The sequence below is a fragment of the Bacillus sp. FSL K6-2971 genome (assembly GCF_038006405.1).
GTDB lineage: Bacteria > Bacillota > Bacilli > Bacillales > Bacillaceae > Bacillus > Bacillus pumilus.
This window is the reverse complement of sequence record NZ_JBBOVD010000001.1, coordinates 863,673-979,015: the sequence shown is the minus strand read 5'-3', so window position 1 is coordinate 979,015 and position 115,343 is coordinate 863,673. Positions and strand designations below refer to the sequence as shown.

The following is a 115,343-nucleotide window of genomic DNA, read 5'->3' as shown; positions in this document are numbered from 1 at the left end:
TGCGAACATACGTCTTGTTCTTAAGCGATTCTTTAATCATATCTGGACATGTCCAATCTTGTTGGTATACATGTGGCCGGTCTTCTATATGAGCCAGCCTCCGTTCACCACCGATTGGGTGAATGCCTGAGAAAGGCTTTAATTCTTCTGACTCTTCAGTAGATAACTCTATTCCTGCCTCCAGTTTAAAGTCATCTGGGAATAAGAGCGATTCTGTTGAAAATAGATGCTGATCTTTTGTCTTTTTACTGCCAGTTTCCACCTGAATTTGTGTTCGTTCCTGACGCTGTAATGCTGGAATAAATGCCGGTGGTGTTTCCTTTTTGAAAGAATGATTTTCCTCCTGCATGTGTTGATATTCAGACAAGGCTTCCTTCACATGACTTTCATCCACTTCGTCTGTCAGCCAGTTCACCATCCATTTTAGTGATACAAAAGCTGGCGGCGATTTCATTTTTTTACGAGCCCCAGCTCCAATTGGCGGCCATAATGCATCACTAAAACGACCTGTTTTTCCTGTACCAAAAAAGCCCTGGCCTTCCGACATCATTGGCTTTGGTCTCACTTGATACATGCCATACTCATCATCAAATAACTCAAGGTCATGAGGCATTGGCACATATAAATAATCATGCCAACGATATAAAGGACCTCGCACAAGAGATTTTGCATAATAAGAAAGTGGCGTCGTGTGTTTTATTGATTGTCGTTTCTTCGCTAGAGCTGTTCGAAGTGTTCCTGCGACCACACTTGGTGGAACATCGTTTAGTGAACGCGCCCGTATACCTGGTACACTTTGAAATGGACGTGCATCACGAATAAGCAGCGGATCAAGCGGTTGAATGTGAAACCATCTTTCAGGCATGTCCACTTACCTCCTCTAGTTGAAGAGCAATGATCATACATTCAGCGATTGTATGTAATTCTTCTAATGTATTCTTCTTCGGTATATACTTCGCAATCAATTGATCGATCCACTCTTTCGTTTCTTGCTCTGTTTTTGCTTCCGTTTTCTTTTTGAATGCAAGACGTCTAATCTCTAGTGGGATGAGTTCATCTAAAATTCCTGGCTGTTTTTTAAATGGAGACTGTTCGTATGTTTGATACAACTCTCGTAAGCCATATGCAAAGCCAGATGTGAAATAAGACTGTTTTAACCACGTCGTCATCTCTTGGATAGAGGCGACTGGATCTATTTGAAATGAGACTGAGATATTCATTGTGTCTCCTCCGCCTCGCTTTTGGAAATGAATCGCTAATGAATTCCGCTCTTGTTTCGCATATTGTTCAGCCTGACGTGCCATGCTTCTTACTTCTTCAAGAGGCTCAAGCATATGAACGATGGCGATGCCAATTGAAATCGAAGGAGGTATTTCACTATGTTGATGAGCCTTCATCGTTGAAACAAATTCACTTTGCAATTTCCCAGCTGCTTCTAAGCATTTGTGAACCGGTACATAAGCCATGACATCATCTCCGCCGCCATAAATCAATGTACCTTCACATTCGGAAATAATCCCACTTGCCTTTGAAGCAAAAATTGAGAGCGTTTTAGAAAATGCACTATGGCTTTCTACATGCTGTATATTTCGCAGTTGGCTGCCCATCTTATCTCCATCCGCCATGAGAAAGGTATAGTAAGGTGAAGGTGCTGGTGGTTTGATCGGCTGGCCGTGATACTTGCTGTATTCACCTTTGAAATATTTTTCGAGCAGCTGTGTGATATCATTTTTCGCTTCTGTTCGTGTGGTCCCGACAAGTCCACGTTGTTCAAGATAATCTTCTATTCTTCTTTCATAAAAAAGCGATGCCTCACTCAAATCAATAGGGGCTACTGTTAGATTCATATTCTCAAGATATGTTTCTACATCTTTCACATATTGTATGGCTGCTTGCTTCATCTGTTCATTTTGTTCCAACATGTTTTGATAGGGAGCAAAAGCTTTATCGCAGACTGATGGAAATGTCATACTCGGATGTTTATGTAAGGACAATCGTTTGATCACTGAAATCGCATCTAATGATTCATGTTCACCAATTCCCCATTTCGCTAGTTGCGCCACTTGCTGTGGTGTTTTTTGCTTTTGAAAAACAGATTCCCGTCCACCGTCAAGTGATGATTTTGGTTCACCGAATAACGCCCCTGGCTCATTTTGTTTAAAATCTCTTAAAGTCTTCCTTGCCGCCATTAAACCTTCGACTTCTTGAAGAGCCATATGATATGGACTTGCGGACGCATTTGCCGCTTTGTCTTGATTTTGCACCTCAGCCCACACAGCATAAAATTCCAATAAATCATCAACTTGTCGATTCCATGTGCCTATTTGAATATAAGGATCCACAATCTCTCTTACAAAGTCTGCGTATTCCTTCCACTTGTTATATACTGCTTTTTTTACTTGTCTTGCAACGGATGAAGGCTGTTCGTTTGAGATTTCCCCCAATATTTTATTTGGTGCGTTGTTTGGTTCTGCGTCGTTTGGTTCTGCAGAGGATTCGTTGAACACAGGGAAAATAAGCGTTCCACCCAGTTCTTGAAATTTCTTCGCACCTGCTTTACTTAATTCAGATAGAAGAAAAGAGCCAAACCATAAATCACGCGTCCGCCGTGCTTGCGCAATAAATTCTTGAACGGGCCCTATAGAAAATAGCATCAATGTTTGTTTTTGTAATTCTTCTGACAAAATGTTTGCACCTCCTTGCTATGTAAAAAGGCTTGAATCGCCGATGAGTGCGTACGGCCACTCTCGTCTTGTAATGGGTTTTTTGAGTAGGTGGCTGTTGGGTAGATACTTTGTTCATCTGTCACATTGGGCAAAAGCTTTCTGTCCCCTAAAAGCGATAAAGCTTCGATCTTTGGTTGCTGCAACACCATCACCATGCCCACCGATTCCTTTTGATTAATAGCTAACGGTTTTAAGATGAGTGGTGAAGCCAAGCGATCCTTTCCTTTAGGTAGGAGCGTTACAGGATCTGGATCTTTCCCACTATCTTTAGGAGCAAATCGGAACTGAATAGGCAAACCAAATTGAGCTTTAGGAAATGCTTGATATTCAAATGGTTTATCTTTTGGATAAGGGATGTCATGACCTAATTTAGCCTTACCTGTAAAAAGACGAATAGTATCTGCTTCCGGCCAGCAACTTCTTCCCCTTTTTTTGTCCGGGTTAGATCTTCTTCGAAATGTTTCATATGTCTGAATGACAGACTGCCAGCTTGAGATCATAGATGATGGAAATGCCTGTACTTTGAATTCTCGACTAAGCGTCGGCCATTCTCGACTTGATGCTGGCAATTGAATGTCATATTCTAAAAGCTTTTGCTCAAACCATTTTCCCAATTGGGTTTTTGTCCTCTTGTTGTAAGGTGAAAATTGCTTGCAATATAAACTGCCACACCCACGTCTCGTTCTTGACCCAAGTCCACCGAAGTTGATCCAAGCCCATAATGCTGCTTCAACTTCTTTTTTGATTAACTCAAAATCGGTTGTTTTTTTAGATAACCGGATATTTAAAGAAAATTGCGCCTTCATGAGATATGGTGTTTCATCTTTCATATTTGAAAGAATATACCGTGGAAATGGATGATTTTTCTTTTTAAAAAATACTTTTGAATTTCTTTTCACTTCGTCTTTTTCATAATGCGTTACCACTTGAATCTGGCTCGCTTGTTCTGTATGACCAAATATCTCTGCTTCTTGTTTAGATAAATCATTTGCATTTTTGCAAACAGCTCCTCGAGTTGCACGCCACCAGAAACGAAGATGTCCACGAATGGCACTTTCTCGAATGGGTCTCTCTTGATCAATTGAGTTTGATTGGGGCCCTCCGCCAAACATTGGCGTAACCAAATGAATAGTAAGCGGCTCTTTAAAAAGTCTTTGGTCTTCATGGATTTTCGTGTCAATCGCATGTTTCACATCATGCCAATTGGTTTTGGGTTTACTAGATTCCCTTGTCATGTCGCTCTCCTTTCTTCACTTTGTTATCTGTTTCTGAAACAGCTTGGCATATGCATAGTGAGGGAAAAACATGGGATTGTTAATGAGCATCAGCAATTGATTTAATTGAAAATTTAGTGTCAACAGATCACATCCATCAATACGTAAATCGCTGAGTTTGTTTTCATCTAAAAATTTTTCTTCTTCCTTAGATCGTTTTTCTTGTTTGAAACAATTTAATTCGTTTGACCACCATCTTAGATGTTCATGTTCATTAGGTACTTTTAATTGAAATTCATTGCTTTTTTTCATGAGCATAAAATCAAAAGACGCCGCTAATTCAGCTGCTTTATTTGAAATTGTTTGGTCCTCTTCTCTTTTAAAGTTACTTGCTAAAATGAGTAAAGGACGCGTCCTCTTTTGTGTGTTACTTTCACTTGTAAAGTAACCTGTGGCCATTCTAGCAATTCCTGTTGTTTTTGGTGTTAGCTGTTTTATTTTTTTAGACCATTCTTCTAAACCTTTCTCTTTCAAATTAGAGCTTTTACATTCAATAGCAACCGCAACCGCCTCAATCGGTATAAACTTCAACGAATTGTGTTGGAACACATATGGCGTATACTGCTCATCAAATACGGCAATATCGACTTCGTTAGAATGATTTCCATCTGAGTCAATAATGATGACACCTTGTGCTAATGAATATTTTTTAGGAATGATTTTCCGAAAAAACTCCAGCCACATCACTTCTCTAGAATCTCCTGTCAGTCCGCCATGATTAGAAGCAAAATCCACTTCTTCTGATATCATGCTGTTTAATCTTTGATAATTCTCTAAGATCAGCTGCTCCACTTTACCGGTTCGCTCCGTTTCACCCAAACCATTTCCTCCTTCACCACTCATTACGAATGGATAATATTTGAATCTAAATAACTACTTTTCATTTCGACTTATTTTGAGATTTTTTAAGGTTTATTTAGGAAAAAGAAGAAGAAAAAAACATGACTGCAACGAGTCATGTTTTCACTATACAAATGAACAGTCTATTTTGATGGCTTTTGTATCTGAAAGAGGATGTTGTAAGAAGATGGTCTTTTAGGTGGCATACCCGTTTAAGACACAATCATTTAAAATCGCGCACTCAGGTAGAGTGCGACAGCGAGTACAATACATAAACTTATTTACAACGTGAATTTCAATCCACGCACTCATGTAGAGTGCGACCTGATTGGGTAGAGGGGAATATTCAGTTAAGTGGATTTCAATCCACGCACTCATGTAGAGTGCGACAACAATACAATTTTACAACGAATATTAATTTCAAATTTCAATCCACGCACTCATGTAGAGTGCGACTGCGATTTCCGCCCTAATTGTAACATTTTTTAGGGAATGATAGGCAAAATCCTCAAATTTCGATATAGAATTTTGATTTCCCCTTCATAAAATATACATTTTTTCTCATTTTTGTCGAATAAAAAGGTGCGAATGCCTCGGGGATTTTATGTTCACCTTACATTCGCACCAAATTTTTCTTAATCCTATTTAATTAATAACTATTGCTTAAAGGTAGTTATTTCGTTATTTCGTTATTTCATCAACAGCTTTGAATTCATTTAAAAACATGACTACTGTCAACATTTTTTTCAATCTACCTCAATCCATACACTCATGTAAAGTGCGACACATAGAAGCACCTGAGCATGGTCAAACAATCATTATTTAAATTCACGTACTCATTCATATAGAGTACGACGCTCAAGTGACGACTGAAGAGGAGTGAGCGAAGCATTTCAATTCACACACTCATGTAGAGTGCGACGACGTTTGGCCGCGAAGATCGCCGACCTTAAGCATTTCAATCCACGCACTCATGTAGAGTGCGACTTCGATTTCCGCCCTAATTGTAACATTTTTCAGGGAATGATTGTCAAAATCATTAGGATTCTAACTAGAATTTTGTTTTCCCCACTACAAAATATACATTTTCTCTCATTTTTGTCGAATAAAAAGGTGCGAATGTCCCGGGGATTTTATGTTCACCTGACATTCGCACCATCAGTTCCTCTTACAACTTCGTCATATATTCCACAATAAACTCCCAAAATCCAGGTCCTTCTTGGTAAATCAGCCGGTCTACTTTTTCAATGAGTTTGATATAGAGTTCTTGTTCGAGGTCTTCTCTTTCTTGATATGCCGTGTTTTGTAGTTTCTTTTTGATCATGGGTGTGAAGGTTTCAATGAGTTCTTCCATTTCTCCATTGGTGATTTTGTCTTCGTGCACGGACATCTCCCCCTGTTTCTTCTTTTAGTTTGTTGAGCGCTTTTTTGTGGATGTTTGAGATGTTTTGTCTCGTTTCGCCTAGCCGGTCGGCTATTTCTTTCATTGTTTGACCTTCAACATAAATATGGGTTAAGACCATTTTTTGTTTGTCTGTGAGCTGCTGGTAGGCCTTGTACAATGTTTGGTCTTGCAGGTGCTCCCCCAAGTCTTGCTGGTTGAAGAGGACGGCTTCATACGTATCTGTTTGAACAGGATCTTTCACTTCTTGCGTATCAGGATGGTCGAGTATGAGTGGAAAACGTTGCTGCTTTTTTTTGACTCGTTTATCAAAGTCGACTGAAAAGATGCGGATCATTGTGGAAATATACTTGATCATGCGGATTTTTTGATAAAACTGCTTGAACTCAGAATCTAGTTTTTTCGCATTTTCTTCGTTTGGCTCTTCCATGACTTGCCTGAGAAGCTGCTGGTTTTTAGGATTGCTTAAAAATTGCTGAATGAGCGGGTGATCAATGATTTCATTCCATTTTGCTTTCAATAACAGCCGATAATCCATGTGCATCCTCCCCTTTGTTCTCTCTACTTGCATTAAGTGGACAAAAGTTAAAAAAAGTAAACTTTGTGAAACGGGTCTAATGGTTCATTTTCTCCCCCTTTGATTTCCTATTTCTTCTTTCATACCACTTATAGAGAAGACGAGCATCTGCTGGGAGGTGAGACAAATGGAGACCTTTTTTTCGGAGGAATGGCTGAAGCAGCTTGGTCAGGCTGGTTTCCCTGCCATTTTGACGGTTTATTTGCTGACACGCTTTGAACGAAAGTTTGATGAATTAAGCAAGCTCATCCAACGATTGGTCGCTGTTCAAAAAAATGATGAATCAGATTGACATCTTCTTGATTCGTTTCACCTTATGAAAACGAGGGCGAAATGAAAGGCCTTTTGTCACCTCACACAATACGATGTTGAAAGGGGATTTTATCATGAGTGAAAAGCAAAATGGTGTACCACAGCCGATTCGAGGAGAAAAAGGAGCAACGGTCAAAATTCCACGTAATCTCGATCGGGACAGACAAAACCCAGATATGCTCACGCCGCCAGAAACCGATCATGGAACGGTTCCCAACATGAAATATTCTTTTTCTGATACGCACAACCGTTTAGAAAAAGGCGGCTATGCCCGCGAGGTAACGGTGCGTGAACTGCCAATTTCTAAAAGTCTTGCCTCTGTGAACATGCGGCTAAAACCTGGTGCGATTCGCGAGCTGCACTGGCATAAGGAAGCGGAATGGGCGTACATGATTTATGGGGAAGCACGAATTACATCGGTTGATGCAGAGGGGCGCAATTTTACAGAGGATGTGACCGAGGGTGATTTGTGGTACTTCCCTTCAGGCTTGCCGCATTCTATTCAAGCACTTGAACCGGGAGCTGAATTCTTGCTTGTGTTTGATGATGGTTCCTTCTCTGAAAATAGTACGTTCCAAGTGACTGATTGGCTTGCCCATACGCCAGAGGAAGTTGTGCTCCAAAACTTTGGAATGACAAAGGAGCAATTTGAGAAACTGCCAGAGAAAGAGAAGTATATTTTCCAAAAAGGAATTCCTGGTTCCCTTGAGTGTGACAAGGTGAAAACAGAGCAAGGGGAAGTCCCGAATTCCTTTAAATATGAGCTGTTAAAACAAGAGCCGATTACGTCAAGCGGTGGACAAGTGTGGATTGCGGATTCTACCAATTTCAAAGCGTCTAAAACGATTGCCTCTGCTCTTGTGAAAGTTGATCCAGGTGCCATTCGTGAGCTGCATTGGCATCCAAATACGGATGAATGGCAATATTTCATTTCTGGAAAGGCACGAATGACGGTATTTGCTTCTGATGGACATGCGAGAACCTTTAACTATCAGGCGGGAGACGTTGGCTATGTGCCATTTGCGATGGGGCATTATGTAGAAAATACAGGCGACGAACCGCTTTATTTCTTAGAAATCTTCAAGAGCGACCATTATGCAGATATCTCGCTCAATCAGTGGCTTGCGGTCACACCGAAACAGCTTGTTCTTGATCATTTAGATCAAGGCGAAGAATTCTTGAAATTGCTTGATACTGAAAAACATCCTGTGATCGCTGCACCTAAAAAAGAGGATTAATTCCATCTTCCTGCAAAAAGGCTGTCCTTTTTGCAGGTATCTTCATGTAAAGGAGTGTTGGTTCACCTATGCAGCAATCTGTTCACGCTTTATGGCAAGGGGTGAAATGGCTGATGGCGACGTCGGCTGTCTGTTACATATTTTTGTTGTTTTGTGTGCTATTCTTTCATTTGACTGGTGCTTTTTATCAATCGATTTTATCATTGCTACTGTTTATGGGCATCTATGTTGTACTCGGGATCTCTTTCGAACATCTGGAACACGTGCTCATGCGGTTTGTACGAAAGTGCCGATCCAAAAAACAATCTATCGTTTTCTATGCCATCTTATTTCACCTTTTGTTTATTTGGGGTGCTGTCTATTTATCAGACGAATTGGTTGACGGCATTTTACTGTCTACTTCTGAGGAAATTCTCTTTGCCATGAGTCTTTGGTTGTTTCATTTTTTGTTTGATTATGCGACGTTTCCATTTGATAAGGAAGCTTCGTGAGGCGCTATCGTCTTTCTGTAGAGAGCGCTTGTTTGACCTGCTCCATATGATGAAGATCATGCTTAATTAAACCTTGAAAATAACTTGATAACGTCAGCTCGGTTTGACCGATCAAAAAGGATGTATTCCAGCGAGATGCTTCGATTTTCTTCATTTCTTGAAGCAATTCTGTTCTGATAGCAATAAATCGCCCGATCGTCTCGCTTCTCTCTTCGTGTCTTGCCCTTTCGGCTGACTGTATATTCATTTCATGCACATCAGGTGCCTTACATAACGCCCGATCGTTCCAAAATTCCTTTAGGCGATCATGTAAAATAAATTCATCCCACGGAACAAAATGCGCGATGATCTCAGCAATACTCCACTTCCCATCAGCAATGGCGCGGCGCCATTCTTTGTCTGTTAATTCCGTTAGCGATTGTACCCATTCAAGGGTGTGTTCATAGTGTTTTATCACGGTGTCTTTGTTCATATTTTGTTATCCCCTTCATGTTTTTAGAAGAAGTTGATTAGAAATTGGTTAGTTTCATTCTTGCGAAATCATTAATAACATATTATCATATACTTTAATTACCAAATGAAAAGGGGGAATTGTGATACGCTGTCCTATATGAAAAAGCTTATTTTTTTTGCACTAAAATAAACCGACTGGTCTGTTTATAAAAGAGGAGGGGAAATAATGAAATCTCAAAATGTGATCATTATCGGCAGTGGTGTAGCAGGATTGGCTACTTCTTTATTTTTAAAAAAGGCTGGAATGGAAAGTACGATTTATGAAAGCAGGTCAGATGAAGAATTAGAAGCAGGAGCAGGTTTTTTACTGTCTCCGAATGGGGTAAAGATTTTGGATGAAATCGGGTGTAAAAATGAAGTGATAGCAAATGCAACAGTGATAAAGAAGATCCAGCAAATAAACAGTGAAAATGAAGTAGAAGCGATCTTTCACAATTATAGTGAAAAATATTATGATGCCCCTTTACTGAACGTCATGAGAGACCAAATCATCAAATCACTTTTAAAGGAAGTTCACCGTCAAGGAATCAAAGTGAAATACAACAAAAAGTTAACTTCGGTCAACCAGACATCTCATTCCATTGAGGCTTTTTTTGAAGATGAAACTGTCATAACAGGTGATATTTTAATAGGAGCAGATGGAACTTTTTCGAAAACAAGAGAGGCTGTTGCGTTTAATGCTAAATTAGACTATAGCGGTTTTTGGGGACTTCAAGGAGTATCGTTTGTGAAGGATTTTGTATTGGATGAGGCAACAAGTTATTTTTACAATGACGGAAACTTTCAATTCATTTTTGGAAAAGCGCATCCAACAAATAAAATGAATATTTTATGGCAAGCTTTCTCTCAGTGTCCTGAGAAGTTACCTACAAAACATTTTGAGAAAGCCAATAAAGAAACCATTCGACAGTTATTATATAAACAAATGGAACATTGGAACATTCCTAAACACCTATCTGACATCATCGATCATACAGACATGTTCTTTCCAAGAAGTATCTATGAAATAAAGGATCTTCCTGTGTGGTCAAAAGGACGAGTTGTTCTTATAGGTGATGCTGTACATACAGCAAATCCTTTTGTTGGTCAAGGAGCATCGTATAGTCTAGAAGATGCCATGGTCCTAGCAAAGATGCTAAGAGATCATGATTATCGAGATGCGTTCTATTATTATGAAAAGGATCGAAGAAAGAGGACAGAAGAATTGAATGCGCTATTTCAGCACATGGGTATTCAGAATGATATTGATAAAAAAATGAACGAATACAATATTGAATGGGATGAAGAAACATACGTATGAGATGAAAAATAAAAAACACCACTTAAGATGAAAAGTGGTGTTTCTTGTGTTTTCTCCGTGCATAGAGGATCGCACCAATCAAACTGACGAGTGAAATCAATGCGAGAATTCTGATATAAGGCGGATAGTAGGTTAGCACAATCTCGTTTTTCCCTTTTTCTATTGGAAAACCAATAAAAGTGTAGTTGGCTTTTTCAATATCGGTTTGGTGTCCGTTCACCTTGAGCTCCCAGCCTTTTTCATATGGAACAGGCAGAATCATGTAGTCATCGCCGCGCTTGTTATCATATAAAATCGTAAAACGATTGTTTTGAATCTTCACCTGCTGGCTGCCATCATCCTGTTTTTCTTTTTCATCTGCTTGCTCTAAGATGCGATATGGTTCGTGATACAGCTTTAATTGACTCAGTTCATACGTCCCTTTTGGTACTCGAATGGAGAGGATCTTTTCCGCAGGGACCCGAATCGTCACTTCATTTACACCTGTTTTGTAGATGGATGTATTGCTTTTTCGTGATGTGACATAGTCGTCAACGGATAACTGAAACCCTTCGTTACGGTCGGTCCGCTTCACATAAAAGCTCACATACACATCCCCCACGCGAGCGATGTCATCTGACAGTGTGATATTCAGACCGCCCATTTCTCCGTATACATCAAGCACGCCATGTTCGTATACAGCTTGTTCCGTATGAATATTGGTATCTTTGAGTCGATCTGCTGCGTGCTCGATTTCAGCGTTTCCTTTCTTGTCTAAAATGACGCCTTGCAGCATCGCATGCTCTTTATCAAGTGCTGAGGCATCCTTTAAGGATTGTTCTGAATAAACGGTGCTCGTTGTTCTTGCAAATGGCAGTGACCGCGTATTTTCATATACCTCATAATGCTCACTTTTCAAGATTGGCTTAAAATAAGCTGGTGGTGAGTAAGACATCGCGCTCTTTCTCATATAATACTTTCCGTAGGTCAGGCTGTATAAATTCGCCCTGTCCCCCATTGTTGCATACCGGCTGACACTTTCCCGTCCCATATCGATTTGCAGGTCATTCCAATAGAAATTGAGCAAATGCTGATTCAATATACTTGAATACACACTCATGCCTTGAAAGCCTTCAAATAATGGGGTATTGTTTCGCACGCCATTCATCCAATCAATCCGGGCGAGCGGATCTTTTGAGCGGCTTTGAATTTGCTGGATCAGCTTCATTTGTTCATGGCCAGCATATGCCTCACTATTCAGATACGTATCTGATACGCTCTTAATATTGCTTCTTTCAGATAAGTATCCCTGCTGATACACGCCTGCTGTCAGTAAGCTGATGGCAATAAGCACAGCTGAAAAGAGACGAAGGTGCTGACGTTTTTCCGCATGCATCCATAGGAAGAACAAGCTGATCACAAGCAGTCCTATACCTGTAAACACAACGACATCCATGTTTCCCTTTGCTCGTTCTGAAAGGACGATAGCGAGAAGGAATACAATCCAAGCACCTAAGACCGCACGCTTTTTCCACTTCCACTCGATTTGTGAGAAATGCTTGATCGTGATGGCAACGACCGCTCCAACTGTAAAGGCAAGAATGTATTCAAATCTGTACTGCGGTGCTGAAAAACCATTAAACACGCTCGCTATCTTTGGACTGTAGTGAAAAACAATGAGCAGAACGCTGATCGATGTAAACATGAAAAACCATCTGTTCCGGTAAAGCGGTACGAGAAACAGACAAATCAGAAAAATCACAGGTAATAAATACACCCTGCTCGTAAACAGCAGATGATCATGCAGATCGAACCAAGGAATGGCCTGTTCATACGGCGGTCTTATATTGTTAAGAAAGCCATGAACAGACGGGATAAAAAAGGCGGCACTGATCCCAAAGGATAACAGCGTAGAGATCGCAAGCGTCCAAAACACCTTCCACCCGCGCTCCTCACTTCGTAGCTTGATCATATATCTGAAGACAAGATATATCGCTAAAAAGATAAAGTGAATATAAGCAAAGTAAAAGTTGTTGATGAGCATCAGGCTGCACGCCAAAATAAACCAAGCCGGCTTACCCGTTTTGAATATCCGTTCAACCCCAAGCACAAGCAGCGGAAGCCACATCATGCTGTCGGTGAAAAATTCCCAAAACGTTTGATGCCGGAAATACACAATAGATAGTCCATAAATTGCGGCACCTGTCAGGGCACCCAGTCTATTTTGAACCATTGAGAGAAGCACACGGTAAGCAATGAATAGAATGAGCGTCAGCTTAATCACGCTCAGCCAAATCACAGCATTTGCCCAGAAATGAATGTCCGTTGATTGTATGAGGTGAAGCGCATTCATCAGCCAGACGACAGCGACTGTCACCATAAAGACCGTCGACGTTGTGAAATAATACCCTAATTGCGTGTATGTACCGCCGCCTAGACCGAATTGATAGGAATAAAAGAAATTCCCTTTGACATATTCGTCGTAAAGCAGCTTTTTAAATGGGAGCATTTGCGAGATACCATCCCCATCTCCTGTCATGTACCGGCCTTGCGTATATTCATATAAGAAAAAGGAGTGGCCTAATAATGCAAGAATGAGGCACATTCCAATGATTATCCATCTACGTTTCATCATCTAAATCCTTTCCACAAAAGATCCATTGTTCTTTGAAACAAAACAACCCAGCAAGCGATTCGTGCTTGCCGGTTATTTGACTCCGCGTTATTTAAATAACTGTGTTAACACTCGGTCTTGTTCCTTTGAGCTTGTCTCTTGCTGCATGACATTTGATTCTTGGATCAAATAATGTGGCCTCTTTTTCGTTTCATAATAAATGCGGCCAATATATTCTCCAATCACACCTAGACTCAAAAGCTGGACACCTCCGAGGAAAAGCACAGCCGATATTAAAGTGAAATAACCAGGTACCATCACGCCCGTTCTGACGATTTGAATAAAGGTGGCCACGATGTAAATCAAAGAGAGGAATAAGATCAGTATGCCAGTATAAAAACAAATACGCAGCGGGCGGTTGTTAAAAGAAATGACGCCATCTATGCCGTAGTTAAACAACTTCTTTAATGACCATTTTGTATCACCATGCTGTCTTTCTACATTTTCATAATAGATGACCTTTTCTTCAAACCCAATCCAGCAAAAAAGCCCTTTTGAAAAACGATTTCCTTCTTTTAGCTGAAGCAATGCATCGATTGCTTGGCGCGAAATCAAACGGAAATCTCCGACGCCATCACGCAAGTCCACTTCTACTACCTTGTTCATCACTTTATAGTACATGGATGATAAGTAAGAGCGAAGCTTGCTGTCTCCTTTACGGTTCCGTTTGGCAATGACTTGATGGTAGCCTTCTTCATATCCTCTGACGAAGTCCTGAATCAAATACGTTGGGTGCTGCAGGTCGGCGTCCATGATGATCGCAGCTACTCCCTTCGCATATTCAAGTCCTGCAAGTATAGCGGCTTCCTTCCCAAAGTTACGTGAGAAGGAAATGTATTTGACCTTTGCACTTTTGCGAGAGAGCTCTCTCATGTATTGAAGTGTATTATCTTTGCTTCCATCATTCACAAAAATGATTTCAAAGTCATAATGAAAATCGCGAAACTCTTCCTCGAGTGCCTCAAAGATTCGTCTGATGTTTTCACCTTCATTGTAAGAAGGAATTATAACAGAGAGCAATTCTCGTTCCATATCGCACCTTCTCTTCACTTTTTTCACATAGTCTGATATGTTCATTATTCCTTTTTTGTCAGGAAACGAAACCCTTTTTTATTATCCATAAATTACATGTCTCTTTAATCGTTCTATTATATCAGAGTTTTATTTCCAGTGATTTTCAGTAAGATGAATTTAATGTAATTTTAAGTTTAACCATTGTAAAAAGCCTGTAATTTCGATCACAGACTGGGTATTGTATCATAAAATTGTTTAATTATTTATATATTTTCCTATTACTTGAAAAAGATGAGCGGAGCGCCTCTTTTAGTGAAGCAGCCCTTTGTTCTGCCCTTGCAGATGCTCGTTTGCCTTCGATTGCTTATTTTGAAATAAATGCAGCTGCGCACCGTAGCTCTCAATCCACTCTTGGACAATCCGTTCAGTTGTTTCCTGTCCTTTATACTTGTAGCCAGCCTTTGCATAGGTTGTTTCAAAATCACTCCAAAGCAGCTCTACCCATGTACGTGCTTCGTCGTATGTCAGCATATTGTTTTTTTCCATGAGTTGTTCTGTTAGTCGCTCAAAGTATTGTTCCATGTCGGTTCCTCCTTCATCTAGCAGAAAGTGCCTTTTTAAAAAAACCTCTTTTTTCATATACTACCCTTACGTCTTCAAAAGACGCAAATGATTTGTATTGTTTGGAGGGAATCGATATGCGTAATAAAGCAAAAGGTTTTCCAAATCAAGTGAATCACAAATTTGAAGGCGAGCCAGGCGCCACAGATGCTTATGCGTCTAAAAGGCCGAATGGTGAGACGAATACACGTCCGCAGGAACGTATGAGGGCATCAGGGAAACGCTAATTTTTCCAAAGGGAGTGCTTGAGATATGAGTTCAAATGGGAAATCGTATATGGAAGACTTTGTTCAATTAAGGACAACCGCTTACCCTCAACCATGGGCGAATGCAAAGCATTCTGCCTCTCAGGTCAACGGAGAAACGCAGCAAACGCAGCACGACATCGTACTTCAGAACAACGTCCGTAAACAACGTTCGAAGTAAAGAAAAGGACTGATCTCTAGGATCAGTCCTTTGTCTTCTTTTCAGCGCAGCCCTAGGAAGGACGAGTACTGGCGCGGAGCAAATTTGACATTCGTGAGCACCAGCACGCAGGACTAGCGCCGAATGCGAGGGTTTGCCTACACGCTGGATCAGTCCTTTTGCGTAAGCATTGAAATTGGCAGTGCATCTTCCTTATTTGGAGCTGATACTCTGTGTCCCCACGCAAATACACCATTTAAATATTCCACGTAAAACTGCTCGTCTGTATCTTTGATTTGATAAGTCGTTTTCGTTTGAATCAAGGCTGGATCTAATAAGTAGGCTTTGGCCATATCGATTTTCCGTTCTAAGACGGCATATTCATTCACAATGCCAAGCTGCTCAGCCTTTCGTGCTTTTTCAGAAAGAGAGGCAATCTCCTGGTTCAATTCGTATTCCGTCATCTCACTATAACGTTTGTCCATCTGTCATTCCCCTTTGTCTAATACGTGATCAATTGTGTCGAGATCAAAACCTTTTCTGAATAAAAATTGCTTCACCTTCATCTTTTTTTCAAATGACCCGTCATATCCTACCTTGCGTTTTGCCTTCTCCAGCATATAGAGGAGGGCTTCTTCTTCCTTTTCCTCTTCTTGTCCATCATAGGCTTCTTGAATGGCTTTATCAATGATCCCAAACGAAAATCCCTTTCGCTGTAGCTGTAGCTTGATGCGCTGCTCGATCTCTTTTGCGGAACGATTTTTTTCTTTTCTCACAAGCTTCTGAACCTGCTTCACAGCTTCCTCCAGCTGTAAGTCATCAGGATATTGCGATAGTGCTTGTTCAATGTTGTCATCATCTATTCCTTTGAGCTTTAGCTCTTTTTTCAGGACAGACGGCCCTTTGCTGTTCGTTTTACGGTGGGTGTTTACATAGGCTTCCGCAAATTCAAGGTCATTTACATACTTGTATTGCTTTAATTTGTGTATAATTTCACTAATAGCAGGTGCCGGGATTTCTTTTTTCGTCAAATAATCGGTTACTTCTTTCACCGATCTCATTCGGTATGATAAATAATCGACGGCCTGTTGAAATCCTTTTTTCACAGCATCACCGAATTGAATGTCGATGATATCTGCTTCGTCCAGCTCTTTCCCTTTTTTCAAATCGTGCTGGACGAGCACATCTAGATCAACGCTAAAGGCGTACTTTTCATCAAGAAAGATGTTCACCCGCTCTGTATTGTTTTTCTGAGCGGAGATTTTTGTAATATAGGGCATCCTGTGATCACTCCTTTTTTAAAACAGTCAGGATGTTTCTTCTGATTCAAAATCGTGAAAGATATAGGTATGTATATGAGAGGAGAGATGTCAATTGAATATCGCCATCACCGGAGGAACCGGTTTTATCGGCCAGCACGTCTCTAAAGTGCTCGCTGCTGAAGGACATCATCTATATATTTTAACAAGAAATCCAAAGGAATCCGAACAAAATCATTTACACTATGTGCAGTGGCTGACAGAAGGTGCTGCGCCTGAGCATGAATTGCCTGCGATTGATGTCTGGATTAACCTTGCTGGAAAATCCATTTTCACCCGCTGGACAGACAAGGCAAAAGAAGGCATCCTCTCTAGCCGTATTCAATCCACACAAGAAGTGAGACGCATTATAGAAGCGCAGGAATCGAAACCATCTGTGCTCATTCAAGCAAGTGCTGTCGGAATTTATGGCACGTCTCTAACAGGAGATTTTACAGAGGAATCACCTCCTGCGGATACTGATTTCTTAAGTCATACATCAAAGCGTTGGGAAGCTGAGGGGCAAAAAATTGATGCACTCGGCATTCGTACGGTCTACACACGCTTTGGCGTCGTATTAGGAGAAAAAGGGACACTGCCACTGATGACACTGCCATATAAACTATTTGCCGGCGGAACGATTGGCTCCGGCTCGCAATGGGTTTCATGGGTTCATGTCGAAGACGTGGCACATCTCATGGCTTATGCAATACACAATGACGACATCTCAGGTCCACTCAATGTCACATCACCGAATCCTGTTCAAATGAAGCAGCTCGGACAAACGATTGCGTCTGTCCTTCACCGCCCCCACTGGCTAAAGGTCCCGTCCTTTGTCATTCAAACGGCACTTGGCGAAATGTCATTACTTGTTTTAGAAGGACAGCGTGCGCTGCCGAAAAAGGCTTTGCTTTCTTCTTATGACTTTTTGCATCCTGAATTAAAAGAAGCGATTTTACATTCAGAGGAATAATTTTTGTCAAAAACACCCATCCTATTAGAAATGAGATGAGGGGGCGATTTTGATGAAGAAAAAAGAACACCAGCCAACTTCAAAGCTGAAGAAAACTCAGGAAGTCCTGTATCAGCAGGAATTCAAAAAAGCGGAAAGAGCAGCAGAAAAAAGAAACAAGTAAGATGGATATTCCACTCCAACAAGCATATAACTAAAGTGATCTTGTAAAGGAGGGAAAGGCTTTGAAAAAAGACCAACACCAAAAAACCAACCACGAGCTTGCAGCACAAGAACCGGATGGCGAATATGTTGAATTTTCCAAAGAACTTGCAGATCCGAATGACGTAAAAGCAATGGCACGTATGAAAGCAGCCGACCAGCGCGCCAAAAAACAATAAGTAAAAAAGCAGACCTTATTCAGCGGTCTGCTTTTCTTTTATTTGATTTCAGTAAGAAGACTTGATGCTTTCTGACGTGATTTTTCCTCAGGCACCTCTTCTGGATAACCAATATGAAGGATGGCAGCAAACCGTTCGTTTTCCTTTAGGCCCATGTCCTGTTGAAAGCCTTTGTCGTATAAGATGCGGCCGCTCTTCCAGACCATACCGATTCCTTGATCCCAAGCAAGCAGCTGGAAGTTTTGAATGAGCGCGCTCACAGCGGCAAAATCATCATTTCTCACGACTGGATTCTCGTCTTCCTTTAACACTACAAGTAAAAGGGCTGGGACTTTTGAAAAGTAATCTCTATATTGATTGATCTTTTCTTCCTTTGCATCTGGATTGTTGCGCTTGAAGAACGCAATGAAGCGATCAATAAATGTCGCTTTCGCTTCATCCGTCACCGCATATAGAAAGCGCCAAGGCTCCGTCATTTTATGATTCGGTGCATAGACCGCATCCTCTAATAACGGCTGAAGCTGCTCAATGGCCACCGGCGTTTCTTTAAACTTTCGAATGGATCGTCTATATCTGACAGCGTCTCGTACCGTTAACGCTTCTGTTTGTTGTTTGATTTCTGGCATATGTGTCATCCTTTCAATCAATCTTAATTGAAATTGATTCTCATTCACATTATAAACATCATTTCGAGCAGTTGCAAATGGTGTTTCCCATCCCGTCTGCTAAAAAGTTGTTTGAGTTTTTCAAGTAATGTTACAATCATATTACGTTTTAAACAAATTTTGATAAAAAAGCCAATATGATGAAATGATTTCAGGTATATTCCCATTTTGTCTGATTCGGTTATTTTGTCAAAAGGCTTTCAACCCATGATTGGAAGGGAGGCTTCTGGATGGAATGAAAATCAATATCGGGCAAATCATTAAGCTCTACCGTTATAAACAAAATATGACCCAATCTGAATTGGCAGAAGGAATTTGTTCTGTCTCTCATTTAAGTAAAATCGAAAATGGCTCAAAGGAGGCCAATCAAGATACGATCAATCTACTGCTTGAACGACTTGGCATCAGTCAAGAAACGCTGTCACAAAAGGCGCGTCATCTGCTGTCACTCTTGGATGAGTTTCAAATGAATATGTATTTCTATGCACTCGATCAAGCTGAACAAAATGCAGAAATGATCATTCAGCACGAGGAACAGTTCTTTTCGCTAGATTTAGGCATTCAGTATCATTTGTCTTTATTTCAATTTTATTTATTATCGGACAAGCAGCCGCTTGCCTTAAAAACACACCGCGTTCTTAAGAAATTTGAAAAAACCTTTATTGAAACGGAAAAAGAAATATTTGAATATCTAGATGGCATTCATCTCATTAAAAATGGTCAGCTTGAAGAAGGCATAAAGAAACTTGAGAGTTGCTTTTCTTACGCGTCTGTTGAACAAAGTGACCTCTATTATCACTATGCAAAAGCACTTGGAAACATGGGATTTCTTGGCGATGCGCTTGAAGCAACCCATCAAGCCATGGATTTATATAGACAAAAGAACAATTTCAAGCGGATCATTCACTGCACACTCATTCATGGCGTGATCTCACTGGAACTAAAAGCCTTTCAAACGGCGAAGAAATATTTAAAAGAAGTGATTTTGCACACGTCCCTTTATCCTGATGCCTATATTAAAATGACCGCTTATTTTTATTACGGGGTGCTCTTAAAACGTGAGGGCGATTTCTCTTCAGCTGTGCCTTATTTACTAGATTCACTCAATTACTTTAATCAAGAACAGATAGAAGACCGTTACTGTGAAACACTGTATGAAATTGCAACATTATATGCTGAATATGACCGCAAAAAGGCACTTCCCTACGTACATGAGCTGTTAAAACAGCCTCGTATTCAGCCAAACTGTTTATATATGATCAAAATCTACAAATTGATGATTGAGGAAAACCCTCTTGATTTGAAAACCTATTTGATTGAAGCAGCCCTTCCTTACTTTAAACAAAATGAGCTGCACAGTGAGTACTTGTTTGCTCTTAGAACCTTGCTTTCCTATGCGGCTTCTGAGCTTGACGAACATGCGTTTATGTCCTACACGAGAACGCTGCTCCATCATCTTGCATCATATGTCCCCTATTACAAAAAAGCATGACCTTCTGCCGATCGAAGGTCATGCTTTTCCTATTCATTAAATGGTCTTCTGTTGATCTGTATCAGGACGGGTGACTTGTTTGACTGAATGAACATACCGTTTTCTCGCAAAGTAATCGTACGCATGCTGACCAAAACCTAACCAAATGCTGAGCACGATGAATGGGATCGTTCCCCATAATGCAGGGATATTGCAAGCAATTTTCAGCCATGTATAGATCCCTGAGTTTTTTTGGTTTTTGGCTAAGGAAATTGACACGATTCGCTTTTCTGCCTTTTCTTCACTTATTTTGTTCAGTTTGAGCAGCTGCGAGTGTCTAAAGGATTCAAAATGAATACGGTTCTTCCAATCGAGAGCTTTCAACAAGTCCATCGCTTTTGCACATGAAGGACTTTGCCCGTCATAAAACACAAGCAGCCTAAGTGATTTGATGGAACGCTGTTCTCTTTTTTTCGATTCAGCGAGCTTCTTTTTTTCTTGATCGAGATAAATGATTTTTTTCATAGATTGATCGCCAGCCCTTTTCCGTCATTTGTTTTTTAGTTCGTTCAAAGGAGATTACAACTAGATTACTATAGTTGCTGGGCCTCTTGTATTGGGAAAAAGCAAACCAACGTGCGTTATATGAGCCTTTAGATAAGGGCAAAATTAAGGTTTTCATGGCACATATGAGGTTTTTCAACTAAAAATGGTTGGGAAAATCGTGATGCGTTGCGGTTTTCTGCGGTTTTTTGTAGAATTCTGCGGTTTTTCTACATCTTTATGCGGTGTTTTGTAGGTGAGACGCAAAAACAAGATAAAAAAAGACTACTTCCCGTTGCGGCGAAGTAGTCTTTTGGTTTATATTTTTTCCAAAACTTCTACTATTTCTTTCTCAATATCTTTCCATAAGTAACGATCTGTCGTATAGTGATGTGCGGCTTCTTTCGCAAATACTTGAAAAGCTTCCTCAAAATCAGGGGCATCCTTGTCGGGTTTTTTCTCATCAACAAATCGCTGTGCTTCTGTTGAGCGTGGTCCCCATTTACCTACTTCATTCCCATCCTGATCAATGATTACGATAATCGGAATCGATCTTGCGGTCCCGTTCGTTAAATACTGATCCATCAGATCTAGATGCTCGTCCCGAATGAAATAGCGCGCATCAATGAGTGCTTCACTTGCAATACGCATGAAAATTGGTACATTGACCATCGCATCTCCGCACCAATCCGCTGTGATGACAAGTGCTCTGAGCTTTTTCTTTTGCAGCTTTTGAAGCAGCTCTTTTTCTTTTTGATGAATTGCGTACTGGTTGTACACCGTGAGTAGATTTTCTCGGTTTTTCTCCATGTTGTGTACATATGTACGTTCAGTTAATCCCTTTTTAAACCATTCATTTAATGTCATATTTACATCCCCCTTACTCTTCAACTTTACCACTTTTGCTATTCTTTTGTCTAAAAAAACCTTCACCTAGTGAAAGGTAAAGGTTTTTGATCTATGGACGCCGGTTGCGATTTGGGTCCATCCCAATCAGCTTGGTGACAAGCACCATTGTGACAGGTAATGATGTATTCTTTTTATACGCTAAATATTTTCCGCGCCATTCAGGTTTATATTTCTGTTTAAACGACCGTAATCCGCTGAAGCTGTACATAAATCTGACGTTGTTGAAAATAACACTCGCCAAACGCTCCGTGAGGAAAGATTGATGAAATGTTCCTACATTTGATAAAGGCGCCATTCCCATGTTAAAGGATTTGTAGCCTTTTTCTTTCGCCCATTGAAAAAGGTGGATAAACAGCGCATCCATCATCCCGTTCGGTGCATCGTGCATATGACGCATTAGGTCGATGGAAATCTCCCCTTCTTGATACATCGGCATTAGTGATACAAAAGAAATGATCTCCCCTTGTTCATCCTTCAGAATCGCAATCGGTGCTTTTTGAAGATAATCTTCTTGAAAATAGCCGAGCGAAAACCCTTTTTCATTTTTCTTTCCGAGCCAGCTGTCAGAAATCCGTTTTAAAGTTGAGATAAGCTCACCTGAAAAAGGCGGTTCCAGCATTTCAAACGTATAGCCTTCTCGTTCAAACTTATTGGCCACAGCCCGTAAATTTGATTTTTTCTTACCGGAAAGAGAGAACGTTTCTAAATCGACCATGGCTTCTTCTCCAAGCTTAAAGAAATGAAAGCCTAAGTCATGGTAGAGCGCCATCCCTTCCCGTTCTACTTGATAAAAAGCAACGCGATAGCCTGCTTTTTCTGTCTGCTGTAGAAACTCTTCAAGTACAAGTGGATAGGACGATTTACGTCCAGATGGATCTCCAAGCACAATGACGCAGCGGCCAATGCGCCCAAATTGAAGCATCGCCTCTCCATCACTTGAGAAAAATAATTTTTTATCGCCTAAAAAGCCAAGATGACTGAGGGCATTTCCACCCTTTTCCTCTAAAAACGTTTTTAATTTTTCCTCATCTGCTATTTCTCCAATCGGAAATGCTCTTTTATTAAAAATCAATCTGCTAATGAAGAAAAAAAGCGGTACACCGATGAGCGCAATCATGCTTGTCATTGTGATATGCCGTTCATTATGCACCAGGTAATCCCTACTCAAGAAATGTCCAATTTTTGTCCAAATAAAGTTGCCGATGACATTATAGTTAAACAGCACGAGTAAATAACCAGCGGCAGCCGCCACAAACTGATACAAGGAATAAGGGGCCTGCTGCTTCACAAATTGATTTCGAAGAGAGAAAAATACAGCCATGATGACTGGCAGAATAAAGATGAGACTCAGGTTAAATCCTTTTAACAAAGTAAACACAAAGCCGCCTGCTAGGGCGATCATCGTCAGCACATACGATCTTTTCGTTCGTTTATACACTTCAATGGACAAAATCATCAGGATGATGCCGAACATTAAAGAAAGACCATTAAATCCTGATAATAGAAAGCGTGGAATGCTCGTAATCACGCCTAATCGATCGACAGGAAGCACAACAGATGCCATGATGAGCAAGCCGCTTCCGAAAGTTAAAATTGATACTGATCCGTACAATAAACGGATTAATAAAGCACGGTGCAACACAATTAAGACGTTTGTTGTTTCTACGGCAGGTGCCATTCTCGGATTGCCTTCAAGACGTCTAAGCGTCGTTCCCGTTAAATCGTAAGCAGCTAGACAAAGCCCAAGGATAAACGGGAAGATCGAGTACACGAAGCGGTACAAAACGAGCGCCGTCAGCACCATCTCTTTATCAAACCCAATGTACTGCATGCTCAGTAAAAAGATGAGGTCAAATGAACCAAATCCGCCCGGAACCATACTGATTAAACCGCCGATTGACGCAATCGCAAATACGCCTAATACAATCCGTACATCGACATTCATCCCCATAGAGACGACAGCCATGTACATGACGAGACCAGCTGCCAGCCATTCTAAAAACGATGTTCCGATATAAGCGTAAATCGGATGCTTCAGTCCGCTTTCACCGCTCTCAATCGAGCTTTTTCGTACGGATGCCATAATGATGTAAATAGGCACAATACAGGCAAAGATGATCACAAAGGCCCATAACCATGGCTCTTGGCTGATAATACTTTCAACAGGAAGCACCCTCACCAGGATTAGATCGCTGAAAATAGATAAGCCCAAAAGGACCGAGGAAGTCAAAAGGGCAATGCCTTTGAGCAGTTTTTTCGTATCGGTTATGTACTCCTTGTATAGAAGTGTTCTAAGCCCTGCTCCTGATAGACCGCCGAACCCAAGGACACTGTTAAAGGAGTTCGCAATCCAAGAAATGCGAATCGTTTTCCAGCCGCTGATGGGCATATTCAGGCTTTTTCGTAAAATAAAATCATATAAGGACATCGATAACACTGCGACAAGTCCAAGAAAAACAAGAATAAACAAGTCCATTCGATTCAAGCTGTCAATGATATAAAACGTTTTTTTAATGGAAAGGCCGCTCAGTTCCTTCTTGGCGACAAAAATTAAGACAAGGATAATCACGATCGGAAAAAGCATTTTTAAGATCGTCATACCCGTTTTTTTGTTCCACATGATTTTCCCAACTTTCTAAGTTGCTTCATTTATTTCGACTGACCATTATTATACAACAAATACCACTTGATTCATGCAGTTTAACATTCAAAAGCTTGACGAACCTTTCAATTAGAAGTAAAAATCAGTAATATAGAGAAAAGAGCCGCTTAAAGGAAGTGAACAAGCGTGGAATATAATATTCATGACACCACCGTATTAAAAGAAGAGATTCTATCTCCAGAGGAAAAAAAGACATGGGTGCTTTATATGAAAGTACTCACAGCTGCAGGTCTCGGAGATGTGTCAGAATGGATGAAGCTTGATATGAGTATGCCTCAAATGAAGGTACTCATGCTGCTCAATAACCATGGCTCTCTTAAAGTATCCGAAATTGCTGAAAAAATGGGGGCTTCTTTGTCCAATATGACAGGCTTGCTTGACCGTTTAGAACAGTCTAACTTTGTCGAGCGAAAGCATTCTGAGCGTGACCGGAGAATCATTGTCGTCGAACTAACAGAGGAAGCGAAAAACATTTTCAGAAGCATTTATCAAAAAGGACACGAAAAAATCAAAAACTCCCTTCAACGGCTTAATGACGAGGAAAAAGCAAAAGTCAACGAAGGGCTGGCTATTTTAGAAAAAGCACTGCGTCCTGAACGCGGCTAAACATGAAAAGGAAAAAAGACGGTCACTTGAGATCCGTCTTTTTTAGTTCTTCTTCTACTTGTTTATCTGAGAGGATGAAGGTTTTTTGAAGAACGACTCTGTCATCCCATAAAAGATAACCTAAACCGATGATAAGAAAAAAGATACTGATCCACGTACCGCCAGGCAGCAGTTGTTCAAGTTCCTCAATCGTTCTTTCTGAGCCTAAGCTGTTACTATAACGTATCTCGAAAAGGACATATTTCGCTACATAAAACAATGCCGCCATACAAATAAACATGGCGCCGACAATTCTTCTACCAGACATGTGTTTACTCCTTTAATTCCATTGATTTCTTTTGATTAATTCCGTGATATGGGCAAGATGATGCTTTGAATGCCAGACATACATACCTGTTGCATCATATAAAGACACCGTTTGTTGATAGGCTGGGTGATAATAAGACGCAGTGAAGTCTTCCTCTGACATCCCTCGAAGTAATGTAACCCACCTGCGATGCAGACTGCTGATTAAGGGCAGTGATAGGCTGATGGGCGCTTTGCTATCTGGAAGCTCGGCGAATCCCGCCTGATCATATGGACGGATGTGCGGTATTTCTTCTGTGAGCGCAAGCTTGAATCGTAAGTATGCATTCAGATGGCTGTCTGCTACGTGATGAATGAGCTGACGGACGGTCCATCCTCCAGGCCGATAGGGTGTATCCAGCTGAGCATCTGTCAATTGATTGGTGACCGTTTCATATTCTTGAGGAATCGCAGCCAACTGATCAATCCATGCCACAAGCTGTTCTTTCGTTTTTTCTTCAGCCGGTTCATATAAGCCAATCGGATATTGTAATGACGTCATACACTCTCCCCTTTCTCAAATCCTTCTAGTACAAATTTGCCAATCATCTTTCCTTGTTCAAGGGTTTGATGTGCCTGCTTCAAATGAGCAGCATTAATCGGACTGAGAACCTTTGTTAATGTATGCGTCAATGTCCCCTGTTCAAATAACTCAGCCGCCTCTGTTAAAAGCTCATGCTGTTTGATCATGTCCGCTGTTTTGTACATAGGGCGTGTGAACATGAACTCCCATACAAATGCAGCACTTTTATTTTTGAGTAATTGAATGTCTAAGTTATGCTGATTCTCGACAATGGTACAGATCGTGCCTTGCGGTTTGATGGCTTCTGCCATGCCTTTGAAGTGTCCGTCTGTATCATTTAGGCATAAAATGAAATCCACTTCGCCTATTCCTTTTTCCTGAAGCTGCGCAAGAAGCGGCTCATGATGATCAATGATATGATCAGCACCTAACGACAGACACCACTCTTTTGTTTCAGGTCTTGATGCGGTGGCGATCACAGTGGCATTTGCTAATTTGGCTAGTTGGATGGCAATAGAACCTACTCCGCCTGCACCGCCGATGATGAGCAGTGTTGCCCCTTCTGCATTTCGCTTCATATGCATCCGGTCAAATAACGCTTCATATGCCGTAATCGTCGTCAGAGGCATCGCGGCTGCTTCTGCAAAGGAGAGATTAACAGGCTTTTTTGCCACAATCCGTTCATCCACAAGCTGATACTCACTATTTGAGCCTTGACGCGTGATATCTCCCGCATAGTACACGTGATCACCAGGCTGAAATAATGTACACGCTTCGCCAACTTCAACAACCGTACCGCTTGCATCGTAGCCAAGAATTTTCAGTTTTTCTTCCTTTTGATCCTTCGGTGATCTCACCTTCGTATCAACTGGATTCACTGACACAGCCTCTACCTTCACCAGTATATCCTTGCCCGTTGCTTTAGGTTTTTCTACTTCCTGATCCATCAAGCTTTGCTCATGCTCAATCGGTAAGTACTCCAATAGTCCAACAGCTTTCACTCGTTCGCACTCCCTTTCTATATGCTTCTTTTCCACATTTTATCATAATTTTCTGATGTTTATGGATAGGTCGAACGAGTGACTGCACATTTAGGATCTATTCAAAGCCTTTTTCTCCCTCGCTATATAAGAAGGGCGAGCTCTTTGCCATGAAGGAACATAAAAGAACCAGCTTTCAAAGAATAGCTGAACGTAATAAAACTGGATGTGTTGCAGGAAAACAATGATGAAGAAAAAAGTAATGAAGAAGAGGTTAGACATATCTGCTATCCCCTGTATCCATTCGTTTATAAAAAACACCACAAAACTGATCATCATCAGCTGTTCAAGCCTTTGCACGATCTGGGTCAAGACATGTCCTCGTTTCGATAGATCCCCAGACTGATGCTTTCTGATCTTTCTCGATTTATAAAACCAAATGATACTTTCCGCTAAGTTATGAGTGATAAAAAGTGCAATGAGCGTAATGAATAAAAGCGATGGGCGATAAAAGAATGGGATCAAAAATGGGATGACAAGAAAATAAATGGCAATACATGCGTGTCTCACTGATAAGAGAAATAGTTCTTTTTCTATGTATGGTTTCATCTGTTTCACCTCCATAAGCACTACGTCTGATCTACCAAAAAGTTCCCTTTGCCTATGAAAAAAGGATGCCCAAAGGCACCCTTCCTGAATCACATTTAAAATGCAGCGCTTAGTACGACAGGTCCTTGCGGCAGCTTGTTATCCTTTTTTGGTTCAAGGGTGACTGCCACGGTATCCCATGATTCACTCGCTTCTTTTTCTGATAACGCATAAGTGACGGTTCCTTCTCCTTTGTTATCTGTTTGAAAGGCACCGGCTGGCACCGGCTGATCGCCTTTAATAAGCCATACTTGATAAACAGCAGATGAGTCAAGCTGATCTTTTAATCCGTCTGCACTCACCACCAGCTCTTTTTTGCCGTTATGCTCAATCACTGAAAAAGCACCCGTTGTTTTTGGTGATGCGGCTGATGCCAGTGATTTTGTCGCTACAACCCTGACAGGTTCTTCCGCCTGTTCTTTTCCATTCGATAAGAAATACACGTTTCCAGCTGCTGAAATGAGAAGCAGTGCGGCCACAAGTGGTAAGAGCCACTGGTTTCGTTTCTTTTGCAGTGGTTTCATCTCGTTTGGTTCACGTGCTGCCTTGAGCTCTTTTCTAGGGCTATTCTTTTCTTCGACCGCCTCTTCTTCAAACACCTGGAATAAAATACGGTCTTTCATCCCTGCCGGAGGTGTTTGGTCACCTGCTAGAAATGGAATGTCAGACATGAGCGATGTCAATTCTTCAAGCTCTTCTTTGCAAGCTGAGCAGTGCTTGAGGTGCTCTTCAAATTGTGCTTTTTCTTCTCCTTGTACATGCCCGTTGAAATAATCAATCACTTGATGTTTACACTGAGTCATGCCTCTTCCCCCTTTCCTCCGCGAGACAGTCTCGTCCGTAAGTGCTTCAATGACAATCGAACCCTTCCCTTCACCGTTCCAATGGGGATGCCTAGCTTTTCAGCAATACTTTTTTGTGTCATTCCTTTAAAATAGACATCTTCTATGATGGTTTGCTGTTCTTTTGACAATGTAGATACTGCTTCACGTATGATTTGTTTTTCCTCGTTCCATTCGACTTCCTTTGATACATCTTCTTGATGATCGGCTAAATATTCAATATGCTCATCTTCTAATGTCGTTTCGTTCCGGTGCTTTCTTAGGAGATCAATGGCCGTGTTGCGTGACATCATGAATAACCACGAGGAGAATTTGCCTTTATCCGTATGGTATTCTCCTATGCCGCGCCAGAGCTTGATAAAGACTTCTTGAAGCACTTCCTCCGCAAGCTCACGGCTTCCAGTCATTTTATAAATAAACGAATATAACACACGTTCATAGCGATCATACAGCACTTCAAGCGAAGGCTTGTGACGATCAAATTTGATCTTGTGATACAGCTCAGAATCTTTCAGTGTATCCATGGTCATCTCCTTCCTTTTTCATGAGAAAGAGCATGCTGCATTCATCATGAAATCCTTCACGTATTGCTTATCACTCGATTTGCTGAAATAAGCCTACTTTGTACTTTACTCTTTTTTCAAGGAGAAAAAAAGAGCGCCGAAAAAGGAAGTGTGCTCCTCATGAGAATGTACTTACTGTACGAAAAGCAAGGCCATTTGGATCATTTCTATCTGAAAAGTCAAGAATCCATGTGTTTCCATTCTCTGTTCAGTTGATTCTAGCAAACTCTCGTCCCCCTCACAATGCAAATGAAGTAGAACACATTTTTTCAACATGTCATAATAGAAGGTAACGAAATGAATTGGAGTGTCCTTACATGATTTTGACGATCATTCTTTTTTTATTAGCAGGAATAGCAGAAATTGGCGGCGGCTATCTTGTGTGGCTTTGGCTGCGTGAAGCAAAACCCGTCAGCTACGGGATCGCCGGAAGCCTCATTTTGGTCGCTTATGGCGTCATCCCCACCTTCCAACAGTTCCCAACCTTTGGACGGGTTTATGCTGCCTATGGCGGAGTTTTTGTCATTCTCGCTGTGTTTTGGGGATGGTGGGTGGATCGAAAAACACCTGATTTGTACGATTGGGTAGGCGCTCTTATTTGTTTAATAGGTGTGAGTATAATGCTCTTTGCCCCTAGAAACTAGGGCAAAAGATTGCAATACTTGTCATGAGAAAAAAGCCGGCGCTTTTTTGCCGGCTTTCACATTTCTCCTAATGAACTTTTTATGCCCCGAATTGTGTTTCATAAAGGCGCTTATATAAGCCATTTTGCGTTAGTAATGTTTTGTGATTTCCTTGCTCTGCAATGCCACCTTTTGTCACAACCACAATTCGATCTGCATGTTGAATAGTTGCAAGGCGATGCGCAATGACTAGCGTCGTTCTACCTTCTGAAAGCTCTTCTAGTGATCGTTGGATCGAAGCCTCTGTTTCAGTATCTAGTGATGAGGTCGCTTCATCCAGTATTAAAATAGGTGGATTTTTCAGGAAAATACGTGCGATTGATACACGCTGCTTTTGTCCACCTGACAGCTTGACGCCTCTTTCACCAATCATTGTCTCAAGACCTTCGGGCAGGGATTCGACGAGTTCTTTTAGCTCTGCTTTTGACACTGCCTGCCATATTTCATCCTCAGTTGCATCAAGCTTTCCATAAAGAATGTTCTCTCGAATGCTCCCATTAAATAAATAGACGTCTTGTTGGACTATTCCAATTTGTTGACGCAGTGAAGACAGCTTCATTTGTCTACTATCAATGCCGTCTATCGTAATGGTTCCAGATTGCCATTCATAAAACCTTGGTAATAAACTGCATAGCGTTGATTTACCAGCACCGGAAGGACCTACAATGGCAACCGTTTCCCCTTGTTTGATCTCCAGATTAATATGCTCAAGGATCAAACTGTCCTTCTCATAACCAAAGCTGACATCATGAAATGTAATTTCACCTTTTAGCCCATCGACATGAATCGCATCAGGGACGTCCTTTTCGTCTGGGGCTTGATCTAAGAGCTTAACAAATCGCTTAAAGCTTGCGACTCCCTTTGGATACGTCTCAATCACTGAATTAATTTGTTGAATGGGTCCTAAAAAGATTCCAGATAGCAGGACGAATGAAATGAATTCGCCATAGGTCATATTCTTTTGCATCACAAACCATGTCCCGCATACAAGTCCAAAGATGGTGACGCCCTTCATAAGCAGGTGACTAATTGAAGCGTGTAATGCCATCATTTTGTATGTGGTTAATTTCGTTTGTTTAAACTGTTCATTGTGTTCAATAAAGCGATCAATCTCATGCGTTTCATTCCCAAATGCCTTCACTACTCGAATTCCGCTCACATTATTCTCAACCCTAGCATTGAATCGACCAATGCTTGAAAACATGTGATCAAAGGCAATCGACATTTTCTTCGTAAAATAAACCGATAGCCCTATTAAGAATGGGACAATGAGAAACGTGAGGACGGCAAGCTGCCAATTAATTGATAGCATCAGGGCAAATGCACCGATAAGAGTCATCATTGCAATAAATAAATCTTCAGGACCGTGGTGAGCGATTTCACCAATATCCATTAAATCGTTTGTCATGCGTGAAACAAGCTTTCCTGTTTTCTTTTGATCAAAGAATCGAAAAGACATTTTTTGTACGTGGGTGAATAGCTGACTTCTCATATCTGTTTCAATATTGATACCTAGCTTATGTCCAAAATATGTCACCACATAATTCATCGCTGAGCTGACGACATAGACTGCCAGTAAAATTCCACTCCAGATGAGAATCATTTCCCAGTTTCTGTTTGGGAGCAGGTCATCTACAACCATACTGATCGCAAGTGGAAATGATAATTCAAGTAGTGCCGCTATGACGGCACAGGAAAAATCTAATATAAACAGCCCCATATATGGCTTATAATAGGAGAAAAATCGTTTTAACAAAAAGCAGCCCCCTTACTTCTGAGATAATTCTGTCAATATCTCAACGTATTTTTCTGCTTGATTGGCGATAGCTATTGGATCAAATGGCCAGAAATATGTAATATCCAAGTCGTGTACTTGATTCTTTTTCACTGCTTTTAAGCTTTTCCATATTGAATTGCTCTTATCGAATGTACCTCCGTTGGCTTCATCAACAAATATATAATCACCTGCATACTTTGGTAGCACTTCATATGAAATTTGTTCTAATCCTGACTTTCCATTTAAAATAGTGTCTGCAACCTCTTTTGGCGGCTGAAGCTGCAATTGTTCGTAAAGTGCTTGTCCACCTCGATAGATACCATTCCCATACACATAGACATCATTTCTAAATGCACCCAAGATTGACACTGTTTCGCCTTCTTTGATGACTGTTTTCACTTTCTTTCTAGCAGCTTCCATACGTTGATCAAATTTTTTCAAAAACGCTTTTCCTTCTTCTTCTTTATTCAAGATGCCGGCTAATGTAGTGATCTCTTCTTGTGAATCTTTAAATACACCGAACGGATAAACAATCGTTGGGGCAATCTTTCTGTAGACGTCAAGTACCTTTTCATCGTCTACAGCTGAAATGATGAGGTCTGGTTTTAAGCTTGCCACCTTTTCGGCGGAGCGTTCATCACTAATGTCTGCCACACCATCCACTTTGCCTTTGAGATGTATGTTTTTTAAATCTTGTGTTGTGGCACCAACCGGTTTTACCCCTAGTGCAACAGCACTACCCAAATAGCCATCTACGAGAATACGCTTTGGATTTGCTGGAATCTCGACCTTGCCTTTCACTGTGTCAACCGTTTTTGTTTTTTCTTCGGCTTTTTTACTTTCTTCCTTTTGACCGCAGGCTGCTAGTGCGAATAACAACACTAAAGTCATTAAACTAAGAAATATGCCTTGTTTTTTCATACTTTTCTCCTCCATATCATGATGAATCATTGAGAATCATTATCATTTATTTGTCTCTCGTATTCTATCAACCGCTTGTCTATCGGTCTATGGATAATCGTCATAACTTGTTTATGGACAATTGTTAGAAACTCTTATTCTTTTATTAAAAATTGAGAGAATCGTTTCATGATTTCTATCGCTCGTTCCCCTTCACCAAATCTAAATTCTTCTAGTTTTAACAGGTAGAATGTATCATTTTGCACTGCGGGTAAATTACGCAGGACATCACTTTCCTTCATACGTTTGTCCATATGTCTGTACCATCCATTTCGAACAGCCACAATAAAAAACATATGATCTGCTGCATAATCTGCTAAACGCTCAAGCGGAATCACAACATGTTTATCCGGTTTCAGCACCTCCTCTTGAATGGCTTCAGGGGGCTTCAACCCCAACGTTTTATATAGGTTGATTGCTCCTCTCGCATGAAAAGACCACATATACACCTTGTCATGTCCCCTTACTTCATATAAAGCAACCGTTTCCTTTTTTTTCAAAAATGGCGTCAAGCGCGCTCTTTCCTTCTGTGCTTGCTTCTCATAACGCTCCACCCATTGCTTTGCTTCTTCGTTCCTTCCGATGAGGCTACCTAAACAAAGTACCTCCTCTACAGGACTCAGGCGACTATACGGAAAAACAAGCACAGGAGCGATTTTCTCCATGCGTTTCATCCATTCTATATTTGTATAGAAATAATCAGGCATTAAAATGAGGTCTAAGTTCATGTCCTTCAAAACGTCGTCAGGTGTATGTTCATGAATGACGAAGACATCACTGAGTTGACCTTGAAGCAGATCTGAATAAAGAGCAATATCTTCTTCCATGCAAATTGGTTTCACTCCGAGCGCAAGCAGAGAGCCTACAAACTGAAAAGCGGCAATTCGTTTTGGTTGGCGACTCAGTCGATACTGACTAGGCGATCTGCCCGTTTTTTGACGAAACTTTCTGCTGAAATAGAGGCTATCAGTATAGCCTACTCTTTGTGCAATCGCCTGAACCTGTTCATCGGTTTTGAACAATAGCTTTTTTGCTTCATCTATTCGAATTTGTGCAATATAATCTGTAACACTCATCCCAACGCTTTTCTTAAAAAAAGTTGAGAAATAGCTTTCATTAAAGCCCATTTTATGTGCTAAGTCCTTACGGGTCAGTTCTTGTTGGTAATGCTCTGCAATGTATTGAAGAATCATTTGAATTGAATAATGATCAGCATGAGTTGTTTTTTCATTTTGTTGCTGAAATATTTGCAGTACTAGCTTTAGTAGCTTCACTTGGCTACTTTCTGAATAAGAGGGATCACTTAAACGTTTAATATGATGAAATAATAGCGGTGAGCCCATCACCACTTGCCCGTTATCAGGCAGGGTATCATAATTGATTTTATAAATTAATTCATCATCAGCATCATTTGTGAGCATGTAATGTTCAAATGAAACAGCAAAGACTGTGACTTGCTGATTAGATAAAGAACGGATCACAACAGGGATGTGAGATCGTATAAACAGGCTATCCCCACCGTCAAGCTCGTACTCCATTCCTTCTAGCTGAATGATAACGGTACCATCAGCTGTTAAAACGCTTGGAGATTTTGTCTGCCATCTGTTCGTTTGTTTTGCTTTTAGACACATCTGAATTTTCTTTTTCATATGTAACATCGTTTCCATTTGTGCGTTCATCTACGGATACCTCCTTTCAGCGATAAAAAAGGTGATGCCGTTGCGGCACCACCCTTCTTGTTTTGTTTTTTTTAGCGATCCGCACCGGCTGCTAGCAATTCTTTGTTTTTTTCCTTAAACCGTTCATTATGAGAAGATACATACGCCACTTTCTCCGCATCTGGTTCGATATATAATTTCGCACTATTTAGTGCGTTCACACCATCTACAAACGTTCCTGCAATCAAGCGGACCTTGCTTTTATGTGTACATAAATCACCTACTGCATACACACCTGGTAAATTGGTCTCCATCTGCTCATTCACTTCAATGAGCCCCCATTCACCTTGCTTTAATCCCCATTCTGCAAGAACACTTAAATCGCCTTTCATGCCGTGGTTGACAATGACTGCGTCTGTTTCAATACGTTCTTTTTCACCTGTTTCTAAATGCTGAACAGTGACAGCTTCGATTTCTTTTCCGTTACCATGTAGGTCAGTTAATTCATGTGGAGTTAAAATACGTGCACTTGAAGCTTTCATATTCGCCACGTTTTTTTCATGACCACCAAACATATCTCTGCGGTGTATAACAGTGACACTTTTCGCAATTGGCACAAGGGCATTTGCCCAATCCACCGCAGAATCGCCGCCCCCAGAGATGACGACTCTTTTTCCAGCGAAGGTTTTGAGCTCCTGAACCGTATAATAAAGGTTTGTTACTTCATAGCGATCTGCATTTTCAACCTCCAGCTTTCTTTGAACTGGAATACCATGCCCCATTGCCAGAATCAAGGTTTTGGTTAAATGACGATCACCATTTTCGGACGTAATCAATATATTTCCATCTTCTAAGCGATGAAAGTCTGTTATTTTTTGATTTAATGCAATGACAGGTTCAAATGTTTTGGCTTGCTGTTCAAGCTGTTTAATCAATTGCTCTCCTCTTGTCGGCACTAATCCGCCTACATCCCAAATGACCTTTTCAGGATACAGTAGGATTTTCCCGCCAAGGCTTTCGTTATACTCCAGTACCTTCGTCTTTAAATCCCGCATCCCACTATAAAAGGCGGTGTACATTCCTGCTGGACCGCCGCCAATAATGGTAACGTCAAACAATTCAAGTTGATCTGTCATTTGAGTCCCTCCAGTTTTTCATCGATTGATCTATTTATAAGTGATATTGATTCTCATTATCATATGTACCTATTGTAGTCTACTCTGGTGAAGGGAATCAATAGCTTTCTGCAAAAAAAGAACAGGACGAGCACTTTCTCGTCCTGTCATCCATCACACAATCGTTAATCCAAGGTCCTTTAATTCAAGCGAAACAAGTCTTGCAATCGCATCTGCTCCTTCTTTTGTAAAGTGCGTGCGATCCTCTACGCCTGTTGACAGCATAAAGTAAGAAGTCGTTTTCTCAATGCCGGAAATTTGATAAAACTGAAGGCTTGCCGTATTTAAATCAACAAGAAGGACTTCTTCTTCATCAGCTAGTTCTTTCATAGCGGCACAGTAATCAGGGAAATCATTGATATATTCTCCGTCTTTTTCATGAAAGCGGCCGACTGGCGTTAATAAAAGCGGTGTAGCTCCTTTTGCTCTTGCTCCGTGAATATATTGAGACAAATAGCTTTTATACGTCGTGAAAGGGTCTGTATGCCGTTCAGGCTTCTCCGTTGAAGCATCATTGTGCCCCATTTGTGTAAGCAGCCAATCCCCAGGCTGAATGTCAGCCAATATTTTATCAAGCCGTCCTTCTTCAATGAATGTTTTTGAGCTTCTTCCACCGATTGCGCGGTTGTCGACGCTCACGCCTTGCGCTGTATAGCGATGTAAAAACTCTCCCCATCCTCCTTGAACAGGACGATCCGGGTAAGATGCAACGGTTGAATCACCAGCTAAATAGATGGTTGTCATGTTCATACGCCCCCTTGTTCATATAGCCACTTTTATAAGCGATGCGGACATCCAAGTGGCTGCTGAAAAGATATGAAACAATCAGCATCGCTACTTCATTCATTCTCTTTTTAATGATCAAAACCCTGCTTACCGGTAGATGTGAATACGTTAAATATGCGGCGGAAGTTCTACTTTTGTCTCAACGGCTTGCTTTAATGCCTGAAGCATATAGCCAATTCCTTTATATGGAGCTAGCGGATAAATCGCTGTTTGATGAGGAAGTAATAAAGGATCGATCACCTTTCGATATTTCTTTCCACCTAGTATCACTAGTTCATCATATGCAGTGAGATGTTTTTCATGAAATTGCTCACTTAGTGCTTCTCTTGTCATCTGATCAGCATGCGGTGTACCAAAAGCCACATCATAATTTTCATGAATGATTTCATCTGCTTTTAAGAATCCATGCTTCGCTGATATGATCAGCCAGTCTGAAAAGAACGTTTGGGCATAGCTTTTCGTATGCTGATGCAGCGGACTTAAATAAACGAGGTTCGCCGGCTGGCTCCCTGCTTCTGGATGGACGTCCCAAATTTTCTTCGCCCCACATGGAATGATACATACTCGCTTCACTTGATTTTCTCCTTCCTTCGTCGATACATCCGATACAACATACAACCTAGCGCTGTGCCGAGTGTATTTAAGAGAATATCATCAATATCGCTGCTTCTTGTAATCATACCAGATTGCGAGAAAACCCATTGAAGCACTTCAATCATGGTTGACAAGAAAAAGCCAGCAAGAATCGCCTTTTGCCAGCGCATGGTTCGGAATGCTTGATAGAGAAAAAAACCAAGTGGCACAAATAACAAAATGTTCCCTGCCAAATTTAAAAAAACAAGATTGGGATAGCCGTGATGATAGGCATGGAGATTTTGATAAATGGACTGCAAAGGCATGAGGTTGACACTCACCTGATCCCTTGGTGCGGAAAAACGATTTGGAAAGACCGTCAAATACAATAAAACATTCGTATACATAAACAGACAGGCAAGAACGATTTCTGTTCGTAAATAGATAAATCGTTTTTGCTTTTTCGCCTGTCTGTATCTCATATGTAGATAGAGCGGGACGAGCAAGAGAAAATAAGCAATAGAAAACATCGCATTGAATGTCATACGGAGAGCTGCCCCTTTCTCACATGATGCTTGACCATATTTACAGCTTATTCAGGCCTGCCCGCATCTATTCATCACTTATTCTCCTATTCAATAACGAGACACCCATATTGACAAATCGTCAGTTTTTCGTTAAACTGACTGACATTCAGTCATTTAAGGTCGGTGATGATGTGTCGAAACGAGAAAAGATTATGCTTGCTGCCATTGACTCGTTTAAAGAAAAAGGAATCGAAAAGACGACCATTTCGGATATTGTGAAAGCAGCAGGAGTGGCGCAAGGAACATACTATCTATATTTTCCTTCAAAGCTGTCTGTCATGCCTGCTATCGCAGAACATCTCATCTCGCAGATGGTCCCAGCTATTGAAAAGGAATTGACTCAGCATGCGGATGTCCTCGATCAAGCAGATGCGCTTGTTGAATTCATCTTCTCTTTTACAAGACAATACCGTGACGTCCTTGCTCTGACCTACTCAGGCTTAGCTGCCACGGAGCATTTAAAGGAATGGGAAGATATTTATGAGCCGATTTACAAATGGGTCGCTGCTTTTTTAGAAAAAGCAAAGCAGGACAAAAGGGTCCGTGCGAATTTGAACTGTCAATATGCAGCTAAATTCATTATCGGTTTACTTGAATCGTCTGCTGAGCAAATGTACTTATTTACAGAAACTGATACAGAAGAGGTTCTGATTCAAAAGCGAGAAGTGAAACAATTTCTTCTTTACGCACTTGGCATAGAGACACCTTAACTTAGTACAGCACTTGCTGTACGTTCTCTTTTGGTTTCAAAATGACGAATCGTCAGTTTTAAGTTTTAGGAGGAAATACGATGAAAAAAAGCTGGATGTATGTCGCACTCACTTGTTTATTCGAATTACTTTGGGTGTTTGGTTTAAATAGAGCTGATGCGGTGTGGGAGTGGGCGATCATTATTTGCCTGATCCCGGTTGATTTTTATTTTTTAATGAAAGCCTGCGAGAAGCTGCCGACAGGGACCGTGTACGCCGTGTTTGCCGGAGTTGGAACGATTGGTACGTCTTTGATGGATTACGCGCTGTTCGGCGGTTCTTTTTCATTAGAAAAGCTCTTGTTTATGGGCATTTTAATTCTCGGCATTATTGGACTGAAAGTGTCTGATGGAGATGCACATGAGCAGAAAGGAGAAGCGGTATAACATGGGCTGGTTTTTTGTACTGTTAGCCTCTGCCTGCGAAATCGGCGGAACCATTGGTCTCAATATGTTTAGTAAGAAAAAGCAAATCACGACAGGCATTTTATTTGTCGGCGGATTTGCCCTATCCTTTTTGTTTTTATACGCCTCGTTCTCTTCCGTTCAAGTATCCGTTGCCTATACGGTCTGGATTGGACTTGGGACGGCGGGCTCTGTCTTGTTTAATATGATTCTATTTAAAGAGCCGAAAAACATGATTCGTATCCTCAGCTTGCTGCTGATTGTGATTGGCGTCGTTGGGCTGAAGTTATTTGCGTAATTGAATAACAAAAAAGGAAGGGAGTCAAAGCACCTTCCTTTTTCATTTCTCGTTTAATGGGTATCTTGCTGCTCGAGCAAGAGATCCATTGCGTAAATCGATTCGCCTTTTTCATCTAATAAAAAGTACACAATCAAAGGTTCTCCAAAAGCTGCTGTCTGCTGCGTGAACAAAACACAGGTGAATTTTTCGATACCAATTGGAAGCTTTTTTTTCAATATAGGATGAAGAATAGGCGAAGTCCGAATTGTATCTACATCAACATCCCAACGTTCGTTTTTTAATGTTGGATAATGCTCTGATAACATTTGGTGTAACATGTCGGTCGTCCACGCTGCTCTTCCATTGTACCCATCATCTATTATGTTGATGTTATACATCCGACGGTTGCTCACCCTTTGAAGCATTGATTCGTATTCCTTTTAAGACAAATCGTTTCTGACCATCAAGAGTACAAGTGATCAATGTCAGTTCATTTTTCCCGCGATCCTTTAGTACATCAACATCCGTCGGTTCAATCGTAGCTGAGCTGACAATTTTGTATTCATATGTTTCAGCTTGATGATGTAAGACGACTTTTTCTCCTTTCGGCACCTCTGGCAGCTGCCTGAAAAGCCGATCGCCTCTATATCCTCTATGGCCTGCAATCGTGAAATTCCCTTCACCTGGCATTTGATGAGATTTGATCTGAGTCAGTGCAATACCTAAATTTTCTTTTGATGTAACAGGAAGCACTTTTTCGTTTAAATCAATTGACGGGATCTCTAGCTCCATCACATCTCGAAGGTCTTCTTCTGACACAGTGAGATGTGGAATAGAAGAAAGGGCATCACTGTCATTTTCTTCAATCATCTTTAATGCCTGTTCCATTGCTGCTGTCTCTTGAGAAGTTCGCCACTCATATATAAAAGGAACGGAGATGAGGATTAGCCCCGCGACCACCAAAAAGCTGCCTAATAAGGTTCTTTTTTTCATCAATACACTCGTTCCTTCCTTTTACTGAATGGTTCTTCTTCTAAGAACAAGAAGAACAGTTCCAGAAACTACTAGTAAAATCCCTGCATACATCATATAACGCAGCCATTCTTCTCCAGTCTTTGGCAGCTCACCGTTTGAGTCATGAGGTGGATGTTGATCCCCTTTAGGTGAGGCTGGAGGATTCGTGTGGTCCTCTTCATTCTTCACTGAAGCATTTTTCACAATCATTGTCTTGATCTCCATTTCGCCCATTTGAATTGTAAAAGCGAGTGGTTTCTTTAAAGCTACATAACCATTTGGAGCTTTCGTCTCTGTGAGTGTATATTCACCAGGTTTAAGCCCTTTGACAATGGCTTCTCCGTCTTTTCCTGTTGTCACAGATTTTATGGTTTTCCCGGCTTTTGTACGAATGTCAAAGGCTGCACCTTTTAAAGTTCTATCTGTCTGCTGGTCTACCTTTATGATACGCAGACTTCCTAAGATCAAGTGATTCTTCGCTGTTAATTGAAGTGGCTTCTGCTGATTTTTCTCAATTGTAAACAGGATTGGCTTATTATCTAATTGATAGCCATGAGGTGCTTTCGTTTCAACGAATTGATATTCTCCCGGTTTTAGATCGTTGATGCGAAGCTTTCCTTTTTGGTCGGTTACAAGTGATTTCTTCAACGTTTTCCCTTCTTTACTCAGAAGAGCAAACTCTGCATGTTCGAGCGTATGTCCCTCATCATCCACTTTGGTCAGTTCCACTGCCCCCGGCGTCAGTTTGTTGATCATTTCTACTTTTGCTGGTTTGTCTTGACCTAAACGGATCGTAAATGAGACAGGTGTCTGATCCAATTCATAGCCGGCAATGCTTGCTGTTTCGACAAATTGATAGGTTCCTGGCTTCAGTTGATCGACTGTTAGTTGACCGTTTTTGTCTGTCTTTAAGTCTTTCTTCACACGCTGATCGTGCGCATCAATCAGGTCAAAGGTCACGCCAGCGAGCAACTGACCATCCTCCCCTTTTTTCTGAAGCTTCACAGCACTTGTCGTCCGAATATTTTCTTTTGTCACTTTTACCAGTTGATTTGGATTGAAATCAATCTTAAAGTCTACTGGTTCTGCATCAAGTTTATGTCCGAAAGGAGCCTTCGTTTCAACCAATTGGTAAGCGCCTGGTTTCAAATCGTTGACAGTGATGATGCCTTTCTCGTTGGTTGTTAAACCTGACATCAATTCTTTACCATCGTCATTGAAAAGTGTAAATTCTGCTCCTTTCAATCTTTCTTTTTCTTCCCCTATTTTTGTTAGTTCTACAGAACCTTTCTTGAGCTGATTGATGGCCTCCACTTGAATCAATTCTTTTTGACCTAATTCAACTTGAAAGACAAGTGGTTTCGCACTCAATTCATAGCCTTCAAGACTCTTTCTTTCAACAAATTGATAGGTTCCAGGTTTTAGACCTGTGAAGGTGATTTTTCCATCCTGATTGGTTGTAATCCCTTCTCCTCCTGCCACTATCTTTCCTTTGGTATCAGATAGATCAAAGACAACCCCTTCTAATGATTTCCCATCTTCGCCTTTTTTGTGTAACAGCACTCCGCCTGTTGTGCGGCTATTTTCTTTTGTCACACTAACCAGCTTCTCAGGGTTAAATGGAATAGCAAAAGTGACAGGTGTTTCGTCAAGCTCATGACCGAATGGAGCCTTCGTTTCAACAAACTGATAGGTTCCAGGTTTAAGATCGTTGACGATGATTTCCCCGTTCTGATCAGTGACGAGACCTATTTTCATCTCTTTTCCATTTGCATCTACAAGCTTGAATTCTGCTCCTTCAAGCGCTTCATTCTTTTCACCAAGCTTCGTGAGCTGGACAGCTCCAGTTTTGAGATCATTGATCACTTTGATCTCTGCCGGTGTTTTTTGTGCGATTTCGATGGTAAACGGATAAGGTTTATTTTTCTTTTGATAACCATCAATACTCTCTGTCTCTACGAGCTGATATTTGCCCGGTTTGAGGTTATCGACCAAAAGCTTCCCATCTTCATCTGTTGTCAAATCTTTACGTACAACCTCGTCATTTTGATCCGTGATTTCAAATCGAACACCTTGAAGCTTCTTACCATCTTCCCCTTCTTTCATCACTTCTAATGCACTTGTTTCATATAGGTTCTTTTGTGAAATGATGACTGGTTCTGTTGGATCGAGTGGTACTTCAAATTTGATTGGTGTTTCATCTAATACATAACCATCAGGTGCTTTTGTTTCAATGAGCTGATACGTACCCGGTCTTAGTTCGTTTATCGTGATCTTGCCATTTTCTCCTGTGACAAGCGAACCATTTAGCTCATGCCCGTCTTGATCTAAGAGCTTGAACTGTGCACCTTCTAGTCTCTCTCCGCCTTCACCTATTTTGCTCAATTCAGCAGAGCCTTTGATGATGTCATTTACTGCAGTTACAATCGTTGTTTCTGTTTGATTTTCTTTGATTGTGAACGGCCATTTTTGCTGATTTAATTGATAGCCTTTCGGTGCGTTTGTCTCAACAAAATAATAGGAACCTGGCTCAAGATGTTTGAAAAGGATTTCTCCTTTTTCGTCCGTTTTCAAATGGGTTTGGACGGTATCTCCAGATTCATTTTTTAGTTCAAATTCTGCATTCTCTAATACCGCACCCGTCTCTTTGTCTTTTTTCGTTAACTTGACATGCTGGCGGATTTCTTGGTTCTGCACCGTCATGCTATTTCCTGTTTTCGCTTGATCTCCTGATTCGTAGGGCTGATCAATCGTTACATTGATTGGTTCCTTCGTCTTAATATAACCATCAGGTGCTTTCTCTTCTGTCACGATATAGTCACCATATAGAAGACGATCAAATCGAAGAGCTCCTTCTTCATCTGTTGTCTTTGTTCCAATGACGATACCGCTCGCAGCATCTGTCAAAGAAAAGCTTGCTCCTTTTAGCGCTTTTCCACTACTCGCATCTACTTTATTAATGGTTAAAGCGCCAATCGCTCCTGTGCCATCTCCCATGCCAGCAGTGCGTTTGACCACAATTGAGGCTTCGGATTCCTTTTTGATTTCTTTTACATTTTCACCTCTAAACGTTACTTCGTTTTGAAGTGTACTTCCCACCTTATCTAAAATGAGAGATTGGTATTCTAAAATATATGGTCTCGTGATTTCTTCTTTAAATTTGATTTGAAAAGAATCTGGATCGAATTCAAGGTCTAGTTCATAATCCTTCCCTTTTTCCAGCTCTTCCTTTTTGGTCACTTGCCCCTTTTCATCTATTGTCGTCGAATAGAGATGAAATGAGTTTTCTATTATCGCTTGGTTACTGCTTGGATGGTCTATAATCGTCGCATCTTGGACTGTTGATTGACCAAAGTTAATATTCAGTTTCCAATCAATGACTTTCCCTTGTTGATTTCCTGATTTGCTCGTGTATTTCCCTCCATTTGGAATGGACACCTCAGCATTCACGTCTGATTCTTTCGTCTTTCCATCATAAAGGATCGCTTTATTTTCGTAGGTTTTCTGTACTAAATCCATTCCTTCAACACTTGTTTGATACGTGATTTTGTATGGGGAATCAATGGCATGTTTGAAAATGACTTCGAAGCCTGATTCTCCTTTTTCATTTTCAAGGAATTTGATGTCATAATGTTCTTTCGCTAATACCTCTTTTTCTTCCGCTCCATTTTCCCCGCCTTGTAAATCAAGCGAGTAGATGGTGATTGAATCTTTAAGCAAACGCTGATTTCCTTGAATGAAATCCTCGATTTTCGCCTCTTCTAAATGTTTCAAGTTATAGTTCACACCGATATTCCATGTGATCTCTTTTTTCTTTGCATCATAGGTTCCGTTCTTGAACCCATTTGACTGTGTGTATGTGTCAGGCGTGAAGACAGATTGATTTTCCTTCGTCAAATCCTTGCCATCTTCATTTACCCATTCAAGCTTTACATGGTTACGCAGGTTCTTTTGATCTTTATCTGCTCTTTTTTCATAATCAAAAGACGTTGTATATGTGACGGTATGTTCTGTCTTAATTTCTTTCGTAAATTGAATATCAAATCCATTTGCATGTTCAACTATTTGATAATCTGTGCCTTCTTCAAGCACTGTATTACCTGTCGTCACTTTTAAACTATCTTTTTGCAGCGTCAATCCTTCGTTTGTAAACGTATCTTTTAATATCACGTTGTTCATGGTTTGTTGATCTTTGTTGAAGGTGATACGCCATGGAATGGTCTTGTTCTTGTAATTCGGTGTTCCATGATTTTTCGTTAAGATTTGCTGGTCAATTCTTTGCTTCCCTTGTTTGTTCTCTTTGCCAGCTGTTACAGTATTGATAATGTCTTCAGCTTCAAAAATCCGCTCGGTTGCTTTTGTTTGATATGTGATGAGATAAGCCGATTGAATATCTTGATTGAATTGCAAGGTAAACCCGTTTTGTTCATCCTTTTTTTGAGGTTGAACCACATAATTTCCAAACGCTTTTGTCCCTGATTCTTTGCCATCCTGATCAATTGTGACTTCCTTGACTTGAAATGAATCAGAAATCAGCGCCTGTGTGCCATTAAAGAAGTCTTCTAACAAAGCATCCTTTTCAGCAATCTTTTTTTCGTTATAGTTATAACGAATTTCCCACGTAATTGTTTGTGTGACTGGGTCGTATTGGGCGGCTTTTTTATCTAAAGGACTGCCTCTTGTCACATTTACTGTTCCTTCTGCTGAACTAATCACTTTATCAGCAGAGACAAGGGATGCTTTATTACGAAACGCAGACTGATCTTGATTCGTAATGTCCGTTTCATACATTAAACGGTAAGCTAGATGCACGTCATCTTTAAATTCAATCGTGAAATCTTGACCATCTGCTGTTTGGCCAATTGTGTAGTGGTTTTCGTCAAGCAGCTGACCAAGCGATGTTTCACCATTTAGCTTTGTATCAACACGATAAAGCTTGATTGAATCTTTTTTTAACGCTTGACCTTCTTGAATCGGATCTAAAAGTCTCGCTTGTTTCACATCGTCTAAGTCCATATTAAAATCGACTGTCCATTGAATGGTTTCAGCATTGTAAGATCGATTTGGTTCTCCCTTTTTAGAGACGTTTGGACCATTTGGAATGTATTGAATCGGGATCGATATCGTATCTTTGCCTTCAATCGGGGTAATGACTACTTCTTTTTCTTCAGTAATGACTGTTTTTTGATCTAATTGCGTCCACACTTGAAGTGTTCCATGGATATTTGAATATTGTTTGATAAAATCAGTGAATTCGATGGAGGCATTTCCGTTTTCATCTACAGAAAAATAACCAATGGTTGCCTGATTAAATTTCATCTCGAGACGATCGATCTTTTCGTAAATGACTAATTCCTCTGGAACCTTGAAATGGAATTCATCCCCGCCATTATAGCTATGACCATTTGGGATCGCCCACTCATAGTTAATGGAAATAAGCGAGTTGATGTCAGGCTTATCAATTGAATTTCCTTCTTGATCTTCAAAAATTAATTTCGCATCAGTGAGAAGATTTTCTTGTATCTGCATTTGTTTTGAAACACTTTGCAGCCCTACACGCTTAGATACGCTCACTTTGTTTTTTAGTAATTCATCTTCATCACTTTGTTTCGTTTGAGCGGCTTCTTGATTCTTAGCGTCTTTTTCAGATGAGGTTGAGTCATCTTTAGGAAGGCTTTCTTCACGCTCGTTTTGCTTTGTTTTCTCTTTTGGCTCAGGTATACTGGTGACATCGATGTCTATTGATCCTTCTAAATTTGGATCAAGCTCAACATCTTCTTTAAATATGACCGTTACTTCATTTTGTTTTGAAACGGTATACTCACCAACAAGTATGTCACCCACAGTAATGGGTTCCTTCTGCTCCTTCTCTACCTGTATGGCTGAAGGAAGAGAGAGAACATAGGGATGTTGCTTTTTTAGATCCATTCCTTTTATCGACCAATGGACAATTGCCTTTCTGACTTGCTGGTCTTCCATGTTTGATAACTTGTTTCCTTCGCTATCAGCAAACTCAATATCTCCATAAATGTTTTCTTGGCTTTCTTTTGCTTGTGCCCCTGCTAAAGGCAAGATTCCTAATATACTAGACTGTATGACTAACACCGCGATGAGAGCCAATGACAATATTCTTTTCAATACATCCACCCTTTTCTAAAATTAATTTTCAACAATGATAAAAAAATCATTTGTATACTGTCAGATCAATCACTCCGCTTCTGATCAAATATTTTCTAAAAATTTGCACCTTAAGACCCTATGAATAAAATGAGTTGATCAATCATGAGCTTGAAAGGGAAACATGAGTAGTGGATATAATAACTAGGTAGAGGTCTATAGAAATGGGGAATAGTGAAAGAGATCATAAAAGAATAAAAGTGAATTTTTCTATTTATACTGGAATGAACAATAAATGATGTGTACATGCATATATAAGCATGTATTCACATATGGTTCGTTCATATGAAACAAGCATGTATCATATGGTATGTAAGGTGAGACAGTTCAGCATCATATAGATCGCATTCCTTTCTACTCCCTTTCATATGGTAATCAAAAAGCTGCTGCGTTTTATTCTTACATTTACCGTTTCAACAGCAAAAAAATAAACATAATATCTAAAATGATCCATTTTTATAGGATTCATGGCTTACTTATCACCTTTTAAATGAAAAATATGGAGAATCAGGGCATAACATTTGTTTTCGTCTAATTTTTTTCTCTTTTATCATGAAAAGTGAAGACAAAACGATTTAGCCTAAACATTACAATCATTTCATGCCTATTTTGAGAATCAAATGTTCTTTAAGTGAACTTCATAATATAGAGGCAAGCCAAAGGAAGGAGTTAGTTGTTTGATGGAGCTCATTGATAATAAATCAAAGAGATGGATAAACATTTTAAAACTGCTTGTATCCAAAAATAAGTGGTGGAGCCTTCAAGAGATATCGAATGAACATATCGGTTCGGTTCGTGCCATTCAAAGCGATTTAGAACAAATGAAATCGTTCAAAACAGAGAACGGTGAGCCGTTAATCCACATAAAGCCGAGACAAGGCATATCCATTTGTTATACACAGACAATACGAGTGGACTACTATATCAAAGAAATTTTAAAAGATACGATTGAAATTCGATTAATTGACGGCATTTTTTTCGAACAAAACAGGTCTTTCTATGAATGGATGGACACGCTTAATATCAGTAGATCCACATTGTATAACACCATTCATAAAATCAATTCGATTCTTGTCTCTTATGACATTGAGTTACGCCCAGATAGTATGCAGTTCCATGGAAATGAGAAGGAGATTCGTCAATTCTTTGTTGAATTTTTGTTTGAAGTGTATGGAAGCCGGCTTTGGCCATTCGATGAAATTCAAAAGCAAGATGCAGTTGATTTATTACAAGAGCTATTTCAGGTGATCGAAGTCAATGTACCAGATGTGGCGATAGATAAATACTGCCTGTGGTTCGCCGTTTCCATTCACCGAATGAGGAAAAATTTCACAATAAGCCGTAAATATACGTACTCAATGAAAGAGGAAAAACAAACTTCTGCAGCCAAAGGGATCTATGATCAAATCAAAACATGGGAAGAGCATATTTGCCGAATGACCAAAGACGTATTTGATGTGACGCTGGATCATCATGAATTTGTCTTCTTGCTATTGATCGAACCAGCTATTGGACACTTTAAATCAATCGAAACTGTCGAAGAAAAATTGACGTTCTTCCAGTCACATACACCACGACTTTATGATGCCATTCATTCATTTATCAACCAATTGGAGTCGATTTTTCATCAAGAAATAGCGAATCGCAAGGTGATGACACTCGTTCTTCTCCAATATTATGTGTATTCCAATGAAATTACCGTGAGAGATGGATTCCTTTTCAAAAAGAAATCGAGCTATTTATCAGAGGTGAAAAAACAGTTTCCTTATTTCTATTCGAGGATTACTCATATCATCCAAGAGTTAAAAACAGACGATATCCTCGGTCCTTTTGTGAGAAATGAACGGGAATTGATTCGTATGATTACGTCTTCCTGGAGAGGACTTGTTCATCTGGAAATGGAACGGAGAAACACGCTGAACATTTTTGTTATTTCAACATTAGGCTATTATCATAGTTTGTTTATTGCGGATTTAATTAAATTAAGCGTACCTCCTCTCATTCACATTTTCACAAGTCCAGAGAATACATTAAATGATGTCACGATGGAGGAACTTGGGATCGATATGATTGTGACCGATACTGAGCTGCCTCTTCAATTCGGACAATCTACGCTACTGATCAGCTCTTTTCCAACAAAGAAAGAATTGGACAACTTGCACTCAAGATTGGTTGATATGATCGACTAATGTATATCAAAAAAAGCTGCTGAGGAGCTCTCAAGCAGCTTTTTGCTTCTGTATTAATGAAGCACTATTTGTTCATTCATCAAATCAATGGCATAAAGTGATTGCTCATATTCATCTAATAGAAGGTATACTTTGAGCGGTGCAGCCGTTTGATCTGTCTGCTGCGTGAATAGGACACAAGTGAATTTTTCGATCCCCTCTGGCAGCTTGCTTTTCAGAAAAGGATGAAGAATAGGAGAGATTCGAAGGGTATCAACATCTTTTAGCCAAAGTTCATCTTGTAACGCAGGATAATGGTCAACCAAAAACTGACGAAACACTTCCAATGTACTCAAGGTAGATATCCTCACTTTCTTCTATCATGGCTTCAAGCTTACCTAAACCAAACATGTTCAAAGTCATCCTATGATGTCAGCCCATCAAATGTCGTATACTACTAAAGACACGATTTCATTTTTTTCAAAAAGCATTGTAGATCAACTTTACTGTCATGAGTGTTTCATATGTATGACGTCTACTAAATTCCAACCGATGGACCTATGATCATATTCTTATCTGTTTCTTTCGTGATGAAACGACAACTTCCTGCTACAAAATTCCAAATTTCTTCAAAAAATTGGTGCAATGAGACAAAAAAGAACAGCTCCTCACTGTTCTTTCAAAGAAAACACTTCGCCGCTCTCTGCATCAACACCATCATGGCAATCGAGCTTTCCGCATAGAACATAATGTTTTTGCGCTTCGTCATAGACGTAAATAGGTGTAAGTTCAAGACGTTCTCTCAATTTTTCAAAGGCTTCTTTCTGAGATACAGAAATTTCACTTGCCGCTTGAGAGGGGCTCAGTATCCCGCACACTTGAAACATTTCTTTTTTATCTATGTAATTAACGGCTTCAAACGAGGTGGCGTCAATGAAGACCTTGACCTTGTCCATAAACCCACTGCCTTCTTGCCCGTTCGTTTTTAATATCGCATCGATGTATCCATGATCTCGATGGAGTGTTTTCAGAACCCACTTCCCTGTATCCTTTGGATATTTTTGCGCCAAGAAGGTTCGGACTGCTTTGATACACTCAGCTTGCTCTTCTTTTGATATCGGGAAGGTATCTGGTGACGGTTCCAATGAGAAAGCTTGTTCAGCTGAAATATTCTCATGAATATTCATTTCCTTTTTTTCAAAAGCATTATTTAACGGTTCATTCCACTCAATGATCTCATTCATGTGTATACAATGCGTTTCTTCACGCCTAAGTTCAAACGGAAGAGTTCCTGTTCCATCGTTCTTCACATAAATTTCTTCTAACGCATATATAGACCGGATTCGATTATGCTCGAAGGAAGGCCATTGAAACAGCTGTACTTGCTGCTCGGCTAAGTTCTCCAGCTTATCAAGAGAAAGTGCATATTCCTCAGCTTTCAGTAATGTTTTGGCTAAAAATGGGCCGTGGTGTGTAAAGTACATGAGCTGTCCATGTTCATTCCATTTCACTTCGATTCTGCCTGAAGATGTTACTTTCATACCATCTATTGCTTCTTCGAAAGAAAGTTCCCCTTTCTCCTTCTGATGCATATGAAAATGCTCATCATAGATCAATCCTGTTTCTTGTTCGATCCATTGAATGACATGAGCTGGATAAGGTCTCTTAAACGTGACCCCATGCTGCGCATAAGTTTTGTCCATGACAAAAATAACCGATTCGATCTGTCCTGTATTCAAATTCACTTCAATGACAGCTGTGCCGTCTGGGTTGACATCGTCGTCCGCAGGTTCAGCTTCATGAGAGGGGAACCATTCCATATTCAATGTATAAATCGTTTCATTGAACATGTTGACGTAACGATGAAAGCTGTGTCTTTTTAGATCATAAAGATCTAAGCCAAATTTCGACTTTGTCTGATCAATCAATTGTTGTATGTTTGCATTCAATGGTTTCACCTCAAAATGGTTATGTTTTATGGAAGAAGAAAAATGACGATAAAGATGAAGATGATGATTGCCATAAAAAAGCCTAAAGCTATTGCCATTATGTTTGACTCTTTTGTGTAGCCTGTTAATTCACCTACAGTCGATCGGTCAATTTTTCTAAAACGAAAAAGCATGCTTATATTTAAAATGGCTAGAACCATCAAAAACAAGAAAATGATCAATGCAGGATCGACGTCACTGAATGTATTATCCACATTTTGAAAAGTGAATGATTGAATAAACATAATGCCACTCAATATGACTTTCCAAACATTATCTAACCGTTTTTCTTTTTCCCACTCTTTCCCTAATTTCTCTTTTTCATAAATAGCTATCTGCTCGAAAATTGGAATGAAAGATTTTGTTGTTCCTTTTCTAATAAAGCCTAAAATGCCTTGGAGAAGCATTAAAATTCCTAAACAAAAAAGGAAATGTGTAAATTGGATTTTAACAATTTGAATCAACATAAAAAAAACGATGATCATAAGTCCGACAAATAAATTAGAGACAGCTATTTGTTTTGTCCTCATCTTTTTCAGTGCAGCTTGTTCCATGTCATAAACTCCTCCCCGTTTCAAATGTTTCTGTTGAACGCTCTATCTTTATTACGATTTCACCGAAAAAATGTTTCAATATTTTCCCTTTCTATTGTCAATTCGGCTTTTTTCGCAAATGAAAAGACGCCCATCATTCAATGAACGTCTTATCCTTCTTCATGAAATCAGCACATCATTTCTTGAGCAACTGTTCTGTCTTTTATTTGTTGAGCCGCCATGTGTTTAAAGTCATCGAAATTCATTCTTCAAATGAAATATTGCGTGTATTCACTTGGGCTGTATTCAATTTGAAACGCAGGGGATAAGGCTCGTTTCACTTCTTCAGTGATACGCTCTCCTTCTTGATTGAATTTCTTTTCCATGTCTGCACCATTTAGTACCAATTCATCTGTCTCTTCGTCAAACCAGCGGCCATACTGTATGTTCCAATTCCAGATTTTCGAGAAAAGTGTATCACTTATTGGTACATCGTCTTTTTCTAAATGACATTGACAATGCCCACAATGAAAAGGTTCATATCCATAATCTCCTTCAATTTTCACAAAAGGATGATCCTCATACTCTCGACAGCACACCCACTTTTTGAAGTTCTGACCGAATTCTGTCAGTTTAATCGAGTAATAACGCATGGAAGTGCGCCTTCCTATCATGTCAAAAATCCCTTGATCAATTAATGTCTTAAGTCGATACTCAATAAAATCATCGTCGATATACTGTTCTAAATGACCGAGCACTTCCCCTATTAAACGTGGCGTTACGATGTACTCCTCTTCTGGATGGGACTGATGAAGCCGCTTAGCCATTTTCACTAAATAAGCATCAAATTCATCTTCTGGTACGCTGATCGTTTGTCCTTTTTGCCATATTCGCAGCGTATGATTTTCTTTAGCAAATGAAAGCCATTCGATGAGGAATTGCGCTCTTTCTTCTTTTGTTACTGAGTGCATATGCTCTTTACTTTTGTACAAAACTTTCAATTTTTCAGTTGTGATTTCACCGGCATGCCGAATATCCATTCTTCTTGTATTTGTATTGAACAGTTGATCAAATGCGGTCGTTGTATTGATGAGAGACAATTCAATGTTTTTCTCTTTTAATAAATAGATGGCATATCGTAAGCCAATTTGCTCATGTGCATTACTGCCTGTCCAGATGAGAATACGCGTACCGTCTTTTATATCTTTTATTTGCTGAAGCATTCTATGCTGATCGGTGACCATGTCGTCAAAATGGCCAAATTCATTTGATATCACGTTACGCAGCCACTCTATACGATTCTCCTGTCCTTCATGTTCATGCAAATGCAGAAGGGGTCCAATCGAATAAATGTCATGAAAAGCGATAATATCATTTACTTGATCTTGCTTCATTTCGCAGAATGCTTGTTTTAAACTACCGGCAGTTGCTGCCCCAAATACGATATGTATCATCAGTCGTCTCCCTTTATATTACAGTTTACTTCATCTTCACCTATTCATGGTTCCCTCGTCAATTCTATTGAGTCAATTTCATTCAAAAGTATGACAATGAGATGATCAGATCTTTACATAAGTGATAAAGGCAGAACCGCGGAAGCTAGACTTTTACGAAAAACGAAAAGCCCCTCGAAGTGGGGCCATTTGCGTACACCCCGCTCTTGAGGCTTTCTTTCTGATTGATTTGTTTATGTAAATATTCTTAAAAAAGGAATTTCAGTTCAAGCCCTTATTCACAACTTCCCCTTCACAATCGTTCTCTTGGCTTTCTTAACAATTCTGCTAGTCGCTTTTGTATCAGAATCCTTTGACCACTGTTCACAAAGGCTCACGACCCAATTGGGCTGTGTTTTACTCGCGTCATTGAGCCAATTTCCTACAGAATCTTGAACATATGTGGATGGATCGGATTTGAGTAAATTTAGAATAGGCAGTGCCCTCTCTGGCTCTTGTTTTAATAACTCAATATGCTTTGTCCATACCCCTCTCGGACGGAGCGACTCTAAAGAGAACCGGCGAATATTTTCATCCTCGCTTTTTGCCCATTCTGTTAAATGCTCTATACTTTGATCGAGCTGAAGACTTAGACTTTCTCTCACTGACATCCGTGCAATTTCTCGAACACCAAAATGATGATCAGCTGCAAATGGCTGAATGTACGCAAGTTTCTCTTCCAGTGTTGATAAACTCTGTTTGTTCATATAAGCAGCCCAACAGCGAACGCTATCAGATATGTGGTGAGCAAATGCTAGCAGCACTTCCGCTTGTTTTTCTTCATTCTCTTCATGTAGCACGTCATCTAACAATTGACCAATGAGCCGAATGGCTTTCATTCCTGATTCAGCTTTTTGTTTAGTGATCTCAGATGATACATCGTCTAAACGATGCTCTAAACCAATGGACGGCAAAACATGCTGTATTAGCGTCATATGATTGACAGCCAGCCATTCAGTTAAATTCACACTTTCGATCTCTCCTTGATTCAAAAGGGTCAAGACGTCATGAGGGATATCAGTCCCCTTTCGAGCGCCTTTTCGATTAATCATTTCCTCACTTATTGGCATTCTGTATTCTCTCCTTGTCTAGCGGCTTGGATATTGACTCCTATTGTAGCAAATAAACAACTTCACTGGTGCATTTTTCAAATCAAAAAGGAACTACCCGAAATAAGTAGTTCCTTCCATACAAAATGGAATGTCAGTTAGCTTCCTTGCTCGATCATCTTCAAACTCTTACGCTGAGAAAACCGATCAAACGCTACCATTAGAATGGTCATGAGTAAAGCGAGAAAAACAGTGCCAGCACTGATCCAGCTTAGGTTTAATATAGATGTTTCGCTTAGCACAATCCCTCCTACACCAGATCCTAAGGCAAATCCGAATTGAATAAATGATGTATTGACACTTAAGGCGATATCAGGAGATTTTGGTACAAGTGTGACAAGATATAGCTGCTGAGCTGGTGATGTGCTCCATGTAGCGATCATCCATATCATGATGACAGCTACCATGATCACGAGATTACCTGTGACAAATGATAGCAGCAAGAGCATGATGATTTGCAAAATGATTCCTGAGAAAATCGTGAATATTGGGCCTTTTTTATCTGCCGCCATCCCTCCAAGGCTGGAGCCCAAAAAGCTGCATATTCCTGCTAGTAACAAAATACCACTGATTTCTGTGATGCTAAGGTTTGCTGATGCTTGCAGGAAGGGCGTTAAATAGGTAAATAACGTGGAATATCCACCTACATAGAATAGCGTCACTGCCACCGCGAGTAATATTCGCTTATCTTTTAAAATCGATAACTGCATACGAAGCGTCACCGGTTCTTGTTCTTTCATAGAGGGAATTCGCCTATACACAACAATCAGCGGAATAAGTGTGATCAATCCAATGGCTGCGAATAATGCTTTCCATCCAATCATACTGCTTAAAAATGTCCCGATTGGAACGCCTAAAACCAAGGAGCTGCTGAGTCCCATTAAAATGATACCAATAGCTGTTCCTCTTTTTTCACGTTCTACAAGACGAGTCGCAACAGCCATTGCCACCACAATAGCCGTTCCCCCACTGATTCCTTGTAAAATCCTTGTCATCATCACCATTTCAAACGAATGGCTGACACTTGTGATGACATTACTTAAAATAAAAATCACCAGCATCCATGACAGTATTTTTTTGCGGTCTATATTGATGGTCAGTGCAATGACAATCGGTGCGCCGATTGCCGCTGAGAGCGCTAAAGACGTGACCAATAATCCAGCGGCAGACGTCGTGACATGTAAATCATCTGCGACCATTTGGATAATGCCTGTAATGATATATTCGATTGTTCCAATTAAAAAGGCTGCTAATGCAAGTAAATAAACAACGGTTTTATTCTTCATCGTGACGTTTCTCCTTTGGGCACTGTTTACGATTTGATTTCATTTATAATCGGGATCTGAATTTCAATGAGTCTGCCTTCTTCATTTTCAGACAATGGGTAATAAATCTCTCGGCCTGGCTGGTCTTCTTTCACGCGATATCCATTATTTTCGATCCATGTCGCTAGGTCAATACAAGCTGTTTGGGCAGATGGAGAATGTGAATGAAATAATAATGTCGCCATAGTTTCTTCAGCAGGTAACGTTCGTATCTTGATTCCTTGAGGAAGAGTGCCCCTTAACGCTTTGACGGAATACCCCACCTCAAACTCGAACTCACTTTCTTTTTCGAATGATTCCCTCCATAGCACCACTTGTGGTCCCGAAATTGATTCTTGTTGATGTTTATGTAATAAATGATGAAACATTTGAAAGAATGAAGGGATTTCTTCAACAGTTCCGTTGGATTGAAAAGACATGATGCGTTTGCTTTCCACAGATTTGATGATGACCTCCTGTTCTTTTTCAACACACCCCTCTCTTTTGATGAGATGCATCCGTTCCTTAATACGGGCTAATTTCTGTTGTTCTCTTTCGATCAATTGCTGAATCTCACTCTCTTTCAAGAGAAACATGCCCTGAATTTGCTCTACCGAAATATCTTCACGAAGAAGCTGCCCCATTTGCTTTAACGTAAAGCCCAATTCCTTGTACAGAAAAATTCGGTTGACCTCAAGCAGCTGTTCAGCTGAGTAATAACGGTATCCTGAATCTTGATCAATCTGCTTAGGCTTTAATAAATCAATTTGGTCATAATATCTTAAGGTTTTAACAGGCACTTTACTTAACATAGAAAAATCGCCGATCTTGAACATCCTGCATCTCCTCCGTTTTGTTGATCTGATCAAAGTATAAACCTTTCAGTTAAGGGGAAGGTCAACAGAAGATTTTAATATTCATTCGTATTATCATTAGACTAAGTTGAAGAATGTAGACTCCGACTTCGCATTCATCATCTATCAAGCATTCAGTCACCATGAAATAACTGCTGTTACGCAAAAAAAACCTAGATGTCTTAAAATCTAGGTTTTGCTAATTTTTTGATTCTAATTATATGTAAACAATTTGAGTTACTTTGTAAATTTACAACTATTATCGATTAAAATTTTTCTAACAATCCCATCTGCTCAACAATCTTTATATCATCCATAAATCGTTGCAAACTTACTTTATGCTCTTTCTTTTGTAAATCTGTTGAATAACCTAAGCATAGATTAAAAATACAATCTAACCTTTCTCCGACACCACTATAAAAATAATTCGTCAATATTACATTATTTTCACTTGCAAGAACCACAACTGTAGCCATCTCTAATACATATTCTATATCTTCTATAGAAATCGTTCGATCCTTTTTCTTAGCAGTCATGAATTCATGACTATGAATAGAACGAATCCTACCTTCAAGTAAATTGAGTATAGACTTCTTATAAATGACATACACACTGTGAATATGATGTTTATCAGGACAATAGGGATCTTGTAAAATGAATTTTATACGTTCATCTTCTTTTTCAATTTTTATTGCATCAAGATCATATAATAAAATATGATCAATTTTTTTTATTTTCATAGGAGGAAAAGCCTCAGTTAAATTTGTTTTACTTTTCATTTGATCACCTCATTTTTCACCAAACTTTACCACTCCCGTAAAATGCATGAGATTTTAATTCATAAGGATGATAATGTGTGAATGTACGTTTTCCTTTAGAAGCTTTATGTGCCTTATTATATCTATATCTCCCTGTGGGAGAGGCCCCTTTTGCAATAAGTCGTGCATTTACTGATCCGATACTCCAAGTATCCAAATGGCGTTTCAAACGAGAAATTGCCTTCTTCTTAGATCTACCAGGTCCCACCCATAAACCTATTGAATTTGATGTTCTCATGGCTTCATAATGAACATATCTTTTATTTTTTGTATTGTTATTAGCTACCTTTCCAGCTACCCATAAAGCTCCAGATTTAAGTGATAATAAACCTTGAGCAGCAAAATATATCAGTGTAGCAAGTCCGACACTTATAGCTAAAGCTTCAAGCATACTTACAGTTACTACTGCTCCTAAAGCAGGAATCCAAAAAACAGATGTTTTAAATTCCTCATCATTTAATTCAACATCTACTTTTTCATTTGTTTCTAGGTTTTTCATAGTTGCACTAAATGAATCCTCTAACAGAGTATCTAATTTAATTTCATACTCTGTTAACTTACCATTATTAGTTTCTGAAGAAATATTTATTACATTGTCCCCAATTTCGAACCCAAAGCCTAAAACAAATTCTTCATTAGATTCATTTTTCCCTTTTATTTGAACTATGACGTCACTGCTATCAATAAGACTATCTTTTTTATCTTCATGCTCAAAATCCAATTGTTCTTTCATTTCTTCAATAATTTTCAGATCTTCTTCTTCTTCTTCTTCACTAAATATTAATTCTTCTAACTCTTCAAAGTCTTCTTCTGAAATTTTAGATATTTCTTTTTCTTTTTTCTTTAAATACTCCTTATCTATATCTAATTCTTCTCGATTTTGACTAACTAATTCATCAAATGGTTTTTTAAGGACTCCTTCAAATTTCTCCTCATATATGTCTTCCAAATCTCTTTCTAAATTTTTAGTTTGTACTTCCATAGGGGTTAACATATCGACTTCGACATCTTCTAAACCTGAATCCTCCAATTCATTAACCAATTTCTTTTTTACTAATTCCATTGACTCACTATCAGTTAACTGCTCAGCGTTTGTTAGAGGTACATGAAGACTAAGTATTAAGGACACTATTATTATTTTAGTTAACATTTTTTTCATGTGTATTTTTCTCCCTGTTATTATCTGTAACTTTCTTGAACAAAATAGTATTTTGATCCATTGCTTAATTTGATAACTTTAGCGTTTTCCTCTAGAACATTTAAGATTTCATCGTGTTTCATCTTATAACGATTTGAATTTTGAGATAATAAGTTTGATACTATTCCTGTTACAAAAGCAGTTGCAGATGAAGTATGACTTAAATAATTAAATCTATTTTTTGGAAATGTAGTCAAAATATCCAGCCCTGGACCTACAATATCGACGTTTTTAATAGTTGTACCTGAAACTTGATTATATTCATGATTCACTGCCCCAACAGAAATTACATTAGGCTGATTAGCTGGGAATTGAATGTGATTATTAAAACTATTACCAGCTGCTGAAATAGTTATTATTTTTTTGTTTACTGCTTCAACAATTAAGTTTTCTAATTCAACGCTAGCCTTTGATGTACCCGCACTAAAATTAATAATATCTACATTTTGATCTATAGCCCATCTCAATGCTCTCTCTATTACTTTTATATTACTAGTACCTTTTTCAAAAGCTTTAATTGAATATATCTCCAATCTGCTAGATCCTACTACTCCTCTAGTTCCTGTTCCATTATTTCTTGCTCCGATAATGCCTGCTATCCCAGTTCCATGACCAGTATCATCCACAATGCTCTCATTAGGTTTAATAGCATTGAATTCCTTAGTTACTATACCTTTTAATTCTTGATGAGATTTATCAATTCCAGAGTCTATAATTGCTATTTTGATCTGTCTTTTATAAACTTTTTCATGCTTAATATTTAATGATTTATACCCCCAACTTTCTATTTGTTTATTTGTTAAATTCGGTATTTGCTGTTCTTTTTCCCATTCTTGAATTTCACTACTTTTTGAATTGACAATTAAAAAACTCACATAAATCACGACCAAAGATAAAAAAAGAAGCAAAACGAATTTTTTCATTATTACATATACATTCCTTTTAGTAATCTAATACTTTTAATTCGAACAACAAGATAGTAACTTAGCCTTCTATATATGTCAACTATATATCAATTATCCAACATTTATCCAATAGGTAATTTTAGAATAGGAAAACAATTTTTCATTTTTCAATCCTTACTAATAATTGATAACTGAATCATGAAATCAAAAAGTTCAACGTTTCTTGAATCTATATCGTATTCTGTATTACATGTTTTTAAAGCTCTCTCAATCTGCAAACTCTCATTTTTTCCTAATTCAAAACTTAGCCTCTCTTACTCTAAACAATCCAATCTTTCAAGACACTTCAACATGTTTCCAATTTTAAAGAAATCGAGTATGACACCATCGCAAAATCGCTCAGCTCTTACAACCCCCATGATGAGAGCCAGTACACACTGCGCATTTAAATTTGAGATGTCCACATTCTCCATATCGTTCGTTCCACCCTCAATGCCATTTTCTTTGAGGATCTCACTGTAGCGGGTAAGCTCCATTTCTTGATGTTGTTCTGCAAAGGTATAGACATCCTCGATAAAACGACAGACCGTTTCGGAATGATTCACATAGGGCATCTGAATGGGGTGTTCCGCTGTTCCATCATTTTCTTTATCTATTACCCATTCTCCTATATGATCCTCCTGAAGCATAGGTATGTATTTAGTCAACATCTCGAATTGGCTCATTTTTATTCTCCTCTATTTCATTTATTTAATCGACACCTATGGATCAGTATATAAAAAAATCCGTGATCATCCTACAAGCTAGAAGCCAGTATTCAAATCACGGACAGTCTTTATTCATTTCACATTTTACACTCTTACCATTGATACAACGGTCTCCACATGCGCCGTATGCGGAAACATATCGACTGGCTGCATGTATTCGATCTTGTAGTCTTTTGACATGTATTCGAGGTCTTTTGCTAGTGTTGATGGGTTGCAAGAGACGTAGACAAAGCGTTTTGGTTTGACTTGTTTGACGGTGTCTAAGAAGGTGCTTTCGCAGCCTGTTCTTGGCGGGTCGACGACGATAACGTCAGGACGGAAGCCTTCTTTGACCCATTTTGGCAGCCAGTGTTCGGCTGTTCCGGTTACATAGGTCGCGTTTTTCATGCCGTGTTTTTTGGCATTTTTCTTGGCATCATCAATTGATTCTTTGATGACATCCATTCCTCGTACTTCTTTGGCGCCATCTGAAAGCCACATCCCAATCGTTCCAACGCCGCAATACGCATCGACAATTTTTTCTTTGCCAGTCAGTTTTGCCGCTTTTTTTGCTTCGTCGTAAAGCTTTAGCGTTTGCTTCGGATTCAATTGGAAGAAAGCACGAGCACTCAGTTCGAAGGAGACGTCTCCTAAAAATTCTTGAATGACCATGTTGCCAGCTAGGTGAGATGTCTTATGACCAAAGATGACCGACGTTTTTTCACCATTGATGTTGTGCATAATGGACGTCACTTCTGGCAGACGTTTTTGAATGGCTTCGGCAATTTCTTTTTTCTTTGGAAATTCAGGTTTTGATGTGACAAGAACAACTTGTACTTCACCTGTTTCAAAGCCAACTCGAACAACAATCGACCGCACGTCGCCTTTTCTTGTCCGTTCATTGTAGACCGATACACCGAATTTCTCTAAAATTTTGCGGACAACGCCCGTTGTTTTGTTCGTTTTCGGGTGCTGCACGATGCATTCCTTGATCGGTACAAGCTTATGAGAGTTCAGTCCGTATAGCCCCGCAATGATGTCGCCGCTATGAGAACGCCCTACTTGGAACTGACTTTTATTCCGGTAGTGCCATGGATCTTCCATACCGATCGTTGGTCGAATATCTAACTTTTCAACTGATATCTTCGTATGGCGTTCCATTGATTGAATGACAATATCACGTTTTTCCTTTAGCTGCTGCTCATACGCCAAATGCTGAAGCTGACATCCGCCGCACTCTTCGTAAACTGGGCATGGCGGTTTCACTCGATGCTCGGAGCGCTTTCTAACTTTTCTAACCGTACCTTCTGCATATTTTGCTTGGACATTCGTTGCTTCCACAACCACTTCTTCGCCTGGAAGCACACCTGGGACAAAGACCACTTGCTTTTTAAAATAACCGACCCCTTCACCATTAATGCCAAGGCGTTTAATGGTAAGCGGAAACTGCTGTCCCTTTTGCAAAAGGGCACCTTGCTGTTTTTCCTTCACTTCATTCTCTCCGTTCTATCTGAACCCTTGATAGGTTGTCTTCATTTTATTCCATCTCATTAGTATACCATGACTTGGACAAAGAGAGAAAATCCCTTTCATTTATCTGTCTCAATGCTTCTCCATAAATATAAAGAAGCGTAGCTTAAATAAGGAGTCCAATCCTTGCTTAATGCTGCCATCTCTTCTTTTGTCGGCTTTGCAGGCAGGTCAAAGTGCCGTTTGATGGCGTTTTGAATCCCGATATCTGCCATCGGAAAGAGATTCGGTCTTCCAAGTCCATTCATGAGCACATTTTGAACTGTCCAAGGTCCAATCCCTCTAATCGGAAGCAGACGTTCTTCCACCTCCAGATCAGTTAAATCATGTAATTCTTCTAAAGAAAGAGAGCCGCTCACAATTCGCTTTGAGACATCGATGACATATTCCGCTTTCCTCTGACTAAATTGGAGCTTTCTCAAATCCTCTGTTTCAAGTGAAGCGATGGCTTCTGGTAAAGGATCAAACCAAACCCCCTCTATTTGCTCGCCGTACGTATGAACAAACCGTTTCGTGAGTTCATAAGCAAACGCCAGATTGAGCTGCTGATGAATGATGCATTTCATCAAGCAATGATATAAGTGAAAATCCAGCATGAGCGGTGTCCCCTTATGACGCTCAAAAACGGGCGCTAAGTTGGTTTGAGAAAAATGCTCATGGACAGCGTCTAATTGATGCTCCATGCCAAATATCCGTTTCACCTCACATATGAGAGGTTCCTCAGGACCATTTCCTTTCACCCGAAACGTGGGCGCTTCTTTTGTTCCGGTGGCTTGAACGACGACAACGTATGGTTTTTGTTCTAATCTGATTGGTACTTTGATTTCTCTTTTATTCAAATCGACTGCTTTTAATGGATCATTTGATAAGCGTCTGAGCACTTGATCAAAGTGATATGGCGGTTCAACAGTCAGCTCTTTTTCCCACATGTTTTCCTCTTCCTTTCTGCAAACACGCAGATGCGATTGTTTCACTTTGCATGAATGATTCTCTTGATTGAATACATTTAAACATAAAGAGTACAAGAATTTATCAGTTATATCTTCCTTATTTCCGGTCATTTTCCTTTTGGTTGAAGGAACATTTTTAGTCGAATTCAGCTAAAATTCGACAGCACCCTTCAAAATTTTAGGCTCATTTTCCTTAAATTAGAAATAGAACCTCTGGGTGATATCTTCTATCCTAAAAACATTTGTATAATTATGACATATCAAGGAGGTGAACAAAGGAATTAGCTGATTAGGCAATCATTTGTTTTATCTTGCAGGAACATATTTTACCTCATTGATAACCGGCTTCACCTAGTTTCACTTTTTACGAAAAGGAAGACCCAAACATTTTAAAACAAAGGAGATCCGACCAATGAAAAAAACCATTCTTTCTATTGCCCTTGCCACTGCTGTTTCTTCAACACTACCAGTATTTGCTGACGCTGCTGAGAAAAAAACGTCAGCACCCGTCTCAACTACACTACAGCAAACTGTATTAAACAAAGCGGCTGAAGGAAAAGCTGGAACGACTGCTAGTCCTAATGTTAACGTCAACTTCGATGTTCTTGGAATTGCCAATGCAATTGTTAACGCAGTAAACGCAAATGCCAACCGTTCTGGATTCGTTAAAAGCGTGATGGAAAGCACTTTCTATGCTGCTGGTGGCAGATATAATGTCATGGTCTTTAACCTAAGCCAAAATTATGAAGACCGTTTTAACGGCGTGAAAACTTTCGCTACTGCTAATCTTGGTAACGTTGTTTACGGTATTTGGGTATTTGAAAGTGGTACCTTTAAAAACAACGGCGATGGCGGCTGGGATAACTGGGCGTTCAGAGGTTGGTTTGATCGTCAAGATAAATTTGTTACGTTCCATCGTCCTTAATTCTCGGTTTTATCCATCAATCATACACGCACATTGGACCGATCTCAGTGATGAGATCGGCTTTTTTTATGTAGAACACGTATAAGTTCACCCGCGCTGCTTCATGATATAATGCAAGTCTGGAGGGGTGCTCATGCTGAAGAAAATTGCAGTGACAAAAAACGGCGACTTGATTGAACATGCAACATTGCAGCAGCTTTCAAGCCCCGATATCGCCTGGTATTGGATTGATTTTCATGCGCCTACGGAAAAGGAAGCAGCGCTTTTAAAGGAATACTTTCAGTTCCATCCGCTTGCGATTGAGGATTGCTTCCATTATTTACAGCGTCCGAAGCTTGATTTTTATGAAGGGTATTTATTTTTTGTGCTTCATGCCCTGAATCAAAAGACGCTTCGATCTGAGGAAATCGATCTGTTTGTTGGTGAGAATTATATTGTGACCTTTCATTTGAAGGAAGCACCATACATTGATCGTGTCATTCGAAAGCTCAAAGAATCTGACAAAACCCGAAATAGCGGACCTGAGCATATTGCTTATATGCTGATTGATCAGCTTACCGATGATTATTTCCCAATCATTTATCAAATTGAGGACAGGCTGAATGAAATCGAGGATGAAGAAGGTCATAAAACATATGGAACGCTGATGAACGAAGTATTTGGAATTCGATCCGATTTGCTCAAGCTGCGACGAACGATTATCCCAATGAGGGACCTTTTATATCGTATTGTAAACACGCACATGATGAAAAGCGATACAAATCGTCAAGCATATTTTAATGATATTTATGATCACTTATTGAAATTAACAGAGATTGTCGAGTCGAACCGAGAAATGACAGCAGATTTAAGAGACAGCTATCAGACGCTGAATTCCAATCGAATGAATGCGATCATGATGACGCTGACCATAGTGTCGACCATTTTTATCCCATTGACCTTTATTGTTGGAGTGTACGGAATGAACTTTGATAACATGCCTGAATTACACTGGAAGTATGGCTATTTTGGCGTACTGATTTTCATGGGTGCGCTCGTCTCGGGTATGCTTTTGTGGTTTAAGCATAAAGGATGGTTCCGCATATTCAAATAATGTGTGGAGAGAATGGCTGAGGAGGCGGTTAGATGAAAAACTGGATTCCATTGTCTCATCAAGAACGAAAGCTCGTATGGGAGACGCTCTATCGAGATTTCAAATTTAATCCGAGCATCTCTCGTTTCCCTTCATTTCGCGTACCTTCTCCTTTCATTACATATGATATTTCTGCTTATTTTGAGGACTCTTCCCTTCTACATGCAGATGAAGACCTTGAAGAGAAAGCATTACTTGTTTTTCAGGAGCTTATCAGAACAGACGAATATATGCTGGCACTTGACTGGCAGCACGAATGCTACTGGATCACACCATACGGCTCATTTGAAAAAGATGAATTTGGAGAATGGACAGTGCCTGTGCTTCCTAACGGGGATTATTATTTCTTTTTATCAAAAGAGATGCATTGGGGCTTGCTAGGACATCCTTGGGAGCAAAGTATCACGATTTTCGGTGAGGGCTTGATTGACTCTTTCACGCGTCATCATCCGATTTTGTTTCAGCGTAAAATAAGAGAAGGATAAAGAAAAAGCTCGCAGGTCTTCTGCAAGCTTTTTTCTATAGCTGAGGCAGATGCCATACTTTTTCAAGCATGAGATCGTCTAGGCTTTTAAAGGAATAACCTTGTTTTTTCAGTGCCGTGATGGCATCATCCAATGCCTCGGCATTGTCTCTTGAGACGGTATGAAGTAAGTAAATGGCACCTGGATGCGCCTGCTTCATCATTTGATCGTAAGCATACTGTTTTCCTTTTTGATGATGAATATGCCAATCCACAAACGCCACTGACCAAAAAACGGTTTGGTAGCCTAGCTCTTTTGTTTCCTTCAGCACTCTTTCACTGAATACACCGCGCGGCGGACGAAGATAGAGGTTGTCTTGTTTTCCAGTGATTTTGTACACGGCTTCATTGACACGCCCCAACTCTTCTTTGATTTCTTTCGTACTCTTTGTTGTTAAATCTGGATGGTGATAGGAATGGTTGCCGATGATATGACCTTCCTCTGCCATACGTTTGACGAGCTCAGGCTGATCCTTTACAAAGTGCCCTGTCACAAAAAAGGTGCCTGGTACTTGATGTTTTTTCAGCACATCTAAGATCTTCGGCGTGTACCCATTTTCATAGCCATTGTCGAAGGTAAAATAAATCTCTTTCTTTTTCGTATTTCCTAAATAGAAGGCATCATACTTTTTTAAAAGAGCGTTCAGTTCTTTACCCGCATCTGCTGGCTTGTGTTCTTTGCTTTTCGCAAATCCCCAATGGACGGGCTTATTAGATACGGCTTCCGCTTCTGAGAGAGGCATGGATACAAAAAGCGCACATAAACAGATGAGCATGTATTTTTTCATTTACGTCACTTCCCGGTTTTTCTTCTATTGTGCAGAATAAGACCGAGACTCATACACTGATTCACCTGCCAATTTAAAGAAAAAAGCCCGCACTGTGCGAGCTATTCTTCCTTCCAATCACTTTTAAACCGTTCATATTTCGCTTCTAGGTCGTCAATCATCTGGATCAGTCTGTCTATATCCTCAACATCTGTTGATTCAGGATCTAATGAATCAATCACATTCATAAACATATCTAATCGGTTCTTTAAATAGTCAACCTGCTGCTCTTTGCTGTCTGCTGCCTTGCCCATAGATACACTCCCTTTAGCATTTGTTTCTAGCTTATCTTTTTTTCCCTTGTAAATCAATGAAACCCCACTTGCGTATAACGGTGATGGGGCTTAAAATTAACTGTTGGCGGGTCCACGTTTGCCCGAATGAAAAGGAGATAGATACCATGAACCAAAAAACAGCACTTCGTCCGATTACACCTGCATATGACCCTTGGGAAGCCTATCTTGATGTGCAGGATTACGGAGAGATGAAGCTGACAAATATTGAATTTACAACTACGACGTTGTGTAACATGAGATGTGAGCACTGCGCGGTCGGCTATACGTTGCAGCCAAAAGACCCGAATGCACTGCCGCTTGATTTACTGCTTCGCCGTTTAGATGAAGTTCCGCTTCTGCGCTCAATCAGTATTACAGGCGGAGAGCCGATGCTTTCTCTCAAATCTGTGCGGGAATATGTCGTCCCTTTATTAAAGTATGCCCATGAACGCGGCGTCCGTACACAGATCAATTCAAACTTAACACTTGATTTGGCGCGATATGAAGAAATTATTCCATACTTAGATGTTCTTCACATCTCACATAACTGGGGAACTATCGAAGAGTTTGCAACGGTCGGTTTTGCGATGATGGACAGAAAACCAACCTTTGAGCAGCGCGAGAAATTATTTAACCGCATGATTGAAAATAGCCGGGCACTTGTCAAAGCAGGTGTTACCGTATCTGCTGAAACCATGCTTAATAAACGCACACTTCCATATATTGAACACATCCACCGGCAAATTGTGGAGGAAATGAAATGCCAGCGCCACGAAGTTCACCCGATGTACCCAAGTGATTTTGCCAGCGCCCTTGAATCATTGACGCTTCCGCAAATGCGTGATGCGATTCATCAGCTGCTTGATATTCGTGATCAAGACACATGGATGCTGTTTGGCACCCTACCATTTTATTCTTGCAGTACAGATGAAGAAGACCAGCGACTTCTCAAACGATTGCGTCAGGAGAAGCATGTCACGGTACGAAATGACCCTGACGGACGCTCACGGTTGAATGTGAATATTTTTGATGGGAATATTATTGTGACGGACTTTGGTGATACACCGCCGCTTGGAAATATTGCGACCGATACATTGCAATCAGCTTATACTCGCTGGATGGACACAAAATTAGCAAAAGAGCTGAATTGTCATTGTCCAAGCGTACAATGCCTCGGTCCGAATGTTCTTGTGAAAAACAGCTATTATCAAGATGTTGATTTTACTTCTCGTACAGCCAGGGGGTAACCGATAGATGGACGATACATTTCTGACAGTGGTCAAGAACAAATACATTGAAATTCTAATTGTTGGACTTGTTCTTTGGCTTGCCGTCTTTATTATCAACAAAGCCCTTCAGATTTTCTTTAAACGAACGGAGTTTATTGAAGATAAGAAGAAGAAAACGATCGAGAGCTTGGTCAAATCTGTGACGAAGTACACAGCTTCAATTTGCTTTGTATTCTATGTCATTTCTCTCTTCTTTCATGATTTTGGAAAAATTCTTGCTGGTGCTGGTGTTGCCGGAATCGTCATCGGTTTTGGCGCCCAGACGCTCATTCGTGATATTTTAGCAGGCATCTTCCTGATCTATGAACGTCAGATTCATAAAGGGGATTATGTGACAGTGAATAACCTCTTTAATGGAACGATTGAAGAAATTGGTCTCCGTTCTTTGCAAATTAGAGAATGGAGCGGCAAGCTGTTAACCATTTCTAACGGAGACATCCGGCAAATTCAAAACTATAACATGCACTACATGCGGATTACGGAGTCTGTATTAATTAGTGCGAATCAAAACCCAGATACAGCCTTTCAAGCACTCGAAAAGGCCTGTGACAATTTAAATCAGATGCATCATGATTTTCTCAAAAAAGATGAATTCCAGCATGCCATTGAACCGTTTCAAGTCCATGGCATTATGGGTCTGAACAAGCTGAACCGCGGGATTGAGATCACAGTGAAAGGAATGGTCGAAGACGAAAAATACTTCGATGCCGCCCTCGCTGTCCGAAAAGAAATGATCAAACAACTTCATCAGCATGATGTCAAATTGCTTGAAGATCTCGTTTATCCCCAGCCTGCAAAATAACCTCATTTGTGATGGGGTTATTTTTTATATCATTGGCTCTTATTTCTTTATTTATTAGGTGCGCCGAGCTGACTCGGGTTCTCGAAAAACATGAAACGCTTGAACAGCTTGGACACATCAGCTAAGAAATCTCTTCATTTCAGCCCTCTAACTTCTATCCTCTTGACTAATTCATGTATAATAGAAAACAGAATGATTTCATGCAGCATGGGGACCCTCATACTGTGTATTTTCTAAGTGAAAGAGAGTGAATAAGATGGGTCGTAAGTGGAACAACATTAAAGAAAAGAAAGCATCAAAGGATGCCAGTACAAGTCGTATTTACGCAAAATTCGGTCGTGAAATCTATGTGGCTGCCAAACAAGGTGAGCCAAACCCAGAATCAAACCAAGCACTTCGTTTTGTCCTAGAACGTGCAAAAACATATAGTGTCCCAAAACACATTGTAGACCGTGCCATTGAAAAAGCAAAAGGCGGTGCGGAAGAGAATTTCGATGAGCTGCGCTACGAAGGATTTGGTCCAAATGGATCAATGGTAATCGTTGATGCCCTTACCAATAACGTGAACCGTACAGCGTCAGATGTTCGTGCGGCATTCGGGAAAAACGGTGGAAACATGGGCGTAAGCGGCTCTGTTGCCTACATGTTTGACCAAACAGCTGTCATCGGTGTCGAAGGAAAAAGTGAAGAAGAAACGCTTGAGCTTTTAATGGAAGCAGACGTTGATGTACGTGACATCATGGAAGAAGATGAAACAGTGATTGTGTACGCTGAACCAGATCAATTCCATCAAGTACAAGAAGCATTCAAACAAGCCGGCGCTCAAGAATTTACTGTTGCTGAAATTACAATGCTTCCTCAAAATGAAGTGACATTAGATGATGAATCTAAAGAACAATTCGAGAAACTAATCGATGTATTAGAAGAGCTTGAAGATGTGCAGCAGGTTTATCATAATGTGGATTTAGGGGAATAAAAATTTAAGCCATAGTCGAGGTTGGGTTCATTCAACTGCTGCTATGGCTTTTTTATTTTCTCAAAACATGTAATATATAAATAAAATGTTAATTTCTACAACTCTTTAAGGAGCTGAGCTTCATTTTTAAAACATGGTGGTTTTCTTATTATGGATTTATGATCATTCCTATTCTTGGGCTAAGTTTAATTTTCAGCAACTTCATGATAGTAACAAAAATTTTCTTCTTTCTCTTCATCGCATGGTATTTATATACCATCTTTGACTTTTACAAAAGTGAATTGAAAGGGAAAAATGATAAAACCAATTAGCAAAAAACAGTCATCTCCCCTTGATAAGAGGAGATGACTGTTTTAATTCATCCCTTGAAACCCAAACGTCAGGTGATCCTGAACAGGAATCCAAGCGCCGATTCCTTGTGAAGTCACGTTTTTCACGACGAGTTTGCGTTTATTTCCTTTAAGCACAAGGTACACTTCTCCGTATGTCACCTTTCCTTTTTCGTTAATCGCTGGTGCATAGGCATGTAGTGAAGCTGCTTTTTTCGGAGAGACATGGTACGACTGATCTCGTTTTGTTCCTGCGCCAATGACTGTGTCAAATGCGAGGGGTAGCTTTGTTTTTTGAATGGCTTTTTGCATCATCAATGTTTTCACATCTTCCGGGTTTGGTACCTTTGCTGTGAGCCCGCCGCTCACTTTGACTTGCTGCTTTTGAACGTATTTGCCAATGGCTGTTTTGTTGCCGCCTCTGTTATCAATGTGATTCGTATTCACTTTTTTGTATTCCCAGTTGGCCACCGTTTCGTTTGAATCATAGCTCAGTGCCCATCTGCCAAGGAAAATGGTCGCGCGGTAACCAACAGCTAATGGCGTCCCTGAAATGCTGGATTCATTTAGCATTTTGATCAAATGGGTATTCTCAATAGGAACATTCGTTGTTTTAAACAATTCGGCTGTCAGCTCGCTCGGTTGGAGCAATGGCTGGTCCTGTGACGCATTCGGATACGTATTCTCCTTAGAAATACTGGCGACAGACGATGGCACCTTAAATGACTTCGCCGCCTCCGCTGGAAAGCTGTATAGAAAACTTAAGGATAAGAGAACAACAAACATGATGCGGGGCATCTTTTTCATATCATCACTCTTTCTCATTCATTTTTCCATAGTATTTTCCGCAAAGACGTCCCTTATCCACAAAAGATTATAAAAGGAAAAATCCAATCGCCATAATGAAATAGGCAGCAAGTAATGTGGCGCCTTCAAACCAATTGGTATCTCCGTCATTTGATAAAATGACTGTGAGTAACACAGCGGATGCCATCGCAATGAGCTCTGGTAAGGAGAAAATGAGCGGCATCTGCGTATCGAAAAAAAGAGAGCTGATGACAAGGATTGGTGCCACCATCATCGCAACCTGAAGTGTGGAACCAAAAGCAATTTCCACTGCGACATCCATTTTGTTTTTATACGCCATGATGACAGCAGAGGCATGTTCTGCGGCATTGCCGACGATGGCCACAATAATGACTCCGATAAACAGCTCACTCCAGCCAAATTGTTCTCCCACTGTATCAAATGTATGGACGAGGCGCTCTGAAATGTACGCAACGGCCATCGTTGCAAGCAGCAAAATCAAAGTGGCAAACTTACCAGACCATTCAGGTATTTCTTCTTCCGTCTCCGCATCCCCATCCAAGGTCTCCTGCTTGGCAACATAGACACCGCGGTGGCTCACCAGTTTGAAATAGAGTGCTGCAACATAAAGCAAAATCATCACAATGCTAATGCCAATGCTTAAAACAAATTGCTTCTCCTCAGCCATTTCCACCGAAAACACTTCTGGAATGACAAACGCCACAATAATGGCAAACATGAGCAAGCCCGAGTTGTGCCTTGCATCGTGGACATTGAACACTTGGCGCTTATATTTTAATCCGCCAACGAAAAAAGACAGTCCCGCCACAAGCAGTAAGTTTCCGATCACTGAGCCAGTTAACGACGCAAGGACGATGGCTGTCAGTCCTTGCTTTAAAGCAAAAAACGAAATAATTAACTCCACCGCATTTCCAAATGTGGCGTTTAAAAGCCCGCCAATTCTGGGACCTGCTATGATGGCAAGACTTTCTGTGGCTCTTCCCATAAAACTAGCAAGACCAATAATCGCGATACAATACACAGCAAACATGATGACCTGCGGAAAATGAAGAAAACTGCCAATCACCGATAGCGGCACACCAATTGCGACAATCACAAGAAACAAACGATTCATACAGCCATTCTCCTTTACATATGTCTGACTGTTATTCTTTCGTGAGTGCCGGCATCGTATACATTTAGATTCGCTCGTGTGACATGGTGATGTCGATACTTCCTTTAACGGATTGCACCATGGAACAATGCTTCATCGCAAGCTTCATCACTTTTTCTATTTGTTCATCAGAGGTACTGATACGTTCAAAGATTATATGTAAGTGGATGCGGGAGATTTTGTTGGCCGCTCCTTCTCTTGTCGTTTCAGGTGTGATGGTCAGCCCTTCATAGGATATTCGTTTTTTCTCGCATACATGAGTAAGCATTTCTCCAAAACAACCTGCAATGGCTGAGGTGAACAACTGATATGGCCGGTATCCAGCTTCTTCTTTTCCTGAAATATGTAGTTGTCCATCATCAGTATTTGCCACCCACCGATCATTTTCGTATGTCAGCTTCATTCCTTTACCACCTTTCTATTGAAACCCCTATGGTTCCATTGTACGATGAAAGCATGAACTTGTAAGGAGCATCTTATGTCGAGAATTCACTTTATGATTTTAATTTTACTTGTATCTGTATCTGGTTTTTCGCAGGGAGCGTTATTGCCTGTCATTTCGATTATTTTTGAACATGCCGGGACTTCTCCTACGTTAAACGGACTGCATGCCACAGGCTTATATCTCGGCGTGCTGCTAGCATCTCCCTTTATGGAAGCGCCGCTTCGCCGATTTGGATTTAAGCCGTTAATTGTCATTGGAGGCGCCGCTGTCTTTTTAAGCTTGTTCAGCTTTGTGTTTTTTGAATCTTATGTTGTCTGGTTCTTCCTGCGGCTCATGATCGGGATTGGTGATCATATGCTGCATTTCTCTACACAGACTTGGGTGACCTATGCGTCGTCTTCAAGAAATCGCGGGCGAAATATTTCATTGTATGGGTTATCCTTTGGACTTGGTTTTGCCGCTGGACCTTTTTTAACTCCACTCATCGAAATTAATCCATCTTTACCTTTCATTGTTTCCGGTGCTGTTAGCTTATGTATTTGGCTGCTTGTTTTTGTTTTGAAAAATACATATCCAGATACGGGCGAAGTGCAGACGTCAGAGCAGACAAACAGTTTGAAGCGCTTTAAGAAAGCCTTTCAATTTGGCTGGGTCGCCTTTATGATGCCGTTTTGCTATGGCTTTTTAGAAACGACACTCAATAGCAACTTCCCTGTGTATGCACTTAGAAGCGGGGTGACCGTAGATGCAGTGGCGTTTATTTTACCTGCGTTTGCCATTGGAAGTATTGTCTTTCAGCTGCCTCTCGGTATGCTCAGCGATCGGTTTGGCAGGCGCCGCATCATTTTATGTGTGACTCTCGTTGGGTCTTTCTTTTTTCTACTAGCAGGGATTTTCATTCAATCGGTTTTAGCTGTTGCGATTTGTTTCTTTATTGCCGGAATGGCTGTAGGCTCTACCTTCTCACTTGGCATCAGTTATATGACAGACTTATTGCCAAAGCATCTGCTTCCTGCTGGAAATTTGATGTGCGGAATGGCATTTAGTGCGGGAAGTATTCTAGGGCCTGTTCTCGGTGGAATCTTTGTGCAAACGTTTGAAGGAATGAATTTACTTTACCTTGTCAGCATCGTGATATTGTTCGTATTTTTCTGCGTTCGATTTGGGCGAACGGCGGCAGTGGTGGAAAGTCATTAAAATGGAGGGTCGACCTTTGTTTTCATACGACGTCACAAATGAATTAACGTTGGCATCTCTACAATTAGATGATGCGGACACATTATTGGAGCTTATTCAAGAGAATCAGGCTCATTTAGGGGAATGGCTACCGTGGGTTCATCACTGCAAAAGCATAGAGGATGTCAAAACGTTTATTCAATCGACTCAAACCATCTACAATGAACAAAAAGGGTTGGAAGCTGGCATTAAGCTGAACGACCAATTGATCGGAGTGTTCCGCCTGACGTTTAATCAGAAAATAGGCAATATCGGTTACTGGATTCGTCAAGACGTGCAAGGTCGGGGCATTGTGACAACGATCGTGAAATATATGACAGAAACATTTTCTTCAAAAGTCGATGGATTTGAAATTTTTTGTCCCGTAGGTCATGTTCGAAGTGAACGTGTAGCAATGAATGCCGGATTCGAGCTAGATCCTCACTATGAGTCAAAGCCTGATGCCGCTTTTATCCTTAAACGATATATACGATTGTGAATGAAAAACTCCCCTGCACCCATGCAGAGGAGTTTTTTTCATTTAGTGATATCCATTTTGCCCGTTCGCACTGCCGCTTGTTTTGTGCTTAGGCTGATGGCCTTTGTTTTGTTTCGTATTGCTTCCGCCTTTTTTCGATTGTTTGGACATATGTGGTTTCCCCCATCCATTCAGTTTGAACTTGATCGTTCTTCTTTAGGATGCCCGGATTTCTTTATAGTTTGCCTGGTACGATTTTACGCTTATGTAAAAGCGCATTGAGCTCACCGCCAAGGATAATCATGATGCCGGTTAAATAAAACCAGATCATTAAAATAATGATTCCCCCAATACTTCCGTACATCGCACTGTAGTTGGCAAACTCGCCTACGTAAAATGAGAACAGCATGCTGACCAAAATCCATCCAATCGATGCAAAAATGGCACCTGGCAGAACAAATTTTAATTTCAGCCTAATGTTTGGAGCAAAATAGTATAAGGATGTAAAAACAATCAATAAAATCAGCGGGCTAATGATCCATCTCATGGCAGTCCATACGGTGAGAAAGGCGTCTGACTGCCCAACTAATTTAGCGACAAATAAACCGAGTTCTTTGCCAAAGACAGGTAGCATCAGGGCAAATATAATGGTCAAAACCATCGCGATCGTTAAGATGATCGATGTTAAACGTACGAGAATGAAGGAACGATTCTCCTCAACTTCGTAAGCATGGTTAAATGCTCTGACGACGGCATTAATGCCGTTAGATGCTGACCAAAGGGCGGCAATAATCCCGAACGACAATAACCCGCCATTCCGATTATTCAGCGTCTGTTCGGCAATGGATTCAATCATCGAAAGCGCTCCTTCTGGCGCATAGCCAGAAATGACGCTTAGGACATCCTTTGAAGTCAGCGGCAAATACCCGACCAGCGTCAGCACGAAGATGAGAAACGGAAATAATGAAAGCAAAAAGAAATAGGCAAGCTCAGCAGATTTTGCCGGTCCTTCATGCAGCAAAAAGCGTTCAATTAACGCTTTAATAAAACCCATACGCCTCATCTCCAATGATCAATCTGTCTGTTTCGATTGAAAGTGATCCTTTGTTTCTTCAATAATTTCTAATACCCTTGGGGTTGTTTCCTTTAACTGATTGACCTGTTCATTTAAAAATGACAAATCATCTGAGACTGTTCGCATCAGCTGCTTCGTTTCTTCCAGTTTTTCTTTCATGCAAGCCGATATTCTGCCTGGCTCCTCACGGTACTCATCAAGCTTTTGCTGGCAGTCATTCCATTTTTCTTTGAGTGCAATTCTTGTTGGCCGATGAAATAAAGTCAGCAATGCGCCGCAAGCTGCACCTAAGAGAGCTCCTCGGAGCACGATTTGATTTTTTTCTTCCATCTCGTCTGATCTCCTTTCAGTTAAAGGTGGTTCTCTTTCTTTACATACGTCAAAAAACGGTCAATTCCTGTTTCAATTAATTCATGGACTTCCTCAAAGTTCCCAGTGTAATAAGGATCTGGCACATCATCTCGATCGTCGTCTTCTACAAAATCAAGAAGACGGCCAATAAAGTGATGTTTCCCATAGCCGGCTATACTGCGAAGTGCCCCTACATTTTCAGCATCCATCGCAATGATATAGTCATATGTTGTGATGTCCTCATCCATGATTTGTCTTGCGGACATTCCTTCATAGCTGATGCCTTTTTCATCAAGCAGCTTTCGCGTTCCTTCATGCGGAGGACTGCCTTGATGCCAGCCGCCAATACCTGCTGAATCAATCACAAAGTGCTCGCTAAGCCCCTCATCTTCTACTTTTTTTCTAAATATGGCCTCTGCCATCGGTGACCTGCAAATATTGCCAAGACACACGAATAACACATGAATCATCCTTCATTCTCCTCCTATCTTTTCCCTAAGAGTTCTTTTCGAAAACCTTTTCCCTATCATATCAAGCCCTTTTTCTTTTGGAAACTTTGCAAGAAAAACTCTCATCGGCATTGACAAAATACACAAAAACAGGAGAAACTTTAGGAGAATTATACAAACAAAGGGGGATATTAGATGGGGATAATTGAGCAGTTTGTCACAACGATGAACAATTTTTTGTGGGGGCCTCCCCTGTTGATTTTAATTGTTGGTACTGGAATATACCTCACCTTTCGCGTTCTCTTCATTCAAATTAGATTACTTCCTTATTCTTTAAAGCTCGCTTTTTCAAAACAAGACAAAATATCAGAAGGGGATATTTCCCATTTCCAAGCGTTAATGACGGCTCTTGCTGCAACTGTCGGTACAGGAAATATCGTAGGTGTGGCCTCGGCTGTTATAGCGGGTGGTCCTGGTGCAGTATTCTGGATGTGGTTTGCTGCATTTTTCGGGATGGCCACCAAGTTTGCAGAAGCTGTTCTTGCTGTGAAATACAGGGTCAAAAACGAAAAAGGCGAAATGTCTGGCGGACCTATGTATTATTTAGAGCACGGGTTAAAGCAGAAATGGCTAGGGGTGCTATTTGCTGTTTTCGGTGCCAGTGCTGCCTTTGGGATCGGCAACCTTGTACAGTCTAATTCCATCTCAGGCGTTATGAATTCTACTTTTCAAATTCCAACATGGATAACAGGTATCATCATTACAGCTTTTACGGCACTTGTGATTTTAGGCGGAATTAAAAGCATTGGCCGGGTCACATCTATATTTGTACCGGTCATGGCTTTATTTTACGTCATTTGCGGTCTGATCATTCTTGTTATGAATGCTGATCTTGTTCCAGGTGCAGTCGGTCTTATTTTCTCAGATGCCTTTACCGGTCAAGCCGTGGCAGGTGGTGCAATTGGGACTGTCATTCGCTGGGGTGTGGCACGAGGAGTATTTTCCAATGAAGCAGGTCTTGGTTCAGCACCAATTGCTGCTGCGGCTGCGAAAACGGATATGCCTGCCCGTCAAGCTCTCGTCTCTATGACGCAAGTGTTTATCGATACAATCATTGTTTGTTCTATCACAGGCATTACCATTGTCATGGCAGATATGTATTTAACAGTGAAAAGTGATGCACTCACCTCGTTATCCTTTGCACATTTCCTCGGTCCAGTTGGCTCAACCATTGTGGCAATCGGTCTGCTCTTGTTTGCCTATTCCACCATCATTGGCTGGTCCTATTATGGCGAAAAATGCTTTACATATTTGGCGAAGGATTCTTACGTCATGTATTATCGCATCGTGTTTGTTATTGCTGTCTTTTTCGGAGCCGTGTTTAAAAATGACTTCGTCTGGGGTGTGGCAGATATGCTCAATGGGCTGATGGCCATTCCAAACTTAATCGGACTCATCGGTTTATCAGGGGTTGTCGTATTTGAATCCAAACGAATCATTGATAAAATGAAGCAGGAGAAAAAGGAGAAAAACATCTCCGTATCGTCTTAATAGCCCTTTTATTCTTTTGCTTTTCTGTTAAAATAGACATATTATTCAACACATATGCAGGAAAGGACGTGCCGCCCTTGTCAGAGCAAAAAGCGGCTGAAGTCAATCAGCTGATTGAAGACATTTCGCAAAAGTTAAATATGCTGAATATTGGAGTCATCAAAGCAGAAGACTTCAGTCCAGACAAGTACGAAGATATCGAATTTCTTCACCAAATGGTGATGAAAAAATCTTCATTCAGCCCAAGTGAAATGCAAGCCATCGCAAGCGAGCTAAAAAACTTAAGAAAATAATGGTGGAAAAGGAAACGGTTTTTATGGTCTACACGCAGTTTTCTTACATCATGCACACAAAAAGCCAGCACCCCGCAAGATGCTGGCTTTTTTATATCCTTTTACAACTGCGTTATTTCTCAAGCAGTTTTAATGATTCACGGTTAAAGGCTGGAATGTCATCAGGTGTACGGCTTGTCACAAGCTGATCCTGACAAACGACGACTTCTTCGTCTTTAAATTTAGCGCCTGCGTTTTCCATATCGACTTTGATGGATGTATACCCAGTCGCGCCTCTTCCTTCAAGCGCCTTCGCTGTAATGAGCAATTGCGGTCCGTGACAGATCGCAAATACTGGTTTTTTCTCATCCATAAATGCTTTAGTGAATTGGACGTAACGATCATCTGCACGCAGAATATCTGGTGAGAAACCGCCAGGAATGAGAAGTGCATCGAAGTCTTCAGGCTTCACGTTGTCAATAGACGCATCCACTCTCACTTCTGCCTCTCCTTGCTTCCCTTTCACTGTTTTTCCTTTTTCATTTTCAATGACTGTCAACTCATGACCTGCATCTTTAAAGGCTTTTGCAGGCTCGGTGAATTCAACATCCTCAAAGTAATCTGTTAATACAACTGCAATTTTCTTACCCATGTAGAAACCCTCCTGCTTGATTATCGTTTACACTACACACTATACCCGGGCATGTTGAAATCAAACATCCTATCCCTATCAGAAAACCCCTTATGATAAAAATAAGCATTTCGACTCATTCACATTCCCTTAACAAGGTAATTCGTATGATTTATGTTATCTTTACAATAATCTTCAAAAAATAACTACAAAAGTTAATGAAACATTTCTACAATAGGTATTGTGGTCAAAAAAATTAGAAAGGCGGAGATCAGGTGAAGAAGCAAGCACATAGGTCTAAACGAAGGAAAAACCTGTCTATTCTGCTCACTTCCATTATGATGATTAGTCTCATTCTCCCAGCAGTACCTACTCATGCAGAAACAGAAAACGGCAAAGCCGTAAAGGTCAGCATCTTAGCCACAACCGATGTTCATGCGAACATGATGAATTATGATTATTACAGCGACAAAGAAACAAATGAATTTGGTTTGGCAAAAACAGCCGAGCTCATTGACAAGCACCGATCACAAAACCCAAATACACTCCTTGTGGATAACGGAGACTTGATTCAAGGAACCCCTCTTGGAGAATACGTTTACAAACATGAGAAAGACAGCATCATCAATCAAACAAAGGTTCACCCTATTATTCATACACTCAACAAACTAAAATACGATGCAGGAACACTTGGCAATCATGAATTTAACTACGGATTATCCTTCCTTGACGGTACCATTGCGGGCGCCAACTTCCCGATTGTCAATGCGAACGTCAAAAAGCTAAATGGAGAACACCGTTTTACACCTTATGTGATCCAAGATAAAACCTTTAAAGATGCAAACGGAGCCTCACAAACTGTGAAAGTTGGTTACATAGGATTCGTTCCACCACAAATTATGACGTGGGATAAGAAGCATTTAGATGGACAAGTCCAAGTGCAGGACATCGTCGAATCTGCCAATGAAACCATTCCTGAAATGAAAGAGAAAGGCGCAGATGTCATTGTCGCTCTTGCTCATACAGGAATTGAAAAAACCGCTTCACCTAAAGGATCAGAAAATATGATCTTTGACCTTGCCACGAAAACAAAAGGCATCGATGCCATTGTATCAGGCCACCAGCATGGCACATTCCCAAGCGCTGAATATAACGGCGTCGACAAATTCAATGTCTCAAAAGGAACCATCAACGGCATTCCAGTCGTCATGTCAAAAAACTGGGGCAGCTACCTAGGGGTCATTGATTTAACACTAGAGCCTGATGGCAAAAACTGGAATGTCACAGACGGAACAGGCAAGATCGAATCTGTTGCCGGAGTATCATCTCAAAACAGTACCGTAAAAGACGCCATTCAAACAACGCATCAAAACACACTTGTTTACGTGAGAAAGCCTGTTGGCAAAACAGAAGCAGACATTAATAGCTTTTTCGCTCAAGTGATGGATGACCCTTCGATTCAAATTGTGACAGATGCCCAAAAATGGTATGCACAAGAAAAAATGAAGGATACATCGTATAAAAATTTACCGATTTTATCTGCAGGTGCTCCGTTTAAAGCCGGTGGCCGAAACGGTGTAAACTATTATACAAATATCGCAAAAGGAGATTTAGCGATTAAGAATATCGGCGATCTCTACCTTTACGATAACACTGTGCAGATTGTGAAAATGAAAGGCAGTGAAGTGAAAGATTGGTTAGAAATGTCTGCCGGTCAGTTTAATCAGATCAAACCGAACGATTCAAAAGAACAGCCGATTTTAAACGAGGAATACCGCTCGTATAACTTTGATGTAATTGACGGCGTGACATACCAAGTCGATGTGACGCAGCCTGCTAAATACAGCACAACAGGCACACTTCTCAACGCCAATGCCAACCGCATCAAAAACCTGTCTTACAACGGGAAAACCGTCTCTGACAATCAAGAATTTTTAATCGTAACAAATAACTATCGTGCTTCTGGCGGCGGAGGCTTTCCTCATCTGACGCAAGATAAAGTAGTGCTTGCCTCAGCAGATGAGAACCGTCAAGTACTGATGGATTATATTATCGAACAAAAAACGATCAACCCAAGTGCAGATCAAAACTGGTCTATTGCACCGATCAAAGGCGCAACAGTCACTTTTGAATCTTCTCTTTTAGCCAAACCGTTTGCTAAAGAATCAAGCAGCGTAAACTTTATTCGTAACGCAAGTACAGATGGTCTTGGTGTTTACAAGCTAGCCTTTACAGACGATGGCACAACAGAACCGCCTACATCAGACAACTGGAATTTAACAGTGATGCATACGAACGATACACACGCACACCTTGATGATGCGGCAAGACGCGCAACAAAGATCAAAGAAGTCCGTGCTGAAAACAAGAACAATATTCTATTAGACGCTGGAGATGTCTTCTCTGGTGACCTGTACTTCACAAAGTGGCAAGGACTTGCCGATCTGAAATTGATGAACTTAATGAAATACGATGCCATGACGTTTGGTAATCATGAATTTGACAAAGGTCCTTCTGTACTCCGTCAATTCCTGACAGGTGATGCATCAGATGTCGATCCGAAAAACCGTCATCAATTTGAAAAGCCTCGATTCCCGGTCGTGTCATCAAACGTGGATGTCTCGAAGGAAAAACAATTGAGTGACTTAATGAAAAAACCAGCCTCATTTAAAGCTGGTGAGAAAAAAGAAGCCGGGATTTACCCTTACATCCTGCTCGATGTAAACGGTGAAAAGGTGGCCGTATTCGGTTTAACGACTGAAGACACAGCCATTACATCCAGCAGCGGTCCTAACATTCAATTTAAAGATGGGTACAAGAAAGCAAAAGAAACAGTCAACACCATTCAAACAGAAGAAAAAATCAATAAAATCATAGCGTTAACACACATTGGCTACAACCGTGATCTTGAGCTCGCTCAAAAAGTCGATGGGATTGATTTAATCATTGGCGGTCACACGCACACACTTGTAGAAAAATTAAAAGTCATCAATAAAAAAGAACCTACGATTGTCGCTCAAGTGAAAGATTACGGACAATTTTTAGGAAAAGTAGACGTAGCCTTTGACAAAAAAGGTGTCATCCAGCCAAAAGAATCTTCTTTTGACCTGATTCCGATCGATGACTCTGTCAAAGAAGATGCAGAGGCAAAAGCGATACTTGATGGATACAAAGCAGATATTCAAGATTTAAAAACAGAAAAAGTCGGACATACAGATGTTCTTTTAGATGGTCAACGTGAGCATGTCCGTGCGAAGGAAACGAATCTTGGGAACTTTATCGCCGACGGCATGCTGCAGAAAGCGCAAGAATCTGCTGGAGCTGACCTTGCCATCACAAACGGCGGCGGTATTCGTGGAAGCATCGAAAAAGGTGATATCACTTTAGGTAATATTTTAACGGTGATGCCTTTTGGAAATACACTTTATGTCGCAGATTTAAAAGGCAGTCAAATTAAGAAAGCTCTCGAACAAGGGCTGTCAGGCATTGAGGAAGGTGGAGGCGCATTCCCTCATGTAGCTGGCATTGAATATACGTTTACACTCAGTAAACCAGCTGGAAGCAGACTGATTGATGTGAAACTGAAAGATCAAAAAGGTCAACTGACAGACATTGATGATGAGAAAACATACCGCGTAGCCACAAACGCATTTGTTGGCACAGGTGGCGACGGCTACAGCGTCTTTACAGAAGCCTCTCACGGTGAAGACTTAGGGTATGTCGACTATGAAATTTTCAAAGAGCAAATTGAAAAGGCAGACGGTCAAATTTCGCCTGTTATCGATCACAGGGTGAAAGAAGTGTTCCTTCCTCGCGTGAAAGGAAAAGGCGCTTACGACATTCAAGATGACAAAAAATTCCAAACGTATGTACAGCATACAAACAAAGCATTGCTCTATTTAGACAAGGCAAGCAAAGCGAAAAACGTTCAATTGTCTCTATCAAAAGCACAAGTAGCCGAGCTGAAAAAAAGAGAGCAAGATCCAAACGTCACCATCTATCATGACAAAGTGGGGCTCGCATTACCGCTCTCGAATTTGTCCGAGACAAGCGCAGATATATGGATGACAAAGACGGATAAAGTGAAAAACGCATTAACGGATACGTATGATTTCCAAATCAAACAAGACAAGAAAAAGGTCTCGACCTTTAAAGACCCGGTCACACTATCCTTTACACTAGACGAGCCTCAAAAGGCGAAAAAACCTAGTGTATATTATGTGGATCGTAAGAAAAATCGTTACACCAAAACTAGTAATGGATCATTTGAAAACGGAGTCGTATCAGGTCAAACTGAGCACTTCAGCGAATACACGGTCCTTAACCAAAGCGGGGCAGCTGGAACAACTCCAGATCAAACTGGCGGAGACGGCGGAACAACAGCACCAGGCGGAGGGACAGGTACAGATCCAAACCAAGATGGAACAAGCCTTCCTGGCGGCACATTGCCGAATACTGCCACAATGATGTATACAGCTGTATTGATTGGCGTGCTCATGCTCGCTGCTGGCGGTATCCTATATTACTACCAGCGCAAGCGTACAAGAAAAAATGTATCATCCTAAAGGAAAAGGACAGAGCCTATGCTCTGTCCTCAGGCTGTCGAGAAAATCTCGACAGCTTTATATTTTTTCTTAAAGTTTCCATTCCCCCGTTTTATAATAGAGAAAAGCATACTAAAGGAAGGTGTTTTTCTCATGTTCCACACTAGAAATTCTTCTCAGCACGAAGCCGAATTTGTATTGCTAGATCAACTGGTCGAAGAGGATCACCTGCTTCGTAAAATTGATCAGTACATTGACTTTTCATTTATCGTAGATAAAGTAAAACCGTATTATAGTGAGAATAAAGGTCGCCCTTCTCTTGATCCACTTATTTTATTCAAAATGATGTTTATCGGATACCTGTACGGTATCCGTTCTGAAAGACAACTTGAAAAAGAAATTTACTATAACATGGCGTATAGATGGTTTTTAGGTTTGAACATCAATGACCCCGTTCCTCATCACTCGACCATTAGCTGGAATCGTCGTACTCGATTCAAAGATACAACGATTTTTCAAGACATTTTCGACGAGATTGTGCTTCAAGCCATCAATCACGATATGGTTGGAGGGCGCGTCCTTTTTACTGATTCAACCCATCTTAAAGCGAATGCAAATAAACATAAATATACAAGAAAAACGATCGAACAAGATACTCAGAACTATATGAAAGAATTAGATGTAGCCGTCCAAGAAGATCGAGAGGTACACGGAAAAAAGCCCTTAAAGAAAAAAGAGGAGGTGAAAACAAAAAAAGACATTCGTCAAAGTAAAACTGATCCTGAAAGTGGCTATCTTTATCGCGAAAACAAGCCAGAAGGCTTTTTCTACCTAGACCACCGTACAACGGATATGAAGCACAACATCATCACAGATGCCCATGTCACACCCGGCAATGTCCATGATTCCGTTCCATATCTTGATCGATTGGATCACCAAATCGCCCGATTTGGTTTTCAAGTAGAAGCTGTTGCCCTTGATTCTGGTTATTTGACAACCCCAATCTGTAAAGGTTTATCCGATCGCCGTATTTTTGGTGTCATCGCACATAGACGCTTTCATCCAACAAGAGGATTATTTGAGAAGTGGAAATTTCAGTATGACTCTGAACATGATCACTACATATGCCCAAATGGTGAGAAGCTATTATATACAACAACTGATCGAAAAGGTTATCGGTTCTACAAATCAGACCCTAAAAAATGCGTATCGTGTCCTTTCCTAGAGAGCTGTACAAGGTCGAAAAATCATCAAAAAGTGATCTCAAGACATGTATGGGAAGAACATAAAGAAAAGATCAGGCAAAATCGTCTGTCTGCTTCTGGAAAAGAGCTATATAAAAAAAGAAAAGAAAAAATAGAGCGAAGCTTTGCAGATTCAAAACAACTGCATGGGCTTCGCTACTGCCGGTTGAGGGGAAAACAAAATGTGAGTGAGCAAGTGCTTCTCACAGCTGCCTGTCAGAACATGAAGAAGATTGCCACACACCTAGCGAAGCTAGGCTAGGTGTGTGGGAGGCCTTTTTCTTTAAATCTCATCCATCATCATTACGATGAAAATAAAAAAGATTGTAGAAAAACATGAGTTTCTCTACAATCTGAGGACAGAGCCTATGCTCTGTCCTCTTTTCTTGGAATAAGATATCAATCTTGAGATAAATAGATCCAATTGCGGTCGTCGAATTCTTTTACATCATCTGACCCTATATGCCGAAGCATCCTATTAAAGAACATCATGTCATTTTCATCATCGACATCATATAAATCCTTTAAAACATAATCTCTCGTAATAAAATTCGTTAAGTCCGTATTATTTACTAAATCAGCAAAAAAACCTTTTACCATCGTTAAATCCTCTTCACTTAATTTTTCATCATTGATAATGGAAATATGAAAAACATTCAAAATCGCTTGTATATCTTCTTCATCGATATAACATAATGGCTCTAGCTTTCTGTCTTCTGCCGTAAACGGTTTTCGCGTATCTTCAATGATGACATAACATAAAATCTGATGATCTTTCATCACGCTGAATATTTCTAAGTCCCTTAATTTTAGTGGTCTATTTAATCTCATCATCTTTCCTCCTGAAAATGGTGATCTATTCGTCGTCTACTTCTCCCAAAACCTGAAAAGGACAGAGCCTATGCTCTGTCCACTTTTTCTCTTCTTGCAAAATCGACGAATCTGAAGCGGTCTAATCGGTGACGGCTTTCTGTGTATTGAAATAAACTTGTATCTTCTAAGAACACGTAATTCTTCACGACGACGACATGATCAAACCCGTTCAAATCAAGATACTTGGCGTCCTCTTCTGTACATGGCTCTACCACAAATTCCTTTTGGGCATAGCTGATTGATACACCGAGCTCTCCTTCAATATACTCGTAGATGGATCCTTCGCATATGTCCTTCGACAAGACCGACACATGCTTTTGCAAAAAGTAATCCTTGTCTAAAATCACTTCTTCTCCACTAATATTACGAGATCGAATGACTTCCCAGACATCCTCCTGCCCATTAATTTTCAGCTGAGACTGAATATACTGATCCGGTTTGATTAAACCAAATTCGTGAACCGTCGTAACGGTCTTTCGGCCAAGCGTTTGGGAAAGTTCTTTAAAGCTGACAAGACCCGAGACGGGGAATTGCATTTTCTCTCGATTCAGCAAGATAGAGCCTTTGCCGCGGATTTTTTGGATATAGCCATTTTGCACAAGGATATTTAATGCCTTTCTTACCGTCTCACGGGATGTGTCATACATCAAGGACAGCTCATGCTCTGATGGCAAAATGCCTTTATCCTGCCATTCACCTTGTTCAATTCGTTTTGCGAGCTGATCATAAATCACTCGAAACTTATTCTCTTTCATTTTCCCTCCGCCCCATTTTCTAGCGTTTGGTTAAATGATAAACGATTGACTCGTATGGACGCAACGTAAATCCCTTCATATCTGCCGGTGCATCCTCATAATTGGATAACAGCACTTGCCCCTCCATCTCATCTACAGCCTGCATAAGCTCATCAGGAAGCGTAAAGTCCGTCTCTCCTGCATAAAAGTGATTGATCACAAGAAGCTTCTCCTCACCGCTTTCTCTCACATAAGCAAAAATCTTTGGATCTTCTGCTAAGAGTAAAGTGAAGCTTCCATATGTGATCACGTCAAGTTCTTTACGCAGCCTGCAAAGGGCTTGATAATGATAGAAAATAGACGACGGGTCCTTTAACGAAGCTTCGACCGAAATGTCGTTATTGGCTGGCTCAATCCAAGGTGTCCCTTTTGAGAAACCTGCATTCTTTTCTGAGGTCCACTGCATCGGTGTTCTCGCATTATCTCTTGATTTGACCTGTAAAATGGCGAGCGCTTCTTCCTTTGATTTCCCTTTTTCAAGCATGGCTTCATACATATTGAGTGATTCGATATCGCGGTAAGATGAGATGTCCTCAAACTGAGGATTCTTCATGCCAATCTCTTCACCTTGATAAATATATGGAGTCCCTTGCATGAGATGAATGGTGGTCGCCAGCATCTTCGCTGATTGCTGATGGTATGTTTCATCATCACCGTATCTTGAGACGATACGCGGCTGATCATGATTGCACCAGAAGAGCGCATTCCAGCCGCCGCCCTCATGCATTTTCGTCTGCCACTCAGACAGAATCGACTTCAATTCCTGAAAATCAAATGGTGCGAGGGCCCATTTTTCTCCGTTTGGATAATCGACCTTTAAATGATGAAAATTAAACGTCATATCCAGCTCCTGCCGATCCGGTTTTGTATACCGAATGCAGTCTGCAATATTCGTTGAAGACATTTCTCCAACTGTCATGCTGTCATATTTCGAAAAAACCTCTTGGTTCATTTCGTGCAGAAACTCATGAATTCTTGGACCATCCGTATAATACATCCGGCCGTCTCCTTGCACAGACTGCCCGGCGTCATCTAAGAAGCGTTGATCCTTGGAGATGTTGTTGATGACATCCAGCCTGAATCCATCAATTCCTTTTTCAAACCAAAAATGCATGATGTCATATACTTGCCTGCGCACCTCATCCTTTTCCCAATTGAGATCCGCTTGGGTGACATCGTATAAATGAAGATAATACTCTCCTGTTTCTTCATCTAGCTCCCATGCTGGACCGCCAAATTTTGACTGCCAATCATTCGGCAGTGATCCGTCCGCCTTGGGCTCCTTCCAAATATAATAATCTCGATAAGGATTATTCTTTGACTCGCGTGATGCTTGAAACCACTTATGGAAAATGGATGTATGATTGACGGCTAAATCCATGATGACTCGTATACCTCGATCATGGGCTTCTTTCAGCATGTGTTCAAAATTCGCCATTGTGCCGTACATGTCATGGATTTTTGTATAATCACTAATATCATAGCCGTTGTCATGCTGCGGGGACTCATACATTGGCGTGAGCCAAATACAGTCCGCCCCAAGCTGTTTGATATAATCGAGCTTTTTTGTCACACCATTGATATCGCCTGTACCTGAGCCCGTTGTATCTAAAAAGCTCTTCGGATAAATTTGGTAGACTACCGCTTTTTTCCACCACGGTTCGTTTGTTTGTTGTTTCAATTTCCTTCACCACCACTAGTTAAGTTCTTGTGATACATCTTTCTTCTTTTTCAACTTTGCATACAAAAGGGTTCCGATGAATGGGACGATGAGGACAATGACCATCCCTATCGCAAATGCGCCCCAATATTTCGGGATAATAGAGAAGATTCCTGGAATGCCCCCAACACCAACTGAGCTTGCCAGCACCCCTTGAGAGGCGATAAACATACCGGCTAAACCAGAGCTAATGAGTGCGAAAATAAATGGGAATCGGTAGCGCAAGTTGACGCCAAACATTGCTGGCTCTGTAATTCCTAAGTAAGCAGAAATACTTGATGTGAGTGAGAGACCTTTTTGCTTTTCATCTTTCAAAACAAACATCATCGCAAGTGCGGCTGATCCTTGTGCAATATTAGACAGTGCGAGCATTGGCCATAGAAACGTGCCGTGCAGTTTTGAATTAATCAATTGAATATCAACAGCAAGGAACGTATGATGCATTCCAGTAATGACTAACGCCGCATACAAACCGCCGTATAATAGACCACCTAGTGCTGCGAACTGCTGGAATACAGCGACAAGTCCAGATGTTAACACGTTGCCGATTGCAAATGTAATAGGTCCAATGACGATAAAGGATAAAAAGCCAATAACTAATAACGTAATCGGAGCAACCACTAATAGCTGAATGCTTTCAGGTGTCCGTTTTGTGATAAACAATTCGAGCTTCGCTAGTAAATACGAGGCGACGAGTATCGGAAGAACCTGTCCTTGATAGCCTACCTTTTGCACTTCAAGTCCAAACAAATTCCAGACTGGAATCTCACCGGACTTTTCAGCCGCTCCATAGCCCCACGCATTTAATAAGTCCGGGTGTACGAGCATGAGTCCAAGGACCATCCCTAAAAGCGGATTTCCCCCAAACCGCTTCACGGCTGACCAGCCGATTAATGCGGGCAGGAATGTGAAGGCAGTGCCTGCAATCAAGTTGATCATATTCGCTAAATCAGCCCATGCCGGATACACATCAACAATCGATTTTTGATCAAAGAAAATATCAGGAGCTGTTAAAATATTATGAATCCCCAATAATAAGCCGGCTGTGACGATGGCAGGAAGAATCGGAATAAAAATATCCGCAAGCGTTTTCACAGCACGCTGCAATGGATTTAATTTTTGATCAGAGGCACGCTTCACGTCCTCTTTTGTGGCTTCCCCAATCCCTGTCTGTTTCACCATTTCGGCATATACCCGATTGACGACCCCTTGGCCGATCACCACTTGGTATTGACCGTTTGCTGAGAAAGATCCCTTCACTTCTTCTATTTGTTCAAGTGCTTTCTCATCAACCTTTCCTTCATCCTTCAGCACAAAGCGCAGCCTTGTCACACAATGTGTCGCTTGATCAATATTTTCTTTGCCGCCGATGGCTTTCACAATCTGATCTGCTGCTGCCTGGTAATCAGCCATGCTATCCCCTCCGAGATCGTTTTTATAAGAAAAAAGAACCAAAAAACTTGTATATACATGTTTGATTATTATTTTATATTTGTATATACATGTAGTCAATAACAAAATGTAGCGCTTTCATAAAAAAAGCCCCCTCAATGTGCTCAGGAGAGGCAGCGTGTCATCATCTTTTTTTATGCTCCGTTAATTTTTCGTAGACCCTGTTTTTATAAAAGGAGGAGGCTGGACGAGCAAAAGTTTGGCGCTTAGATGTGAGTTCATCCAGTCGTTTTTGTTTTTCTTCACATATGAGAGAAAGCTTTTTTCTTTCTTCTCCGTCTATACTGGAGTGAAGCAGCTCTTTGACGGTCATGAGTTCTTTTTTCAGTGCTGTTTCTTCCCCAGCAAAGCCAGCATTTTTCATCATCCGGTAGCCCATTCTTAATTCTTCAGGTACATGAGCAGCGTCATCTTTAGGCAGAGGTTTGCCAAAGCCAGATAATCCTTCAAAAGCCCCGTGATCCATCGCTTTTTTGATCCGTTCTTCTGATAATCTCTGCGCAAAATCCATGGCGCTCTCCTTTCGTTTGAAACGATTTGATTAAGCATAGCAAAAAAGCTGACTCTCTCACAAGAGTCAGCTTTCTCGTTATTTATTGTCGATTTTGAAAGTAGAAACCATATGTGCTAAGTCCTCTGACATATCAGAGAGCTGTTCAATCGCACTTGAAATTTGCTGCATGCCAGCACTTTGCTGTTCTGTTGCTGCCGCTACTTCTTGTGAGCTCGCAGCATGTTCTTCTGACACAACCGAAATTTGTTCAATCGATGTAGAAATTGTTTGATATGCTCGTTCTACCTGCTTGATGGATTGAAGCAAATTGTTCGTTCTGTTTGCAAATTGAGACACTCCGTCGTAAATACCAGCGAAGTTCTGTGACGTGCCTTTCATTTGCTCACGTCCTTCTTCCACTGCCTTACTGCTTTCCTCTACGCTTTCAAGAACACGCTGACTGTTTTCCTGTGTGCCGATGACAAGGTCTGAAACGGTTTTAGCCGCATCCGCTGATTGCTCAGCTAACTTGCGCACCTCATCTGCCACAACAGCAAACCCTTTTCCTTCTTCTCCAACACGTGCCGCTTCAATTGAAGCATTCAGTGCAAGCAGATTCGTTTGGGCTGAAATGTCCGTAATGATCGAGATGACACTTTCAATCTCCGTTGAATGAGATTGTAATTCTTCTGCTGCCTGCTTTGAGTTGGTCATCTTGTCATGTAGCATATTCAGATGATCAAGCACATGGTTCACTAATTTTTGACCAGATTCTGACTGCTCTTGTACGTCAGATGAAACAGATTTCATTTCATCGACTTCTTTTGTGACGCCTTCGATTTGAGTATCGATCTCAGCAACGGATGTCGTACAATCCGTAATATTTGCGACAGAATCATTGATTCCTTCACTCATATTCGTCATAGCTTCTGATACTTGCTGCGCACTTTGACTCGATTCGGTCGTCACTGTACGAAGCTGTGAAGACATTTTCGACACTTCACTAGATGAGTGTGAGATTTTTGAAATGAGCTCTTTGATCCGCGCCTGCATCTTTTGGAAGGATGCGGCAAGCTGGCCGATCTCGTCTTTACTTTCAACCTCTACCATACCAGTTAAATCACCGTCAGCAATTCGGTTTGCTGATTCCATCAAGGAACGTGCTGGTTTCGCAATTCTTCTTCCCATAAAGAATGAGAAGAGTAATCCACCGATGAGTACAATGGCAGATGCAACCGTGATATAGATCGTCAGCTTCTTCGTTGTTTCTGGCACAACAGACGCATCTAAATCAATTCCTAGAATACCCGTCAGCTCACCGCCTGAATCTTTGATTGGTAAAAAGACTGATTTATGTGTTCCAAATGAATCTTTGTAAATATCACTTTTGACTATTTTATCTTCTGAAAGAGCTTGTTTCATCTCATCTGAAAATACATAATCTTGATCAAAATCATTTTCTTCCCCAGTTAATATAATAATTCTTTCTTTGCCGCCTTTATTAGATAGCACGTATAAGTTCTCAAGCGTATGATCTTCTTGAAGCTCTGTGAATTTCTTTTTGACCTCCACATAAAGGGAGTCATCTTTCCCACTAATGCCAAGGACGTTTCCATCCACATTATCGATCTCTTTCTTCGCTGTATCAATATCTGTTGTTAATCGATAATCAAATTGCTTTAATAACTGGGATGATAAATCCTGGCTGACTAGATAAAATGTTAGAACGAATAGTGCAACGGTTGCAAGTAATGTTCCGACAACGACTGACATGATTTTGGAGGATATCGTGAGTCCTCCAAATTTCCTTTGTTTCGCCATTTTTTCCTACATCTCCACTCTCAGATTTGATTTAAGCATGTACATGTTCAAATTGTCCACAAACAGATGCAATCACATCTTTTAAATAAGATACGATATGAGGGATATGCTCTGGTAACGTATAAGGTGAGATCACAAAAAACTTACTAACACTTAGATAGAATTCTTGTCCTTCTTTTGCATTTACAAGTAAAAACTTCGTTGTATCACCAAAAAACATTTCGTCTCTTTTTTCTCCAAGCTTTTCAAACAGCATTTTGTTCAATTCATTGTTCCGCTCAATTTCCATTGCCGTCGCTTCGCCTGAAATTTCTTCTTGAAAGCGCGGTGAGCCGTCTAGGTAAATTCTAAATAATGTAGCCATTCCGACGTTGTCATCATTCACGACTTCTGCTTGCGGAATTTCTTGACTGAGTGCTTCTCTAAATGCAAGGTTCACCTCTAAAAATTGACCGAGCAAGCGCTGATAGCCTTCAATCCCAAATGTTAACAGTACACTCAGCATGCTGATAGAGCTTCCCATTCTTGTGCATTCAAGTGTATAACCCGTATGGTATTCCCCGTAGCCCCTATGTCCAACATATGGTGTCTCTTGTTCTTCTAGGTCCAAACGCTTTAAGTCAGCAGCGTTTTTCACTAAGAATAAGCTAGATGTGTAAGGTGTTTGACCGAGCTTTTGAAAATCAAAGCACATCGTGTCTGCAAGAGAAAGATGTTCGAATTTCGCTTTGATTTCTTCTAGCATACGAAGAACACCGTCTGAGAATTGCAGCGGGTTTTTAGATACATCATACTCATTAAAGAAAGCAAAGAATCCGCCCAGCGCCGAATCCGCGTGAATATGCGGCACCTTTAGACCATACTTCTCAGCAATAGCTTCTGCTTTTTCACGTACCCCTTTTACATCATCAATTGCAATGGCATCTGTTGTTCCGGTTGTTGCCACAATATAAACGGGAATCCCGCCATTTTGTGCAACACGTTCCATTTGACAACGTAAATCTTCCATATCCATCGAATGATCTTTATTCGTCTTAATTCTGATCAAGTTGTCTGTGCCAAGTCCTGTTGCTTCCATTGACTTAAATAAGCTGTAATGTGCCGCATCAGAACAAAACGCATAAAGGTTTTGCGGAACTCCTTTTCGCAGTGACTCCGGCGCAACTTTTGCAATCGCTAAACGCAGTCCTGAGAAAATGGCTCCTTGACCTCCCCATGTTGTATATCCCCCGCTCACACTTGGATCATATCCGATGAGCTTAGACATCATTGAGACCACTCTGACCTCAGCTTCCGCTCCTGCTGGTCCATAAACATCCCATAGATTGTTTCCATTTACCAGCATCGCCGTCAGCATGCCTAGAATTCCTGGTGTACTTGCCATCGGCAAAATGTTCGTGAAGAAATACTTTGTGTGGTAAGGATGGTTATGTAAAAGCTTCAGTAATTCTTCATTCACAAGTTCCGCTTGTTGTCCGTTCACCGGAATTTGACTTGTTTCAGTGAGCTTTTGATAAAAATTCTCCTCGCGATTCTTTTCACCCTTTAGGTGTGCACGGTTCGGATCTTTCAGGTGATCGACCCCTGAAATAATCTGCTCCATCAATTTGATGAATTCTTTACGCTCTGCTGCATTTCCGTCCTCACTCGGAAACCAGTTCTGAACGAGGTTGTTTGCTCGTACAGTCATATACTATCAATCCTTTCAATGGAAGATTTCCTGTCAAAGTCTATATCGACCCCAATTCAAAAGTTTATAGTCTCGAAATGTCCACTTAAGTATATTTAGATAATTTGTTCATTCATCAAAACAAATAAAACCCTTACAAAACACATCGAAACCATTTTGTTGATGAAACAAAAAAATATATCAATATATCTTATATCAGGAAATTCCATCCATGTTCTTTCTCCATTCTTCTTCTCATTTTTTTTACTTAACCTGCATAAACATTAAGAAACACTGGAAATACTCTCTAAATCATCATTGCAGAAACCAAATTAATTCTTTAGACTCGTGCCTTTTTACCTGTTTTATTGATATAGCAACTGGAAAATAACTGAATTTTCTGTAAATAATAGGGTGAATTTTATAAAAAGTTTTTCGAAGAGCGAATATTTTCGTTTTCTTCCCTTTTATTGCTCGGACAGGCTGCTAGACACTCTTCGCCGGTTATCACTTTTCTATTTGATCATTTCATGGTATATTCTAATGGTTCGTTTTCTTTCGTTCCGCCTCTTCCGTGTATCGGAGAAAAGGAGTGTTTTTATGAAAACATTTATTCAAAAACGAGGCCTCGGCTTCTTTGTTATTGCAGTCATCTTACTGTGGCTCAAAACGTATTCAGCGTATTTAATTGAATTTAAACTTGGTATATCAAATGTGCTTCAGCATATTTTGCTTTTCGTGAATCCTATTAGCTCCAGCTTGTTCTTTCTTGGCTTTGCTTTATTGTTCAAGAAAAAATGGCAGCCTGCCGCTATCATTGTGATTCATTTTTTCATGTCTTTTTTACTATACGCAAACATCGTGTACTATCGATTCTTCAATGACTTTATCACGCTGCCTACCGTGATGCAGGCAGGAACGAATGGCGGACAATTAGGTGATAGTGCATTTTCACTCATGCGTTGGACTGATATGTTTTACTTTATGGATACCATCATTTTGATCGTACTCGCAGTCCGCATGAAAAAGAAGCAAGCAAGTACAGCTACTGTACCTGTTCAAAAGTCAAAATCGTTTAGACTCGTCCTTGTATCCTCTGTTGTAATCTTTGTGATGAATTTAGTCGCTGCAGAGATTGATCGTCCAGAGCTTTTATCAAGAGCATTTGACCGCAATTATTTAGTGAAATATTTAGGTGCTTATAACTTTACTGTGTTTGATGCCATTCAAAATGTGAAATCAAACAGCCAGCGTGCTCTGGCAAATTCAAATGACGTGACAGATGTAGAGAACTATTTAAAAGCGAACAGCGCTGACCCTAACCCGGCTTATTACGGGAAAGCAAAAGGCATGAACGTGATTACGATTTCTCTTGAATCTCTGCAAAACTTTGTCATTGATTACAAAGTAAACGGAAAAGAAGTAACGCCATTCCTTAATTCATTGGCACACGACAACAAAACGTTTTACTTTGATAACTTCTTCCATCAAACAGGACAAGGAAAGACGTCTGATGCTGAATTTATGATGGATACTGGGCTATTCCCATTATCACAAGGCTCTGTTTTTATTAACAAAGCGCAAAACACGTATCAAGCACTTCCTGGCATTCTGAAGAAGGATCAATACACGTCAGCAGAATTCCACGGCAATACGAAAACCTTCTGGAACCGTAATGAAATGTTTAAGTCGTTTGGATATGACAGGTTTTACGATTCTGAGTATTACGATATGAACGAGCAAGATACGAAGAACTATGGGCTGAAAGACAAACCATTCTTCAAAGAATCTATGCCAATGCTTGAAAACTTGAAGCAGCCGTTTTATTCGAAATTCATTACGTTATCGAACCATTTCCCATTTGGAATGGATGAAGGGGATACCGATTTCGAACCTGGTGACTTCGGAGACTCTGTCGTCAATAACTATTTCCAATCGGCTCATTATTTAGATGAAGCGATTGAACAGTTCTTCAACGACCTGAAAAAGTCTGGACTCTATGACAATACAGTCGTCATTATGTACGGAGACCATTACGGCATTTCTGAAAACCACAATGAAGCGATGGAAAAAGTGACAGGACAAAAAATCGGAGATTATGAAAATGCGCAACTCATGCGCGTACCGCTCTTTATTCATGTACCAGGCGTCAAAGGCGGACAGATTCATAAATACTCTGGTGAAGTCGATGTCGCACCAACCCTTCTGCACCTGCTTGGTGATGATACGAAGAACTATTTAATGTCTGGTTCTGATATCTTATCGAAGAACTTCAAAGAGCTTGTGCCATTTAGAAATGGTGACTTCGTCTCTAAGGATTACACAAAAGTAGGCAATAACTATTACAGCAACAAAACAGGCGAGAAAATCGAGCCGACTGATAAGGCATCACAAGAAAATGAAACGGTGAAAAAGATGCTTGAGACATCTGATAAGATCGTCACCGAAGATTTACTCCGTTTCTACAAGCCTAAAGGCTTTACACCGATTGACCGCAATCAATATGATTATACAAAGAAAGTACAGGATGAAGAAGATTCCTCTTCCGCCAAAGATAAATCCGGCACTTCATCAAAATAACTTTCTCATTTTAAGAACCAGCCGATCTCTGATCAGCTGGTTCTTTTTACGTTTGACCCCTATTGCACCGGGTATAGAAAGAAGAAGGAGGGATTTTAAAATGAAGAAAACAACCGCTTTTGTCATGACTGCTTCACTCGCTACGTCCGCCCTCATTGGATTCAGTCCTGCAGTCTCAGCACACGCCATGACCAAAACAGCAGTCGAACAATCCGTTCCTCAAGGTCCGAAAACCGCATTAAACAACATTTATGAGCTGACACATAAAGGACAAATGCCGTATTATGCAAAAGGTCTTAAAATTGGAGTTCAAACAAAGATGGATGTCCATCATAAACTAGGAAATCCATATCCAGAAACAGGTCTAAGCAGCTTTGATTTGTATCATGCTGAAATGGGGAATCCGGGATTTGCTTTTCATTATGATGCAAAAGGCAAAATTGACGAAATCCGTTATTTCGGTACAAATGTAGAAAAAGAAACGAATATCGGCGGAATGACCCCTTCCCTATTAAAGAAACAACTTGGACAAGCAGATTCGGTCAGCACCATTCCACAGACAAAAGAGAAAAAATATGTGTATCGTACTGGAGATTATGAGCTGGAATTTATCGTCGGAAATGACCCAGATATAAATCAGCAGAAGCTCACCGTCCTGCATATTAATCTGGTGAAAGCTGATTCCTAAATAAAAAAAGCATCCTTGAGCAGAAGCTAAGGATGCTTTTTCTTTATTATGAAGCCACTTCTAAATGCGGCTTTCTTTTCATTGTACGTTTCAAGACTGGACCTGCGACATAATCAAGTCCAAATTTGCCTGCATTTCCTTTCGCAGCCATGATGACGATGGCAATGAGCAGAAGAAGCGGGTTGACAGAGACGGTACCAGCTAGTAAGAAAGAGACATTCATCATGCTTCCGAAAAAGGCTGCAGTTGTTGTGAATAATCCAACAATTAATCCTAGACCTACTAAAATTTCTCCCCACATGACCATGGCACTGAATAGTCCAGCATTCGGCAAAGCGACATTTTCTAAAAACCATACATAGAACGGATACACGAGGTTTCCATCTTTGACAACAGGTTCAGCTATCGCAAATTGTAAATATCCTGATGCATCGAATCCGCCTGTTAGTTTTCCTATACCAGATGTGAGCCAAGTCCAACCGATATAAAGTCTTGCTGCCAAAAGGATAACCGCTGCCCATACATTCGTTTGTAAGAATTTTGTAAACATGATGATGCCTCCCTTTAATTTATGTGAATTTTTTCACATTTTCTTTATGATCTTATTATACTACGTTAAAACTAGTTTGTGATCTTTTTCACATACATATTCACAAATTGTTCATGAATATATAGGTCAGGTAACTTTTCCCTTGCTAAATCCGTCTTAGTCATTTCAGACAATGAAAAGAGGTTTCATTTTGTATGAAAACATTATTCCAGTTTGCTTACTTACAGGCGATGTCGTGTCTATTCCCCGTCATGATCTTTGCGGCGCTTGCCCTATCAAAGATAGTGACGATTCCTTTTCTACACCGGTATGATTTCATTCTACTACTTTGCCTTCTTGCCCAGATGCTCATGCTGACGCTTCGGCTGGAGACATTGAATGAATTGAAGGTGATCTGTCTATTTCACATAATAGGTATTGGCTTAGAAATGTATAAAGTTCATATGGGTTCTTGGTCCTATCCTGAAGAGGCTTATACGAAGGTCTTTGGGGTTCCGCTCTATAGCGGATTTATGTATGCGAGTGTAGCAAGCTATATTTATCAGGCACTGTCCCGGCTTCACGTGCAGGTCAGTTCATGGCCCCATCCGTTTCTTTCAATTGGGATTAGCTTGTGTATTTATCTCAATTTTTTTACGCATCACTGGCTCTATGATCTGAGATGGTGGCTGACATTACTGCTTGTTGTCATATTTCGAAAAACGTCCGTCTCGTTTCAGGTTGGCTCTTCTACCTTTCGAATGCCGCTTGTCATCTCTTTCTTGCTGATTGGTTTCTTCATTTGGATTGCCGAAAATGTCACCACCTTTTTAGGGGCATGGCAATATCCAAATCAACAGCACGCTTGGTCTCTCGTACATCTTGGGAAAATCAGTTCTTGGTTTTTACTTGTTGTGATCAGTATTGTGCTCGTCATCGAACAGCGCAAACAAAAAAACGTTCAGCCCATTTGACCTGGCTGAACGCTTTTTTTAATCTCGATCGACTTCCTTGCGGAGATCATTTGCGACAAATTCTACATTCGTTCCAATGATGATTTGTACGGAGGTTTTCCCTGAAGTCAGTACCCCTTTGGCACCTGCTTTTTTCAATGTGCCTTCATTTAATAAATGTGTATCTTCTACTGTTAAACGCAGGCGGGTGGCACAATGATCAATGGCGGTGATATTGTCTTTGCCGCCAAGTCCCTCTAAAAGTATACTCGCACCTGCCGTCTTCGTATCATCGGCTGCAATATCTTCAATGTCTTCATCTTCTCTGCCCGGTGTTTTAAGCTTTAACAGTTTAATGAGGAAATAGAAAACGACAAAGTACACAATGCCATAAAGCACACCAACCCCAAGCAGCATGAGTGGTTTTTGTGCAATGCCAAAGCTTAAAACGTAATCAATCGCTCCTGCTGAAAAAGCGAAGCCGCTATGAATCCCGAGAATGTTCACAATAAAGAGCGAAAGACCCGTTAGTACAGCATGGACACCATATAAGAGTGGAGATAAAAACATAAATGAAAATTCAATTGGTTCAGTGATCCCTGTAATAAATGACGTAAGCGCCATCCCAATCATCAAGCCAGCCGTTGCTTTTCGCTTTTCAGGCTTTGCGGTCACAATCATGGCTAGACATGCCGCTGGCAGACCGAACATCATCACTGGGAAGAAACCAGTCATAAAGACACCCGCGCTTGGATCTCCTTTAAAGAATCGCGCTAGATCTCCTGTTGCCCCGCTGAATTCCCCGAATTGAAACCAAAATAAGTTATTCAGCACATGATGAAGCCCTAATGGAATGAGCAAGCGGTTAAAGAAACCAAACAGCCCTGCACCCGTTGCACCAAGACTTAAAATCCATTCCCCTAATCCATTGATCCCGCTTTGAATCGGAGGCCATACAAATCCGAAAACGGCTGCTAATAAAATGGTGAAAAGTGCGGTCATAATTGGCACAAGCCGTCTTCCGCTAAAGAAACCTAAATATTCTGGCAGCTTCGTATCCTTGAAGCGATTGTACACATAACCTGCCAATAGCCCGCATAAAATACCGCCCAATACCCCCATATTGTTCGTTGAATTAATCGACGTTGTACCAGCTGATAAAATAAAATAAGAGATCGCACCTGATAATGCCGCTGCCCCGTTACCATCCTTTGCAATACCGATCGCTATCCCCATTGCAAAAATTAAAGCCAAGTTTGCAAAAATGGCATTTCCAGCCGCATGAATAAACGGGATATCGAATACATCCTCCCGCCCAATAGCCAAAATAATCCCTGCTGCTGGAAGTACAGCGATTGGAAGCATAAAAGATTTGCCTAGCTTTTGAAAAAACTGAAATACCATTTGTCTTCTCCCCCTTTGTCATCATCATGACTAAACGTGCATGATGCTCATAAAAAATATATCATATGCACATCTAGTTATCTATACCAATTTGTCCACATTCATTTGAATTCCGCTCTTTACTCTTTTTGCGTAAAATGTGGTAAGCTATTGAATAGAATGAAGTTATAGAAAGCGGGAATGAACAGTGATTGTCAAACATGATCATGAGTTAGAAGCCTTAAAAAAAGTCGGCCGAATTGTCGCTTTGGCAAGAGAAGAAATGAAAAGCCAAGCGAAACCAGGCATGTCTACAAAAGAACTAGATTTGATTGGAAAAAAAATATTAGAAGAGCATGGGGCGAATTCAGCACCCGAAAAGGAATATGACTTCCCTGGGACGACTTGTATCAGCGTGAACGATGAAGTTGCTCACGGTATTCCAAGTGAAAAAACCATTTTACAAGAGGGCGACCTCATCAATATTGATATTTCAGCAGAGCTGGACGGCTATTATTCCGATACCGGTATTTCATTCGTATTAGGTACAGGTGATGCTCGTCTTGAAGCATTATGCCAGTGTGCAGAGGATGCATTCCTCGAAGGATTAAAGCATGCAAAAGCCGGTAAAAGGCAAAACCAAATTGGCCGTGCGGTCTACAATACAGCAAAAGAACAAGGATTTACTGTCATTAAAAACCTGACAGGACATGGCATTGGGAAAAGTCTACATGAAGCACCTAACCATATTTTAAACTATTATGATCCTTTCGATAATGCTTTGTTTAAGAATGGCACCGTGATCGCCTTCGAACCTTTTATTTCAACAAATGCTGAATCGATTTATCAAACTGATGACGGCTGGACATTTAAAACACCAGATAAAAGCCTTGTCGCACAGATTGAACATACCATTGTCATCACAAAAGACGAACCGATTATATTAACGAAGCTATAAGCCAGCTGATCCCCTTCTTCATTGGAGGGGATCTTTTCGTTTCCCTTTCACGAATCTGTCACGACTAAACAAAAATGCCTGTGGTAAAATAGGCAAAGATATGCGAAAGGGGTCTTATTTGATATGTGGTTCATCATCATCGGCGTTATCTTTTTGATTGAAAGTATTATCTTAACGGTTGTAGGTATTAAGAAAAAACAATCCATGATGACTTATCTTGGTATTGTCATCATGATTATGACGGTCGGCATGATCATCGTTACCCTCAACCCGCCAAATTCATAAATGATTATTTCCAGCATATACATGGATCATAGGAAGATAGAATCAGTTTTCATTTATTCATACCTGCACACTTTTCACGTCCTTTTTTGTGGTGTTACAATGCAGGCAGTTTCAATTGAAAGGAGTTTTCTATCATGCATTATGGTAGCAAAGGCTGGTATGTCGAAGAATTAAAGAAGCTTGGTGTGACCAAGCATGAAGGAAGAAAGCTTCAAAGCTTAAAAACATATTTCCTTGCAAATCTTCTTGAGCAAAAGAAACCTAGCTCATAAGCGCTTAAAAGCCGTACATCTTATGCTGATGTACGGCTTTTTTTAAATGGGCTGAATTCGTTTTTCTAAAGACTTCCTCACGACATCTGCTAAGGCATCTACTTTAAGAACGGCTTTTAGCCTCTCTGGACTTGTTTGACGATATTTGACCTCGTTCACTTCATGAACTGTAATGTGATGAGATGCTTTTTCTACTAATACTAGAGAAGCATCAGCAGGCACTAAGCCTTCTTTCAGCACTCGTAAATAAAAACCGGTATACCCCGTTTGTTGCACTTCCTTTACAAGCTTCATGTTACCATGCTTAAAAGATAGTTTCACACACGGCTGTCTTGGCTGGCTCACTTCAACAAGTGCTTCTCCTAGCTGAAATACATCGCCAATCCGCACTTCTGTTTCAACTAGTTGGTGCACGGTTACATTCTCGCCGAAGGCAGCTTCCTGTAACGGAACCCCTAAAAACTGCTCAAAATAAGCATAATGATCGTATGGAAAGACGCAGACGGCTTTATCATATCCTCCATGATGAACCAAATCACCTTGACCATCTCCCTCAAAATTGACCTTACTCAAATAGACAGGCTCATGAATTCGCTTTTTGTTGATGGCTGTTTTGATTTCTTTTCCGTTTGCATAGGTCGTGATGGGTTGTCCTACTTGGATTCCTACTATGTCGTATCTCTTCTGTCCCACGTTGACCATCTCCTTTGGTTGTCTCATGGCTATTATTTTACATCGTTAGACAATGAAATCATAGTCGATGCGTGAAGGTCAGTTACATGCTATGGTACGATGAGAAAAAAGGAGAGATGACATTGATTCATTACCATGCCATTGTCACAGGACGGGTGCAGGGAGTCGGTTTTCGCTATTTTGTACAAGGAGAAGCCGTCAATCGCGGGATGAAAGGCTGGGTACGCAACACAGATGAAGGGCATGTTGAGTTAAAGGTAGAGGGTGAGCAGCAGGAAGTGCTTGATTTCTTAAAGACTGTCCGGAAAGGAAGCCCTTTTTCAAAGGTCACAGATATGCAAATGGAGCCGCTCACTGAGTTCGCTCATTATCAGGATTTTTGCATAAGGTAATAAAAGAGCTAGGCTTTTCTCAGATTGTTGACAAAGGGCTAAAATGATGTTTATTTTAGCTCTTTGTCTTCTTTTCAGCGTGATAGAAAACCTTTGCAGCCCTAGGAAGGACGAGCACTGGCGCAGAACGAATTGAACATTCGTGAGCACCAGCGCGCAGACCTGCGGGCGAATGCGAGGGTTTGTCTACACGCTGAAACCTAGCTCTCGCTAGGCTTTTTCTGTTCCATGATAGGGCTTTTCCTGATAAAAATAATTCGGCTTCACAATGGTATTGTCGTAATGCTTGTGGAAGATGTGGGTAGCAGCTGGTGATACCGGCGGAATCAACCAAGTCCAGTCCCCAGTCAGCTTGCGGTCAGCCTTTTCTTCCTGCTTTTCAAATTGTTTGAATTGATGTGCTGCTGTATGGTGATCAACAATGGTCACCCCTGCTTCTCGGTAAGAATGAAGAACCGCCACATTCAACTCAACAATCGCTTTGTCCTTCCAAAGCGACGCATTCTTTGTCGTGTCCAGTCCTAAAATCGAAGCGACTTTTTTCAGCATATTGTAGCGATTTTCATCGGCTAGGTTACGTGCGCCAATTTCTGTGCCCATATACCAGCCATTGAACGGTGCTGCATTGTAATGAATACCACCAATCTCCAATTTCATATCAGCAATAATCGGTACCGCATACCATTTCAGTCCTAAATCACGAAATCCTTCATACTCAGGATGGATGATCTCGACTTCTTGGACGATTTCTTTCGGAAGCTCATACAGAACGGGCGGCTGATCCTTTAGCTGAAACATGAGAGGCAGAATATCAAAGTGCGTGCCCTCCCCTTTCCAGCCATGGGCTTCACACAACTTAGTTAATTCAAGAGAAGCCTCGTCGCCGATGATGCCATACTCCGTCTCATAGCCTGCATAACGAACGAGCTGATGATTATAAATGACGACTCCCTTTTGCGAATGATTTTCTGGAGGAAAGATCGTAATGGATGGTTTGATTTTCCCATCATTTGTCGCATACTCAATATGATGAAAGAGTGCCTCTTTCACCTCTTCTTCTGTCTTCACGTGACGGCAGTCGTGAACATGCAGAGTTGACCAAAATAAACGGCCAATGCAGCGGTTGCTGTTGCGCCATGCCATTTTCGCCCCGTGCGCCAATTCCTCTTGTGTGTGAGTATACGTCCCTTTAGAGTTAATTTCTTGTTTTATTTCATGCAGACGTGCTGCTTTCTCTTCATTTGACTTGCCCAATTCTTCATAGCATACAGAAATAAAAGCTTCTGCTTCATTCCACAACGCTTCTTGATTACTCAAACATACTCGCCTCACTTTAATACGAATATATCCATTGTAGCGGTTTCTATTTATAAATTCACTAGTTTCAAACCATTTTTTATCATATCATCCGACCATTGTCCTTAGAGCGTGGATGAATCAATCCGTTTAAGGGTTTGCTCGAGCCAGCGGACATAGCCTTTTTCTCTTTCAATTGCCCTTGTCAGCACTAAGTAATGCCCAAATTGGGCTGAATGAAGCGATTCAGCACCACGATCTTCCTCTATTAACGCGTGCAGCTTCTGCTTTAGCATGTCTACTTTCTTCGTGCGCTCTAGTAGTTGATGTGTAAACAGGTCAGCCGCTTCTTTTTTGTCCATGGAGGAGATGAAAAATGTTTTGAGCATGAATTCATCCTTTGTTGTTTCTGGGATCGGGTCTTTTGTCCTTAACCACTGATGCAATGCCGCTTGCCCTGCCTCTGTGATTTGATAAACCTTCTTCTCTAGCTTCTTTCCTTGTATACGAACATCAAATTCAATAAACCCTTCTTCTGTGAGCCGTTTTAGCTCAGGGTAAATTTGGCTATGCTTCGCGCTCCAAAACTGTCCAAGGGAATCCTTAAAATGTTTGGTGATATCGTATCCAGTCAGCTCACACTGATCTAGTAAACCAAGAATGGCATATTTCAAAACTCTCATGATGTGCCTCCAACGTTTATTCTTTGACAATATTATACCACAGGCTTTAAAATAAACATGTAAATCACGACATGTTTGAAACAACATCATTCTAATGAAAGAAGGAATAAACATGGATCAATTCGTTGGACTTCATATGATTTATACGTATGAAAATGGCTGGGAATATGAGATTTACATTAAAAACGATCACACCATTGATTACCGCATTCATAGCGGAATGGTTGGAGGCCGCTGGGTTCGTGATCAAGAAGTGAATATTGTGAAGCTAACAAAAGGCGTTTACAAAGTTTCTTGGACAGAACCAACTGGGACAGACGTCTCTCTGAACTTTATGCCTGAAGAAAAACGCATGCATGGCGTCATCTTCTTCCCAAAATGGGTCCATGAACGTCCAGATATCACAGTTTGCTATCAAAATGACTACATCGATCTCATGAAAGAATCTCGTGAAAAGTACGAAACATATCCGAAATATGTTGTTCCAGAATTTGCGGACATTACGTATATGAATCATGCAGGTGTAAATGACGAAACGATTATCGCCGAAGCACCGTATGAAGGCATGACAGATGAGATAAGAGCAGGACGAAAATAAAAAAGCAGCACACACTGTGCCGCTTCTAGATTGTGGACAAAGGGCTAAAATGATGTTTATTTTAGCCCTTTGTCTTCTTTTCAGTGTGATAGAAAATTTTTGCAGTATAGGACACGCTGAGGGCTAAATCATTTTAGCCCTCTAAATCATTTTAGCCCTTTTTATTTAATGCCTAACGTCCTTTTAGATAGCAAGAACCGGTACACTGGCAGTTCATCGCCTACTTTTGAAGCAATAAATCCAGATGACATATAGCTATCTTTTGATTCTGGCTCAAGGGCAAGTGACAACAAATTCGTTTGCGGCTGCGCCGTGAAATATACCTTTGTCCCTTTTGGTAGCTGACGTTTCTTTTGGGTGAGTTCTGTTTCAAGCTGAATATCTGTTTTGCTCTTTTCGTCTCGTTTTGTTACTTGATAGGCTTGTACCGGTACTTTTACACTGGCAGGCAATGTGATACTTTTTAACCCTAAGGTTTGAAGCTTCCGTTCTACCCCTTCATGTCCAGGTAAAACAAGATAAGCTGTCGGTCGTTCTCTCGATATGACAGGAATAGCATCGCTCGCACTGTGAAAGCGTACAGGGACATTGATGGTCTGTCCTTTTTCAATATCTACCATTTCAAGCGAATCATCCACCGGCGCTTTGAAATCATCTTGAATGACCACTTGATCGTCATCATTCGATTGGAGACCTTTTTTCACCAGCTTCAAACGCTCCGTCACCATTTGCTGCTTCACCTGCTTTGCATGTTTCACCGTTGTTTCAATGATTTTTTCATGAGTGGTGACTTGTGCTGCGACGCGGCGGGTAAAGTCCTCTCTTCCAATTCCAATCCCTCTGCTTTCTACAAGAAAGGATAGCGCTGGGGAGAGCGCCAGAGCATTTCGACCAATTCGTGCATCCGTTCCGCCTTCATAGAGATCGATCTTTCCATCCTTTCCTCTTGTGCTTGTATAATATAAATCATTTGAAAATCCTTGATTTGTTAGCGTTTCACGGACGCCGTTCACGTATAATTCATTTGACGTGAGCCGGATGCTTTCTGAAATATTCAAGTTCTTCCCTGATAAGATCAGTAAATCGTGATATTTGAGTGCACCCGCTGATCCGATATCATCAAACTGTTTTTGTCCCACATCGTATTCATGGGCATCAATGACCACTTCTGGTGCATACCGATTAAATTCTTGATGCAGGGCTGTGAGCTCTGGAGATTCTAATGTCATATGATCACGGTTTCCATCCATTCCGTTTGCAAGTCTGCGGTCAAACGCATAAGCACCATCAGGATTGATTCTCGGGACAATGATGATATTGACATGATTGAGTATACGCTCTCCTTCTTCACCAGCTAATCGTTTTGCGATGACGAGAGCAGATTCACCGGAGGCTGGTTCATTTCCGTGTATTTGTGCTTGAAGCCAGATCGTTGGCTTTTTTGAAAGTGGAGAAATATGATGATCCTTTGTAAAGTAGAGGGCTGGAATGGACCGTCCTTCAATGGATGTTCCAATCTGCTTCTGCGTAGCGTAAGGACTTTTGCGGACAATATCACGTAAGAATTGTTGAAGCTCTTCTTGTGTGGTGAAGGCTTCTCCTTTTTTCTGAAATGCGGGGGTATCGAACGTCTCGTCAGGCTCAGGGTATAGCTTCTTCACTGAGGCTGGCTGTTCATAACTCTTTCCATAATAAGGGGTGTCTGCATGAGCTGAATCTGGACTCACCATCGACAAACTTCCTGCTATGAGACATACTGCAGCAAAAAGAATCGTGCCTTTTCGTTTGGACATGCTATCCTCTCCCTTCGTTGATTTGCATTATAAAGAAAAAAACAGTAAAAGTGTCAGTATTTTTCAAAAATATATCTTTTGGAGGAACAGGCATGTTTTTTGTATAGGGCAAATGAATTGAGCCTGCTCGGCAAGGGACTGACCCCCGTTTTTGAGACAGGGATCAAAACACCTTTATACAGCCAATTGCCGATAGTTTATCGGTGATTGGTTGTTTAGTTTCGTTTGAATACGAATGTTGTTATAATAATAAATGTATTCTTTGACAGTGCGTTCTACGATGCTGGTCGTAGTGCGGTCAATCCTGTTAAGATAGAACGTTTCAGACTTTAGTGAGGAATGAAACGATTCGATGGAGGCATTATCAGCGGGCGTCCCTTTACGGGACATGCTCATGGTAATGCCTTTTATATGAACAGCTTTCTGATACTCGTAAGATGTATACACAGAACCTTGATCGCTATGTAACACGCAATTCTCAGGCAGTGCTGGGAGCTGATTAAGTGTGTTTAAGATAAAGTCTGTGTCCTGCTTATCACCAATCGTAAAAGCAATCACTTCTCCATTATATAAATCCAATATACTGGAAAGGTACAATTGTTTCTGTCCATAAGGCAAATACGTGATGTCCGTTACTAGTTTTTCAAGAGGGCGATCAGACTGAAAGTTCCGATCCAGTATATTACTGGCCACGGCATAGGGCTGCCCATTCTTCTTACGCTTTTTCATTTTAACCCGGCATTGCCACTGGTTTTTCTGCATGATACGTTGAACAGTTTTATGGTTAATACGCATTCTCCTTTTTAGTATAGCTGTGATTTTTCGATAACCATATCGATATTTGTGCTTTCGGCACAACGTGCCGACCTGTTTCTCTAGTTGTCTTTTAGATTGATTCTGAGTCAGATCCTTTTTCCATCTATAATACGAAGTACGTAAGATGCCTAAATGGACACAGATGTCCTGTACCGTCATCGTTTTGCACAATTCTTCTACCAGTTTGATTGACGTTTCCTTATCAACTTCCTTTCCAATTCGTTGTACTTTTTTAAAACTTCATTCTGTTGACTCAAATAGCGATTTTCTGCCTGCAGTCTCTCTAATTCGGAAGAGTACTCGGGACCCTTTCCGTAGGTATATTGTTTTCCAACAGGCTGTTCGAACCGGTGTGTATCCCCAGCCTTATGCCACCTCACCCATGTCTGAACCTGCGTCTTATTCTTGATATTCAATTTCTGCATGATCTCTTTCATAGGTACGCCTGCCAATCTCATTTCTACAGCCTTCTGTTTGACTTCAACCGGATAACTCACTCTTGTCCCCATAGAAAAAACACCTCCATGTTTTATTTCGGATCACAACGATCCATTTTCAAACTTGAAGGTGTTTTTTATTTGTCTCATCTTATGGGGTCAGTCCCGGTAGCAGACACTCTTTTATTTACCAAATGGAAATGGCCCCAATGAGTACCGACATGACCGTCATGGCGACAACTGCAAGCACAGCCCATTTCATGCCAAACTTCTGATGCTGATCCAGTGATACCCCAACAAGTCCAACAAGTAAATGAGTGGATGGAACAAGTGGGCTTAACATATGAATCGGCTGGCCAATAATAGAGGCTCTCGCGATTTCAATTTTATCAACACCGTATGCTGCCGCTGTTTCTGATAGGATCGGCAGGACCCCATAAAAGTATGCATCATTCGGCATAAAGAACGTAAATATTCCGCTCGTTAACGCAACAATGACTGGAATAAAGCCGCCAAGCTGCTCTGGAATGGCAGATACAATCGAAATCGCCATTTCATCGACCATTTTTGTGCCTGTTAAGATGCCTGTAAAAACCCCTGCCGCAAATATCATGGAAGCAATCGCTAAAACGTTGGTTGAATGAGCCGCAATCCGCTCACGCTGCTGTTCAAGGTTCGGATAGTTCACGATAATCGCCACACAGAATGCAAGAACAAATAATACCGTTAAGCTGACTTTTCCAGACACGAGAAGGAGCACCAATAACAACGTAAGCGACAGGTTAAACCACCAAAGTTTCGGTCGCTTGATGTCATCCTGTAGTGCCGCTGCCATTTCATTTGCATGAATCGGCTGTTCGAGCTCAATGACACCAAGACGCTTTCTTTCAGACTTCCCAAGAAAGTATGCCACCACAATCATGCTCAAAACCCCTGCACCAATGACTGGAATCATCGGACCAAATAAAAGTGATGGATCAACGCCAAGTGCACTCGCCGCTCTAGGTGTGGCTCCTCCCCATGGAATCGTATTCATAATCCCCATGCCAACTCCGGCAATCCCCGCTAAAATAATCGGCCGGATGCCAAGCAGCGTAAATAATGGAAGCATCGCTGTTGTTGTAATCATGTACGTTGTTGTCCCATCACCATCAAGTGCAACAAGCATGGTCAGGACAGCTGTTCCGACGACAATTTTTAATGGATCGCCTTTGACAATGTTTAAAATTTTCGCCACCATCGGATCAAATAAACCCGCATCAATCATAATACCAAAGTACAAAATCGCAAACATGATCATGACCGCTGTCGGTGCAACTTGCTGCACACCTTTGACAATCATGTCTGAAATTTCAGTAAAATGAAAACCTGCAATAAGAGCAAAAGCAATTGGTGTTAATACCAATGCCGTTAAAACAGACATACGTTTCGTCATAATCAAAACCATAAATACAACCATCATAAGAAATCCTAAGATTGCTAGCACTTTGTTCACCCCTTATGTTGTATACGCTTTCATTAAATGTTGGTATCCCATTTCCAACCCTTTCTGTCATGATATCTGACGCCTGAATTGAAGTAAATATTATGAATTTTAATTCTTTTTCGGTCGATAAATGCTTTTTGTTCATTTTGTTCAAACCTTGGTTTTGATGGATTCCATGAAAAAAAGCGATCTCATTCGACCGCTTGTTCCCCTTGGATAAACTGCTCATATCGCCTTAATTGCTCTTCCATAAAGATCTTTGCCTCTTTACTGTTCATATAGCGACCTGTCCAGCCCTTTTGCTTTAATTGTTTTTTCCAGGACTTAGTCTGTGTCATTTTTTGAAGAAGCTGATCCCATTCACGAATCTCGTGCTGATTCATTTGCTTGGGTCCCATGACACCACGCCAATGAGAAAAGATGAGCGGGATTCCTTGCTCTTTCCAAGTAGGCACATCTTCAAATCCCTCTAAACGCTGATTGGTTGTGGTCGCTATGAGTTTTAGCCTCTTCTTTTCATAATCATGACGAACCTCTGTAATCGTTGTTGTTGCGGCATCCACCTCATGGTCAATGAGCGCCTGAAATAAATCATCTGCACTGTCAAATTTCAAAAATTGAATGCGGTATGGATCAATTCCTGCCATTTCTGCCGCTCGTGCGAATGAGATTTGATCATCATTTCCAAAGTCTGGGGCAAATCCAATTTTTAAGGAATCCGGTTTCTTCTTTAGTGTGTTTAATAGCTCCTTCCCATTTGAAAAGGGAGAATCCACTGGGACTGCGACGACCTGCCACTCTTCCGCAAGAATCGCAAGTGGCGTGACATCGTTCATTGTCATGTTACTGCTGCCAAGCAAATTACGGCTTAACAATAAACTTGAATTCAAACTAATATAGTTGGTATCTCGCTCCAGCATATATGTCCATCCTTTATCCACCGTTCCGCCTCTTTGATAAAGGATATTCACCGGCCGCTTCACCAGCTTTTCCTTCTCAAGCACTGATTTCATCACTTGAGCTGTTTGGTCAAATCCACCGTCAGGGACACCAGACACCACGATATATAATGGGCTGTGCTGCAGGAAAGAGTCACCTCCCTTTTTTTCATTAAAGGTGAGCGTCATACAAAGACATATTATGATCACGACAAGGCATATTGCTTTTTTCATCTTTTAAGACTCCGCTTGCTTTTTGGCAGGATAATATTTTCGCTCTGGTCTGCCAATGATTCCGTACGCAAGCTCTGCACGGCATTCTCCTGTTGTCACGAGATACTCAACATACCGTCTCGCTGTTGTTCGTGATGCCCCCATCTTTTCTCCTAGTTCTTCTGCTGTAATTCCATTATTCTCTGATGCCATCAATGTTTTCACCTTGTCCAAAGTCAGCGAATTGATGCCTGTAGGCAGGTCTCTATCATCCTTTTCCTTCGGCTCTTCTTGCATCTGTCCAAAAAACAAATCAATCATCGTTTGATTGACTTCATCCTTGGAATTGATGATGTCTTTCTTCTCTTTATATTCGGTTAAAACTTGTGCAAACTTTTGTGCGGTCACTGGTTTGATTAAATAATGAACCACTCCGTATTGAAGGGCATTTCTTAAAAGTGTCGTTTCCGTAGCCGCAGTGATAATAATCACATCTATTTCTGGATAGCGTTCTCTTAAAAGCGGCAACAGGTTTGTGCCGAGCTCATCGGGCATATACACATCAAGCAAGATGAGGTCGACTTGTTCCTTTTGAAGCGCATCCCACATATCCTTTGCACTCTTTGCCTTTCCGGCGACTTGAAATCCTTCTATTTGTTGTATATAAGATGCATGAATGGCTGCGATTCGAAAATCATCCTCCGCAATGAGTACCTTCATCACAATCTATTCCCCCTTTGTGCCTTTCGGTATATATGCAGTGAAGATGGCACCGCCTTCTTTTTGGTTCGTCACTTCAATCCAGCCCCCAAGTTCGTCCAATACTTCTTTCACATTAGCTAGTCCATAGCCTCGCCCTTCTCCCTTTGACGAATGACCCCTTGTGAAAATGTGTGACAATTCCTTATCATTGATGCCATCACCTGAATCAGAAACTTCTATAATAATATCAAATCCAATATCTGTGATAAACAGACCTACTTCTCGCTTCTCTTTATTTAATACGGCCTCAAAGGCATTGTCTACGAGATTGCCAATGATGGTGATAAAGTGAGATAAACTTAAATGAGCGGGAAGCGGCTCCAATGAACTATTTTCATCAATCTGGAAATGAACCTTTTTCTCAGATGCCTTTCCTAATTTCCCTAGTAAAATAGCTTGAATTTTAGGAGATCGAATTTGCTTCATGAGTAAATCATGCTGACGATTTTGCAGCGTATATTCTTCCTTAATTAAGTCGATCGCTTCATCCACTTGTTTCAGCTCAAGCAAGCCTAAAATGGCGTACAGCTTATTTGAAAACTCATGTGTTTGCGCTCTAAGGTCTTCTGAATATTGGCTTACCTCTGTTAATGTATCCAGCAGCTTCGTCAGCTCTGTTTTCTCCCTGAAACTCACAATTCCGCCGAACACTCTATTGTCCTGCTTAACTTTTTTCACGTTTAACACAAAGGTTTTATTATTGACGACTATTTCTATGTTAGGCTCAATCGTCTCTACCGTTAAATAGGATAGAAGATTAGCATTTGGCAAGACTTGGTCAATATGAAGGGGTCGCTTTGAAGAAACGCGCAGCATGTGTTCAGCTGACGTATTCATCATCGTCATCGCACCTTTGCGGTCAAACGCAATAATCCCCTCTTTAATAGCGAGCAGCATCGCTTCTCTTTCTCGGTATAATGATGCAATCTCATGTGGTTCAAGCCCCAATGTATCTTTTCGAATACTCCTTGTTAAAAAAATCGCTCCGAATAGGCCAGGCAAGAGCACAAGAAGGGCAATATAACTCAACTTGAATAGTTGATGAGCTGTCGCTTGGTCAATTTCTCTTTTTAAAAATTCGACAGTAACTGTCCCAATAATTTCTTCATGCTGTCCTGTTTCTTTCATAATCGGCGCACTGCCTCTGACAACGGTTTCACCGTCAGAATCACCAGTCGATATGGAGGTTCCTCCAAACAACAAAGTACTCCTTCCTTCCGATACACTGATGGTTTTACCTACATCCTCATGATTCGTATGAAAAAGGACCTTTCCTTTTTGATTGGTGATGAAGATAGCATGTCCTCTTACTTGCTCCTTCATTTGCTCAAGTACTGCCTGTTCTTCATTTTTCGATGCAGATGTGGCCACCGATGTTTTAATGGGCGGCATATATGAGATTGTTCTAGCGGTTTGCACCGCCAGTTGTTCTGCTTGCCGCTGCCTTTCTGAGGTCTGCAAAAAACCAAAACAAATGGTCAATAATGCAATGACAACTAGCAAAAGCCCGATAATTAATCCAAATATTTTCGTTTGTAAAGTGACTTTCCTTTTGCCCATCCTCACCGCCACAGCCCCTAATTCAAGTAGATTCATCGAATAGACTCTAAGAAAATCATATCATTTTTTCTCACTAAGGTAAGAGAAAATTCATTCAAAACAAAAAAGAATGACTCATGATTGAGTCATCCCAATGTGTTTATTACGTGATTGATAAACCAGCACTCGCATAGCCTGCTACGGTATTCACTAATGATAGACCTGTAGCTGTTGCAGAGTAGACAACGAGCAGTCTTGTTTGCGGTGTGACTGGTACATTAAGACCAGTCGCAATACCGTTTGCAATAGCACCCAGTGTTAAAACTCCGGTTAAAGCTGGGGCTAATGTGACACTCGCTACTTGTGTGAAACTGTTATTTGGTGTCGGAGAAGCGAATAGACTAGCTGTTACGGTAATACTCGTGCCGACTAAAGAAAGAGCTGCTGTTGTACTGAAATAGCCGGCAAATGACGTGATCGTTCCAGCTCTCGGAACTGAGAACGCCATGTTGAGTAAAGTGCCTGCAGCACCTGTTAAATCAATAACACCGCCTAAAATACTAACACCTGTCGCTGAGTTACCAAATCCGACCAAGCTGGATGTTCCAACAAGACCGCCTGCAACTGTCGTCAAGACAGCTGGTGCACCTGAAGCAAACGGAATGATCGCACTCGATCCTGTCGCACCTGTGACGCCAGTTGTACCTGTTAAACCTGTGGCGCCGGTTACTCCCGTCGCTCCCGTTGCTCCGGTGACGCCAGTTGTACCTGTTAAACCTGTGGCGCCGGTTACTCCCGTCGCTCCCGTTGCTCGGTGACGCCAGTTGTACCTGTTAAACCTGTGGCGCCGGTTACTCCCGTCGCTCCCGTTGCTCCGGTGACGCCAGTTGTACCTGTTAAACCTGTGGCGCCGGTTACTCCCGTCGCTCCCCCGTTGCTCCGGTGACGCCAGTTGTACCTGTTAAACCTGTGGCGCCGGTTACTCCTGTCGCTCCCGTTGCTCCGGTGACGCCAGTTGTACCTGTTAAACCTGTGGCGCCGGTTACTCCTGTCACACCCGTTGCTCCAGTAACGCCGGTCGCTCCTGCGGCTGCTAATAACGTATAATCTGGTGACGTATCCGGTGTGCCTGTTGGCGGTGCCGTATTGACAAGATACGTTCCTCCTTCATATGTCACCACTTGCCCTACTGGATACGTTGGGGCTACCGCTGGATCAAACTCTGTGACTCCGTCTAAGCCTACTCCCGTTGCTCCGGTGACGCCGGTGGAACCCGTTGCTCCTGTCACACCCGTTGCTCCGGTGACGCCAGTTGTACCTGTTAAACCTGTGGCGCCGGTTACTCCTGTCACACCCGTTGCTCCAGTAACGCCGGTCGCTCCTGCGGCTGCTAATAACGTATAATCTGGTGACGTTTCCGGTGTGCCTGTTGGCGGTGCCGTATTGACAAGATACGTTCCTCCTTCATATGTCACCACTTGCCCTACTGGATACGTTGGGGCTACCGCTGGATCAAACTCTGTGACTCCGTCTAAGCCTACTCCCGTTGCTCCGGTGACGCCGGTGGAACCCGTTGCTCCAGTAACGCCGGTCGCTCCTGCGGCTGCTAATAACGTATAATCTGGTGACGTTTCCGGTGTGCCTGTTGGCGGTGCCGTATTGACGAGATACGTTCCTCCTTCATATGTCACCACTTGGCCTACTGGATACGTTGGGGCTACCGCTGGATCAAACTCTGTGACTCCGTCTAAGCCTACTCCCGTTGCTCCGGTGACGCCGGTGGAACCCGTTGCTCCTGTCACACCCGTTGCTCCAGTAACGCCGGTCGCTCCTGCAGCTGCTAATAATGTATAATCTGGTGACGTATCCGGTGTGCCTGTTGGCGGTGCCGTATTGACAAGATACGTTCCTCCTTCATATGTCACCACTTGCCCTACTGGATACGTTGGGGCTACCGCTGGATCAAACTCTGTGACTCCGTCTAAGCCTACTCCCGTTGCTCCGGTGACGCCGGTGGAACCCGTTGCTCCTGTCACACCCGTTGCTCCAGTAACGCCGGTCGCTCCTGCAGCTGCTAATAATGTATAATCTGGTGACGTATCCGGTGTGCCTGTTGGCGGTGCCGTATTGACAAGATACGTTCCTCCTTCATATGTCACCACTTGCCCTACTGGATACGTTGGGGCTACCGCTGGATCAAACTCTGTGACTCCGTCTAAGCCTACTCCCGTTGCTCCGGTGACGCCGGTGGAACCCGTTGCTCCTGTCACACCCGTTGCTCCAGTAACGCCGGTCGCTCCTGCGGCTGCTAATAACGTATAATCTGGTGACGTATCCGGTGTGCCTGTTGGCGGTGCCGTATTGACGAGATACGTTCCTCCTTCATATGTCACCACTTGGCCTACTGGATACGTTGGGGCTACCGCTGGATCAAACTCTGTGACTCCGTCTAAGCCTACTCCCGTTGCTCCGGTGACGCCGGTGGAACCCGTTGCTCCTGTCACACCCGTTGCTCCAGTAACGCCGGTCGCTCCTGCAGCTGCTAATAACGTATAATCTGGTGACGTTTCCGGTGTGCCTGTTGGCGGTGCCGTATTGACGAGATACGTTCCTCCTTCATATGTCACCACTTGGCCTACTGGATACGTTGGGGCTACCGCTGGATTAAACTCTGTGACTCCGTCTAAGCCTACTCCCGTTGCTCCGGTGACGCCAGTTGCACCGATTGTGCCAGTTTCTCCTGTTGCCCCTGTTGCTCCGGTCGTGCCAGTTTCTCCTGTTGCCCCTGTTGCTCCGGTCGTGCCAGTTTCTCCTGTTGCCCCTGTTGCTCCGGTCGCACCAGTTTCTCCTGTTGCCCCTGTTGCTCCGGTCGTGCCAGTTTCTCCTGTTGCCCCTGTTGCTCCGGTCGCACCAGTTTCTCCTGTTGCCCCTGTTGCTCCTTTCGTGCCAGTTTCTCCTGTTGCCCCTGTTGCTCCGGTCGTGCCAGTTTCTCCTGTTACCCCTGTTGCTCCGGTCGCACCAGTTTCTCCTGTTGCCCCTGTTGCTCCGGTCGTGCCAGTTTCTCCTGTTGCCCCTGTTGCTCCGGTCGCACCAGTTTCTCCTGTTGCCCCTGTTGCTCCGGTCGTGCCAGTTTCTCCTGTTGCCCCTGTTGCTCCGGTCGTGCCAGTTTCTCCTGTTGCCCCTGTTGCTCCGGTCGCACCAGTTTCTCCTGTTGCCCCTGTTGCTCCGGTCGTGCCAGTTTCTCCTGTTGCTCCGGTCGTGCCAGTTTCTCCTGTTACCCCTGTTGCTCCGGTCGTGCCAGTTTCTCCTGTTGCCCCTGTTGCTCCGGTCGTGCCAGTTTCTCCTGTTGCCCCTGTTGCTCCGGTCGCACCAGTTTCTCCTGTTGCTCCTGTTGCTCCGGTCGTGCCAGTTTCTCCTGTTACCCCTGTTGCTCCGGTCGCACCAGTTTCTCCTGTTGCCCCTGTTGCTCCGGTCGTGCCAGTTTCTCCTGTTGCCCCTGTTGCTCCGGTCGCACCAGTTTCTCCTGTTGCCCCTGTTGCTCCGGTCGCACCAGTTTCTCCTGTTGCCCCTGTTGCTCCGGTCGTGCCAGTTTCTCCTGTTGCCCCTGTTGCTCCGGTCGCACCAGTTTCTCCTGTTGCCCCTGTTGCTCCGGTCGTGCCAGTTTCTCCTGTTGCCCCTGTTGCTCCGGTCGCACCAGTTTCTCCTGTTGCCCCTGTTGCTCCGGTCGTGCCAGTTTCTCCTGTTGCCCCTGTTGCTCCGGTCGTGCCAGTTTCTCCTGTTGCCCCTGTTGCTCCGGTCGCACCAGTTTCTCCTGTTGCTCCTGTTGCTCCGGTCGTGCCAGTTTCTCCTGTTGAACCGATTTCTCCCGTTGCTCCGGTGACGCCACTTGCACCAGTTGCGCCAGTTTCTCCCGTTGCCCCTGTTGTACCCGTTCCAGTTGCTCCCGTAACGCCGGTCGCTCCTGCGGCTGCTAATAACGTATAATCTGGTGACGTATCCGGTGTGCTTGTTGGCGGTGCCATGTTGACGAGATACGTTCCTCCTTCATATGTCACCACTTGGCCTACTGGATACGTAGGGGCTACCGCTGGATCAAACACTGCGACTCCGTTTAAGCCGACTCCTGTCGCTCCTGTAACGCCAGTGGACCCCATTTCTCCTGTTGCACCCGTGACCCCCGTCGCTCCGGTAAGGCCGGTGGAACCCATTTCTCCTGTTGCACCCGTCGTTCCTGCGGCTGCTAATAATGTGTAATCCGGTGACGTATCTGGTGTGCCCGTTGGCGGTGCCGTGTTGACGAGATACGTTCCTCCTTCATATGTCACCACTTGGCCTACTGGATACGTTGGGGCTACCGCTGGATCAAACACTGCGACTCCGTTTAAGCCGACTCCTGTCGCTCCTGTAACGCCAGTGGACCCCATTTCTCCTGTTGCACCCGTGACCCCCGTCGCTCCGGTAAGGCCGGTGGAACCCATTTCTCCTGTTGCACCCGTCGTTCCTGCGGCTGCTAATAATGTGTAATCCGGTGACGTATCTGGTGTGCCCGTTGGCGGTGCCGTGTTGACGAGATACGTTCCTCCTTCATATGTCACCACTTGGCCTACTGGATACGTTGGGGCTACCGCTGGATCAAACACTGCGACTCCGTTTAAGCCGACTCCTGTCGCTCCTGTAACGCCAGTGGACCCCATTTCTCCTGTTGCACCCGTGACCCCCG

General features: G+C 41.3%; 110 protein-coding genes (2 of these 110 cut by a window edge). 36 read left to right on the top strand and 74 right to left on the bottom strand.

Annotated features, from left to right (window positions below; all coding sequences use genetic code 11):
- From cmr3 to MHI33_RS04790, 6 genes are all read right to left on the bottom strand, one after another.
- Nucleotides 1-865: the 5' portion of a type III-B CRISPR module-associated protein Cmr3 gene (cmr3, locus tag MHI33_RS04815; RefSeq protein WP_340909563.1), read on the bottom strand. The gene continues 368 nt to the left of window position 1, outside the view; only the first 865 of its 1,233 coding nucleotides appear in the window; the start codon lies at nucleotides 863-865; its stop codon lies beyond the left edge, outside the window.
- Nucleotides 858-2,684, bottom strand: a complete 1,827-nt coding sequence (gene cas10 / locus MHI33_RS04810) for a type III-B CRISPR-associated protein Cas10/Cmr2 (RefSeq protein ID WP_340909559.1) — start codon at nucleotides 2,682-2,684, stop codon at nucleotides 858-860. Before cas10 ends, cmr3 begins: the two co-directional genes overlap by 8 nt.
- Nucleotides 2,654-3,961 (bottom strand): type III-B CRISPR module RAMP protein Cmr1, encoded by a 1,308-nt coding sequence (gene cmr1 / locus MHI33_RS04805; protein ID WP_340909555.1) that lies wholly within the window; start codon nucleotides 3,959-3,961, stop codon nucleotides 2,654-2,656. Before cmr1 ends, cas10 begins: the two co-directional genes overlap by 31 nt.
- 15 nt (nucleotides 3,962-3,976) lie before the next feature.
- Nucleotides 3,977-4,819, bottom strand: a complete 843-nt coding sequence (locus tag MHI33_RS04800) for a DUF6602 domain-containing protein (RefSeq protein ID WP_340909553.1) — start codon at nucleotides 4,817-4,819, stop codon at nucleotides 3,977-3,979.
- Nucleotides 4,820-6,008: 1,189 nt separating this feature from the next.
- On the bottom strand, nucleotides 6,009-6,230 hold the full coding sequence (gene rsoA / locus MHI33_RS04795; RefSeq protein ID WP_340909550.1) for a sigma-O factor regulator RsoA: 222 nt from the start codon (nucleotides 6,228-6,230) through the stop codon (nucleotides 6,009-6,011).
- Complete coding sequence (locus MHI33_RS04790; protein ID WP_340909547.1) at nucleotides 6,178-6,780, bottom strand: sigma-70 family RNA polymerase sigma factor; 603 nt, start codon at nucleotides 6,778-6,780, stop codon at nucleotides 6,178-6,180. The genes rsoA and MHI33_RS04790 overlap by 53 nt, the downstream gene beginning before the upstream one ends.
- A 166-nt stretch (nucleotides 6,781-6,946) precedes the next feature.
- Here MHI33_RS04790 and MHI33_RS04785 point away from each other — a divergent pair, with 166 nt between their 5' ends.
- From MHI33_RS04785 to MHI33_RS04775, 3 genes are all read left to right on the top strand, one after another.
- A complete protein-coding gene (locus MHI33_RS04785; RefSeq protein ID WP_003217819.1) occupies nucleotides 6,947-7,111 on the top strand; it encodes a YvrJ family protein in 165 nt (54 codons plus the stop codon).
- A gap of 94 nt (nucleotides 7,112-7,205) precedes the next feature.
- Entirely contained in the window at nucleotides 7,206-8,369 is a 1,164-nt protein-coding gene (locus MHI33_RS04780) for an oxalate decarboxylase family bicupin (RefSeq protein ID WP_340909543.1), read from the top strand.
- Nucleotides 8,370-8,437: 68 nt separating this feature from the next.
- On the top strand, nucleotides 8,438-8,860 hold the full coding sequence (locus tag MHI33_RS04775) for a regulatory YrvL family protein (protein WP_340909541.1): 423 nt from the start codon (nucleotides 8,438-8,440) through the stop codon (nucleotides 8,858-8,860).
- Between the two features lie 4 nt (nucleotides 8,861-8,864).
- Here the strand turns inward: MHI33_RS04775 and MHI33_RS04770 are convergent, their stop codons facing one another.
- Nucleotides 8,865-9,332, bottom strand: a complete 468-nt coding sequence (locus MHI33_RS04770) for a DinB family protein (RefSeq protein WP_340909539.1) — start codon at nucleotides 9,330-9,332, stop codon at nucleotides 8,865-8,867.
- A gap of 207 nt (nucleotides 9,333-9,539) precedes the next feature.
- On the opposite strand from MHI33_RS04770, the gene MHI33_RS04765 reads away from it, so the two are divergent.
- The gene (locus MHI33_RS04765; RefSeq protein ID WP_044139688.1) at nucleotides 9,540-10,673 is read left to right on the top strand and encodes an FAD-dependent oxidoreductase; all 1,134 of its coding nucleotides are present in this window, start codon (nucleotides 9,540-9,542) and stop codon (nucleotides 10,671-10,673) included.
- Between the two features lie 22 nt (nucleotides 10,674-10,695).
- Here MHI33_RS04765 and MHI33_RS04760 read toward each other — a convergent pair whose 3' ends face one another.
- The 3 genes from MHI33_RS04760 to MHI33_RS04750 form a co-directional block, all read right to left on the bottom strand.
- Nucleotides 10,696-13,287 carry a YfhO family protein gene (locus MHI33_RS04760; RefSeq protein ID WP_340909534.1) on the bottom strand — a complete coding sequence of 864 codons (2,592 nt, stop codon included), beginning with the start codon at nucleotides 13,285-13,287 and terminating at the stop codon, nucleotides 10,696-10,698.
- Nucleotides 13,288-13,374: 87 nt separating this feature from the next.
- A complete protein-coding gene (locus MHI33_RS04755; RefSeq protein ID WP_003217835.1) occupies nucleotides 13,375-14,358 on the bottom strand; it encodes a glycosyltransferase family 2 protein in 984 nt (327 codons plus the stop codon).
- 291 nt (nucleotides 14,359-14,649) lie between these two features.
- Nucleotides 14,650-14,922 (bottom strand): YfhJ family protein, encoded by a 273-nt coding sequence (locus MHI33_RS04750; protein ID WP_044139690.1) that lies wholly within the window; start codon nucleotides 14,920-14,922, stop codon nucleotides 14,650-14,652.
- A gap of 116 nt (nucleotides 14,923-15,038) precedes the next feature.
- Here MHI33_RS04750 and MHI33_RS04745 point away from each other — a divergent pair, with 116 nt between their 5' ends.
- Together MHI33_RS04745 and MHI33_RS04740 are read left to right on the top strand one after the other, a co-directional pair.
- Nucleotides 15,039-15,188, top strand: a complete 150-nt coding sequence (locus MHI33_RS04745) for a small, acid-soluble spore protein K (protein WP_003217849.1) — start codon at nucleotides 15,039-15,041, stop codon at nucleotides 15,186-15,188.
- Nucleotides 15,189-15,213: 25 nt separating this feature from the next.
- A complete protein-coding gene (locus MHI33_RS04740) occupies nucleotides 15,214-15,387 on the top strand; it encodes a YpzG family protein (RefSeq protein ID WP_003217811.1) in 174 nt (57 codons plus the stop codon).
- A gap of 149 nt (nucleotides 15,388-15,536) precedes the next feature.
- Here the strand turns inward: MHI33_RS04740 and MHI33_RS04735 are convergent, their stop codons facing one another.
- Both MHI33_RS04735 and recX read right to left on the bottom strand, forming a co-directional pair.
- The gene (locus MHI33_RS04735; RefSeq protein WP_065097455.1) at nucleotides 15,537-15,851 is read right to left on the bottom strand and encodes a YfhH family protein; all 315 of its coding nucleotides are present in this window, start codon (nucleotides 15,849-15,851) and stop codon (nucleotides 15,537-15,539) included.
- 3 nt (nucleotides 15,852-15,854) lie between these two features.
- The gene (recX, locus tag MHI33_RS04730; RefSeq protein WP_065097456.1) at nucleotides 15,855-16,646 is read right to left on the bottom strand and encodes a recombination regulator RecX; all 792 of its coding nucleotides are present in this window, start codon (nucleotides 16,644-16,646) and stop codon (nucleotides 15,855-15,857) included.
- A gap of 94 nt (nucleotides 16,647-16,740) precedes the next feature.
- Here recX and MHI33_RS04725 point away from each other — a divergent pair, with 94 nt between their 5' ends.
- The 3 genes from MHI33_RS04725 to MHI33_RS04715 all read left to right on the top strand — a co-directional run bounded on the left by MHI33_RS04725 (nucleotide 16,741) and on the right by MHI33_RS04715 (nucleotide 18,017).
- The gene (locus MHI33_RS04725; protein ID WP_065097457.1) at nucleotides 16,741-17,637 is read left to right on the top strand and encodes a TIGR01777 family oxidoreductase; all 897 of its coding nucleotides are present in this window, start codon (nucleotides 16,741-16,743) and stop codon (nucleotides 17,635-17,637) included.
- A 52-nt stretch (nucleotides 17,638-17,689) separates the two neighbouring features.
- Nucleotides 17,690-17,800 (top strand): YfhE family protein, encoded by a 111-nt coding sequence (locus MHI33_RS04720; RefSeq protein ID WP_017358836.1) that lies wholly within the window; start codon nucleotides 17,690-17,692, stop codon nucleotides 17,798-17,800.
- Nucleotides 17,801-17,861: 61 nt separating this feature from the next.
- Complete coding sequence (locus tag MHI33_RS04715; protein WP_065097458.1) at nucleotides 17,862-18,017, top strand: YfhD family protein; 156 nt, start codon at nucleotides 17,862-17,864, stop codon at nucleotides 18,015-18,017.
- Between the two features lie 38 nt (nucleotides 18,018-18,055).
- On the opposite strand, the gene MHI33_RS04710 is transcribed toward MHI33_RS04715, so the two are convergent.
- Nucleotides 18,056-18,643: a nitroreductase family protein gene (locus tag MHI33_RS04710; protein WP_065097459.1), complete on the bottom strand. Its 588-nt coding sequence runs from the start codon at nucleotides 18,641-18,643 to the stop codon at nucleotides 18,056-18,058.
- Nucleotides 18,644-18,917: 274 nt separating this feature from the next.
- Between MHI33_RS04710 and MHI33_RS04705 the strand changes: the two genes are divergently transcribed.
- Nucleotides 18,918-20,174 carry a transcriptional regulator gene (locus MHI33_RS04705; RefSeq protein WP_340909525.1) on the top strand — a complete coding sequence of 419 codons (1,257 nt, stop codon included), beginning with the start codon at nucleotides 18,918-18,920 and terminating at the stop codon, nucleotides 20,172-20,174.
- Between the two features lie 36 nt (nucleotides 20,175-20,210).
- Here MHI33_RS04705 and MHI33_RS04700 read toward each other — a convergent pair whose 3' ends face one another.
- From MHI33_RS04700 to mprF, 3 genes are all read right to left on the bottom strand, one after another.
- Nucleotides 20,211-20,678, bottom strand: coding sequence for a thiol-disulfide oxidoreductase DCC family protein (locus MHI33_RS04700; protein ID WP_003217856.1), 468 nt, complete (start codon nucleotides 20,676-20,678; stop codon nucleotides 20,211-20,213).
- A 336-nt stretch (nucleotides 20,679-21,014) separates the two neighbouring features.
- Nucleotides 21,015-21,563, bottom strand: a complete 549-nt coding sequence (locus tag MHI33_RS04695) for a thioredoxin family protein (RefSeq protein ID WP_003217810.1) — start codon at nucleotides 21,561-21,563, stop codon at nucleotides 21,015-21,017.
- A gap of 91 nt (nucleotides 21,564-21,654) precedes the next feature.
- Nucleotides 21,655-24,225 (bottom strand): bifunctional lysylphosphatidylglycerol flippase/synthetase MprF, encoded by a 2,571-nt coding sequence (mprF, locus tag MHI33_RS04690; RefSeq protein WP_340909521.1) that lies wholly within the window; start codon nucleotides 24,223-24,225, stop codon nucleotides 21,655-21,657.
- A gap of 168 nt (nucleotides 24,226-24,393) precedes the next feature.
- Here mprF and MHI33_RS04685 point away from each other — a divergent pair, with 168 nt between their 5' ends.
- Nucleotides 24,394-24,873, top strand: a complete 480-nt coding sequence (locus tag MHI33_RS04685; RefSeq protein WP_044139698.1) for a MarR family transcriptional regulator — start codon at nucleotides 24,394-24,396, stop codon at nucleotides 24,871-24,873.
- 22 nt (nucleotides 24,874-24,895) lie between these two features.
- On the opposite strand, the gene MHI33_RS04680 is transcribed toward MHI33_RS04685, so the two are convergent.
- From MHI33_RS04680 to MHI33_RS04655, 6 genes are all read right to left on the bottom strand, one after another.
- Entirely contained in the window at nucleotides 24,896-25,180 is a 285-nt protein-coding gene (locus MHI33_RS04680; protein ID WP_044139699.1) for a hypothetical protein, read from the bottom strand.
- A 12-nt stretch (nucleotides 25,181-25,192) separates the two neighbouring features.
- Nucleotides 25,193-25,720: a YfiT family bacillithiol transferase gene (locus MHI33_RS04675; protein WP_044139700.1), complete on the bottom strand. Its 528-nt coding sequence runs from the start codon at nucleotides 25,718-25,720 to the stop codon at nucleotides 25,193-25,195.
- Nucleotides 25,717-26,742 carry a zinc-binding alcohol dehydrogenase family protein gene (locus MHI33_RS04670; RefSeq protein WP_340909515.1) on the bottom strand — a complete coding sequence of 342 codons (1,026 nt, stop codon included), beginning with the start codon at nucleotides 26,740-26,742 and terminating at the stop codon, nucleotides 25,717-25,719. Before MHI33_RS04670 ends, MHI33_RS04675 begins: the two co-directional genes overlap by 4 nt.
- Nucleotides 26,743-26,832: 90 nt before the next feature.
- Nucleotides 26,833-27,330, bottom strand: a complete 498-nt coding sequence (locus MHI33_RS04665; RefSeq protein ID WP_044139702.1) for a hypothetical protein — start codon at nucleotides 27,328-27,330, stop codon at nucleotides 26,833-26,835.
- Between the two features lie 95 nt (nucleotides 27,331-27,425).
- Nucleotides 27,426-28,172, bottom strand: a complete 747-nt coding sequence (locus tag MHI33_RS04660) for an anti-sigma factor (protein WP_340909512.1) — start codon at nucleotides 28,170-28,172, stop codon at nucleotides 27,426-27,428.
- Nucleotides 28,169-28,735 (bottom strand): RNA polymerase sigma factor, encoded by a 567-nt coding sequence (locus MHI33_RS04655; protein WP_340909509.1) that lies wholly within the window; start codon nucleotides 28,733-28,735, stop codon nucleotides 28,169-28,171. Before MHI33_RS04655 ends, MHI33_RS04660 begins: the two co-directional genes overlap by 4 nt.
- Before the next feature lie 356 nt (nucleotides 28,736-29,091).
- Between MHI33_RS04655 and MHI33_RS04650 the strand changes: the two genes are divergently transcribed.
- Nucleotides 29,092-29,418 carry a YnfA family protein gene (locus MHI33_RS04650; protein ID WP_065097463.1) on the top strand — a complete coding sequence of 109 codons (327 nt, stop codon included), beginning with the start codon at nucleotides 29,092-29,094 and terminating at the stop codon, nucleotides 29,416-29,418.
- A 79-nt stretch (nucleotides 29,419-29,497) separates the two neighbouring features.
- Here the strand turns inward: MHI33_RS04650 and MHI33_RS04645 are convergent, their stop codons facing one another.
- From MHI33_RS04645 to MHI33_RS04615, 7 genes are all read right to left on the bottom strand, one after another.
- Complete coding sequence (locus tag MHI33_RS04645; RefSeq protein WP_065097464.1) at nucleotides 29,498-31,213, bottom strand: ABC transporter ATP-binding protein; 1,716 nt, start codon at nucleotides 31,211-31,213, stop codon at nucleotides 29,498-29,500.
- A 12-nt stretch (nucleotides 31,214-31,225) separates the two neighbouring features.
- Nucleotides 31,226-32,155, bottom strand: coding sequence for an ABC transporter substrate-binding protein (locus MHI33_RS04640; protein ID WP_044139708.1), 930 nt, complete (start codon nucleotides 32,153-32,155; stop codon nucleotides 31,226-31,228).
- A 134-nt stretch (nucleotides 32,156-32,289) separates the two neighbouring features.
- Nucleotides 32,290-33,873 (bottom strand): helix-turn-helix domain-containing protein, encoded by a 1,584-nt coding sequence (locus tag MHI33_RS04635; protein WP_044139709.1) that lies wholly within the window; start codon nucleotides 33,871-33,873, stop codon nucleotides 32,290-32,292.
- 71 nt (nucleotides 33,874-33,944) lie between these two features.
- Nucleotides 33,945-34,988 carry an NAD(P)/FAD-dependent oxidoreductase gene (locus tag MHI33_RS04630; protein ID WP_044139710.1) on the bottom strand — a complete coding sequence of 348 codons (1,044 nt, stop codon included), beginning with the start codon at nucleotides 34,986-34,988 and terminating at the stop codon, nucleotides 33,945-33,947.
- A 153-nt stretch (nucleotides 34,989-35,141) separates the two neighbouring features.
- Nucleotides 35,142-35,771 (bottom strand): rhamnogalacturonan acetylesterase, encoded by a 630-nt coding sequence (locus MHI33_RS04625; RefSeq protein WP_003217853.1) that lies wholly within the window; start codon nucleotides 35,769-35,771, stop codon nucleotides 35,142-35,144.
- Between the two features lie 150 nt (nucleotides 35,772-35,921).
- Nucleotides 35,922-36,386 (bottom strand): DUF6884 domain-containing protein, encoded by a 465-nt coding sequence (locus MHI33_RS04620; protein ID WP_044139711.1) that lies wholly within the window; start codon nucleotides 36,384-36,386, stop codon nucleotides 35,922-35,924.
- Nucleotides 36,383-36,931 (bottom strand): VanZ family protein, encoded by a 549-nt coding sequence (locus tag MHI33_RS04615; RefSeq protein ID WP_044139712.1) that lies wholly within the window; start codon nucleotides 36,929-36,931, stop codon nucleotides 36,383-36,385. The genes MHI33_RS04620 and MHI33_RS04615 overlap by 4 nt, the downstream gene beginning before the upstream one ends.
- A gap of 173 nt (nucleotides 36,932-37,104) precedes the next feature.
- On the opposite strand from MHI33_RS04615, the gene MHI33_RS04610 reads away from it, so the two are divergent.
- From MHI33_RS04610 to MHI33_RS04600, 3 genes are all read left to right on the top strand, one after another.
- Complete coding sequence (locus MHI33_RS04610) at nucleotides 37,105-37,683, top strand: TetR family transcriptional regulator (RefSeq protein ID WP_340913780.1); 579 nt, start codon at nucleotides 37,105-37,107, stop codon at nucleotides 37,681-37,683.
- An 80-nt stretch (nucleotides 37,684-37,763) separates the two neighbouring features.
- Nucleotides 37,764-38,108, top strand: a complete 345-nt coding sequence (locus tag MHI33_RS04605; RefSeq protein ID WP_003217798.1) for a DMT family transporter — start codon at nucleotides 37,764-37,766, stop codon at nucleotides 38,106-38,108.
- 1 nt (nucleotide 38,109) lies between these two features.
- Nucleotides 38,110-38,424, top strand: coding sequence for a DMT family transporter (locus tag MHI33_RS04600; protein WP_003217878.1), 315 nt, complete (start codon nucleotides 38,110-38,112; stop codon nucleotides 38,422-38,424).
- A 53-nt stretch (nucleotides 38,425-38,477) separates the two neighbouring features.
- Here the strand turns inward: MHI33_RS04600 and MHI33_RS04595 are convergent, their stop codons facing one another.
- The 3 genes from MHI33_RS04595 to MHI33_RS04585 are packed head-to-tail and all read right to left on the bottom strand — an operon-like array spanning nucleotide 38,478 to nucleotide 45,567.
- Nucleotides 38,478-38,804 (bottom strand): hypothetical protein, encoded by a 327-nt coding sequence (locus MHI33_RS04595; RefSeq protein WP_044139713.1) that lies wholly within the window; start codon nucleotides 38,802-38,804, stop codon nucleotides 38,478-38,480.
- Nucleotides 38,797-39,399: a class D sortase gene (locus MHI33_RS04590; protein WP_106066759.1), complete on the bottom strand. Its 603-nt coding sequence runs from the start codon at nucleotides 39,397-39,399 to the stop codon at nucleotides 38,797-38,799. Before MHI33_RS04590 ends, MHI33_RS04595 begins: the two co-directional genes overlap by 8 nt.
- Nucleotides 39,400-39,420: 21 nt before the next feature.
- Entirely contained in the window at nucleotides 39,421-45,567 is a 6,147-nt protein-coding gene (locus tag MHI33_RS04585; RefSeq protein WP_340909492.1) for a SpaA isopeptide-forming pilin-related protein, read from the bottom strand.
- 710 nt (nucleotides 45,568-46,277) lie between these two features.
- On the opposite strand from MHI33_RS04585, the gene MHI33_RS04580 reads away from it, so the two are divergent.
- Nucleotides 46,278-47,786 (top strand): helix-turn-helix domain-containing protein, encoded by a 1,509-nt coding sequence (locus MHI33_RS04580; RefSeq protein WP_044139715.1) that lies wholly within the window; start codon nucleotides 46,278-46,280, stop codon nucleotides 47,784-47,786.
- A gap of 53 nt (nucleotides 47,787-47,839) precedes the next feature.
- On the opposite strand, the gene MHI33_RS04575 is transcribed toward MHI33_RS04580, so the two are convergent.
- The 13 genes from MHI33_RS04575 to MHI33_RS04515 all read right to left on the bottom strand — a co-directional run bounded on the left by MHI33_RS04575 (nucleotide 47,840) and on the right by MHI33_RS04515 (nucleotide 61,172).
- Complete coding sequence (locus tag MHI33_RS04575; protein WP_003217864.1) at nucleotides 47,840-48,121, bottom strand: hypothetical protein; 282 nt, start codon at nucleotides 48,119-48,121, stop codon at nucleotides 47,840-47,842.
- Between the two features lie 312 nt (nucleotides 48,122-48,433).
- A complete protein-coding gene (locus MHI33_RS04570; protein WP_340909489.1) occupies nucleotides 48,434-49,723 on the bottom strand; it encodes a hypothetical protein in 1,290 nt (429 codons plus the stop codon).
- Between the two features lie 17 nt (nucleotides 49,724-49,740).
- A complete protein-coding gene (locus tag MHI33_RS04565) occupies nucleotides 49,741-50,307 on the bottom strand; it encodes a hypothetical protein (protein ID WP_044139717.1) in 567 nt (188 codons plus the stop codon).
- Between the two features lie 248 nt (nucleotides 50,308-50,555).
- A complete protein-coding gene (locus MHI33_RS04560; RefSeq protein WP_044139718.1) occupies nucleotides 50,556-51,740 on the bottom strand; it encodes a DUF1835 domain-containing protein in 1,185 nt (394 codons plus the stop codon).
- A gap of 278 nt (nucleotides 51,741-52,018) precedes the next feature.
- Nucleotides 52,019-52,849, bottom strand: coding sequence for a DNA alkylation repair protein (locus tag MHI33_RS04555; RefSeq protein ID WP_340909482.1), 831 nt, complete (start codon nucleotides 52,847-52,849; stop codon nucleotides 52,019-52,021).
- A 137-nt stretch (nucleotides 52,850-52,986) separates the two neighbouring features.
- Entirely contained in the window at nucleotides 52,987-54,174 is a 1,188-nt protein-coding gene (locus MHI33_RS04550) for an MFS transporter (protein ID WP_340909480.1), read from the bottom strand.
- Between the two features lie 26 nt (nucleotides 54,175-54,200).
- The gene (locus tag MHI33_RS04545) at nucleotides 54,201-55,028 is read right to left on the bottom strand and encodes a MerR family transcriptional regulator (protein ID WP_340909478.1); all 828 of its coding nucleotides are present in this window, start codon (nucleotides 55,026-55,028) and stop codon (nucleotides 54,201-54,203) included.
- A 284-nt stretch (nucleotides 55,029-55,312) separates the two neighbouring features.
- Nucleotides 55,313-55,825, bottom strand: a complete 513-nt coding sequence (locus MHI33_RS04540) for a hypothetical protein (RefSeq protein WP_044139722.1) — start codon at nucleotides 55,823-55,825, stop codon at nucleotides 55,313-55,315.
- Between the two features lie 16 nt (nucleotides 55,826-55,841).
- Nucleotides 55,842-57,023: a hypothetical protein gene (locus MHI33_RS04535; protein WP_231129498.1), complete on the bottom strand. Its 1,182-nt coding sequence runs from the start codon at nucleotides 57,021-57,023 to the stop codon at nucleotides 55,842-55,844.
- A 20-nt stretch (nucleotides 57,024-57,043) separates the two neighbouring features.
- Complete coding sequence (locus MHI33_RS04530) at nucleotides 57,044-57,985, bottom strand: S8 family peptidase (RefSeq protein ID WP_340909474.1); 942 nt, start codon at nucleotides 57,983-57,985, stop codon at nucleotides 57,044-57,046.
- A gap of 296 nt (nucleotides 57,986-58,281) precedes the next feature.
- Entirely contained in the window at nucleotides 58,282-58,692 is a 411-nt protein-coding gene (locus MHI33_RS04525) for a DUF6508 domain-containing protein (RefSeq protein WP_044139724.1), read from the bottom strand.
- Between the two features lie 126 nt (nucleotides 58,693-58,818).
- The gene (gene rlmD / locus MHI33_RS04520) at nucleotides 58,819-60,204 is read right to left on the bottom strand and encodes a 23S rRNA (uracil(1939)-C(5))-methyltransferase RlmD (protein ID WP_340909469.1); all 1,386 of its coding nucleotides are present in this window, start codon (nucleotides 60,202-60,204) and stop codon (nucleotides 58,819-58,821) included.
- A 98-nt stretch (nucleotides 60,205-60,302) separates the two neighbouring features.
- Nucleotides 60,303-61,172, bottom strand: a complete 870-nt coding sequence (locus MHI33_RS04515) for a DNA-3-methyladenine glycosylase family protein (RefSeq protein ID WP_065097472.1) — start codon at nucleotides 61,170-61,172, stop codon at nucleotides 60,303-60,305.
- A gap of 433 nt (nucleotides 61,173-61,605) precedes the next feature.
- Here MHI33_RS04515 and MHI33_RS04510 point away from each other — a divergent pair, with 433 nt between their 5' ends.
- The 3 genes from MHI33_RS04510 (at nucleotide 61,606) to MHI33_RS04500 (ending at nucleotide 63,735) form a co-directional block, all read left to right on the top strand.
- Nucleotides 61,606-62,118, top strand: coding sequence for a hypothetical protein (locus tag MHI33_RS04510; RefSeq protein WP_044139727.1), 513 nt, complete (start codon nucleotides 61,606-61,608; stop codon nucleotides 62,116-62,118).
- A gap of 133 nt (nucleotides 62,119-62,251) precedes the next feature.
- The gene (corA, locus tag MHI33_RS04505; protein ID WP_044139728.1) at nucleotides 62,252-63,211 is read left to right on the top strand and encodes a magnesium/cobalt transporter CorA; all 960 of its coding nucleotides are present in this window, start codon (nucleotides 62,252-62,254) and stop codon (nucleotides 63,209-63,211) included.
- A 32-nt stretch (nucleotides 63,212-63,243) separates the two neighbouring features.
- Nucleotides 63,244-63,735 carry a DUF2716 domain-containing protein gene (locus tag MHI33_RS04500; RefSeq protein WP_065097473.1) on the top strand — a complete coding sequence of 164 codons (492 nt, stop codon included), beginning with the start codon at nucleotides 63,244-63,246 and terminating at the stop codon, nucleotides 63,733-63,735.
- Between the two features lie 34 nt (nucleotides 63,736-63,769).
- Here MHI33_RS04500 and pdaA read toward each other — a convergent pair whose 3' ends face one another.
- Complete coding sequence (gene pdaA, locus MHI33_RS04495) at nucleotides 63,770-64,561, bottom strand: delta-lactam-biosynthetic de-N-acetylase (RefSeq protein ID WP_044139730.1); 792 nt, start codon at nucleotides 64,559-64,561, stop codon at nucleotides 63,770-63,772.
- A gap of 101 nt (nucleotides 64,562-64,662) precedes the next feature.
- Nucleotides 64,663-64,854 carry an SE1561 family protein gene (locus MHI33_RS04490; protein WP_044139757.1) on the bottom strand — a complete coding sequence of 64 codons (192 nt, stop codon included), beginning with the start codon at nucleotides 64,852-64,854 and terminating at the stop codon, nucleotides 64,663-64,665.
- 146 nt (nucleotides 64,855-65,000) lie between these two features.
- Between MHI33_RS04490 and yfkAB the strand changes: the two genes are divergently transcribed.
- The 3 genes from yfkAB to MHI33_RS04475 all read left to right on the top strand — a co-directional run bounded on the left by yfkAB (nucleotide 65,001) and on the right by MHI33_RS04475 (nucleotide 67,942).
- Complete coding sequence (gene yfkAB / locus MHI33_RS04485; RefSeq protein WP_106030318.1) at nucleotides 65,001-66,122, top strand: radical SAM/CxCxxxxC motif protein YfkAB; 1,122 nt, start codon at nucleotides 65,001-65,003, stop codon at nucleotides 66,120-66,122.
- Nucleotides 66,123-66,129: 7 nt separating this feature from the next.
- Complete coding sequence (locus tag MHI33_RS04480) at nucleotides 66,130-66,966, top strand: mechanosensitive ion channel family protein (protein WP_340909458.1); 837 nt, start codon at nucleotides 66,130-66,132, stop codon at nucleotides 66,964-66,966.
- Between the two features lie 256 nt (nucleotides 66,967-67,222).
- The gene (locus MHI33_RS04475) at nucleotides 67,223-67,942 is read left to right on the top strand and encodes a YebC/PmpR family DNA-binding transcriptional regulator (protein ID WP_044139732.1); all 720 of its coding nucleotides are present in this window, start codon (nucleotides 67,223-67,225) and stop codon (nucleotides 67,940-67,942) included.
- A 353-nt stretch (nucleotides 67,943-68,295) separates the two neighbouring features.
- On the opposite strand, the gene MHI33_RS04470 is transcribed toward MHI33_RS04475, so the two are convergent.
- From MHI33_RS04470 to MHI33_RS04460, 3 genes are all read right to left on the bottom strand, one after another.
- The gene (locus tag MHI33_RS04470; RefSeq protein WP_106056770.1) at nucleotides 68,296-69,078 is read right to left on the bottom strand and encodes a YfkD famly protein; all 783 of its coding nucleotides are present in this window, start codon (nucleotides 69,076-69,078) and stop codon (nucleotides 68,296-68,298) included.
- Between the two features lie 67 nt (nucleotides 69,079-69,145).
- Nucleotides 69,146-70,213, bottom strand: coding sequence for a calcium/proton exchanger (gene cax / locus MHI33_RS04465; RefSeq protein ID WP_340909452.1), 1,068 nt, complete (start codon nucleotides 70,211-70,213; stop codon nucleotides 69,146-69,148).
- Between the two features lie 64 nt (nucleotides 70,214-70,277).
- Nucleotides 70,278-70,655, bottom strand: coding sequence for an OsmC family protein (locus MHI33_RS04460; protein WP_268506800.1), 378 nt, complete (start codon nucleotides 70,653-70,655; stop codon nucleotides 70,278-70,280).
- A 75-nt stretch (nucleotides 70,656-70,730) separates the two neighbouring features.
- Between MHI33_RS04460 and MHI33_RS04455 the strand changes: the two genes are divergently transcribed.
- The gene (locus tag MHI33_RS04455) at nucleotides 70,731-71,894 is read left to right on the top strand and encodes an MFS transporter (RefSeq protein ID WP_003218010.1); all 1,164 of its coding nucleotides are present in this window, start codon (nucleotides 70,731-70,733) and stop codon (nucleotides 71,892-71,894) included.
- A gap of 16 nt (nucleotides 71,895-71,910) precedes the next feature.
- Nucleotides 71,911-72,411 (top strand): GNAT family N-acetyltransferase, encoded by a 501-nt coding sequence (locus MHI33_RS04450; RefSeq protein ID WP_106066738.1) that lies wholly within the window; start codon nucleotides 71,911-71,913, stop codon nucleotides 72,409-72,411.
- Between the two features lie 214 nt (nucleotides 72,412-72,625).
- Here the strand turns inward: MHI33_RS04450 and MHI33_RS04445 are convergent, their stop codons facing one another.
- Genes MHI33_RS04445 through MHI33_RS04435 form a run of 3 tightly spaced genes read right to left on the bottom strand, consistent with a single transcriptional unit; the run spans nucleotide 72,626 to nucleotide 74,286 of the window.
- The gene (locus MHI33_RS04445) at nucleotides 72,626-73,444 is read right to left on the bottom strand and encodes a YihY/virulence factor BrkB family protein (RefSeq protein ID WP_044139737.1); all 819 of its coding nucleotides are present in this window, start codon (nucleotides 73,442-73,444) and stop codon (nucleotides 72,626-72,628) included.
- An 18-nt stretch (nucleotides 73,445-73,462) separates the two neighbouring features.
- The gene (locus tag MHI33_RS04440) at nucleotides 73,463-73,795 is read right to left on the bottom strand and encodes a YtxH domain-containing protein (protein WP_106030313.1); all 333 of its coding nucleotides are present in this window, start codon (nucleotides 73,793-73,795) and stop codon (nucleotides 73,463-73,465) included.
- Nucleotides 73,796-73,815: 20 nt separating this feature from the next.
- The gene (locus MHI33_RS04435) at nucleotides 73,816-74,286 is read right to left on the bottom strand and encodes a low molecular weight protein-tyrosine-phosphatase (RefSeq protein WP_050944791.1); all 471 of its coding nucleotides are present in this window, start codon (nucleotides 74,284-74,286) and stop codon (nucleotides 73,816-73,818) included.
- A 174-nt stretch (nucleotides 74,287-74,460) separates the two neighbouring features.
- Between MHI33_RS04435 and MHI33_RS04430 the strand changes: the two genes are divergently transcribed.
- The gene (locus tag MHI33_RS04430; protein WP_065097474.1) at nucleotides 74,461-75,816 is read left to right on the top strand and encodes an alanine/glycine:cation symporter family protein; all 1,356 of its coding nucleotides are present in this window, start codon (nucleotides 74,461-74,463) and stop codon (nucleotides 75,814-75,816) included.
- 77 nt (nucleotides 75,817-75,893) lie between these two features.
- Nucleotides 75,894-76,109, top strand: a complete 216-nt coding sequence (locus MHI33_RS04425) for a DUF1128 domain-containing protein (RefSeq protein ID WP_003214000.1) — start codon at nucleotides 75,894-75,896, stop codon at nucleotides 76,107-76,109.
- Between the two features lie 112 nt (nucleotides 76,110-76,221).
- On the opposite strand, the gene MHI33_RS04420 is transcribed toward MHI33_RS04425, so the two are convergent.
- Nucleotides 76,222-76,740 (bottom strand): type 1 glutamine amidotransferase domain-containing protein, encoded by a 519-nt coding sequence (locus MHI33_RS04420; RefSeq protein WP_106066736.1) that lies wholly within the window; start codon nucleotides 76,738-76,740, stop codon nucleotides 76,222-76,224.
- Between the two features lie 254 nt (nucleotides 76,741-76,994).
- On the opposite strand from MHI33_RS04420, the gene MHI33_RS04415 reads away from it, so the two are divergent.
- Nucleotides 76,995-81,284, top strand: coding sequence for a multifunctional 2',3'-cyclic-nucleotide 2'-phosphodiesterase/3'-nucleotidase/5'-nucleotidase (locus tag MHI33_RS04415; protein WP_340909445.1), 4,290 nt, complete (start codon nucleotides 76,995-76,997; stop codon nucleotides 81,282-81,284).
- 132 nt (nucleotides 81,285-81,416) lie between these two features.
- Nucleotides 81,417-82,769 (top strand): IS1182 family transposase, encoded by a 1,353-nt coding sequence (locus MHI33_RS04410; RefSeq protein ID WP_340909443.1) that lies wholly within the window; start codon nucleotides 81,417-81,419, stop codon nucleotides 82,767-82,769.
- Between the two features lie 137 nt (nucleotides 82,770-82,906).
- On the opposite strand, the gene MHI33_RS04405 is transcribed toward MHI33_RS04410, so the two are convergent.
- The 7 genes from MHI33_RS04405 to MHI33_RS04375 all read right to left on the bottom strand — a co-directional run bounded on the left by MHI33_RS04405 (nucleotide 82,907) and on the right by MHI33_RS04375 (nucleotide 91,350).
- Nucleotides 82,907-83,341: a terpene synthase gene (locus MHI33_RS04405; protein WP_111913163.1), complete on the bottom strand. Its 435-nt coding sequence runs from the start codon at nucleotides 83,339-83,341 to the stop codon at nucleotides 82,907-82,909.
- 65 nt (nucleotides 83,342-83,406) lie between these two features.
- Nucleotides 83,407-84,135, bottom strand: a complete 729-nt coding sequence (treR, locus tag MHI33_RS04400; RefSeq protein WP_340909437.1) for a trehalose operon repressor — start codon at nucleotides 84,133-84,135, stop codon at nucleotides 83,407-83,409.
- Nucleotides 84,136-84,154: 19 nt separating this feature from the next.
- Nucleotides 84,155-85,855, bottom strand: a complete 1,701-nt coding sequence (gene treC, locus MHI33_RS04395; protein WP_340909435.1) for an alpha,alpha-phosphotrehalase — start codon at nucleotides 85,853-85,855, stop codon at nucleotides 84,155-84,157.
- Nucleotides 85,856-85,870: 15 nt separating this feature from the next.
- Nucleotides 85,871-87,307, bottom strand: a complete 1,437-nt coding sequence (gene treP, locus MHI33_RS04390) for a PTS system trehalose-specific EIIBC component (protein WP_044139743.1) — start codon at nucleotides 87,305-87,307, stop codon at nucleotides 85,871-85,873.
- Nucleotides 87,308-87,470: 163 nt separating this feature from the next.
- Nucleotides 87,471-87,857 carry a DnaJ family domain-containing protein gene (locus MHI33_RS04385; RefSeq protein ID WP_034665171.1) on the bottom strand — a complete coding sequence of 129 codons (387 nt, stop codon included), beginning with the start codon at nucleotides 87,855-87,857 and terminating at the stop codon, nucleotides 87,471-87,473.
- Between the two features lie 78 nt (nucleotides 87,858-87,935).
- Nucleotides 87,936-89,660 (bottom strand): methyl-accepting chemotaxis protein, encoded by a 1,725-nt coding sequence (locus tag MHI33_RS04380; protein ID WP_340909431.1) that lies wholly within the window; start codon nucleotides 89,658-89,660, stop codon nucleotides 87,936-87,938.
- Nucleotides 89,661-89,691: 31 nt separating this feature from the next.
- The gene (locus MHI33_RS04375) at nucleotides 89,692-91,350 is read right to left on the bottom strand and encodes a pyridoxal phosphate-dependent decarboxylase family protein (protein WP_111913159.1); all 1,659 of its coding nucleotides are present in this window, start codon (nucleotides 91,348-91,350) and stop codon (nucleotides 89,692-89,694) included.
- 579 nt (nucleotides 91,351-91,929) lie between these two features.
- Between MHI33_RS04375 and MHI33_RS04370 the strand changes: the two genes are divergently transcribed.
- A complete protein-coding gene (locus MHI33_RS04370) occupies nucleotides 91,930-93,909 on the top strand; it encodes an LTA synthase family protein (RefSeq protein WP_106066728.1) in 1,980 nt (659 codons plus the stop codon).
- 100 nt (nucleotides 93,910-94,009) lie between these two features.
- Nucleotides 94,010-94,597 carry a YjgB family protein gene (locus MHI33_RS04365; protein WP_340909427.1) on the top strand — a complete coding sequence of 196 codons (588 nt, stop codon included), beginning with the start codon at nucleotides 94,010-94,012 and terminating at the stop codon, nucleotides 94,595-94,597.
- A gap of 46 nt (nucleotides 94,598-94,643) precedes the next feature.
- On the opposite strand, the gene MHI33_RS04360 is transcribed toward MHI33_RS04365, so the two are convergent.
- Nucleotides 94,644-95,147 carry a DoxX family protein gene (locus MHI33_RS04360; RefSeq protein WP_003214123.1) on the bottom strand — a complete coding sequence of 168 codons (504 nt, stop codon included), beginning with the start codon at nucleotides 95,145-95,147 and terminating at the stop codon, nucleotides 94,644-94,646.
- A 194-nt stretch (nucleotides 95,148-95,341) separates the two neighbouring features.
- Between MHI33_RS04360 and MHI33_RS04355 the strand changes: the two genes are divergently transcribed.
- On the top strand, nucleotides 95,342-96,100 hold the full coding sequence (locus MHI33_RS04355; RefSeq protein WP_003214429.1) for a DUF817 domain-containing protein: 759 nt from the start codon (nucleotides 95,342-95,344) through the stop codon (nucleotides 96,098-96,100).
- 18 nt (nucleotides 96,101-96,118) lie between these two features.
- On the opposite strand, the gene nagE is transcribed toward MHI33_RS04355, so the two are convergent.
- Nucleotides 96,119-97,483, bottom strand: coding sequence for an N-acetylglucosamine-specific PTS transporter subunit IIBC (gene nagE / locus MHI33_RS04350; RefSeq protein WP_044139747.1), 1,365 nt, complete (start codon nucleotides 97,481-97,483; stop codon nucleotides 96,119-96,121).
- Between the two features lie 187 nt (nucleotides 97,484-97,670).
- Between nagE and map the strand changes: the two genes are divergently transcribed.
- From map to MHI33_RS04335, 3 genes are all read left to right on the top strand, one after another.
- Nucleotides 97,671-98,420, top strand: a complete 750-nt coding sequence (map, locus tag MHI33_RS04345; RefSeq protein ID WP_044139748.1) for a type I methionyl aminopeptidase — start codon at nucleotides 97,671-97,673, stop codon at nucleotides 98,418-98,420.
- A 123-nt stretch (nucleotides 98,421-98,543) separates the two neighbouring features.
- Nucleotides 98,544-98,705 carry a hypothetical protein gene (locus tag MHI33_RS04340; RefSeq protein ID WP_003214360.1) on the top strand — a complete coding sequence of 54 codons (162 nt, stop codon included), beginning with the start codon at nucleotides 98,544-98,546 and terminating at the stop codon, nucleotides 98,703-98,705.
- Nucleotides 98,706-98,839: 134 nt separating this feature from the next.
- Nucleotides 98,840-98,977 (top strand): YflJ family protein, encoded by a 138-nt coding sequence (locus MHI33_RS04335; protein WP_003214303.1) that lies wholly within the window; start codon nucleotides 98,840-98,842, stop codon nucleotides 98,975-98,977.
- 42 nt (nucleotides 98,978-99,019) lie between these two features.
- On the opposite strand, the gene MHI33_RS04330 is transcribed toward MHI33_RS04335, so the two are convergent.
- Nucleotides 99,020-99,670, bottom strand: coding sequence for an MOSC domain-containing protein (locus tag MHI33_RS04330; RefSeq protein WP_044139749.1), 651 nt, complete (start codon nucleotides 99,668-99,670; stop codon nucleotides 99,020-99,022).
- Between the two features lie 122 nt (nucleotides 99,671-99,792).
- On the opposite strand from MHI33_RS04330, the gene MHI33_RS04325 reads away from it, so the two are divergent.
- Complete coding sequence (locus MHI33_RS04325) at nucleotides 99,793-100,062, top strand: acylphosphatase (RefSeq protein WP_340913776.1); 270 nt, start codon at nucleotides 99,793-99,795, stop codon at nucleotides 100,060-100,062.
- 210 nt (nucleotides 100,063-100,272) lie between these two features.
- Here MHI33_RS04325 and MHI33_RS04320 read toward each other — a convergent pair whose 3' ends face one another.
- Entirely contained in the window at nucleotides 100,273-101,379 is a 1,107-nt protein-coding gene (locus MHI33_RS04320) for a nitric oxide synthase oxygenase (protein ID WP_340909417.1), read from the bottom strand.
- A gap of 104 nt (nucleotides 101,380-101,483) precedes the next feature.
- Nucleotides 101,484-102,041: a PadR family transcriptional regulator gene (locus tag MHI33_RS04315; protein ID WP_111913149.1), complete on the bottom strand. Its 558-nt coding sequence runs from the start codon at nucleotides 102,039-102,041 to the stop codon at nucleotides 101,484-101,486.
- Between the two features lie 112 nt (nucleotides 102,042-102,153).
- On the opposite strand from MHI33_RS04315, the gene MHI33_RS04310 reads away from it, so the two are divergent.
- On the top strand, nucleotides 102,154-102,639 hold the full coding sequence (locus MHI33_RS04310; RefSeq protein WP_044139752.1) for a phenolic acid decarboxylase: 486 nt from the start codon (nucleotides 102,154-102,156) through the stop codon (nucleotides 102,637-102,639).
- A gap of 161 nt (nucleotides 102,640-102,800) precedes the next feature.
- On the opposite strand, the gene MHI33_RS04305 is transcribed toward MHI33_RS04310, so the two are convergent.
- From MHI33_RS04305 to MHI33_RS04270, 8 genes are all read right to left on the bottom strand, one after another.
- A complete protein-coding gene (locus MHI33_RS04305) occupies nucleotides 102,801-104,432 on the bottom strand; it encodes a M14 family metallopeptidase (RefSeq protein WP_265209062.1) in 1,632 nt (543 codons plus the stop codon).
- Nucleotides 104,433-104,606: 174 nt separating this feature from the next.
- A protein-coding gene (locus MHI33_RS04300) for an IS3 family transposase (protein ID WP_340909408.1) occupies nucleotides 104,607-105,757 on the bottom strand; the annotation gives its coding sequence in 2 pieces (ribosomal slippage) (nucleotides 104,607-105,484 and nucleotides 105,484-105,757; 1,152 coding nt in all).
- 115 nt (nucleotides 105,758-105,872) lie between these two features.
- Entirely contained in the window at nucleotides 105,873-107,171 is a 1,299-nt protein-coding gene (locus MHI33_RS04295) for a citrate:proton symporter (RefSeq protein WP_111913146.1), read from the bottom strand.
- Between the two features lie 191 nt (nucleotides 107,172-107,362).
- Nucleotides 107,363-108,343 carry a tripartite tricarboxylate transporter substrate-binding protein gene (locus MHI33_RS04290; RefSeq protein WP_113768268.1) on the bottom strand — a complete coding sequence of 327 codons (981 nt, stop codon included), beginning with the start codon at nucleotides 108,341-108,343 and terminating at the stop codon, nucleotides 107,363-107,365.
- 3 nt (nucleotides 108,344-108,346) lie between these two features.
- Complete coding sequence (locus MHI33_RS04285; protein WP_268508608.1) at nucleotides 108,347-109,045, bottom strand: response regulator; 699 nt, start codon at nucleotides 109,043-109,045, stop codon at nucleotides 108,347-108,349.
- Between the two features lie 3 nt (nucleotides 109,046-109,048).
- On the bottom strand, nucleotides 109,049-110,644 hold the full coding sequence (locus MHI33_RS04280; protein ID WP_340913775.1) for a sensor histidine kinase: 1,596 nt from the start codon (nucleotides 110,642-110,644) through the stop codon (nucleotides 109,049-109,051).
- A gap of 142 nt (nucleotides 110,645-110,786) precedes the next feature.
- On the bottom strand, nucleotides 110,787-111,257 hold the full coding sequence (locus MHI33_RS04275; RefSeq protein ID WP_254117667.1) for an exosporium glycoprotein BclB-related protein: 471 nt from the start codon (nucleotides 111,255-111,257) through the stop codon (nucleotides 110,787-110,789).
- A gap of 280 nt (nucleotides 111,258-111,537) precedes the next feature.
- Nucleotides 111,538-115,343 carry the 3' portion of a beta strand repeat-containing protein gene (locus MHI33_RS04270; protein ID WP_340909395.1) on the bottom strand. The gene runs 760 nt beyond the window's last position, so only the last 3,806 of its 4,566 coding nucleotides appear in the window; its start codon lies beyond the right edge, outside the window — the gene reads right to left on this strand; its stop codon occupies nucleotides 111,538-111,540.

Excerpts from the sequence above, each read along its gene's own strand:
- nagE (WP_044139747.1), bottom strand. The coding sequence starts at position 97,483 with ATGGTATTTCAGTTTTTTCAAAAGCTAGGCAAATCTTTTATGCTTCCA.
- MHI33_RS04650 (WP_065097463.1), top strand. The coding sequence starts at position 29,092 with ATGATTTTGACGATCATTCTTTTTTTATTAGCAGGAATAGCAGAAATT.
- MHI33_RS04305 (WP_265209062.1), bottom strand. The coding sequence starts at position 104,432 with ATGTCCAAACGAAAAGGCACGATTCTTTTTGCTGCAGTATGTCTCATA.
- MHI33_RS04600 (WP_003217878.1), top strand. The coding sequence starts at position 38,110 with ATGGGCTGGTTTTTTGTACTGTTAGCCTCTGCCTGCGAAATCGGCGGA.
- MHI33_RS04590 (WP_106066759.1), bottom strand. The coding sequence starts at position 39,399 with ATGAAAAAAAGAACCTTATTAGGCAGCTTTTTGGTGGTCGCGGGGCTA.
- MHI33_RS04655 (WP_340909509.1), bottom strand. The coding sequence starts at position 28,735 with ATGGATACACTGAAAGATTCTGAGCTGTATCACAAGATCAAATTTGAT.
- MHI33_RS04550 (WP_340909480.1), bottom strand. The coding sequence starts at position 54,174 with ATGAAGAATAAAACCGTTGTTTATTTACTTGCATTAGCAGCCTTTTTA.
- MHI33_RS04735 (WP_065097455.1), bottom strand. The coding sequence starts at position 15,851 with ATGGACAAACGTTATAGTGAGATGACGGAATACGAATTGAACCAGGAG.
- MHI33_RS04740 (WP_003217811.1), top strand. The coding sequence starts at position 15,214 with ATGAGTTCAAATGGGAAATCGTATATGGAAGACTTTGTTCAATTAAGG.
- mprF (WP_340909521.1), bottom strand. The coding sequence starts at position 24,225 with ATGTGGAACAAAAAAACGGGTATGACGATCTTAAAAATGCTTTTTCCG.
- MHI33_RS04660 (WP_340909512.1), bottom strand. The coding sequence starts at position 28,172 with ATGACTCAGTGTAAACATCAAGTGATTGATTATTTCAACGGGCATGTA.
- MHI33_RS04515 (WP_065097472.1), bottom strand. The coding sequence starts at position 61,172 with ATGTGGGAAAAAGAGCTGACTGTTGAACCGCCATATCACTTTGATCAA.
- cax (WP_340909452.1), bottom strand. The coding sequence starts at position 70,213 with ATGAATCGTTTGTTTCTTGTGATTGTCGCAATTGGTGTGCCGCTATCG.
- MHI33_RS04355 (WP_003214429.1), top strand. The coding sequence starts at position 95,342 with ATGAAAACATTATTCCAGTTTGCTTACTTACAGGCGATGTCGTGTCTA.
- MHI33_RS04365 (WP_340909427.1), top strand. The coding sequence starts at position 94,010 with ATGAAGAAAACAACCGCTTTTGTCATGACTGCTTCACTCGCTACGTCC.
- MHI33_RS04430 (WP_065097474.1), top strand. The coding sequence starts at position 74,461 with ATGGGGATAATTGAGCAGTTTGTCACAACGATGAACAATTTTTTGTGG.
- MHI33_RS04525 (WP_044139724.1), bottom strand. The coding sequence starts at position 58,692 with ATGAGCCAATTCGAGATGTTGACTAAATACATACCTATGCTTCAGGAG.
- MHI33_RS04580 (WP_044139715.1), top strand. The coding sequence starts at position 46,278 with ATGGAGCTCATTGATAATAAATCAAAGAGATGGATAAACATTTTAAAA.
- MHI33_RS04360 (WP_003214123.1), bottom strand. The coding sequence starts at position 95,147 with ATGTTTACAAAATTCTTACAAACGAATGTATGGGCAGCGGTTATCCTT.
- MHI33_RS04435 (WP_050944791.1), bottom strand. The coding sequence starts at position 74,286 with ATGATTCATGTGTTATTCGTGTGTCTTGGCAATATTTGCAGGTCACCG.
- MHI33_RS04455 (WP_003218010.1), top strand. The coding sequence starts at position 70,731 with ATGTCGAGAATTCACTTTATGATTTTAATTTTACTTGTATCTGTATCT.
- MHI33_RS04665 (WP_044139702.1), bottom strand. The coding sequence starts at position 27,330 with ATGAAACCATACATAGAAAAAGAACTATTTCTCTTATCAGTGAGACAC.
- MHI33_RS04445 (WP_044139737.1), bottom strand. The coding sequence starts at position 73,444 with ATGGGTTTTATTAAAGCGTTAATTGAACGCTTTTTGCTGCATGAAGGA.
- MHI33_RS04460 (WP_268506800.1), bottom strand. The coding sequence starts at position 70,655 with ATGAAGCTGACATACGAAAATGATCGGTGGGTGGCAAATACTGATGAT.
- MHI33_RS04710 (WP_065097459.1), bottom strand. The coding sequence starts at position 18,643 with ATGCCAGAAATCAAACAACAAACAGAAGCGTTAACGGTACGAGACGCT.
- cmr1 (WP_340909555.1), bottom strand. The coding sequence starts at position 3,961 with ATGACAAGGGAATCTAGTAAACCCAAAACCAATTGGCATGATGTGAAA.
- MHI33_RS04545 (WP_340909478.1), bottom strand. The coding sequence starts at position 55,028 with ATGTTCAAGATCGGCGATTTTTCTATGTTAAGTAAAGTGCCTGTTAAA.
- MHI33_RS04470 (WP_106056770.1), bottom strand. The coding sequence starts at position 69,078 with ATGAAAAAGATGCCCCGCATCATGTTTGTTGTTCTCTTATCCTTAAGT.
- MHI33_RS04475 (WP_044139732.1), top strand. The coding sequence starts at position 67,223 with ATGGGTCGTAAGTGGAACAACATTAAAGAAAAGAAAGCATCAAAGGAT.
- MHI33_RS04510 (WP_044139727.1), top strand. The coding sequence starts at position 61,606 with ATGAAAAAAACCATTCTTTCTATTGCCCTTGCCACTGCTGTTTCTTCA.
- MHI33_RS04680 (WP_044139699.1), bottom strand. The coding sequence starts at position 25,180 with ATGTCTGGTAGAAGAATTGTCGGCGCCATGTTTATTTGTATGGCGGCA.
- MHI33_RS04310 (WP_044139752.1), top strand. The coding sequence starts at position 102,154 with ATGGATCAATTCGTTGGACTTCATATGATTTATACGTATGAAAATGGC.
- pdaA (WP_044139730.1), bottom strand. The coding sequence starts at position 64,561 with ATGAAAAAATACATGCTCATCTGTTTATGTGCGCTTTTTGTATCCATG.
- rsoA (WP_340909550.1), bottom strand. The coding sequence starts at position 6,230 with ATGTCCGTGCACGAAGACAAAATCACCAATGGAGAAATGGAAGAACTC.
- corA (WP_044139728.1), top strand. The coding sequence starts at position 62,252 with ATGCTGAAGAAAATTGCAGTGACAAAAAACGGCGACTTGATTGAACAT.
- MHI33_RS04385 (WP_034665171.1), bottom strand. The coding sequence starts at position 87,857 with ATGGATTTTGCGCAGAGATTATCAGAAGAACGGATCAAAAAAGCGATG.
- MHI33_RS04640 (WP_044139708.1), bottom strand. The coding sequence starts at position 32,155 with ATGAAAAAACAAGGCATATTTCTTAGTTTAATGACTTTAGTGTTGTTA.
- MHI33_RS04770 (WP_340909539.1), bottom strand. The coding sequence starts at position 9,332 with ATGAACAAAGACACCGTGATAAAACACTATGAACACACCCTTGAATGG.
- MHI33_RS04790 (WP_340909547.1), bottom strand. The coding sequence starts at position 6,780 with ATGGATTATCGGCTGTTATTGAAAGCAAAATGGAATGAAATCATTGAT.
- MHI33_RS04785 (WP_003217819.1), top strand. The coding sequence starts at position 6,947 with ATGGAGACCTTTTTTTCGGAGGAATGGCTGAAGCAGCTTGGTCAGGCT.
- MHI33_RS04780 (WP_340909543.1), top strand. The coding sequence starts at position 7,206 with ATGAGTGAAAAGCAAAATGGTGTACCACAGCCGATTCGAGGAGAAAAA.
- MHI33_RS04280 (WP_340913775.1), bottom strand. The coding sequence starts at position 110,644 with ATGGGCAAAAGGAAAGTCACTTTACAAACGAAAATATTTGGATTAATT.
- MHI33_RS04565 (WP_044139717.1), bottom strand. The coding sequence starts at position 50,307 with ATGGAACAAGCTGCACTGAAAAAGATGAGGACAAAACAAATAGCTGTC.
- yfkAB (WP_106030318.1), top strand. The coding sequence starts at position 65,001 with ATGAACCAAAAAACAGCACTTCGTCCGATTACACCTGCATATGACCCT.
- MHI33_RS04380 (WP_340909431.1), bottom strand. The coding sequence starts at position 89,660 with ATGGCGAAACAAAGGAAATTTGGAGGACTCACGATATCCTCCAAAATC.
- recX (WP_065097456.1), bottom strand. The coding sequence starts at position 16,646 with ATGCCCTATATTACAAAAATCTCCGCTCAGAAAAACAATACAGAGCGG.
- MHI33_RS04500 (WP_065097473.1), top strand. The coding sequence starts at position 63,244 with ATGAAAAACTGGATTCCATTGTCTCATCAAGAACGAAAGCTCGTATGG.
- MHI33_RS04605 (WP_003217798.1), top strand. The coding sequence starts at position 37,764 with ATGAAAAAAAGCTGGATGTATGTCGCACTCACTTGTTTATTCGAATTA.
- MHI33_RS04440 (WP_106030313.1), bottom strand. The coding sequence starts at position 73,795 with ATGGAAGAAAAAAATCAAATCGTGCTCCGAGGAGCTCTCTTAGGTGCA.
- MHI33_RS04530 (WP_340909474.1), bottom strand. The coding sequence starts at position 57,985 with ATGAAAAAATTCGTTTTGCTTCTTTTTTTATCTTTGGTCGTGATTTAT.
- MHI33_RS04705 (WP_340909525.1), top strand. The coding sequence starts at position 18,918 with ATGAAAATCAATATCGGGCAAATCATTAAGCTCTACCGTTATAAACAA.
- MHI33_RS04720 (WP_017358836.1), top strand. The coding sequence starts at position 17,690 with ATGAAGAAAAAAGAACACCAGCCAACTTCAAAGCTGAAGAAAACTCAG.
- MHI33_RS04775 (WP_340909541.1), top strand. The coding sequence starts at position 8,438 with ATGCAGCAATCTGTTCACGCTTTATGGCAAGGGGTGAAATGGCTGATG.
- MHI33_RS04745 (WP_003217849.1), top strand. The coding sequence starts at position 15,039 with ATGCGTAATAAAGCAAAAGGTTTTCCAAATCAAGTGAATCACAAATTT.
- MHI33_RS04755 (WP_003217835.1), bottom strand. The coding sequence starts at position 14,358 with ATGGAACGAGAATTGCTCTCTGTTATAATTCCTTCTTACAATGAAGGT.
- MHI33_RS04625 (WP_003217853.1), bottom strand. The coding sequence starts at position 35,771 with ATGACAACCATCTATTTAGCTGGTGATTCAACCGTTGCATCTTACCCG.
- MHI33_RS04420 (WP_106066736.1), bottom strand. The coding sequence starts at position 76,740 with ATGGGTAAGAAAATTGCAGTTGTATTAACAGATTACTTTGAGGATGTT.
- MHI33_RS04750 (WP_044139690.1), bottom strand. The coding sequence starts at position 14,922 with ATGGAACAATACTTTGAGCGACTAACAGAACAACTCATGGAAAAAAAC.
- MHI33_RS04490 (WP_044139757.1), bottom strand. The coding sequence starts at position 64,854 with ATGGGCAAGGCAGCAGACAGCAAAGAGCAGCAGGTTGACTATTTAAAG.
- MHI33_RS04480 (WP_340909458.1), top strand. The coding sequence starts at position 66,130 with ATGGACGATACATTTCTGACAGTGGTCAAGAACAAATACATTGAAATT.
- MHI33_RS04595 (WP_044139713.1), bottom strand. The coding sequence starts at position 38,804 with ATGTATAACATCAACATAATAGATGATGGGTACAATGGAAGAGCAGCG.
- treR (WP_340909437.1), bottom strand. The coding sequence starts at position 84,135 with ATGAAAGAGAATAAGTTTCGAGTGATTTATGATCAGCTCGCAAAACGA.
- MHI33_RS04765 (WP_044139688.1), top strand. The coding sequence starts at position 9,540 with ATGAAATCTCAAAATGTGATCATTATCGGCAGTGGTGTAGCAGGATTG.
- MHI33_RS04630 (WP_044139710.1), bottom strand. The coding sequence starts at position 34,988 with ATGACAGATCAACTTGAATTGTTTGACGTTACCATTATTGGCGGCGGT.
- MHI33_RS04700 (WP_003217856.1), bottom strand. The coding sequence starts at position 20,678 with ATGAAAAAAATCATTTATCTCGATCAAGAAAAAAAGAAGCTCGCTGAA.
- MHI33_RS04615 (WP_044139712.1), bottom strand. The coding sequence starts at position 36,931 with ATGACATTCAATGCGATGTTTTCTATTGCTTATTTTCTCTTGCTCGTC.
- MHI33_RS04535 (WP_231129498.1), bottom strand. The coding sequence starts at position 57,023 with ATGAAAAAAATGTTAACTAAAATAATAATAGTGTCCTTAATACTTAGT.
- MHI33_RS04315 (WP_111913149.1), bottom strand. The coding sequence starts at position 102,041 with ATGAGAGTTTTGAAATATGCCATTCTTGGTTTACTAGATCAGTGTGAG.
- MHI33_RS04340 (WP_003214360.1), top strand. The coding sequence starts at position 98,544 with ATGTGGTTCATCATCATCGGCGTTATCTTTTTGATTGAAAGTATTATC.
- MHI33_RS04560 (WP_044139718.1), bottom strand. The coding sequence starts at position 51,740 with ATGATACATATCGTATTTGGGGCAGCAACTGCCGGTAGTTTAAAACAA.
- MHI33_RS04405 (WP_111913163.1), bottom strand. The coding sequence starts at position 83,341 with ATGATGAGATTAAATAGACCACTAAAATTAAGGGACTTAGAAATATTC.
- MHI33_RS04375 (WP_111913159.1), bottom strand. The coding sequence starts at position 91,350 with ATGACTGTACGAGCAAACAACCTCGTTCAGAACTGGTTTCCGAGTGAG.
- MHI33_RS04370 (WP_106066728.1), top strand. The coding sequence starts at position 91,930 with ATGAAAACATTTATTCAAAAACGAGGCCTCGGCTTCTTTGTTATTGCA.
- MHI33_RS04540 (WP_044139722.1), bottom strand. The coding sequence starts at position 55,825 with ATGAAAAGTAAAACAAATTTAACTGAGGCTTTTCCTCCTATGAAAATA.
- MHI33_RS04695 (WP_003217810.1), bottom strand. The coding sequence starts at position 21,563 with ATGACATTAAATGAATGGTTTAAAAAGGGATTAACTGAACGTACATAT.
- MHI33_RS04335 (WP_003214303.1), top strand. The coding sequence starts at position 98,840 with ATGCATTATGGTAGCAAAGGCTGGTATGTCGAAGAATTAAAGAAGCTT.
- MHI33_RS04635 (WP_044139709.1), bottom strand. The coding sequence starts at position 33,873 with ATGAACGCACAAATGGAAACGATGTTACATATGAAAAAGAAAATTCAG.
- MHI33_RS04410 (WP_340909443.1), top strand. The coding sequence starts at position 81,417 with ATGTTCCACACTAGAAATTCTTCTCAGCACGAAGCCGAATTTGTATTG.
- MHI33_RS04675 (WP_044139700.1), bottom strand. The coding sequence starts at position 25,720 with ATGACGTCATTACAATATCCGATTGGCTTATATGAACCGGCTGAAGAA.
- MHI33_RS04290 (WP_113768268.1), bottom strand. The coding sequence starts at position 108,343 with ATGAAAAAAGCAATATGCCTTGTCGTGATCATAATATGTCTTTGTATG.
- MHI33_RS04555 (WP_340909482.1), bottom strand. The coding sequence starts at position 52,849 with ATGCCAATAAGTGAGGAAATGATTAATCGAAAAGGCGCTCGAAAGGGG.
- MHI33_RS04760 (WP_340909534.1), bottom strand. The coding sequence starts at position 13,287 with ATGATGAAACGTAGATGGATAATCATTGGAATGTGCCTCATTCTTGCA.
- treP (WP_044139743.1), bottom strand. The coding sequence starts at position 87,307 with ATGGCTGATTACCAGGCAGCAGCAGATCAGATTGTGAAAGCCATCGGC.